We start from the raw sequence: 114,104 nt of genomic DNA on the forward strand, positions 1-114,104 counted from the left end.
CGGCAAGGGCAAGCACTCCGCTGGTACGCAGCGCGTCCGGGATGACGCTCGCGTCGCCCTGCCGCAGGGGTGACCGGCCGTAGACGCCCGCCATCGGGGTGTTCACCGGGCCCGCGTCCGGCATGAGGTGTGCGCGTAGTGCCGAGCCGACGCCGTCCGCGCCGACGATGACCGTCGCCGGGGCGGTCCCGCCGTCGGAGAACCGCAGACGCAGTCCGGCGGGGCCGTCGCTGTCCACCGCGACGGCGGTCCTGCCGTAGTGGACGCGCCCGTCCAGCCCGGACAGCAGGATCGACCGCAGGGTCAGCCTGTCGACCTGGCGGGTGGCGTGCGGCTCGTCCTTGAAGGTGATGGTGAACGCGTCCCGCAGCCGGCTGTCGGTGAAGCGCAGGTGCCCGCCGGGCTCGTCGCCGGTGGCCAGCGCCAGCCGGTAGAGCGGCCGGGGCAGGCTCTCGCGCAGCGCCGCCAGCCCGTACCGGTCGAGGATGATCCGGTAGCCCTGCCGCCTGACGAACGGACCCGGGTCGCGTTCGTAGACCTGCACGTCGATGCCGGCGCGCAGCAGGTACTGGGCGAGGCAGAGTCCGGAGAGGCCGGCGCCGGAGATCGCCACCGAGAAGTCGGTCGATATGCCCATGCAGTTATCTTAATGACTAAGATGATTCGGGCAAGGCCACCCGCATGCCAGGGTTCGCCGGACTCAGATGCGGCCGACGCCACCGAACAGGTAGACCTCCGGCTCGCCGGCCTCCGGGTCGGGCCGCCAGCGCGAGCACGTCACGACGCCCGGCTCCAGCAGGTCCAGCCCGTCGAAGAAACGCGCGATCTCCACCCTGGTCCGGGCCCGGATCGGGGTGCCGCCGCGCTCGGTGGTCTCCCGCATCACGCGAAGCATCGGCTCGCCGTGGATCTCCGCGGTGGAGTGGGTGAGGACCAGGTGGCTGCCGGTCGGCATGGCCTGCACCAGCTGTGCGACGGCGCCGTACGCCACCTCGTCGTCCATCAGGTGGTTGACCACGCCGAGCAGCATGAGCCCGATCGGCCGGGAGAAGTCGAGCGTCCGCCGTGCGGCCTCGAGGATCGTCGCCGGGTCGCGCAGGTCGGCTTCGACGTAGTCGCAGGTGCCCTCCGGCGTGCTGGTCAGCAGCGCACGCGCGTGTGCCATGACGAGCGGGTCATTGTCGATGTAGAGCACCCGGCAGTGCGGGTCGAGGGACTGCGCGACCTCGTGGGTGTTGTCCGCCGACGGGAGCCCGGTGCCGATGTCGAGGAACTGGCGGATGCCGGCGTCCTCGACGAGGAACCTGACCACGCGCTTGAGGAACGTGCGCTCGGCCTTGGCGCCGATCGGGATGTCCGGGATGTGGGCGATCACCTCGTCGCCGGCGGCGCGGTCGACGTCGAAGTTGTCCTTGCCGCCGAGCCAGTAGTTCCAGATCCGCGCGGAGTGCGGAACCGAGCTGTCCAATGTGGACTCCCAGGGGAGGTCCCTATCTGCGGTCATGAAGGCATTCTTCCGCACCGGAGGGGTGGTGACGCAACGGTTCGCACCACAGCGAAAGCGGGAAAACGGCGATCATCGGTTGTTGAGGCGGGATGCCTGGCGGGTGAGGTGGTCGCGTTCGGTGAGGCTGGAGGCCTTGAGCGCGGCCTCGGCGTAGAGGCGGGCGGCGGTCGCGATATCGCCGTCACGCTCGTGGAGGTGGGCGGCGACCGCGGTGCGGCGGGGCAGAGACTCGTCGAGCAGGGCGAGCGCGGCCAGCCCGGCGCGAGGGCCGTCCGCCTCGCCGATCGCCACCGCGCGGTTGAGGCGGACGATCGGGCTGTCCGTCAGGCGGATCAGCTCGTCGTACCACTCGACGATCTGGACCCAGTCGGTCTCGGCCGCGGTACGGGCGTCCGCATGCAGCGCGGCGATGGCGGCCTGGGCCTGGAACTCGCCGAGCCGGTCGCGGGAGAGCGCGCCCTGCAGGATCGCGACGCCCTCGGTGATCGCGGCGGTGTCCCAGCGGGTGCGGTCCTGGGCGGCCAGCGGCACCAGGCCACCGTCCGGCGTGGTCCGGGACGTACGGCGGGCGTGGTGGAGCAGCATCAGCGCGAGCAGGCCGGCGACCTCCGGGTGGTCGATCGCGGCGGCGAGCTGGCGGGTGAGCCGGATGGCCTCGGCGGCGAGGTCCACGTCGCCGGAGTAGCCCTCGTTGAAGACCAGATACAGCACGCGAAGTACCGTCGCGACGTCGCCGGGGCGGTCGAAGCGGACCCCGGTGACCGTGCGTTTGGCACGGCTGATCCGCTGCGCCATGGTCGCCTCCGGCACCAGGTAGGCAGCGGCGATCTGACGCGTGGTGAGGCCGCCGACCGCACGGAGCGTGAGCGCGACCGCTGACGACGGCGTCAGCGACGGGTGGGCGCAGAGGAAGTAGAGCCGGAGCGTGTCGTCGACGCCGGTGACCGGGTTCTCCGCAGCCGGCTCGACCAGCTCCTCACGCCTGCGGCGGGCGGTGTCGGCCCGGGTCGCGTCCAGGAAGCGGTGCCAGGCCGTGGTGACCAGCCAGCCCTTGGGGTCGCGCGGCGGGTCGGAGGGCCAGCGCCGGACGGCCTCGACAAGCGCGTCCTGGACGGCGTCCTCGGCCGCCGCGAAGTCTGCTCCGCGGCGGACGAGGACGCCGATGACGCCCGGCGTGAGGCTCCTCAGCAGGAACTCGTTCACTCGGAGACGGTGGGCGGCTCGGTCAGGAACGGCCGCAGCTCGAGCCACTCGTGGATCGGGCGTCCGCCGGCGCCGGGGGCGGCGGACAGTTCACCGGCGAGCGCGAGCGCACGTTCCCGGCTGTCCACGTCGATGATCATCCAGCCGGCGATCAGGTCCTTGGTCTCGGCGAACGGGCCGTCGGTGACCGGCGGGCGTCCCTCGCCGCCGTAGCTGACCCAGGTGCCCTCGGGGGAGAGCGCCTGGCTGCTGACGAACTCGCCGGTCTCCTCGAGCCGGGCCGCGAAGTCGTTCATGTACGCGATGTGGGCGGTGATCTCCTCCTGGGTCCACTTGTCCATCGACACGTTGTTCACCGGGGCCGGTGCGCCGCGGTAGTGCTTGAGCAGCAGGTACTTCGCCATTGTGGTTCCTCCTCGGTGCCGGTGCGACCCATTGTCGTCACGCTGCACCCCGGGGACGGAGCACGACACGACTTCTCGACATCCGGCCACTACCGTGTTCGAGCAAGTACCTTGACTGTCACAGTACTCGGACATACATTGGTGTCGGAGGTGACGGATGAGCACGAGCAAGGTCACGTCCGATCTGCTGCGCGGCAACACCGACACGATGATTCTGCGGCTGCTGACGGAGTCGGACCGTTACGGCTACGAGATCGTCAAAATGATCGCCGAGCGATCGCAGGGTGAGTACGAGCTCAAGGAAGCCACGATGTATTCAAGCGTCCGGCGACTTGAAGCGGACGGCGACATCACCTGGTACTGGGGCGATGAATCGCAGGGCGGCCGGCGCAAGTACTTCCGGATCACGGACAAGGGCAGAGCGACCTACGCCCGCAACAAGAGCAATTGGGAGTACGCGAAGCGCGTGCTCGACACTCTGCTGTGAGGGGACACACCGGTGAGTGACAGGCTCGATGACTATGTGGACGGGGTCTTCAAACCCTACGAGGGTGCGAAGAGCATTACCGAGCTGAAGGCGGATCTCCTCGCGGACCTGCACGAGCGGTACCGCGATCTCAAGGCCGAGGGAAAGGACGACGCGACCGCGTTCGACCTGACCGTCGACAGCATCGGCGACATCGAGCAGACCGTGCAGGAGGTCTCCAACCTCTCCCACTCGCTGCAACGCAAGCTGGTGACCAGGTTCAGCGCCAGCGACCTGCGCAACGGCGACTTCTCCGGCACGTCCGTGCCGAACGGGACGTTCAGCGCGAGCGACCTGCGGAACAGCAATTTCGCAGGTGCGTCGGCGCCGGGCGGGAAATTTACCTCAAGCGATCTGAGTGGCTCCACCTTCACCCGCGCCGATCTGACCGGCGCGTCGTTCCGGACCAGCGACGCCTCCGACACGACCTTCGACGAGGCGAATCTGACCGATGCGACAATGACGGTCATGGAGCTGGCCCGGTCCAGCTTCCGCGGCGCGATCCTGGTGCGCACCGACTTCAGCAAGTCCGGGCTGGCGGATACGCGATTCGCCGAGATCGCGCTTACCGACGTGAAGATGCGTACCACAGATCTGCGCAAGACGGTCTTCGAGAACTGCGCCTTCACCGGCGTGGACTTCTCCTACTCCGACCTGCGTGGGCTGAATTTCGCCGGCGCCGCGTTCACCTCGGTGCGATTCGACCGGGCCGCGCTTAACGGCCTGTCATTCCGGGGTGCGATCCTGCGCGACGTCTCGTTCCATTCCTGGAGCCGGAAATACCGCACCGCCATGCGCACTGTCGACTTCGGCGGCGCGCGGATGGACAAGCTCACCTACGCCGGGCTCAAGGGCCAGGGCGCGGACCTGCCCACAGTGATCGTCGAGTAGGGGACACCCACATGATCCAGGTAGCGGGACTGCGCAAGGCGTACCAGAAGCAGGATGTTCTCAAAGGTGTTGACTTCACAGTGGCCGGCGGGAGCGTCTTCGCACTGCTCGGGTCGAACGGCGCCGGCAAGACCACGATCATCCGGATCCTCAGCACACTCCTCAAGCCGGACGCGGGCACGGTAAGCGTCGGCGGCTTCGACGTGACATCCCAGCCGGCGAAGGTACGCGAGTCGATCAGCCTGACCGGCCAGTTCGCCGCCGTCGACGACATCCTCACCGGCCGGGAAAACCTGGTCATGCTCGGCCGGCTGCGGCGGGTGCCCGACCCGCGCCGGGTCGCGACACGACTGTGATGCTCGGCCGCTCCATGCGGCACATCACCCGCAGCCTCGACACCATCATCACTGTCACCCTCACGCCGATCATGTTCATGCTGCTGTTCCGCTACGTCTTCGGCGGCGCCATCCAGACCGGCACCGGCAACTACGTCAACTACCTGATGCCCGGCATCCTGCTCATCGCGATCGCCAGCGGCATCACCTACACGTCGTACCGGCTCTTCAACGACCTGCAGAGCGGCATCTTCGAACGCTTCCACTCCATGCCGATCGCCCGGTCAAGCGTCCTCTGGGGCCACGTGCTGACCTCACTGGTCTCCAACGCGCTCTCCGCCCTGATCATCGTCCTCGCCGGCCTCGCCATCGGCTTCCGCACCTCGGCCGGCCCGCTCGCCTGGCTCGCCGTCATCGGCATCCTGGCGCTCTTCACGCTCGCCCTGACCTGGGTCGCCGTCATCGCCGGCCTGCTCGCCAACTCGACCGACGGCGCCACCGCGTTCGCGTACCCCCTGATCTTCCTGCCCTTCATCAGCTCCGCCTTCGTCCCCACCGCCACCATGCCCGGCCCGGTTCGCGCCTTCGCCGACCACCAGCCGGTCACCGCGATCGTCGACGCCCTCCGCGCCCTCCTGGACCGCCAGCCGGTCGGCACCGGGATCTGGACCGCGCTGGCCTGGTGCGCAGCCGTCCTGCTCATCGCCTACGTGGGCGCGATGGCCGCGTACCGCCGAAAGATCTCTTAAAAGCGTCACATGCTGTTCCCGCTTCCGCGGTGGTGCGGCCCGCATGCTCCCGCGGGCCAACCTCCGGTGGGCGGAAGACTCCGCTGGCGCTCCGCTTCCGCCCACCGTCGGAGCCGGTCCCGCCGCTGGTCACCGAAGACCCGCGAGCCCCGCGTCAGCGCCCGTCCGGGCGGCGCCTCAGCGTGTGGAGTCCGGAATCTCCGCGTAGTCGGGCAGGTCGACGCCGTTGAGCGCGCGATCGACGACCGCCATGAGTGCCTCCATGTCGGGCTCCGGCGCGGGTTCGGCGTCCGGTGGCCGGACCGCGCGGCTCTGCACGTGCAGCCGGCCGATCTCCTGATTGGCCTCGACGATCGGACGCATCAGCCGCTCGTATCCGGCGTAACCGGCCTGCGGGTCCCAGCCGGCGGCGGCCAGCTCTCCGGCCAGCAGGTAGGCCCCGATCAGGGCCAGCCCGGTGCCCCCGCCGGAGAACGGCGACGGGCTGAACGCGGCATCCCCGAGCAGCGCCACCCGCCCGTCGGACCAGCGGTCCATCACCACCTGGGCGACCTGGTCGAGGTAGAAGTCCGGGGTGTCGTCGAGGTGCGCGAGGATGCGCGGGGTCGACCAGCCGAAGTCGGCCATCCGCGCCCGGAGCAGCTCCTTCTGGGCCGCGACGTCGCGGTAGTCGATGTCGAAGTCGGGCGCGGGAAAGGAGAGCATCGCCATCGCCCGGGTGGCGTCCGGGAGGGGCCGGAGGCCGGCGGAGCGCCCGGACGCCGGGTCCTGGTAGTCGATCACCCAGCGGTCCAGCCCGAACTCGTTGGGCACGCTGTAGAACGCCAGCACCAGGCCGAGGTGGCGGATGAACCGCTCGTGCGGCCCGAAGACCGCGGTGCGCAGCGCCGAGTGCAGGCCGTCCGCGCCGACCACCAGGTCGAAGCGCCGCCGGCCGCCGCTCGCGAAGGTGACGTCGACCCCGTCCGCGTCCTGGCCGAGCGCGGCGATCCGGTCGCCGAACACGTACTCGACACCGTCCCGGGTGTCGTCGTAGAGCACCTGGGACAGGTCCCCGCGCAGGATCTCGATCTCGGAGATGTACCCGTCGCCGCCGTCGTCGTCCGCGCGGAACGTCTCCAGCACGGTGCCGTCCACGTCGACCGTGTGCGCGCCGGCGGTGTCGGTGCGGGCAGCGCGTACCGCGGCGTCCAGCCCCATGCGCCGGATGACCTCCCGGGCCACCCCGCGGGCGTCCACCGCCTGCCCACCGCGGCGCAGCTCGGGAGCGCGCTCCACCACCGTCACCGCGGCCCCTCGCCGGCGCAGCCAGTGGGCCAGCGCCGGCCCCGCGATGCTCGCCCCCGTCACCAGCACCCTGATATCGCTCACAACGCCCCCTGCCGTCTCGATTCGAGACAATGATGCCGGTACGGGCCGTCGCACGCCGGCATTGCGACTCGGGCGCGGCGGTCAGCCGGAGATGAGGCTCAGGACCAGTCCGAGGGCGGCCGTGTTGTAGACGAAGGCGAGCAGGCCGTGGCACAGCACGACGCCCCGCATGCGGCTGGTCTGCACGCTCACGTCCGACGTCCCGAACGTGGTGCCGACAGTGAAGGCGAAGTACGCGTACTCCAGCAGTGACGGCACCGGGGTGGCGGGGAAGTCGAGGTGGGCGGGGCCGGTGTTGAGCAGTTCCATGCGGGCGTAGCGTTCGGCGTAGGCGAGCTGGAGGATGGTCCAGGCGACAAGCACCATGGTGATGCCGATGACGCGGACGGTGTACGCGTTCTGGTCCGTGCCGCCCTTGAACACGATGACGTTGCCGGCGCTGCCGAGCACGATGAGCGCGGTGCCGAGCGTGATCAGGTAGATGGTGCGTCGTCCGGCGAGCGAGCTGGACCAGCGGGTGTCGCCGCGGCGGGCGAGGCGGATGCGGCGGATCCGGACGGCGGTGTAGATCAGGCCGAGGACGATCCAGACCATCGAGGTCAGCAGGAAGAGCCTGGTTTCCAGCCCGACCTCGGTGCCTGTGGTGCCGCCCCACATCACTGAGGTCACGGACGCGGCCGTCGCCAGCAGGAGCAGCACGTCGAGCACCCTGCTCGGCCACGGGGCGCGGTGGAGTGGCTGTGGCGTGGTCACAGGTGTGCCGGCCGGCGCGAGCTGGTCCTGGAGCATGGTCTTCCGATCGTCGGAGGCGAAAGTGCTGCTCAGCGACGTATCTCACCGGCGAGAGCGCGACGGAACGTATCGGAGGCGACCAGCCGCGGCAAATCAGCAGTTCAGAGCGGCCGCCACGGCGATACTCATCGTGATCAACACGTCACCGGGCCGTGGTCGCGGTGATTCGATGTGGTCCTGCCGAGACGCCTGGCCGCGCTTGGATTCACCGCCAGCTGGTGAGCTCTCAGCGCAGCAGGTCCCGGAGCGCCGGAACCAGCTCCGGGTGGGCGAACTCGAACCCGGCGCCCGACAGTCGCGCCGGTACCGCGCGCCGCCCGGTCAACGCGAGCGCCGGATCGGTGCGCAGCAGGACCGCGCCGATCCGGACCAGCGCTTCCGGCGTCGGTGGCGACGGGGGCCGGCGCAGCACTCGCCGGAGTGCGGCCATCAGGTCGGCGTTGCGGACCGGTGACGGGCTGGTGGCGTGCAATACGCCGGACATCGCGGGGTCGTCGGCGGCGCGGCGCACGATCGTGAGCAGGTCGTCGATGTGCAGCCAGCTGATCCACTGCCGCCCGGCGCCGATCCGCCCGCCCAGGCCCCAGCGGGTCAGGCCGGCCAGCCGGTCGAGCGCGGGCGTGTCCCGGTCCAGGACGACGCCGGTGCGCAGCACCACCTGCCGGTCCGCCGGTGCGCCCGCCGCGGCCTCCTCCCACGCACGGGCGACCCCGGCCATCTGCGCCGGGCCGTCCGCAGGCGGCGACGCCTCGGTGAGCACGGTGTCGCCGCCGTCGCCGTAGATCGCCAGCGTGCTGGCCTGCACCCAGACGGCCGGTGGCGTGTCAAGCGTGGCCGCGGCGTGCTTCAGCGCCAGCGTCGGCTCGACCCGGGAGCGGGTGAGCAGCGCGATGTTTGCCGCGGTGGGCCGGCGGTCGACCAGTTCGCCGGCCAGGTTGACAAGCACGGCGCCGGCCAGCTCGCCCGCCCACGATCCCACCCTCACGCCGTCCCACTGGACCTGGCGGTAGGGCGAGCCGGGCCGGGCGGTCCGGGTCAGCACGACCACCTCGGCGCCGTCCCCGGCGAACGAGGCCGCGATCCTGCGTCCAAGCGCTCCCGAGCCACCGGCCAGTACCACCTTCACGACTGCCTCCCCTTTTGAGCGTCTGCTCAAACGGTAGCCGATCTTAAGCGATCGCTCAAGTGGCGGCGGCGTCTGTCGACCGGCTCGGGCTGTGGGCGACGTGGGCGGTACCCCAGATCAAGATCTTGGTTCCCGCTCGGTGGGTGGTCGCGGCCCGGATGCTCCCGGCTCTGTTGCTCATTCGCGTGCGGCGGTCTGGGCCCGGCGATCGAAGGCTGGCATCGAGGCCGGGAGTGTGGCGGTTTGTTCCGGCTGGTCTGCGGCCTCGCGGCACGCGGGGGCAGCGCGGCTATCGTCTACTGGGGTTTCGTGGTCGGGGTGCGGGTTGAGCACTCCGCGCCCGAAATTTCGTTATATAGAAGCCTCTGAGGCGCGCTCACCCTGACCGCGGAGGTCAGTAAGCGGCCGGTCAGGGCGGTTGCGGTCTGGGCGGTCGCGGTCATGGCGGTCGCGGTCAGGACGGCTGCGGTCAGGGCGGTTGCGGTCTGGGTGGTCGCAAGGGCCTGCGCCGAGGGAGCGATGTGGCCGGGAGGGTCGGTTGATCTTGGCTTGGGTGGTTGCAAGGACTGGCACCGAAGCCGAGAGCTTGCCGAAGGGTAAGTCGATCTTGGCTCTCGCGTGTCGCCGCGCCAGGGCAACGGCAGGTCGGGCGCTCCGCGCCGAGATGGGTTTCGTTGTGCGGGATCTCGCGTCCATCTGGCGGGATGCAAGATCCTTGCGGCTCTGGTGGCCCTTATCCGAGCGCGATAAGGGCCACCAGAGCCGCAAGGATCTTGACGGGGGCCTTGCTGATCTTCCGGCGTCAGGATGAACGCGCGAGGCGGCATCTATATGACGAAATGTCGGGTGCGCTGCGCTCGAACCTGGCCGCTACCGCGGAACTCCATGAGGCGGGTCGTGAGCGTGGGCTCTGTACCGACATCGTCGGACCCGGTGTCGCCGCTGGCGCTCCTCCCTGCACGTTCCGCGCGGGGCCGGGAAGACCCGGTGCGACGCCCGGCGAGCCGTAGACCGGCCCGGAGCCCATGCGCGTCTCCGGTCAGGCCGTGTGGTGGATGATCAGGTCGGCGATGCGACCGGTGAGGCCGGGTGCGAAGAACGGGTGGTGGCCCATGCCGGGGAGCACCTCCAGCCGCGCGCCCGGGATCTGGGCCGCGAGCGCCTCGCCGTGGGCCGGCGGGAACAGCGGATCCGCGCTGCCGTGCACGACAAGCGCCGGGGCGGTGATCGTGGACAGTGGAGCACGGCGGTCGTCGTCGAAGCGGCGGCCGGCGAGATCGTGGTTCAGTGCGGCGGCGAGGTTGCCGGCCCGGGCGTGGCTGCGTGCGACAAACGTCCGGGCGGCGGGTTCGTCGAACGGCAGGACGTCGCCGTTGAGGACCCGCCAGGTCTGCACGTCGGTGTCAGCACCCGGCGCCCCCGCCGAGGAGAGCACGTGGCGCACGAACGAGGCGGTGGGCGGTGGGAGTTCGCCGTCCAGGGCCGGCTGACCGGCGAACGCGCGGGCCCAGGCCGGGCCCGGCTGGTTGCCCATCGGTGAGGCGGACATCGCGGTAAGCGTCAGCACCCGCGATGCCCGGTGCACCGCCAGCCACTGCCCGATCGTCGCGCCGAGTGAGATGCCGACGATGTGCGCGGCGGCGATACCGTGGCCGTCGAGGACCGCTGTCGCGTCCGCCGCCAGGTCGGCGAGGGCGTAGGGCTCGGCCGTGAAGTCGACGCAGTCGGAGCGGCCGGTGTCGCGGTTGTCGAAGCGGATGACCTGGCGGCCGCTGTCGGCGAGCGCGTCAAGCAGGTCGTCGGGCCAGGCGATGCCCTGGGTCGAGGTACCCATGATCAGAAGGACGGCGGGGGCGGCGGGGTCACCGAATCGCTCCGTCCACAGCCGCAGCCGGCCGGACCTGACGAACGTCTCATCACAGGTACTCACGCCGGGACCGTAGCGACAAGTCGAGACGGCGAATGCCACAACCCCTGGCCGGTCAGAATGGCGACCATGGGATAATGAGGTAGACGCCGACTGATGCATATCTGTCCCTGTACGGCACCCGGGACCGGCCCACGGACCACCGATCCGGCGACATCCGCGCAGCATAGAGCGCGCGCGGGGTGTGGTCCTGGCACGGCGGGACCGGCTCCGAGGCGAAGGGGAAAGCGGAGCGCCAGCGGAGTCTTTGCCCGCAGCGAGGTTTGCCCGCGGGAGCATGCGGGCCGCACCACCGCGGAAGCGGGAAAAGGAACTGGATCGTGGTGTTTCCGCCGAATCCGATCCGGTCGTGCGAGGTGACTGTCGAAGTGCGGCGGTGTCAGAGCCAGCCGCGGTGGTGTGCGGCGCGGACCGCCTCGACCCGGGAGCGGGCGTCGAGCTTCGTCATGACAGTGGACAGGTAGTTGCGGACCGTGCCGTGCGAGAGGAACAGCTCGGCCGCGATCGCCCGGGTGGTCAGTCCCCGGTCCACGAGACGAAGGATCTGCTGCTCGCGTTCGGAGAGCGCGTTGGGGCCGCTGCGCAGGGCGTCCGCGGCGAGCTGAGGGTCGATGACGATCGTCCCGGCCGCGACCGTCTTGATCGCGTCGATGAGCCGCGCCCCGGTCGTCGCCTTGACGAGATATCCGGAGGCGCCTGCCGTCAGCGCCCGGTGTACGTGCCCGCTGCCCGGCAGCGCGGTCAGCAGGATGACCTTGCACTCGGGACGGGCCTCGGTCACCAGCCGGGCCGCCTCGATCCCGGTGGCGCCGGGCATGTCCACGTCGAGCAGCGCCACGTCGGGCCGGTGCTTCTCGACCGCCGGCAGCACCTGGTCGCCGCGGCCGACCCGGGCCACGACCAGGAACGCGGGCTCGGTGCTGAGCAGCGCCTCGAACGCCTCGGCGACCAGCTCCACATCCTCGGCGATGAGCAGCCGGAGCTGTTGCCCGCTCATGAGCCGACCACCTCCCGGCCGGCCGGCGTCCGGGCGCTGTCCGGATCCTCGGCGGGTGAGACCTGCGGATCCGCAGCGGTGCACGGAACCCGCACGATGACACGGAACTGCCCGCCGGGTATCGCCTCGGCCGTGAGCGCCCCGCCCATCGCCGCCACCCGCGCCCGGAGGTCGTCGAGCCCGGTGTGGGCGCCGTCGCCCGCCGACTCGACGACGCCGTCGTTGACGACTGTGACGACGACGGCCGCGGACTCCCGCCGCACGCCGATCCGGCACCAGCCGGGCCGCCCGTGCTTCAGCGTATTCGTCACCGCCTCCCGCACGACCGCGGCAAGCAGCTGATCGACGACATGGTCCTCGACCACTACCGCGTCGATCTCCGCCCGCACGTCGAGCAGTTCGAACAGCTCACGGGCGCTGGCCAGCTCGTCGCCGAGGCTGATCAGCGCCGGCCCGCTGGTAAGCGCCCGGAGCCGCGCCTGACCGTCGATGACAAGCGACTGAAGGGCGAGAAGCTGGGCACGGCAGCGTTCCACGTCGGAGTCGAGCAGCCGCAGCGCGGCCTCGTTGCGAAGCGAGACCGCGACGAGCGTGCGGCCGAGCAGATCGTGCAGCTCACGGGAGATCCGCAGGCGCTCCTCGTCCACCCGGGCGCGGGCCATCTCCTCCCGGGTCCGGCGCAGTTCGTGGAGCACGACACGCAGCCGGGTCATGGCGTAGAGGCCGAAGCTGCCGACGATCACCGTCGCGAACATGGCGAAAATCAGGACGGCGGGGGTGCCGGCCGCCTTCGGGAGCAGCACGACCGTGTCGGCCACGCCGAGCAGCGCCACGGCCGCCACCCCCCGTCGGCCGGTGGCGACGAGCAGCGTCGAGGCAAGCGGCAGCGGCAGCATTATCCAGACGGAGCCCAGGCCGAGTACCAGGAGCGAAGCCACCACCTGGACCCACACGAGCACCTGGACCCGCAGGTCCCTGCCGACAAGCATCTCGAACCGCAGGTAGCACCCGGCGATCACGAAACACAGCAGGTAACACAACACCTCGACCGGCGGCGTCACGTACCCCAGCCCGCGCTGCGCGAACGTCTGCCCGAGGCCGATGAAGAGGATCAGCAGAATGAGCAGCCACACCCCCACGACGGCCACGATCTCACCGGACGCCGCCGGCCGGCTCGCACGGAACATCCGACGCCCTCTCCCCGATCACTGCGCTACGCGGGCCACGATAACCGGTCAGCACCCTCCCGATGACAGTTGTCATGTCAGAGCGCTGACTCGTGACCCTGACGCCGGCCCGGCCCCGATTTCTACAGTGATCAACAGATCGACCGACCGCCGCGCCGCAGGCCGGAGGTAAACCGAGAAGGAGCCGGCATGCCCGACATCATCACCGCCAAAAGCCCCGTATTCTGGGTCATCGTCTTCGCCGGCGCGGTCCTTCCCGCACTCGCGCTGCACGGAGTCGCCCAGGTGGTCGTGACGCTCCTCGTCGTCGCGTTCGTCGTCATCGGCATCATCCGCGCGCGGCGCCAGCACGCCACCGCCGAATCGCGCTGATTCGGCGGTCGCCTCAGGAACTCCTCCGGAGCCGGGGTGCGGGCCCGCACCCCGGCCGGCACGTCCACAGTGATCCGCTATGCGTCCAGGCGGGCGCGGGTGCGCATCAGGATCCGGCCGAGCATGTTCCGGCCGGTGCCGTCACGGCCGCGGCCCCAGTAGCGATCGGTGGTGGTGTCCTCGACGATCTCCTCCGTGCCTGTCGACAGCAGGATCGCGCGGATATCGGCGTGGGCACCAAACTTGGCCGCCACCGCCCGCCGCATCACGTCATCCTTGACACGATCCCAGTCACGGCGCAGCGGGCGGGCCCGATCACGGCCCAGCTCCGCCGCACGCAGCGGCGTCCCGGCACGGCGGATCAGGTCGGCGTGCCGGGCATCGGCGAACTTGCGGGCCTGAAAATAGTGCTCGGACGTCGGCCACCACAGGCCGTCCAGATCGAAACCGTGCCGGGAGAAGTTCGAGAAGCAGCCGTACGGCACCTCGTCCGCACCGTAAAAGTAGATCGTCACCTGGGCCTCGGCATCGTGGGTCCTGCACCGTGACACGCACCGGCGCGGCCCGGCAACCGAGTTCCGCAGAATACAAAACCGACATTCATTGTCCCGCTCACGCGGTGGTCCGGCCCGCACGCTCCCGCGGGCACCGGTCCCGCCGTGGCCGGGAAAACCACAGCGGGGGTTTCGCCCTTCGCCCGGCGGAACCGGCTCCGGAGCGACGTGCGGGGCGCGATGCGGAGCGACGTGCGGGGCGCGATGCGGAGCGACGTGCGGGGCGACGTGCGAAGCGCGATGCGGGGCGACGTGCGGAGCGAGGTGCGGAGCCAGGTGCGGAGCGACGTGCGGAGCCAGGTGCGGAGCGACGTGCGAAGCGCAATGCGGAGCGACGTGCGCGGGTTTGCCCGCGGGAGCGACTCTGTTGCTCATTCGCGTCCGGCTGGCTGGGCCCTTCGATCGAAAGGGCGGGGGCGTAGTGAGTCGTTTCGGCTGGTCGTCGCGCTTGCGGAGCGCGAGAGCAGCACGGTCATCGTCCCAGCGACTACGGGTCGAACTGGCTGCCAGTCGAAGCGGCTGCGGCCTGAGCGGGCGCAAGGACCGGCACCGAGGCCGCGAGTTTCGCAGGTGTGCGGGTCGGTCGCGGCACTGCGGCAGGCGTCAGGGCCGGGCAACGCGGAGCCACAACGGATCCGAAGATGTCAGGACACAGACCACACTCACGACCCGCCTCATGGAGGTCCGCGGTCAGTGTCGACGTTCGAGCGCTGCGCGCCCGTTATTTCGTCATATAGATGCTGCCTTGCGCGTTCATCCTGACGCCGAAAGATCAGCAAGGCCCACATCAAGATCCTTGCGGCTCTGGTGGCCCTTATCCGGGCGCGATAAGGGCCACCAGAGCCGCAAGGATCTTGCATCCCGCCAGATGGACACGAAATCCCGCACAACGAACCCATCTCGGCGCGGAGCGCCCGAACTGCCGCAAGCCCTGGCGCGGCGACACACGAGAGCCAAGATCGACTGGTGCTTCGGCAAGCTCCCGGCTTCGGTGCCGGCTCTTGCGACCACCCGGACCGAGGTCAACCGGCGCTCCCGCTACCTCGGTGCCGGCCCGCGCAACCACCCAGGCCGAAGCCAACCGGCACTCCCGCTACCTCGGTGCCGGCCCGCGCAACCACCCAGGCCGAGACCAACCGGCACTCCCACTACCTCAGGGCCGGCCCGCGCGACCACCCAGGCCCCATCCGGCATTCTCTGTCTATTGGTTGTGCTGGGTGGTTCGGCTGCGGTTCTTTGCCTCCGGCGGCCCTCCGGGGGGAGCGCTCCGGCTCCGGGGCAACCGGAAGCGCAGGTCAGCTTCGCTGGTAGAGCCTTGTCGGTGGTCGGGTTTCGTGTGGCCTGTCTGCCCCGTCTGCCATCGACCCGGGCAGAGCCGAGCAGATCATCGGCAGGGCCGCCAGGCTGAGTGGTGATGGCGGCGGCTTGATCGGGTCTCACGAGTCCGCTGGTCACGCTGGGTTCGCCGGGCTGCGGTCTCGTGGGTGGGCGCGTGTTTCTGGTCGCGCTTGGTGGTGTTGGTATCTGTTCGTTGGTGGCGGCCCTGCCGATGATCTGCTCCCCGAAGGGCGGGTCGATGGCAGACGGGGCAGCCAGGCGGTCACCTTTGTGTGCTTCGCACGCAACACCAAGGTCAAAGGCAGGGCGGCGTGGAGGGGATAGGGGTGAAAGGCGGCGTGGAGGGCGTCAGGTGCGGCATGTGCACGCTATTCGGCGCGAATGACGTGCACATGCCGCACCTGACCGTTGATCTATCGGCTATTGCCGATTGAGGGCGGCGGCAGCGTACCGTGGCGGGGTATTTATCTTGATATTTCGGGCGGACTTTGGGTCTGGTCAGGCCGTCGTCGAGGGTTGCCCGGCATGGGGGACGGAGGCGGGGGCGTGCGGGCTGGACCAGTGCGGGAGCGGGATGAGGGATTGGGGCTTCGCCGGTAATGGCGGTCAGGGGGCGGGGCGAGTGAGGGCCTGTTCGATCAGGGTGACGGTGGCGCGGGGGTCGGGGACCTCGGTGATGAGGCGGGCGTAGCGCTCGTCGCGGAGTTCGATGACGACGGCGTTGCGTGGGTCGCGGACGTCCCAGAAGATGCGTTCGCCGTCGACGCGGAAGGTGCCGGCGGTGATGACGCCGGGGACGTGGGTGCCGGAGGTGCGGATGCCTTTCGGTTCCGTGATCGCGCCGGGGTCGGCGGTGGCGCCGCGGACGTTGCCGAGCGGGATCTCCAGGCGGCTCTTGAAGCTCCAGAGCTTGTCGAGTCCTTCGATCTGGACGACCAGGGTGTCGCCGTCAACGCGGATCTGTGCCATGGCTGGCTCCTTTGTGGATGAGGTCGAGCAGGGCTGTGGCATCTGCGTGGTCGGTGCTGGTACGGGCGCGCAGGCGCAGGCCGAGAAGGGTGGCGGTGATCGTCGGGGCCAGCGCGGACGGGGTGCCGTCGCCGCGCAGGGCGGCGTCGATTGTGGTGTCGAACTCGCGCAGCGTCTCGGTGACCTCGCCGGCGACCTCGGGGTCGACCGGGGCGCGTTCGAGGGCGGCGAGCAGCAGGAGGTTCAGGTTGTCGTCGTCGGACGCGAGCATGGCCGTCAGCGCCTGTGCCGGATCGGGGGCGTCACGGACGGCCGCCAGCAGCGGGCGGACCTGGTGGGTGAGGTGGTGGCGGAGGGCGGCGAGGTAGAGGCCGCGTTTGCTGCCGAAGACCTTGTAGAGGCTGTTGCGGTGTACGCCGAGGTGCGCCACCAGGTCGTCGACGGAGATGCCGTCGTAGGCCCGGTCCGCGAAGAGGCTCACCGCGGCGGCGACCACCTCGGCTTCGTCAAATGCTCTCGGTCGGCCCATGCGAGAACCGTAACCGCTTCAGGAACGATCAGTCAAGAACAATCGTTCCTAAATGCGAAACAGAACCCTATGCGGGGCGCAGGCCGTTGAGGATGAGCACGCAGAGCGCGGTGAGCGCGGCGTCGCGATCGGGGAGAGGCCATTGGGCGGCATACTGGGGGGCGTGGAAGGCCTGGGTGGCGTCGAAGACGGCGCGGGCCGCCGCGGGGGCCCCGCCGGGGAATGCGAAGTCGCCGGCGACGATGCCGTCTTCGATGATCGTCTCCAGCTGCCGGTACAGCGTCTCGATGTGTTCGGTGATGACGATACTGTTCTCCTTGGCGAGCACGCCGACCGTGGCGAACAGGTCCGGCTCGGTGACCGCGCCCTCGCGCTTGCGGTGGAAGAGCAGCGTGATCCAGGTCCGGAGCCGCTCCGGCGCCGGCCGGGCCGGGGAGGACGCGACGCCGGCCAGGTCGCCGAGGTTGCGGTTCAGCCAGCGTCGCGCGACCGCCTCACGGAGCGCCGCCTTCGACGGGAAGTGCCGGTAGACGGCCGCGTGACTGACGCCGAGCACCCTGGCCACATCGACAACTGTCGCCTTCGCCGGTCCGTGTTTGCGCAGCACGTCCTCGGTGGCGATCATGATCGCCTCAGCGTCCAGGGCGGCCCTCACCGCCAGACCCTAACGCTCGCTGTCGAGCAACGCCATCAGCGGCGCGGCGTAGCGGGTGCCGGATACCGCGCCGCTTGGGACCGCCTTCTCGATCTCGGCGAGGTCGTCCGCGGAGAGCGTGATCGAGGCCGCCTCGATGGTGGCGGCGATCCGGGACGGGCGGCTCGCGCCGACAAGCGGCACGATGGAGTCCCCCTGAGCCAGCACCCACGCGATCGCGAGTTGCGGAATCGTCACACCGCGCGCGTCCGCGAGCGGGCGCAGGCGCTCGACAAGGGAGAGGTTCGCGGCCAGGTTGTCGCCGTTGAGCTGCGGCAGGTGGGCGATCTGGCCGCCGCCTGCGGACGCGCCGGTGAGCAGGCCGTGGTTGAGCACGCCGTAGGCGGTGACGCCGATTCCCAACTCGCGGCAGGTGCTCAGGATTGAGCGCTCAGCACCGCGGTTGAGCAGTGAGTATTCGATCTGCACGTCCGCGATCGGGTGGACCGCGTGCGCCCGGCGGATGGTCTCCGCCCCGACCTCGGAGAGGCCGACATGCCGCACCCAACCCTTTTCGATCATCTCCGCGATCGCGCCGACCGTGTCCTCGATCGGAACGTCCGGGTCGAGGCGGCATGGCCGGTAGACGTCGATATAGTCGGTGCCGATGCGTTGCAGTGAGTAGGCGAGCGCGCTCCGCACGTAGGCCGGCCGCGCGTCGAGGCCGACGAAGTGACCACGCGGGTCGCGGAGGGCACCGAACTTGTCGCTGATCGTGACGCGGCCACGGTCGGCGGGCCGGAGGGCCCGCCGGAGCAGTTCCTCATTGTGGCCGTTGCCGTAGAAGTCGGCCGTGTCGAGCAGCGTGATGCCGGCGTCGATCGCGGCGCGGATGGTGTCGATGCTCCGGCTGTCGTCGACACCCGGAGCATCGGACATCGATCCCATGCCAAGGCCGATCGCGGGTACGCGCGGACCGTCACTGCCGAGTTGTCTCTTCTCCATGCGCCGAAACCGTACGCCGTCGGGTTACAGATTACAAATTTTGTAACTTGTGCTGCAGTTGGTGCCGGCCGGCCGGGAGGACCACGTGGCCCTCCCGGCCGGCCTCCCCCGGGTCAGCTGGTCTGACAGGTGATGGTGGGCCAGGTCCAGTTGCCGTTGGCCATGATGGTCACGCCGAAGTTGTTGCCGTTGCCGTTGGGGCGGGCGGTGACGCTTCCGGTCGTGCCGGACACCGCGGCGTTCCAGCTGTTCTGAATGCTCTGGCCGCCGTTGAGGTTGAGCGTGACGGTCCAGTTGCTGGCGTTGCTGACGGCGACGTTGAGGTTGAACCGGTCGCCGAACTGCTCGCCGGCCGACAGCGTCGCGGTGCAGTTGCCGGTGCCGGGGTTGCCAGTGGTCGGACCCGTGGTGGGGCTGCCGCCACTGCCTTCCCGGACGGTGATGTCGGAGCTGCCGCTGCTCTGGTAGCCCTCGGTGGCCATGATCTGGTAGCTGTGGTTGGTGCCGAGGGTCAGGCCGGCACGGGCCCAGGCGTCGAAGTGGTTAGCCGTGGTGATCGTGCCGCTGCTGCGCTTCTGCTGGCGAACGCTCCAGAACTGGTAGAACGTGCAACGGTCACCGTCGATGCAGGGCTGGTTGACCCGCTGGCTGCGGAGGATGTCGTACGTGCCGCCGTCCGTGGTGACGGTGCCGAACCGGGTCGCGCCATTGCTCGGGTTGTAGCTGCCGAAGTTCTCCACCACGTAGTACTCGATGAGCGGGTTCCGCGTCCATCCGTACAGGGCGAGGTAGGTGTTGTTGTTCCCGGGGTTGTAGGTGCCCGAGTAGGAGACGGTCCGGCGGCTGCCGGTGGCCCAGCCCTTGCCGCCGACCCAGTTGTTGGTGCTGCGGTCCCAGCTGCTGGAGTACCGGCCGTCGGCACGCAAGGTCATGCTCGCGTTGCCGCTGTCCTTCCAGAACGAGAAGAAGTAGCCGTTGTGCGTGCCTGTGGTGTTTGAGGTGAGGGTCCGGTCCGCCTCGGCATGGGCGGGACCGGCCAGGATGAGCCCGGCGGCGGCAACCACCGCGGCACAGGCGGCGGCGAGCAGCATCCGGATGCGGCCGCGGCTACTGCGCGGCCACGGTGACGTGTCGGTCATGTGGTGCTTCCTCCTGCTGTCGGCTGGCGGAAGCCAGCAGCGCGGTACGAACCACGCGGCGGTCGACGGCGGCGTGCCGGGACCGGGCCGCGGGCGTGTCGCGGCAGGCCCCTCCCCCTCGACCGGACGGCGCGGGTCGCGATGGGCGACATCGACAAACATGCATCAATGTCGATGGAATCGTAAGAGGAGAGGCGAGACCTCCGCAACACATTCCGGCAACTCTCCGGAAATATCGCCTGTGGACACGCCGAAATTAGTCCTGGCCGAGGAACGGTTCAAGGCTCCACGGCCGACCGTCGCTCCGTCACCGTCGCACTCGGGCAGACCGAAACTTTCGGAGGCGAACTACCGACCGCCCCGCTCCGCGCGGCGGTGTGATCGGCCACAGTGGCCGAACCCGGGCGGCCTACCTCACGTTCACACCTCGGCGCCCGGAGCGCTTGTTCGATGACGTCTTGATTGCGTAGCATTGAGGCGTGTCGACACGTTCTGCACGAGAAAAAGGCGTCTTAGACGACTTTGTCAGCGTTTCTGCGGCACTGACCGGCTTCTCGGTCACCGAGCTCCAGGCCACCGGCCTGACCACGCACTACCTCGCCGTCCTGGCAACCGAGCTGGGCGAGGAACGCGTCGCCGGCCTGCTCCGGACCATCGCCGGCGCACCCGATCCGGCGGCCCTCGCCGATCCGGAGGCGAAAGAGTGCGCACACGCGCTGACCTACCTGTGGTACGTCGGCGTCTGGCCGGGGCGCGCCGCCACCGGCGGGCCGTACGTGGTCTCACCCAGGGCGTACGCCGAAGGTCTGGTGTGGAAGACCTTCCACGGCGCACCCCCGGGCACTGTGGCGCCCGGCTTCGGCAGCTGGGCACGCCCACCGCGCGGAACCGCGGCGTGACCCCGCGCTACGACGTGATCGTCGTCGGCGGTGGCTTCGCCGGGTCGTTACTGGCCAAGGCGCTCGGTGAGCAGGGCTGGCAGATCCTCGTGCTTGAGGCCGGCACCGGCGGGCCGGACACCTGGCAGGACCACCAGGACGCGCTGCGGGCCTTCCGCACGGCGGTGGCGAAGACGCCTACCTCGCCGTACCGCACCACCGAGGCGGCGCCCTCACCTGACGTGCTCGATCTGGCCGGCGGCCCGGACGGCTTCACTGCCGGTGGCTACCTCATCCAGCGTGGCGCGCAGCCGTACTCCAGCCCGTATCTGCGGGTCAACGGTGGCAGCGGGAACGCCTGGACCGGTCTGGCACCGCGGATGCACCCGGAGGACTTCCGCGCCGGCGATCTCGGGCCGGGGCGCAACTGGCCGATCGGGTACGCGGACCTGGAGCCCTGGTACCGCGCCGCCGAGGGGGAGATCGGGGTGGCCGCGGACGTCGACGAGCAGCGGGAGGGCGTCGGGCTGCCGTTCCCGCCGGACTACCAGTTCCCGATGCACGGCATGCCGCGCAGCTTCCTCGACGAGATGGTGGCGGAGGCGGTGGACGGCCGCCGGGTCCACGACCCGTACCTGCCCGGGACGGCCGAGCTGCGGGTGGTCGGCACGCCCCAGGCACGCAATGCGCCACCGAATCCGCGGTACGACGGCGGGAAGGGGTTCCAGGCAGACGGTCACCGGTGCGTCGGCTATGCCAGCTGCGTGCCGATCTGCCCGGAGAACGCGAAGTACACGCCGCTGAAGACGCAGGCGCGGTGGCCGTCGACGGTCACGCTGCGGACCCGCGCGGTGGTCAACCGGCTCACCGCGGGACCGGACGGCCGGGTCACCGAGGTCGGCTTCCAGTCCTACGTGGACGACAACGCCGGCCGGCACACCGCCGAGACGGTCACCGCGGACCTGGTGGTGCTGGCCGCGCACGCCATCGAGAACGCGAAGCTGCTGCTGAGCTCCGGGCTGGCGAACCGCAGCGACCAGGTCGGCCGCAACCTGATGGACCACCCGGCGCTGCTCACCCACGGGCTCACGCCGGTGCCGTGCGGGCCGTACCGCGGCCCGGGCTCCACAGCGGGCATCGAGACGTTCCGGTTCGGGCCGGGCCGGCGGGTCCGCGCCCCGTTCCGCATCGAGATCGGCAACTGGGGCTGGGTGTGGGCGCTCGGCCCGCCCGACGCGGACACCGCCGCGTTCCTGGACCGGGGCGTCTACGGCCCGGCGCTGCGCGAAGGGCTGCGGGACCGGGTGGGCCGCCAGTTCGCGCTGCAGTTCGAGATCGAGCAGGAGGCCGATCCGGCGAACCGGGTCACCGTCGACGCCCGGCTGCGGGACGCGCTCGGCAACCCGCGGCCGATGCTCACCTATTCGCTGTCCGACCACGTCAAACGCGGCATGGTGGCGGCGAAACAGGTCTCCGACCAGATCTTCGCGCTGCTCGGCGCGGAGGACCACACAGTGTTCCGGCCGGAGGCGGGCATGCCGGGCTATGTCGAGTACGACGGCCGGGCGCTCGGCTACCGCGGGGCCGGGCATGGCGGCGGCACTCACCTCATGGGCACGTCCGCGCACGACTCCGTGGTCAACCAGTGGCAGCAGAGCTGGGACCATCCGAACCTCTACCTGGTCGGGTGCGGGAGCATGCCGTCGCTCGGCACCTCGAACCCGTCACTGACCATGGCGGCGCTCGCCCTGCGCAGCGCCGCCCACATGGACCGCGAACTGCGCGCTCTGCACCAGATAACCGTCTCCGCCTCGACCGAGGAGTCTGCCGACCGATGACCGTCCCGCCGCTGCCCCTGCCGCCCGTCGCCGCCCCCTTCCTGCTGCCGTTCCACTACGGCGCGCTGCACCAGGTCGGCATCGATCACCTGGTCGATCCCGGACCCGCCCGCGACCTGGTGGCCCGTCGCCATCCGGGTCTGGAGGTCGCCGAGTTCGACAGCCGGGCGTGCGTGTCGACGAACTTCCAGCTCTACTTCGCGCAGTACGCCAACGGCGGCGGCATCACCCAGGAGATCGAGGTCAGCGTCATCACCGTGCCGCGCGGCCAGGCGCACCGGGTGGCCGCACTGTCCTATGCCGACTACGCCGCCGGCACCGACTCCTCGAAGCTGCTCGGCATCGGGCGCCTGCATGTGTTGTGCGACAACCCGATCGCCATCGAGGCCGGCACGAAACTGTTCGCGGAACCGAAGTACGCCGCCCGGTTCTCGGTGTCGATGCCGTCACCGAACGGGCCCGACACCCAGACGTGGGACGTACGGTGCCTCACCGAGGACGGCGCCGAGCTCCTCTCCCTCACCGCGCGGCTCGACGGGCTGACCGCCGTGCCGGTGCACAGCGCGCCGGTCACCGGATACGGCACCACGGAGGACGGCCGGCTGCTGGCCGGGCCGATGAACGTGTATCAGCCGTACCGGCTGCACCTGCTTGACGCCGCGACCGCGGACCGAGTCTCGGTGCACGTCACGGACCCGTCGTCCCCGGCCGGCGCCGACCTGACGGCGCTGCTCGGTGACGCGTCCGCCGCCGGGGCGTGGACCTTCCAGTCGGCGCCGATCGCGGCACACAACCGCCCGTACTACCTGCCGCACGCCGGATAGGGGCGCGCCCGGACCGCGCCCCGCACCGCCTCCCTCAGTAGCCGTAGATCATCTTGTAGGCCACCTCGGGCAGGAACTGACCGGCGCTGGAGCCGCCGCCGACACCGCAGTTACCGTCGGACTCGCCCGGCGTCTTGAGCCACAGCAGCATCTCGGCGCCGCCGCCCATCTGGGTGGGGGTGCCGATCCGGCGACCGGCCGGGTTGCACCACTGGCCGTTCGCGCCGTTGCCGTTCCGGCTGGTGTCGATCACGAACGGCTTGTTGTGGCCGTAGTTGCGCAGGGTCGCCGCGACCTGGTTGCCGTAGTTGCTGTTCTCGCCGGTGGTGAAGTAATTGGACACGTTGAGCGCGAAGCCGTGCGCGTTGCCGATGCCGGCCGTGTTCAGGCGCTGCGCCATCGTCTGGGCGGCGATCCAGCCGGGGTTGCCGGCGTCCAGGTACGCCCAGGTGTTCGGCGCCTTGGACCGGAACTGGGCGGCGGCCCGGGAGAGCATGCCCGTCCGGTCGTTGATCTGCGACTGGCTCATGCAGCTGAAGTCACCGAGCGAGTCCGGCTCCAGGACCACGATGGCGGGCCGGTTGCCGATCGCGGAGGCGAAGGAGGAGATCCACGCGTCGTACGCACCGACGCTCCCCGCACCACCGCCGGAGTGGCCGCCGCACGCGTCCCGGCCGGGGATGTTGTAGGCCACCAGCAGGGGCAGCTTGTCGGCCGCGTCCGCAGCACCGACGTAGCCGCCGACCGCGCTCCCGATGTCGCCGCTCCAGTTGCCGAACCAGCTTGCCATCGGCTTCTGCGCGATCTGGCTGCGGATCGCGGCGGCGCGCCCGTCATTGGGGTTGGCGGCCGCCCAGGACGCGGGACTCGAGTTCGGATTGACGTAGAAGCCGCTGGTCTGGCTGATCGGGTCGGCGTGCGCGGCGGGCGCGCCGAACAGGACTGCGGGGACTGTCACCGCGAGCGCGGCGGCAAGCATCCGGCGGTAGGTAGGTCGTGTCATGGGCGGGTCTCCCAACGTCGGTGATCGTGGACCGCGGGTTGAACTGGAAGCGCTTCCAGTCATGAACGTCAATGTACGACGCGGGAGTGTGCAGCGGCAACCCGGCGATACGCGACTCCGCCACCGGCACGCGGCACCGGCACGTCCGGAACCGCTTCCAGCCGTCGGCCGCACCTGCCACGCGTCGCCGGTGATCGATATGATGGGCCCTCCAGCCGGCACTGCCGACGGCGGACCGGAAGGACGCGGCATCGAAATGGCGACAGGGAAGCCCCGGCGGCAACCCACCCTCGACGAGGTCGCCGCGCGGGCCGGCGTGTCACGGGCCGCCGCGTCCCGGGCGGTCAACGGCGCGCCACACGTCAGCCGCGCCACCCGCGACGCCGTCGAACGGGCCGTCAAGGAGCTGGGCTACCTCCCCAACCGCACCGCGCGCGCCCTGGCCACCCGCAGGACCGGGATCGTCGCCCTGGCCGTCTCCCACGACGATCCGCAACTGTTCGCCGATCCGTTCTTCGCGCAGGTCATCGTGGGCGTGTCAGCGGCGCTCGAGGAGACCGAACTGCACCTGCTGCTCTGCCTGGCCAGCGCCGGCCGGGGCCGGGCCCGGCTGACACACCTGCTGCGCACACGCGGGGTGGACGGCATCATGCTGATGGCCCTGCGCGGCGACGACCCGCTGACCCGCATCGCGCGCCAGGCCGGCCTGCCCGCCGTCTACGGCGGCCGTCCACTTCACTTCACACCACGCTGGTACGTCGACGCGGACAACCTCGGCGGGGCGCGGCTGGCCACCGAGCACCTCATCGGCCTCGGCCGTACCCGGATAGTCACCATCACCGGGGAGAGCGACACCGAGGTCGGCGACGCCCGCCACCGCGGCTACCGGGAAGCCCTGATCATGGCCGGGCTGACCCCGCACGGCACGGCCGGCGGCGACTTCACCGAGGCCGGCGGCGCCGCGGCGATGAGAACCCTGCTCGCCCGCCACCCGGACCTGGACGGCGTCTTCGCGGCAAGCGACAACATGGCCGCCGGCGCCCTGCGTGCGCTGAGCGAGGCGGGCCGGGCCGTACCCACCGAGGTGGCAGTGGTGGGCTTCGACGACCTCGGCATCGCCGAACGCACCGCCCCGCCGCTGACCACAGTGCACCAGCCCATCCAGGCCCTGGGCAGCGAGATGACCCGCATGCTCCTCGGCCTGATCGACGGGCAGGAGCGGGTCCCGGTCATCCTGCCCACCCGGCTGGTGCTGCGCGAGTCCGCCTGACCACCAGGCTGGTGCGAGCCGGTCCGCCTGACCCATCGGCAGGATCGCGCGGACGCGGTCTCAGCCTCTGACCCGGCTGACCGCCGGACCGTCCGCGGCGCGGCGCTGGGCCGGGACCGGCGGCCTGCGGAGCGCGCGGGACATGGAGGCGCCGAGCGGCCTCTCGACGGTGCGATGCAGGAGGACGGCGGCGAGGACCATGACCGCGGTGACGCCTAGAACCAGCGGGTAGCGGCCGACCGAGCCGTCCAGACGCGTGATGACGATCATCCCGATCGTGTGGTGCATCAGGTAGAGGGGGTAGGTGATCGTGCCGGCCGTGGTGAACCAGGAACGGCCGAGACGCTCGGTACGGCGGGTGACGACAAGCAGCAGCACGGTGAGACAGAGGTGGATGACGATCAACGCCGGGATCGGTGAGATCGTCTCGTGGTAGCGGGCGCCGACCTCACCTGCGAACAGCGCGCCGCGATAGAGCGCGTTCGCCCAGCACAGGCCGATGAGCGCGATCAGCGACGGGGACGGCCCGAAGCGGCCGATCAGGAACATCGCCATGCCCGCGATGAAATAGTGCGAGTAGTGCGTCTGCAGCGCCAGATCGGCCACGCCGGCGACCCTCCCGGGCAGCAGACCCGCCTCGAGGACCAGGGTCAGGCCGAGCCAGATCCACAGCGCCGTCAGAACCCGCCGCCGGGTCATGCCGACCACGATGAGGAGGACGACGACGAGGTAGAAGCGGACCTCCGACCAGAGCGTCCAGTAGACGACGTCGATGCTCGCCACGTCGAGCGCCGGATGCAGCATCGTGAGATTCGCGAGAAACTGCCCTGGCGTCGCCCGAAAGTGCGGCGCCCCGGCAACCGCGACGACCGCCGCGGTCAGGCAGCACGCCACCCAGAACGCCGGGTAGAGCCGGGTGGCCCGGGAGACGAGAAATCCCCGGACGTCCCGATCCCAGGCCGACATCAGGACGACGAGGCCGCTGATCAAAAAGAACAGGTCGACGCCGAGATATCCGTACCGTGTGATGTCCTTGATCTCCGGGAATTCCACATTTATGTATCCGTTCTCCGGGCCGGAGAAGGTGTAATGGAAGACCACTACCGCGAGGGCGGCCACCAGTCTCAACAGGTCCAATTCCCGAAACCGGCTCGTTCCGCGTGCGGCCTCCGACACCTGGCACCTCCACCGATCATGCGCTTCACGGACCCGCTTCCGAACAATTCTCGGCACTGGGTCCGTGATGGACGATCAGCATTATGGCCTCAGCGGAATTGCATCTCTCCCATTGTTTAACGGCATTTATCACCCGCAGGAATTAGTTGTCGGATTGCGGACCGGCGCAATTCAATTGATCGGCACCGGCGGCGGCCCGATCGGCCGCGCGCACCATACCGATCGGCACGGCCGACTCCCCCTTACGGCCTGAGCGGGCGTCGACCGTGTCCGGGGTGGCAAGCCGGATCCGGACGTCGTGGTCCGGGCCGGCCACCCGCTGGAAGCGCCACGACGCCTCGAACAGGCCGTGGTCGGGCTCGGTGATCGGGTGGGCGGCGGCGCCGGTCCAGCTTCGCGGGTTCCGCCAGATCTCGGTGATCTCGGTGGCGAACGAGTCGGGGGTCACCTCCGGGGTCGCGCCCCACGTGATGCCGGTCTCGACCTCGACGCGGTAGGTGATCAGCCGCTCGCCCTCGCCGATCGTCTCCGGCGCGCCGTCCGCGGCGGCGAACTCGCCACCTCCGGATTCCGGCACTGCCGACGTGCCGGCGCACGCGGCGAGCACGATGGACAGCACAAGCACTCCGGCGATCTTCACCTGCGGAAACATGACCATGGCAGGAACCTACGGACGACGCCGTAAGCCTCCGATAAACACATCGACAGACGCAAATTCCCAGATCAGAGGCAATTCACCGGGGTACGCCTCCAGAGGCATGTCATGACGTTCATTGACATCGATATCTGATCATCAATAGTCTTCTCTGGGTCGGAGCTCCCCGGGAGGCAGCCGTGCGTCCGAGATCGTTCGCGATGGTTCTCGTGCTCTTCGCCGGTCTCGGCGTCGTTCCGGACGCGCCGGCGGCGGAGGCGGCCGTGGTCACCCAGGTGATCACCAGCCCGGTGGATCCGGCCGGCGGGCCGAAGAACGCCGACGACGTCTACGGCTACCTCGACGATCCGGAGAGGATCGGCGAGGGGCAGCAGACCCCGCACGTGGATCTGCGGCCCTACCGGGACGCAAGGACCGCGGCCGAGGACGTCACCGAACGGTCCGCCGCCTCCCCCTATGTCAGGACGCTCAACGGCGACTGGCGGATGCGGCTGTTCGACAAGCCCGGCGACGTCCCCGCCGCGTTCCACACCGACGGCTACGACTCGCGCGGCTGGCCGCAGGTGAGCGTGCCGCACACCTGGCAGTCGGACTTCATCGACCACCCGGTGTTCCGCAACATCCCCGAGGAGGTCTGGCCGGACGACCCGCCCGCCGTGCCGAGGGACGTGAACCCGACCGCCGCCTACCTGCGCACCGTCGACCTGCCCGCGGACTGGGACGGCGGCCGGGTGTTCCTGCGGTTCGAGGGCGTGACAAGCGGCTGGTTCCTGTGGGTCAACGGCGGATACGCGGGCTACGACCAGGGCGGCTACACCTCGGCCGAGTTCGACGTGACCGCGCTGCTGCGGCCGGGCCGTAACACGATCGCGGTGCAGGTGCACAGGTGGAGCGCCGGGTCGTACCTGGAGGACTACGACCAGTGGCGGTACAGCGGCATCTTCCGCGACGTGTGGATGTACCGCACCGAGACGTCCCGGCTGCGCGACGCGCACATCACCACCGACCTGGACGCCGCCTACCGCAACGCGACCCTGAAGGCGCACATCGACGTGGACGGCCCGGCCACCCGGGTCCGGGCCACGCTCAAGGACGACCGGGGCCGGACGAAGGCGGTCGCCGAGGGCACCGACCTCAGCATGCCCGTCACCGCGCCCGACCTGTGGAGCGCCGACGACCCCCACCTGTACGCCCTGGTCCTCGAACTGCTCGACGGCAACGGCCGGACGCTTCACGTCACCTCGCAGCCGGTCGGGTTCCGGGAGATCGAGGTGCGCGACCGGCAGCTGCTTGTCAACGGCAAGAGAATCCTGATCAAGGGTACGAACCGGGCGGAGACCGACCCGGACACCGGCCGCTACAACACCCGTGAGCGGCAGCGCGACGACGTGTTCCTGATGAAGAGCCTGCATCTGAACGCGGTCCGCACCTCCCACTACCCGTCCGACCCGTACCTCTACCGGCTCGCCGACAAGCACGGCCTGTGGATCGACGACGAGATGGAGGCCGAGACGCACGCGCACGAGTCGTGCCCGTCCGACTGTCTCGCGGACCGGCCGGAGTGGCAGGCCGCGTTCGCGGACCGGTTCCAGGCGATGGTCGCCCGGGACCGCAACCACCCGAGCGTGATCATGTGGGACACCGGCAACGAGGCCGGGCTGGGCGCCGCGCACACCGCGATGGCCGCGTGGGCGACCGCCAACGACCCGAGCCGGGTGCTGTACCACCAGTCGAACAGCCCGGACGGCGACGCGCCCTACGCCGACGTGGCCGGGCCGCGCTATCCGACGCCGGCCCGGCTGGAGCAGCGGGCGGCGAGCACCGACAAGCCGATCGTGATGGGCGAGTACGCGCACGCGATGGGCAACGGCCTGGGCAACTTCGCCGACTTCTGGGACCTGGCCCGCCGGGTGCCGAACATCCAGGGCGGCTTCATCTGGGACTGGGCCGAGCAGAACCTGCGCCAGCCGTTGATCACCACGCCGACCGAGAACGGGATCCCGGCGTTCCTGGTCGGCAAGCCCGGCGTCGAGCCCGGACACCGCGGCACGGCGGTCGCGCTGTCCAGCCTGGACGACTTCGTGGACGTGTTCCGCGACCGGCGGCTCGACATCACCGGGCCGCTCACCCTGGACGCGTGGGTCAAGCCCGGCGAGTGGGCGGGCAGCCTGCCGATCGTGACCAAGGGCCGGGGGTACGCGCTGCAGATGCGCGACGCGGACACCCTCGAGTTCGGCCTGGACACCGGCGGCTGGAACACGGTGGCCGCGGACGTACCAGCGAACTGGGTGGGATCCTGGCACCGGGTCACCGGCGTCTACGACGGCGGCAGCCAGCGACTGCTCATCGACGGCGTCGAGGTGGCGCGCGCGGCCCGCTCCGGCGCGGTCGACCCCGGCCTCTACGAGGTCAACATCGGCCGGAACGCGGAGACGCAGCAGGACGGCACGACCACCCGGCTCGCCGGCGCGCTCATCGACGACGTGCGCATCCACAGCGGCGCGGACCTCGTGCTCGCGCTCGACTTCGACAGGTTCGACCGCAGCGGCGACTTCCTCTCCCTCGGCGTGAGCATCTCCGGCACGGACGGCCTGGTCGGATCGGACCGCTACCTGCAGCCGGAGACCGTGGAGATGGCGTGGGCGCAGGCGCCGGTCCGCTTCACCGACCTCGGCGGCGGCCGCTACCTGGTGACGAACGGGCAGACCGCTGGCCCGCTCGACCTGCGGCTGCGATGGACACTTCAGGAGATCGACCGGACGCTGCGCGAGGGCGACCGGCGGCTGCGGCTCGCACCCGGCCAGAGCACCGAGCTGACAGTCACGCCCCCGGCGAACCCGGACGACAGGGAACGCCTGCTCACGCTCACCGCCGAGAGCGTCTCCGACCTGCCGTGGGCGAAGGCCGGCTGGGTCCTCGGCCGCGACCAGTTCGCAGTGGGCGGGCGCGTGGTCCCCGGCGTCCTGCCCGGCCCACCCACCACCACCGCACCCACAGTGACCAGGGACGGGACCACGATCACCGTGTCCGGGGACGGCTGGCGGTACCGGTTCGACGCCCGGTCCGGCACGCTGACCTCGATGAACGCCGGCGGCCGGGAGCTGCTTGCGGGCGGGCCGGCGCTTGACGTGTACCGGCCGCCGACGAGCAACGAGACCTACGGGTGGGGCACCGCGGACCGGGAGGTCTGGCACGACCTCGGCCTGGACGCGCTGACCACCACCGTCACCGGCACGACGGTGACCACAGACGGGCCGGACGCGGTGGTCGCGTTCGACAGCACGGCGGCCGGCAAACCGGACCTGCTCACCTTCCACCAGAGCATGCGGTACGCGATCGACGCGCGCGGCACGATCACGCTCGCCCACGACGTGCAGGCGTCCGGGTCGCGGGTGTCGTCGCTGCCGTACCTGCCCCGGGTCGGTGTGCAGCTGCGGCTGCCCGAGGCGATGAAGCGGTTCAGCTACTACGGCGAAGGACCGGAGGAGAGCTACAACGACAGGCGCAACGGCACCCGGACGGGCGTCTGGAAGTCCACTGTCGACGACGAGTACGTGCGCTACTCGAGGCCGCAGGCGTACGGCAACCACACCGGCACCCGCTGGGCCACGCTCGGCGACGGCCGGTCCGGGCTGCTCGTCGGCGGGGATATGGACGTGTCCGTCACGCCCTACGACGACCTCGACCGGGCCGAGTACGACAATCAGCTGCCGCTGGTCCGCAACGACGGCTGGGTGACGCTTCACGCCGGGGCCGGCGAGACCGGCATGGGCGAGACGCCGAACTCGGTGCTCGCGCCGTACCGGGTCTCCCCCACCGCCCGGCACGCGTATGAGCTGGTCCTGCGGCCGCTGACCGGACGCGAGGCGCGCACCGGCGTGATCGACTCGACCGTGGCCGCGCCCTGCCCGCCGGACGTGGCGCTGCGCACCGACGGCACTGTCGCCCCGGGCACCCCCGAACCGGTCGAGGTCGTGATCACCGACCGGTGCGCCGCCCCGGTCACGGATGTCCGCGTCACGCTGTCCGCGCCCGCGGGCTGGACCGTCACGCCGACCGGGAGGACCGCGTTCGCGGTGACCGCGCCGGCCGGCACCGACGTCGGCACGTTCGACCTGGCCGCGACCGTCGTCTCCACCTCGGCTGGCGGGTTCGTCTCCACCACGACCGCGACCGCCCGGGTCGCCACGCCGCTGCCGCCCGGCACCCGCTGGCTCAGCGATCTGCCGTTCACCGAGGTCACGAACGGCTGGGGGCCGTCCGAACGGGACCGCAGCAACGGCGAGCAGGGCGCGGCCGACGGCGGGCCGATCACTGTCGGCGGTGTCGTCCACGCCAAGGGGATCGGCGCGCATGCGGTCTCCCGGCTCACCTACGAGGCCGGCGGCGCGTGCACGTCCGTCCGCGCGGACGTCGGCGTCGACGACGAGATGGGCGGCTCCGGGTCGGTCACGTTCGAGGTCTGGGCGGACGGGGTGCGGCGCGCCGCGACCGGCGTGCTGACCGGCAGCTCAGGGCCGGAGCCGCTGACCGCCGATGTGACAGGCGCGGCCACGGTGGAGCTGCGGGTCACCGACGCGGGCGACGGCAACGGCGCCGACCACGCCGACTGGGCCTCGGCACGCATTCTCTGCACCTGACACGGAGGGCCGCCTCCACATCGGATCGGCGACATTCACAATCAAGGGCCGGATTTCCCACTCTGTGGGTGGTCCGGCCCGCACGCTCCCGCGGGCACCGGTTCCGCAGTGGCCCGGCCCAGAGCCACACGGCTCTCGCGGCCCGTGCCGCGCCGCCGGGTCCGCGGTGCGGCGGAGGTCGCGTGCTCTTCCCCGCACCGCGCGGGACCGGCTCCGAGCCGCCCGGCAAGCGGAGCGCAAGCGGAGTCTTGGTGGGCGGCGAGGATTGCCCGCGGGAGCATGCGGGCCGCACCACACGCAGAGCGGGAAAATGATCTTGATTGTGGGGCTTCCGTGCCGTTAATCGGTGTCGCTGCGCGGCGGCGACCGGTACGACGGTGCCGTGCCCTCTCTTCTGCTGCTCGGCACCCGGCGTGGGACGGCCACCGACGTCGGCGGCGATCGACGTTTGTAACAGGATTGGAAACTCGGATCCACTGTAGAGATCGATGAGCGGTGATAGCGTCCGCGGTGCCTACCAAGATTCACTGACATCTCGGCGAAGAAGGGTGCAACCATGCCTCCGCTCTCCCGGATCAGATACTGGCGCCACGGCGCGGCGATCGTCGCCGCCGGGGCGCTCACTGCCGCCTGCACCAGCTCCACCACTGAGGGCTCCGGCGGCGACGCCGGGGCGGCCATCACGATCGGCACCACAGATCAGGTCGCCAGCCTCGACCCGGCCGGTGCCTGGGACGCCGGGTCGAACACGGTCGAGCGGGAGGTCTACTCCACGCTCGTCGCCACCACCTACGGCTCCACCGACGTGAAGCCGAACCTGGCAGAGGTGAAACTGACCGGGCCCACTGAGTACACGGCGACGTTGAAGCCGGGGCTCACGTTCGTCAACGGGCACAAACTGACCGCTTCGGACGTGAAGTTCAGCTTCGACCGGCAGCTCGGCATCGCGGACGAGAACGGGCCGTCGACGATGCTCTACAACCTAGCCTCGACAACCGTCGTCGACGACGCGACGGTGACGTTCACCCTCAAGTCGGCCGACGACGTGCTCTTCCCGCAGGTGCTGACGACCGCGGCCGGGTACATCGTGGACGAGGAGGTCTTCCCGGCGGACAAGGTCCTCGACGACGACGCGATCGTCGCGGCCAAGCCGTGGAACGGGCCGTTCGCGATGGACAGCTGGGCGAAGAACTCGCTCGCCTCGTTCCGCGCCAACCCGGGCTACCAGGGCCTCTACGTGCCGAAGGCGAAGGCTGTCACGCTCAAGTACTACACGGACGCGAGCAACCTGAAGCTTGACGTGCAGCAGGGCAACATCGACGCGGTCTACCGCACGCTTACCATCCCTGACCTGCAGGATCTCGGCACCAAGAGCGACGTCAAGGTGCACACCGGGTCCGGAAACGGCATCCGCTACATCGTGTTCAACCTCCGGACCCAGCCGTTCGGGTCGAAGACGCCTGATGCGGACACGGCCAAGGCGCTCGCGGTCCGGCAGGCGGCGGCGAACCTGATCGACCGGGCGCAACTGGCGGAGCAGGTCTACAAGAACACGTTCAAGCCCCTCTACTCGTACGTGCCGGAGGGCATCACCGGGGCGGCCGAGTCGCTCAAGCCGCTCTACGGGAACAAGCAGGGCGGTCCCGACGCGGCGGCCGCGAAGTCGGTGCTCCAGGCCGCAGGCATCACCACCCCTGTCGCACTCAACCTGCAGTACAACTCCGACCACTACGGCTCCTCGTCCGAGGACGAGTACGCGCTCGTCAAGACACAGCTGGAGGCGGGCGGGCTGTTCACGGTCAGCCTGCAGTCGTCGGAGTGGGCGAGCTACGGCAAGGAGCGGGTCGCGGACCAGTACCCGGCCTACCAGCTCGGCTGGTACGCGGACTACCTGGACGCGGACAACTACGTCGGCTCGTTCTTCAACAAGGGCAACTTCATCGCCAACGGGTACGAGGACCCCACGGTCATCGGCCTGATCGCGGAGGAGCAGACCGAGCCGGACGCCGCGGCCCGCCTGCAGCTGCTCACCCGCATCCAGGACGAGGTGGCCAAGCAGGTGCCGGTGCTGCCGCTGCTGCAGGGCTCGCTCGCGATCGTCACCCGCACAAGCGTGCAGGGCGTGCCCGAGCAGCTGGACAGCTCGTACGAGTTCCGCTGGTACACGCTGAGCAAGAGCTGATGACCGCGCTCGTCGAACTCGGGCCGGAACAGGACCCCGCCGCCACCTCGAAAACGGGTGGCGGCGGGATCGGCCGCTACCTCCTGGTCCGCTTCCTGCTGATCTTCCCGACCGTGTTCTTCCTGGTCACCGTCGTGTTCTTCCTGATGCGGCTGACCGGCGACCCGATCAGCAGCGCGCTCGCGGACCGGCTGACCCCACAGCAACTGCAGGAACGACTGCACTCCGCGGGGTACGACCGGCCGCTGCTGGTCCAGTACGGGGACTTCCTGCGCGACACGGCCACCGGCGACCTGGGCCGGACCGCCACCGACAACAGGTCGATCACCGAGCTGCTCGGCACCTACGGCGCGGCGACAGTCGAACTGACCGTGTACGCGCTGATCGTGGCGCTGCTTGTCGGCATCCCGCTGGGCCGGCTCGCCGCCCGGCACCGGGACAGGGTGCCGGACGCGCTGCTGAGGTTCGGGGGCATCCTGGCGTACGCGATGCCTGTCTTCTTCGTGGGGTTGATCCTGAAGTTGATCTTCTCGGTGTGGCTCGGCTGGCTGCCTGTCGCGGGCCGAGCCGGCACGTCCACCCAGCTGTTCCTGCAGAACCGGACAAGCGTCACCGGCATCTACCTGATCGACGCGCTGCGCAGCGGCGACGGCGGCGCGGTCGTCGACGTGCTCCAGCACGCCGTGCTGCCGAGCCTCGCGCTCGGCCTGCTCTGCGGCGGCGTGGTCCTGCGCCTGGTCCGGACCAACCTGATCGGCACGCTCTCCGCCGGGTACGTCGACGCCGCGCGCTCCCGCGGCGTCGGCGAATCGAGGCTTGCCAACCGGCACGCCACCCGGCCCGCGCTGATCCCGATCATCACGGTGCTCGGCCTGCAGGTCGCGGGCCTGCTCGGCGGCGCGGTGCTCACCGAGACCACGTTCGAGTGGCGCGGCCTCGGCTACCAGCTCGCGCACTACCTGACCGTGCGCGACTTCGTGGCCGTCCAGGCGCTCGTCATGGTCTTCGCCGTCGTCGTGGCAGTCACCAACTTCATCGTCGACGTCGTGGCCGCGTTCATCGATCCCCGGGTCAGGTACTAGATGTTCGCCGTGTTCCGCTATGGCCGGGGAGTGCAGCGGTTCATGCTGCTCGCCGGCACCTCGCTTACCGCGCTCTTCGTGCTGGTGTCGGTCCTCGCACCGCTGCTCGCACCCTACGAGTACGACCAGCTCGGCGACGCCGGCGGCCTGTTCGGCTCGCAGCGCCCACCGAGCGCCGCGCACCCGCTCGGGACCACAGTGACCGGCTACGACGTGCTTTCCAGAACCATCTGGGGTACGCGGACCGCGCTGGAGATCATCGTGATGGCCGTGGTGGTGGCGATCGTGCTCGGCGTGTTCCTCGGGCTCGTCGCCGGATACTTCGGCGGGCGGCTCGACCAGTTCCTCACCGGGCTCGCCGACGCCATGTACGCGTTCCCGTCGCTGCTGCTCGCCATCGTCGTCTCGATCGTGATCAGCCAGGGGCGGTCCGGGCTGTTCGCCGGGCTCACCTCCGCCGCGATAGCCGTGAGCGTCGTGTTCATCCCGCAGTATCTGCGTGTGGTGCGCGCCGAAGTGGTCCGGATCAAGGCGGAGCCGTTCGTCGAGGCGGCCCGGGTGATCGGCACCGGCACCGTCCGGATCCTCACCCGGCACGTGCTGCGCAACTCCACCCGCACGCTTCCGCTGATCATCACGATCAACGCGTCCGAGGCGATCCTCACACTCGCCGCGCTCGGCTTCCTCGGCTTCGGCATCGAGCCGAACTCGGCCGCCGAATGGGGATACGACCTGAACAAGTCGATGCCGGACGTGACCGCGGGCATCTGGTGGACGTCGATCTTCCCCGGCACCGCGATCGTGCTGACCGTCCTCGGCATCACCCTGCTCGGCGAGAGCCTCAACGACCTCGCCGATCCCCGTCTGCGCCGCCGGGCCGCGGGTGGGGCCTCGGCTTCCGGTGTCACTTCCGCCTCTGGTGCTTCTTCGGCTTCCGGTGCGCCTTCGGCTGCTGGCGTGCCTTCGGCTGCTGGCGTGCCTTCGGCTGCTGGCGTGCCTTCGGCTGCTGGTGTGCCTTCGGCTGCTGGTGTGTCTTCGGATTCCGGTGTGTCTTCGGCTTCTGATGTGTCTTCGGCTTCTGGGGAGGCGGCGCGCGATGAGTGACCTGCTGACCATTGCGGACCTGCACGTGCGCCTCGACACCGACCACGGCGAGGTCCACGCGGTCCGCGGCGTCGACCTGACAATCGCGCCCGGCGAGGTCGTCGCGCTCGTCGGCGAGAGCGGCAGCGGCAAGACGATCACCGCTCGCGCGATCCTCGGCCTGCTCCCGGAAACCGCGCGCGCCACCGGCCGGGTCGACCTCGGCGGCGACGACATGCTCACCGCCGACGCCGGCCGGCTGCGCACGCTGCGCGGAAGCCGGGCCGCGATGGTTTTCCAGGAGCCGTCGACAGCGCTCAACCCGGTCTACCCGATCGGCTGGCAGATCGCCGAAGGGCTGCGCGCGCATGGAGTAACGGGCCGGAAAGCCCGCCGGGAGCGCGCGATCGAGGCGCTGGCCGACGTCGGCATCCCCGAACCGCGAGTCCGCGCCGACCACTATCCACACCAGTTCTCCGGCGGGCAGAAGCAGCGCATCATGATCGCGGCGGCGCTCGCGCTCGAGGCCGGCCTGATCGTCGCGGACGAGCCAACAAGCGCACTCGACGTGACCGTGCAGGCGGAAATTCTCGACCTGCTCCGCGCGGTACGGGCGAAGCACGGCACGGCCATCCTCATGATCACCCACAACATGGGGGTGGTCGCGGACATCGCGGACCGGGTCGCGGTGATGCGGCAGGGAGTGCTTGTCGAGCAGGCGACCGCGGTGACGCTGTTCGGGGCGCCGTCGCACGCGTACACGCGGCAGCTGCTGGCCGCGATCCCCGAACTCGGCTCGTCCGCACCAGCGGCCGCGCCGTCGCCCATGACAGCGGACGCAGCGTCGTCATCGTCATCCCCCACAGCCGCATCCTCGCCCCCACCAGCGGCGGAGCCGTCCTCTCCGTCATCCCTGCCACCTGCCGCGCCGTCATCTCTGCCAACGACCGCGCTGCCGCCCGCGACTGCGGCATCCTCATCCGCTCACCCGGCCGCGCCGTCATCCGTGACAGCGGCCGCGTCACCCCCGCCACCGGCCCCGTCCTCCGCGTCACCTGGTGCGTCACCGGCCGTGACGTCGGCCGTGACGTCGGCCGCAGCATCGGCTGCGGTGGGTGAGGCGGTGGTCGACGCGAACCGACTCGGTGTCACGTTTCCGGGGCGGCTGGGGCGGCCGTCGTTTCGGGCCGTGCACGAAGTCGACCTGCGCATCCACGCCGGCGAGGTGGTCGGGCTGGTCGGGGAGAGCGGCTCCGGGAAGACCACGATCGGGCGCGCGGTCGCCGGGCTCACCCCGGTCACCGGCGGCAGCCTGACCGTCCTCGGCGAACGCATCGACGGCCGCCGTCACCGCCGGTCCCGCACGGTGAGCGCCCAGATCGGCTTCGTCTTCCAGGACCCGGCCACCAGCTTCAACCCGCAGCTGTCCGTAGGCGACTCGCTTGCCGAACCGTTCCTCGTCCACCGCCGCGACCTGGACAGGCGTCAGATCGCCGCCCGCGTCGCCGCTCTTCTCGACCACGTGGCCCTGCCCGCCGACTACGCCCGCCGGTACCCGCACGAACTCAGCGGCGGCCAGCGCCAGCGGGCAAGCGTCGCCCGGGCCATCGCGCTCGAACCCCGCCTACTGATCGCGGACGAGCCCACCTCCGCCCTGGACGTCTCCGTCCAGGCCACAATCCTCGACCTGATCCTGCGCCTGCACCGGGACATGGGTTTCGCCGCCCTGTTCATCAGCCACGACCTCGCCGTCATCGAGACCGTCGCCAGCCGCGTCGTCGTCCTCCACCGGGGCGAGGCCGTCGAACACGGCGACACCGCCCAGGTCCTCCACCACCCGGCCCACGCCTACACCCGGCGCCTGGTCGCCGCCGTCCCCGTCCCCGACCCCACCCGCCAAGCCGCCCGCCGCGCCGCCCGCGCCACCGACGCGGCCTCCCTCTGAGGCAAGATCGCCCGTCCGTGCCGCACCGCGACGCTCGTGCCGCGGAGGAGGTCGGCCGCCCGCACCATCGGCCCGGCCCGGCCCGGCCCTGCCCGGCCTGGCCCCGCCCCGCCTGGCCCCGCCCCGCCTGGCCCGGCCCGCCTGGCCCGGCCCGCCTGGCCCGGCCTGGCCCGACACCAAGGGGCCGCGCCGCGGGTCCGGTGGCACGGCGGAAGTCGCGTCCTCTTGCCCGCGCCGCGCGTGACCGGCTCCGAGCCGCCCGGCGAGCGGAACGCCAGCGGAACACCAGCGGAGTCTTGGTGGGCGGGGAGTTTTGCCCGCCGGAGCGACTCTGTTGCCCATTCGCATGCGGCGGTCTGGGGACCCGTGACCGGAGGGCTGGGGCGCGGTGAGTCGTTTCCGCTTGTCGTCGTGCTTGCGGAGCCCGAGAGCAGCACGGCTGTCGTCTCAGCGGCTGTGGGTCAAGGCGACTGCGGCGTGTGGGTGCAAGGACCGGCACCGAGGCCACGAGTCCCGCAGGCGTGCGGGCTGGTCGCGGCACTTCGGCGGGTCTCAGGGCCGGGCAACCAAGGCGAAGCCAGACCGGATCCGCATATGCCAAGACGCAGCCCACGCTCGCGACCCGCCTCGTGGAGGTCTGCGGTCACTATCGGCGTTCGAGCGCTGCGCGCCCGACATTTCCTCATATAGATGCAGCCCGGCGCGTTTATCCTGACGCCGAAAGATCAGCAAGCCCCTGTCAAGATCCTTGCGGCTCTGGTGGCCCTTATCGCGCTCGAATAGGGGCCACCAGAGCCGCAAGGATCTTGCATCCCGCCAGATGGACGCGGAATCCCGAAAACCGGAACAATCTCGGTGCGGAGCGCCCGACCTGCTGTGGCCCTGGCGCGGCGGCAGGCGAGAGCCAAGATCGACTGGCCCTTCGCCAGCTCACGGCTTCGGTGCCGGCCCTTGCGACCACCCAGGCCGAGATCAACCAGCTCTCCCGGCCACACGCTCCACGGCGCCGGCCCGTGCGACAGCCCAGGCCGAGATCAACCAGCCCTCCCAGCCACACGCTCCACGGCGCCGGCCCGTGCGACAGCCCAGGCCGCAGCCGCCCTGACCAGCCGCTGCTTAGACGATGGCCGTGCTGCCCCGCGGGCCACGAGACCGCCGACCAGCCGAAACGGCCCGCCACACTCCTGGCCTCGATGCCAGCCCTTCGACCGTCAGGCCCCCAGATCACCACACGCGAACGGGCAACAGAGTCGGGAGCGTGCGGGCCGGGCCGGCACGGGAGCGGGAGGATCTAGATCGTGAACGTGGTCTCTGCTCTATCGGCTGAGCAGGGTGTTGGCGGTGGTCGCGGCGGTGGCGCGCAGGGTGCGGAGGTGCTGGGTGCGGGCTTGCAGGGCCTGGCTTCGGCTCTCCAGAGTGGTGGCCGCGGCGGTGATTGCGGGCCACATCTGGGACTGCTGCTGGCAGGTGGCGTCGGCCGTGGCGATCTCGCGCTCCTGGGCGAGAGGCTTGTCGGAGGCGGCCTGGCGGGCGTCGGTGAGGGTGCTGAACTCGTAGCCGCGGTGCCGCATGCAGGTCGACCAGGCGGTGTGGGAGGCGGTGACGCGGGGGTCGGCCTGGACGTCGTCGGCGAAGGCTGCGGTTTCGGCGCTGACCTGCATGTAGAGCGCGTCCCACGCGGGGCCGACGACGCGCAGGTGTGCCTGGTAGGTGCAGGCGTCGGAGCGGTAGCTGAAGATGCTGCCGTCGCTGAGCACGATCTTTTGAAGGTTCCGGTCGGTGCCGAGGAGGACCTGGCGCCAGTGGTCCTGGGCGGGTGGGTCGAGGCGCGCCACGAGCGCGGTGTTCGGGTCGGTGGTCTCGCGCGCGGCGAGGGCGTTGAGGCCGTAGCCGGTGGCCCGGGCGTCGTCGGCGGAGAGCAGACCGTAGGGGTTGCCGGGGTCGGGGGTGGGGCGGACCGGCCGGCTGAGGTAGGTCAGGCCCTGGCGGGCCATGCAGTCGGTGACGGCGAGATCCTCGGCGCTGGCGAGCACGGCCTGCTCGGCGGCGCTCACGTGGCCGGCGCCGCCGAAGGGGTATCCGACCGGCGGTGACTCCTGGTGGGGAGACGCGGTGCATCCCCCCACCAGCAGCAGCGCCAGCAAGGAGCCGAGAGTTCCTCGCCGGGGCATGGTCAGCACCAGGTGTTGGAGGCGATGTTCTTGTAGAACGGGCGGTTCTGGTTGTAGAGGTTGGCGTATCCGGTGCCGCGGGGCAGGTAGACGCTCGTGCCGGACCGGCCCAGACCGTTCCAGATCGTCACGCCGCAGCTGGTGCCGTTGTTGAACACCGAGACGGCGTTGTCGAACTTGGTGTACTGCAACAGGTTTGTGTTGTTGCCGGCGACGGTGCCCGGGACGCCTCGGTAATCGGTGTCCAGGTAGGCGCACAGCTTGGTGGCCGGGCAGGAGTCGGCGCTGGCCGGGACGGATGTGACGCCGAGAGTCGCCGCGGTGACGGCCGTGACCGATGCGGCGCCGATGGCCAGCCTCTTCAGCCGAGCGTTCATGTGTTCCGCCCTCTTCCTTCGGTGAGTGGTGCCTCACCAGGATGGGCTGCGGGCCGGGGGTGACTGAAGGCGTTTCCTGTCGGCTGACGAGGGAGGAAACCCTGCGGGGTCAGGTGCACGAACGGCAGTGGTCGCGGCCGGAGAAGTCGGTGAGGCCGAGGTGGGCGGGGCTGAGCGACGGCTGGCCCAGCTCGGCCCGCACGCTCATCCGGTAGGTCCAGAGCGCGCCGGAGAACGCGTGATAGGCGCGGTGGTAGGCGGGCGACTCCAGATCCGCGCCGAGACCTACCGCGGTCCGGATGTCGAGCAGCCGCCGGAACGCGGCCTCGGCGGCCTGCACAAGCGTGGGTGAGCCGGAGACGAGCAGGTGTTCACGGGCGGCGTGCAGGCCGGACTCCTGGACCGCGGTCGTCACGTCGAGGCCTGCCGCGCCGCGGGCCACCCGGCGCAGCCCCGTGTGCGCGAGGTCAAGCGCGACAAGCACCTGCAGACCGTGCTCGATCATCAGGCGCGCCGACTCGGCGTAGCGGCCGGGCGGGCGAGGGTCGGCGGGCTCCTCAAGCTGCGCGGTCAGTTCGCCGCCGGCGGCAAGCACGTCGTCGCAGAGCGCGGCCAACTGCGGTGAGCCCTGCGCCCTGCCGGTCTCGACCTTGCTCAGATATCCCTTGCTGTAATGCACCTCGCGGGCCAGGTCTGCCAACGACAGGCCGGCCGTCTGCCGCCAGTGCCGCAACGCCGCACCGAACTCCACGCTCAGCCACTCCCTCATCTGGCCTGCCACACCACGCGCTGAAGCCGCGGTGCGATGAGGTGTCGCGCCGCGGCCGGCAGGCGGTCCCGGTGACCGCGCCTGAAGCGTAGCCGCCGGGAAACGCGTCTGAGCTGCGTGCGGGTCTGAACGGACACGTTCGGGGCACGCCGTCACCCGGCCCCCGCGCGGAGTCGCGCCGAGCGGCGCGGAGCCCCGCCGCGCCGATCCGCGCGGAGCCGAGCCGCGCCGAGCCGATCCGCGCGGAGTCGAAACGGTCAGCGGCGCAGCTCGACGCGCCGGCCCATCCCGAAGTCCGCGGCCTTCTCGTCGGTGATCCGGGCGAACACGCCCGCGGGGACGCCGTCGAGTGCCGCGACCCGGGACGCGACCTCGATCATCGTGGCCTCCTTGGCGCCGGCGATGAAGAAGATGTAGGTGTCGCCCCACTCCTCGGCGTCGTCGAACACCTCGATCACACCCTGCTCGTCGAGGCCGTACAGGAAATCCTCGACCTCATCGACCCAGGGGTACGTGTCCCCCGGCGCGATCGGGACGTGGATCTCGACGTGGTTTGCCATGACGACAGGATCTCAGGCGTCCCCGGCCGCGGTACGCCGGGTCAGCGGGTCCGGTAGCGCACGTAGAGCAGCCCGGAGTCGAACGCGCGCTGCTCGACCAGGTCGAGATCGAGACGCACGCCGCCGGGGAAGAACCGCTTGCCGCCGCCGACCACGCTCGTGGTCATGAACAGGTGGTACTCGTCGACCAGGCCGGCCGCGATCGCCTGGGCCGCGAGGTGCGGGCCGTCGATGGTGAGGTCATGATCGGAGGCGGCCTTGAGCTCACGGACCTCGTCCGGGTCGAAGGTCCGCGCGATCCGGGTCCGCGCGCTTGACGGCGCCTCGAGCGTCGTGGAGTACACGATCTTGTCCGCGGCCCGCCAGTCGCGGCTGTAGTCGAGGATGTGCGCCGGCACGTCCGGCTGGGTGTGCACTGTCTCCCAGAAGAGCATCGTCTGGTACATGCGCCGGCCGTAGAGGAACGTGCGGACCGGGCGGAACAGGTCGCCGATGAAGGTGTGCACCTCCTCGACCTCGGCGCCGGCACCGAGATCACCCTCGGCCGCCTCGGCGTACCCGTCGAGCGAGGTGATCATCGAGTAGATGAGCTTTCCCATGTGTGTCCTCCAGGATGCGTGCGGTTCTGCAGGTATGACGCCGCACGCCCCGGAAAGTCATCACCCGGATGCCCGGCCCCGCTAACACCTCGCTGCCACCGCTGACGGCCTCACTCCCGAGGAACGTGAGCAAGCCGACGTTGTTGACCGTACGGTCAAAAACCCGCTAGCGTGGAGTGGCGAGGCCCCGTCGCCCCACACCTGCCGGGCGGCGGCAACCCATCGGCCGAGCATCGAGGAGAACAGACGTGAGAAGCAACGAAGAGGTCGTTCGCGAGGCATATCGGCTTGCGGAAGGTGACACCCTCGACGGGCCCGGTTTTCGCGCCCTGTTCACCGAGGACGGCACGTTCAACGACATGCCGAACTCGCTCACCTTCCGCGGAGACCAGATCCCCCAGGCGCTGACGGGCTTCGCCGGCGTGTTCCCCGACGTCCATCGCGAACTACTCGGCATACATGCGATAGGTGATGTCGTCGCCGTCGAACTGCGCATCCAGGGAACGCATCTCGGCGCGTTCCCGACCCCCGCCGGCGAGATCGGCCCGACAGGCAACCGCATCGACGTGCCGACCGCGGATCTCTGGCATCTCCGCGACGGAAAGATCGAGAGCTTCAACTGCTACAACGCGGCGAACGTGCTGCTCGCCCAGATCGGGGCCACCCCCGACTTCGAGTCGGCGATCGAGGCCGCCAGGACAGCCGCCTAGATCGTGAAGGTGCAGCCGGCCACGCTGAACCGGCCCGGCACCACTGTCGTCCAGTGGCCGTTCCACCGGCCGCCGTAACTGGCGCAGATCGCCGGGCACTTCTCCTTGGCGTCCTCGTGGTTCCAGATCGGGCCGGCCGGTACGTCCATTGTGAACTCGGTGTCCCCGGACGGCGTGCCCTCAAGCTCGATCTCCACCACGCTCATCACGCCCGGCACCATCGTGCGCCACTGCCCGGTGAACCGGCCGAAGTGCGCCGCGGCGATCATCGGGCCGACCTCCTGGGCGTGCACGTTGCTCCACAGTGGTCCGGCCGGCACGGTCACCTTGTACGTGCCGGCACCCGACGGTGTCATCGGCGTCAGCTTCGACTCCGCGAAATCCCCGGCGCCCGCCTCCGCCGCACCCTCGCCATCGGCCACGAGGACCCGCTCCTCGATCAGCCACCGGCGGTCCACCCGGCGCAGCCTGTCCCGATACTCCCCGACCGTCGCGATCACGCTCGGGCCGTCCGGCGGCGTGACGATGATCTGAAACGCGCAACGGCTGTCCGCGACGTCCCCGTCCACCCTGATGACGGGGCCGGACAGGAAGTGCCGCCGGACGCCCACCGGCGGCCCGTCGTCGAACCAGGTGCGCTCCTTGCGGACCACCCGCGTGCCGGACGACGCCCGGAACACCCCGTCCCGGGTGAAACAGCCGGCCCACGCATCGGGGTCGCGCGCGTCCGCGGCGCCCACGCACGCGTGCAGCAGTTCGATGATCTCTTGCTTCGACCTGAGTGACATGGCTGCGCCCTTCGCACGGAGATGGCAGCCGATCTTAGGGCGTCGACGAGCCCCACAGATCAAGACCATCCGGGGGTACGGGTGAGAGCTCCATCGGCGGCCGCTGCGACGATGTCCGGCGCTCCCTCGCGTACCCCCGGATCGTGGTGGTGAAGTGACCACTGTGGATCAGTGGGCGAGGTCGAGGCCCGCGTAGTTCTCCGCCAGGCCTGTCGCGCCGGCCCGGCTGGAGGTCACCCAGCGCAGCTGCGACAACTGCAGCTGCGCGTCGAACGGATCGCCGGACGTGTGCAGCATCGACGTCATCCACCAGGAGAAATGCGTGGCCCGCCAGACCCGCCGCAGCGCATCGTCCGAATAGGAGTCCGCCAGCCGGGTGTCGTGCTCGCGCAGCAATGCCACGAGCGCCCGGCTGAGCAGCACCACGTCCGCGATCGCCAGGTTCAGGCCCTTCGCCCCGGTCGGCGGCACGATGTGCGCGGCGTCGCCGGCCAGGAACAACGATCCGTGCCGCATCGACGTCCGCACGTGGCTGCGCATCGGCAGCACGCTCTTCTCCGTGATCGGGCCGGGCTTCAGCCGCCAGCCGTCCTGACCGTGTCCGAGCCGGGCCGCGAGCGCGTCCCAGATCCGCTGGTCGGACCACTGGCCCGGGTCGGTGCCGTTTGGTACCTGCAGGTACAGGCGGCTTACCGTCGCCGACCGCATCGAGTGCAGCGCGAACCCGTCCGGATGCCACGCGTAGATCAGCTCATCGGTCGACGGCGCCACATCCGCCAGAACCCCCAGCCACGAGTACGGGTACGCCCGCGCGAACTCCTCCCCCGGCACGGAGGCGTGACTCGGGCCGAACGAGCCGTCACACCCGGCGACCACCCGCGCGTCGACGCGCCCCGGCCTGCCGTCGCGGTCGGTGTAGGTGACGTACGGCCGGTCCGTGGTCACATCGTGAAGCGCGGTGTCCGACACCTCGTAGACCACCTCGGCGGTCCGGGCCGCGACCAGGTCCTTCTGCACCTCGGTCTGCCCGTACACCCAGACGCTGCGCCCGGCCAGATCCACGAAGTCCAGGTGATGCCGCGCACCCGGCCACTGCAGGTAGACGCCGCGGTGCTCGTCGCCCTCCGCGTGCAGCCGGTCACCCAGCCCCGCCTCGGTGAGCAGCTCGACGCTCGAGTGCTCAAGGATCCCGGCCCGGATGCGCGCGGCGACGTACTCCCGGGAGCGGCTCTCCACCACGATCGAGGAGACGCCGGCACGGGCGAGCAGGTGAGCGAGCAGCAACCCGGCCGGCCCGGCCCCGACGATCGCGACTTCGGTCTTCATGAGCCCACCCAACGGCAGCCCCGCCCGCCCCGCAAGCCCGCGCCCTGGACAACTCCGAGCCGAGGACGCATTCGCGGCACGCCGAATTCCGGATAATCTACGCAGACGTGTCTGATCTCTGGCCGCGGCCGGCTCTGATTCGCCCACGATGCAGCCCGCGCGACGGGTTTGTGCGGTGGGTGGGGTGGGCATAGTGGCGCCGTGCTGCATGGACGACTCATCGGCGAGCGCTATCTGCTCCGGGATCAGCTGGGCAGTGGCGGCATGTCCGTCGTCTGGCGGGCCGAGGACACGCTTCTCGGTCGCGAGGTGGCCGTGAAGGTGCTGTCCGCCGACGTGTCGGCCGATCCGGCCGCGCTCGGGCGGATGTACGCCGAGGCCCGCGCCGCCGCGAGCCTGCGCCACGACAACGTCGTCGAGGTCTACGACTACGGCGAGACCCAGATCGACGGCGTCCCCATGCCGTACGTGGTGATGGAACTGGTGCGTGGCCGCCCGCTGAGCGACCTGTTGCACGCGGGCGCGCTGCCCTGGCAGCTCGCCGTCCTGGTCGCCGCCCAGGTGAGTGCCGCGCTTGCCGCCGCGCACGACCGCGGTGTGGTGCACCGCGACGTCAAGCCGGCGAACGTGATGGTGCACTCCGGTGGCGTCACGCTCGTCGATTTCGGCATCTCGGCCGCGGTCGGCGAGCTGGAGCAGTCCTCGGACGAGATCCTCGGCACGCCCGCCTACCTGGCCCCGGAGCGCCTGGCCGGCGGGATGGTCCGGCCCGCCACCGACGTCTACGCGCTGGGCCTGCTGCTCTATCTGATGCTCGCCGGCCGGATGCCGTGGAACGTCTCCACGACCACGCAGATGCTCAAGGCCCACCGTTACCGTGAGCCCGCCGCGCTACCCCCGGTCGCGGGCCTGCCGGCGGAGGTCGTCGAGCTGGTGCGGAACTGCCTGAGCAAGGCCCCGTCGGACCGCCCGGCTGCGGTCAACGCGGCCCGTGTGTTGCGCAAGGCCGCCGGTCTGCCACCGCTGACGTTGCTCAGCGGACTCGACCGGCCGGACCCCGACACCACCGACACCCCGACGCTGGCCGCCGCGCCGCCGACCGCCTCGATCAGCGTGCGGGTCCGTGCGGGTCTGCCGGCGCGCCACCGAATAGCCGTGGGCGGCGCACTGCTCGCCGGTGCGGCGACCGCGGTCTTCGCCTTCTGGCCGGACGCGCCGCAGACCGGGCCGGACCTGCCGCAGGCCCAGCCGGTCGCCGACGCCGCGCCGCTCACCTGCCGGGTCACCTACACCACCCAGATCTCCTCCGGTGGCGAGGCCGTGACCATGGTGACGGTGGCGAACACCGGCTCCGGCGCGGTCGGCGCGTGGACGTTGTCGTTCCGCCTGCCCGCGGAGCAGAAGTTTCTGCGCGGTTCGGACGCGACGTGGCGGCAGGACGGTGACCTCATCGAGGCGACCGGGCCGGATCTGGCCGCGGGGACGGCCACCAGCGCCTCGTTCGACACCTCCTTCGACACGGCGGTCGCGCTGCCGCAGTCCTTCACAGTCAACGACGTCTCGTGCAGCGCCGAGATGTCCGTGCAGGCCCCGCCCACGAGCGCGCCACCGCAGGACACCCAGGCACCGGCCGGGAACACCCAGGTGCGGGCCGCCGGGGACGGCGACAAGGCGGCGAAGGTGCCGCCCGCGGGTCCCCCGGCGCAGAATCCGGCCGCGCCACACGGGAAGCAGCCGGCACCCGCACCGGCGGGGCCGAAAGCCAGATAGGCACCACCACAAGCACTTGATGGGCACTGATACATCCACCACAGTTGATCAATTGCCTTGACCTGGGCAGCATCCACATTCATCAACGTGGATCCAGCTGAGGAGCCGACGGTGCTGCCGCCCGGCGCGGCCGGTGCCGGTCGTGAGCTGGCACGGGCAGCAGGACACGGTCAACCCGTACCCGGGCAGTGCCGACCTTCGCTGGGGGTACGCCGTGCCGGTCGCGGCGCAGTCCTGGGCGCGGCTCAACGGTTGCCGCAGCGGCCCGCAGGCCACGGCCGTCACCGCGCACGTGACCCGGCTGACGTACACCGACTGCCGTCAGGGCGCCGACGTCGTGCTGTACCGGATCAGCAACGGCGCACACGTCTGGCCCGGCGTGACGGAGCCGGGCACCGAGATCGACGCGTCGCGCATCCTCTGGGACTTCGTCAGCCGGTTCCGCCTGCCTCCGGTCCGCGGATGAAAACTCGCCACGATTCACTGCAACGACCGGCCCTTGTGGAACGTCTTGGTAGCGGACGTACCCGGTCGATGCTTGGAGCTGCTTGATGAGGATCAGAACAACCGCGTGGCGGCGACTCGCCCTGACGCTCGCCACCGTCGCGTTATCGGCGGCGGCGGTGGTGCAGACCACCGGCCCCGCCGCCGCCGCGGAACGGGTGAGTGTGCCCGACGGGATGGACGCGGGCATCGCGGTCTACGACCGGGCCACCGGCAGGTTCACCTACCGTGCGCAGGCGGCCAAGCAGTTCCGCTCCGCGTCGGTGGTGAAGCTGCTGATCGCGCTCGACGTCACCTGGAACCAGGCCGGGCCGCCGTCCGCGGAGGACCGGGCGCTCCTCGACCTGATGTTGCGCAGCAGCGACGACGCGGCCGCCTCGACGTTCTGGGACCGCAAGGGTGAGGGAGCGATCGTCGAGCGGATGGCCGCCCGCCTGGGCCTGCGGAACACCACGCCGCCCCCGGCCGACTACGGCTGGGGCTCGGCAGGGGTAAGCGCCGAGGACATCGTGCGGGTGTACCGCTACGTGCTGGAGACCGCGCCGGCCTCGGTGCGGGACCTCGTGATGGGCAACCTGTCGCAGGCGACGAGGTGCGGCACCGACGGCTTCGACCAGTCGTTCGGGATCAGGTCCGCCTTCACCGGCCCGACCGCGGTCAAGCAGGGCTGGGTCCTCTTCGGCGGGGCGCCCCGCAATCCCTGCGTGACGGCCGCGTCCGCGCGCGCCGCGAAGAGCCTGACGCAGGAGGAGATCGACTACTCAAGCGGGGCGCTGCACACCACCGGCACGGTGGGCTCCGGGCACCGCGTCATCGTTGTGGTGCTGAGCACGCACCGGCCCGGCACCAGCTTCGCGCAGGCCGGCTACGCGCTGACGAACGTCGTCCGTCAACTGCCCGTCCCCGGCGCGCGTCTCGCTCCGCCGCTCCCCCGGCCCGAGCCGGGGACGTGGTTCGGCACCTGGGACAGCGAGGTGGGCGTGCACGCCACGCCGTCGCTGTCGTCCGTGCAGGTCAACACCGTGCCGAGCTCCCAGGAGGTACGCGTCGCGTGCCAGGTGCAGGGCGAGCTGGTCGAGCAGTACGGCCTGAGCAACGACTGGTGGACCTACCTGCCGGAGCTCGGTGGCTACATGCCGAACCTCTACTTCGAGTGGGCGGACAACCAGCTGCCTGCCGACGTGGTGCCGCTCTGCGCCTGAGAACGGCGCGCGGCCTGGCACGGTAGTGCCCGGCCGTTGCCGGTGTCGCCGCCTCCGGCCTGCCGGAGGCGGCGCTGCGGATGATGACTGCGGCCCGGAGTTCAGCAGGTGAGCCGGTCCGCGCCGGACGGCGGCCCGGCCGGGGTGGTCGGCAGGGTGAGGTGGACCCTGGTGCCGCCGGCCGGGTTCTCGTCCAGGGTGATCGAGCCGCCGTGCCGGTCCATCACCCGCCGGCAGATCGCCAGCCCGAGTCCGGTACCGGTGTACTCCGACCCGGCGTGCGCCCGGTGGAAGGAGTTGAAGACGTCGTCGCGCTCGCCCGCCGGGATGCCGATGCCCTGGTCGGCGATGGTGATCCGGGCCCAGCCGTCCCCGGTGTCGTCCGCGGTGATCGTGACGTGGGCGGGATGGCCCGGCCGGGTGTATTTGAGCGCGTTGCCGATCAGGTTGTCCAGCACCTGCCGGATCATGCCGGCGTCCGCGTGCACCACTGGCAGCGTCTCGGTGACGATCTCCGGCAGCGCATCAGGCGGCGGACCGGCGTCGCGACGGTCGGCGTGCAGGTGTGCCGTGCGCTCCGTGATCACCTCGCTGGTGACGTCCGTGAGGTCGACCGGGCCGGGGTGCAGCGGCGCGTCCCGGGCGGTGGCGTAGGCGAGCAGGTCGTCGATGAGCTGCCGCATCCGCTCGACGCCGGTTTGGATCCTGGCGACGGTGGGCAGCAGGCCCCCGGGTTCGACCGGCTGCCCGCCGCTGTCGTGCAGGTCGTGGCCGAGCAGTTCGGTGAATCCGGCGACGGCGGCGAGCGGCGCCCGCAGATCGTGGGCGACGATGCCGGCGAACGCGGTCAACTCCGCCTCCCTGGCCCGCAGGACGCTCACGTCGTAGGTGGTGGCGACCGCGCCGACCAGGTGCCCGGCCCAGTCGTACATCGGCCGGGCGTCGACGATCACCGCCTGCTCGACGCCGTCCGTACGCCGCAGGACCGTCTCCAGCCCGGTGACGGTCTCGCCGTCGAGCGCCCGGGCGATCGTCCCGTCGGCGAGTCCGCTGATGTGGGTGGGGGGCGTGGCTCCCAGCTGCTGCCGGCCGGTCCGGTTCACCCGGACGACGGCGCCGCTGGCGTCACAGGTCAGCACGCCGACGTCGATGGCGTCAAGAACCTGTGCCAGGTATGCCTCCTGCACCGCGAGTGCGTCCCGCGCGGTGCGCAGCTGCGCCTCCGCCCGTTCGGTCTCGTCGAGCGAGCTGTTGAGCGTCTCGGCCAGCAGCCGAACCTCGGCCGGCCCGGCAGGTGCGGCGCGGGCCGACCGGTCGCCGTTGCGGAGCCGGTTCAGGACGGTCTGCACCTGCGCGAGTGGCCGCAACAGCAGGTGGTGGGTGTGCACGGACAGTCGTAGGGCCACGAACACGGTCACCACCGCCAGCAGGGCCAGGCAGACCTGCAGGGTCGTGCTCGATCTGCGGAATTCCCGCACGGCGGCGCGCCGGTCCGCGTCGAGCGTCCCCGCGCTGGCGTCGTGCGCGGCCCGGAAGGTGTCGAAGAGCCGCTTGCCCTGTCGCTCGTCGAGCGCCGCGGCGTCGCCGGGCTGCTGCGGGGTGACGGTGACAGACGGTAGGGCGAACTGTTCCAGCCATCGCCGCGCGGCCGCATCCTCGGCCGACAGCCGTTCCCTGGTCTGCTCCGAGGCTGTTCGCCGGGTGCCGGCCAGCGCCTGGGGGTAGGCGGCGACGCCCGTGTCGTACGGTCCGAGGAACAGCCGGTCGCCGGTGAGCCGGAAGCCGCGCACACCTGTCTCGGCGTCCGTCAGGGCCTGCAGCATCAGCTGATGGGACTCCTGCGCCGCCTCCACCTGCCCGATATGTGCCTCGAACCGGGACAACAGCACCTGCCCGACCGACACCTGCAGCACACCCGCCGTCGCCAGCACCACGACCAGCCAGACGAATCGCCGCCGCAACGCCGTCGTCGTCGGCTTCACCACGGCCACCCCCGCCGACCGCCGCTTCGGTTATCGCCTCCACGCTAGGCCGATCCGCCAGCCGCAGGAGCGGATCTCGCGAATGCTCGCCAACTGCCACTGGCATGTGCGTTTAGCGGCCGTGGCGACGCACGCCTTCTTCGGCATGGTGATCCTGGCGGTGAAGTCGCCCTCGTGAACGTCACGCCTCGTCGAAACCTGATCATGCTTTTCCCGGAAGAAGCCAGCACAGGATGCGATCGACTCCTTTGCGGCGAATCGTGCGAATTGGTCCTTTCAGACAGTCAACTCCCCCGCCCCTCGCCATCCCGGAGCGTGCCGGAGAGCCACCACCGACCACGCGGAGGGGGCGGCCCGGGACGTCGATGCCCGGACCGCCCCCGCAAGCGGGTGTGCTCAACCGGCCCGGGTGAGCTGCCACCAGTCGACGTTGAACAGGTAGCCGCTGCCGCCGGTGAATCTCAGGTACAGATCCTGTGTGCCGGACAGGCCACTGACCGGGCAGGACACGGTGCTCCAGGTCTGCCAGCCGCCGGTGGCGGGGACGGTGCAGGAGCCCGCCTGGGTGCCGGTGGGGCTGCCGAGGCGCACCTCGATCCGCCCACCCGCGGCCGCGGACGCGACCCGGGCACTGAACGAGCTCGCGCCGCTGCCGAGGGCGGCCCCCTTGACCTTGATGTAGTCGCCGTTGTCGATGAAGCCGACGTTCATGCCGCCCCCGGACGCGGGTTCGGTCTCGACGCCGGAGCTCCAGGCGATGGTCTCGGCCTCCTGGCGGACGTACGGGTCGAGCGTCCCGTTCTGCGGCGCGCCGGCCGTGGTCATGTTGATCGTCGGGATGGTGCCGTCCGCGTTGTAGGTGAACTTCTCCACCGCGACCGACCTGGTGAATCCGCCGCCGCCGGGCAGCGCGCCGTTGTGGTAGAAAAAGTACGACCCGCCGTCGAAGTCGATGATGCCGGCGTGGTTGGTGAAGCTGCTGCCCTGGGTCGGCATGATCGTGCCGCGGTAGGTCCAGGGCCCGGTCGGCCCGGGCGCGGTGGAATATCCGATGAACTCGGAGCAGCACTTCGCGGCGAACACGTTGTAGTAGAGGCCGTTGCGCTTGTAGACCCACGGCCCTTCCTCGTACAGCGTGGGCCGGTTGGCGTCGCCGGTGCGGGTGCCGAAGCCCGCGGTGGTGAGCGGGATCCGGGTGACGCCGCCGCTGTAGCTGATCATGTCGGTGTTCAGCCGGACGTACCACAGGTTGGGGTTGCCCCAGTAGAGGTAGGCCTGGCCGTCACTGTCGATCATCACGGTCGGGTCGATCTCGCCGTTCTCGACAAGCGGGCGGCCGAGCGCGTCGGTGAACGGCCCGGTGGGGCTGTTGGAGACGCCGACGCCGATCGCCATCCGCCCGCTCGCCTTGGTGGTGACCGGCACGTACCAGTAGAACTTGCCGTTGCGCTCGACGACCTGCCCGGCCCAGGCGTCGGCCTTGGCCCAGCTGAACGTGGCGAGGCTCATCGGCGAGCCGTGGTCGGTCCAGTTGACCATGTCGGCGGAGGAGTAGACCCGCCACTCCTTCATGGTGAACCAGGTCGAGTTGTCCTCGTCATGGCCGGTGTAGAGGTAGACGCGGCCGTTGTGCACGAGCGGGGCCGGGTCGGCGGTGTGGATGGTCTGCACGATCGGGTTGTCGGCGTGGGCCGTGCCGGCCGGCACGACGATCAGCCCGAGCGTGCACAGCAGCGCGGTGATCAGCCGTCTCTTCATCGTCGGCTCCAGATCTGGTTGGCGGCGCCGGTGCAGGTCCACAGCAGCACAAGGGTGCCGTTGGCGGTCTGGTTGTTGTTGACGTCCAGGCAGAGCCCGGACTGGGTGCCGCGGATCGTGCCGTTGCTCTGGAACGTCCACTGCTGGTTCGTCGCGCCGTTGCAGTCCCACAGTTGCGCCTTGGCTCCGGCGGTGGCGCCGGTCGGCGCGTCGAGGCACTTGCCGAGCGCCTGCAGGGCCTGCCCGGACACGCTCCAGTTCTGGTTGGCGGCGCCGTTGCAGTCCCAGATGACCGGCTGGGTGCCGTTGGCGGTGTTGCTGTTCGGCACGTCGAGGCAGCGGCCGGACGCGGTGCCGACCAGGGCGCCGGACGCCGGCTGTTGCGGCTCGCCCGTGGTGCCCCCGCTGACCCGGTAGACGACTGTGCCGTGCGCGGGCACGCTCGCGCTGATCGCGCCGCCGGTGCTCGTGGTGGCGCCGGTCCACGCGTCGACGAGCGAGTAGGACGACGCGCCGGTCTTGCCGATCGCCGCGGCGGTGGTGGAGATGGTCCGGGTGGCATTGCTCGAGTTGAACAGCGCCACCGCGACGTCGCCGTCCGCCAGGCGCTTGGCGAGCACCCGCTGGCTGGAATCGCCGGAGACCTGGGTCCCCTGCCGGGCGAGCGTGTCCTGGTTGATCGCGATCAGCCGCGGGTTCTTCATGATCGTCTGGGTGGCGGCGGACATCGACCGGACGTCGTTGCCGGCGATCAGCGGCGCGGCCATCACCGCCCACATGGCGAAGTGCGAGCGCTGCTCGGTGTCGCTGAGCGTGCCGCGGCCGACCTCCATCATGTCCGGGTCGTTGAAGCCGCCGGGCTTGGCGTAGCGGGCCAGCGGCACGTTCACGTCGATGATGTTCTTGACGCCCATCGGGTAGCCGTTGGTCTGGCCGCTGTCCCAGACGAGCTGGATGTCCTCGGTGGTGCGCCACATGTTCGCCACGTCGCCCCAGTCCCGCTGCGGGCCGGTCTTGGCGTGGATGCTGTTGGAGTTGATGCTGTAGAAGATCGGGCGGCCGGTGGCGGCCAGCGCGTCGCGCATCTTCGCGAACGTGGTGACCTGCTCACTGATGCTGCCGCTCGGCGAGCACCAGTCGTACTTGAGGTAGTCGACACCCCAGGCGGCGAACTGCCGGGCGTCCTGCGCCTCATGACCCTGGCTGCCGGTCGCGCCCGGGTAGGAGTCGAAGTACTGCGCGCAGGTCTGGTCAAGCGGCGCCTGGTAGATGCCGAACTTGAGGTCTCGGGCGTGCAGGTAGTCGCCGAGCGCCTTCATGCCGCTGGGGAAGCGGGACGGCTCGGCCTGGAGGTTGCCGCTGCCGTCCCGGTTCGGCGACATCCAGCAGTCGTCGACCACCACGTACCGGTAGCCGAGATCGCGCATGCCGGAGCTGACGATGCTGTCCGCCGTCTGCCGGATCAGCGTCTCGTTGATGTTGCAGCCGAACGTGTTCCAGCTGTTCCACCCCATCGGCGGCACCCGGCCGACCCCGTTGTCCAGGGCCTGTGCCGGCGTGGCGGCGACGGCCGAGGCGGTCGCCGACAGCAGCAGGACTCCTGCGGCGAGTAAGGCTTTCCACTGTTTCATGATTCTCGACCAATCCTGACGTCACGAGCCGGATGATAGCGCTCACATAACCATTCGCCAGGTTGCCAGAGTGTTTCAAGACATTCAAGGACGAAAATCTATTAGCAGCACATCCAAGCCGATCACAGCCGGATATTCCCTGCTCAGCGACGCATCATGATGATCACCGCCCGGCCGTCCCCACTCTCGACTCAGCAACGCCTGGCACAACTTCGACCCTCCGTCGACCGCGCACATAACAGTTTTTCCCGCCGACTTTCGCCACCATCCCGGGACTCGCCAGCCCGCTCGCCGCCGGTGCGCGCGGCCTGCACGCCGAAGACGGCAGCGCGGAATAAGTGCCGCCCCCGCCGGGGAGAATCGTCCGGGCGACTCTTTTCCGGCGTCCGGGAAATCTAGCGGCAGAGCGCCGGGAAACAGTCGTTGCGATAGCGGCCGCGCTCTGCGACAGTGGTCCATCAATGGATGGGCATCGATTCCATGGGGTCGCCACCACGAGCCTGGCCCGTCTCCGTGCTGACCCGGAAAGTCACAGGCCCAGAGGACGAGACATGACCCGAGATGCGAACGAGCCGGCGCGCGGCGAGCAGCGGCGACTGAGCCGGAGAACAGTGCTGACGACGATGGGGGCCGTGCCGGTCCTGACCGTCGCGGTGTCGGTCGTGGGCGCCGGCGAGGCCGCGGCCGCCACGGCGAACATCAATCCGTCGGCGCCGCGGCAGACGATCCGCGGCTTCGGCGCGATGGCCCACGCGGCGTGGATCGGCGACCTGACCGCCACGCAGCGGGACACCGCCTTCGGCGCCGGTGAGGGCCGGCTGGGCTTCTCCCTGCTGCGGATCCCGGTCGGGGAGAACCGGTCGGACTGGAGCCGCGACCTCGCGACGGCCAAGCGCGCGGTGGAGCTGGGCGCGACAGTCTTCGCGTCACCGTGGAACCCGCCGGCCTCCATGGTCGAGACGTTCAACCGCAACGGCCAGACCAACGCGAAGCGGCTCCGGTACAGCTCGTACGGCGCCTACGCCACCCATCTCAACGACTTCACCACGTACATGCGGGACAACGGCGTGAACCTCTACGCCATCTCGGTGCAGAACGAGCCCGACTACGCGGCCGAGTGGACCTGGTGGACCGCCGCCGAGCTGGTCCGTTTCCTGCGGGAGAACGCCGGCGCGATCAGCACCCGGGTCATCGCACCGGAGTCCTTCCAGTACATCAAGTCGCTATCCGACCCGATCCTCAACGACGCGACGGCGCTCGCCAACACGGACATCATCGGCGCGCACCTGTACGGCACGTCGTACGCGAACTTCCCGTACCCACTCTTCACGCAGAAGGGCGCGGGCAAGGAGCTGTGGATGACCGAGGTCTACTACCCGAACAGCAACGCCAACTCGGGCGACGCCTGGCCAGAGGCGCTTGACGTGGGCGAGCACATGCACCGCGCGATGGTCGACGCCGGGTTCCAGGCCTACGTCTGGTGGTACCTGCGGCGCAGCTACGGCCCCATGCGCGAGGACGGCCAGATCAGCAAGCGCGGCGCGATGATGGCGCACTTCGCCCGGTTCGTCCGCCCCGGTTACACGCGGGTCGACGCGACGGCGAACCCGGCGTCGAACGTCTACGTCTCGGCGTACCGCGGCGGTGACACTCTCGTGATCGTCGCCGTCAACAAGAACACCTCGCCGGTGAGCCAGCAGTTCACGCTGTCGAACACCGCCGCGTCCGGCTCGGTGGCGAACTGGCTGACCGACGCGAGCCGGACCGTCTCGCCCCAGGCGGCGCTCACCATGGCCAACGGCGCCGTCACCGCCACGCTCCCGGCCCGTAGCGTGACGACCTTCGTGACAAGCATCAGCGGCGGCACCTCGACGCCCACCCCCACTCTCACCGCTACCCCCACCCCCACAGCCAGCGTGGGTACGGGTGCGCGCGTCACGTACACGATGAGCACCTGGAACAACGGCTTCACCGCCGCAATCAGCATCACCAACACCGGCGCCTCGACGATCAACGGCTGGACACTGGCCTTCACGCTGCCCTCGGGCCAGTCCATCACCTCGGGCTGGAACGCCGCCTACTCGCCGTCAAGCGGCCAGGTGAGCGCCGTCAACGCCGGCCACAACGGCACCCTCGCCCCCGGCGCCACGGTGGAGATCGGCTTCCAGGCCACCCACACCGGCAACACCGCCGAGCCGGCCGCGTTCACGCTCAACGGCATTCCCTGCACGGTGGCCTGACCGAGACCGCGCACCGGATTCTCATCGGCTTTATAAGCACGGGCGAATCGGCATCCAAAAAGTGTTACGCACATCCGGCGGTGCAGGTCGCACCATTTGGATAGGCCCGGCGATACGGGCGTTCCGACGCCCGGAACCGTACCCCTTGAGGATGCCGAAACACTCTGGCAACATAGGCAGACATAAATACGTAGCGCAGTAGCCCCTCTGGCAGACATTCGCATGCAGCACATGCCGCCCGAGGATGTGAGCGCTCACATCGACATCATTCGCTACCGAGGAGCGGCATGTGACTGGCATCGATCCCGTGGTCCACCGACCATTGCGGCGCGCGGCCTCCGCGCTGATCACCGCGTTCGCCCTACTCATCGTCGCCGGCGTCGCCGTCGTCTCGGCGCCGGCCGCGCACGCCGCCACAATCGACACCAACGCCTGGTACGTGCTCGTCAACCGCAACAGCGGCAAGGCCCTGGACGTCTACAACTCCGCCACCACCGACGGGGCCCGGATCACCCAGTGGTCGCGCAACGACGGCAACCAGCAGCAGTGGCAGTTCGTCGACTCCGGAAACGGCTACTACCGGATCAAGTCCCGGCTGTCCGGCAAGGTCCTCGACGTCTACAACCTGTCCACCGCCGACGGCGCGTCGATCGTGCAGTGGTCGGACGGGAACGGTGCGAACCAGCAGTTCAGCGTGGCCGACTCGAGCGACGGGTACGTGCGCTTCCTCAACCGCAACAGCGGCAAGGCGGTCGAGGTGCAGAACGCCTCCACCGCCGACGGCGGGAACATCGTCCAGTACGCCGACTACAACGGCGCCGGTCAGCAGTGGCAGCTCGTCCCGGTCGGCGGCTCCACCCCACCGGCGGGCGGCACGTTCACCAACCCGGTGGTGTGGCAGGACTTCGCGGACGGCGACATCATCCGGGTCGGGGACGCCTACTACTACTCGGCCTCCACGATGCACTACTCACCCGGCGCGCCGGTGCTGCGCTCCTACGACCTGGTCAACTGGGAGTTCGCCGGGCACTCGGTGCCGCGCCTCGACTTCGACTCCGGCGCCTACGACCTGTCCGGCGGGCGCGCCTACGTCAAGGGCATCTGGGCGTCCGCGTTCAACTACCGGCCGTCGAACAGCACCTACTACTGGCTGGGCTGCACCGAGTTCAACCGCACCTACGTCTACACCTCGGCCTCGGCCGGCGAGGGCTGGTCGAAGAAGGCCCGGATCAACAAGTGCTACTACGACGCCGGGCTGCTCTTCGACAACGACACCCCGTACGTGGCCTACGGCAACGGCACGATCAGCGTCGCGCAGCTCAACTCGGACCTGACAGCGGAGGTCAGGTCGCAGACGGTCTACCAGACGCCGTCGAGCATCGGCACGCTCGAGGGCTCGCGGATGTACAAGCGCGGCAACTACTACTACATCTGGCTCACCCGGCCCGCGAACGGCCAGTACGTGCTGCGCTCGACCAGCCCGTGGGGCCCCTACGAGCAGCGGCAGGTGCTGCTCGACCTGCCCGGTCCGATCTCCGGCGGCGGCGTACCCCATCAGGGTGGGCTCGTGCAGACACAGAACGGTGACTGGTGGTACATGGCGTTCACCGACGCCTACCCCGGCGGCCGGGTGCCGACGCTCGCGCCGATCACCTGGAACGGCGACTGGCCGGTGCTGACCACTGTCAACGGACGCTGGGGCGCCACCTACCCCAAGCCGGCGATCAGCACGACGAAGACCGTGGCGCCGATGACCGGGACCGACACCTTCACCTCCGGGCCGCTCCCACCGCAGTACGAGTGGAACCACAACCCGGACACCAGCCGGTTCAGCATCGGCAACGGCCTGCGACTGCAGACCGCGACGGTCACAGGCGACCTCTACAACGCGCGGAACACGCTCACCCGGCGCATCCAGGGCCCGTCGTCGACCGCCACGGTCGAGCTCGACTACAGCGCGATGGCCAACGGTGACCGGTCAGGGCTGGCCATGCTGCGCGACTCCTCCGCCTGGATCGGGATCCGCAAGGACAACGGCACCACCCGGGTGTCGATGACCAACGGCCTGACCATGAACACCAACGGCTGGACCACCACCGGCACCGGCGCGGAACAGGCCGGCGCCACGGTGAGCGGCGGGCGGATCTGGCTGCGGGTGACAGCGGACATCAGGCCCGGCTCCGGGCGCACCGCGACGTTCTCCTACAGCACGAACGGGACCACGTTCACCACGCTCGGGCCCGCGTTCACGCTCAACAACAACTGGCAGTTCTTCATGGGCTACCGGTTCGGCGTCTTCAACTACGCGACCACGGCTCTGGGTGGCGCGGTCACCGTCAACCGGTTCCAGGTAAGCGCGCCGTAAATCGCCCACTGCGCGGCCGCTCCCGCCCGGGAGCGGCCGCCACGACTTCCCCCTCGGAGCAGCCCATGTCATCCGCGCACCTCAGCCGCCGTCAGGTCCTGCACCTCGCGGGCGCCGGCGCGATCGTCTCGGCCACCGGCGTCGCCACCGCCGCACCGGCCTCCGCCGCCGAACTGCCACCCGCCCGCGCGGACATCGGCGTCGGCGCGTACCCGTTCCCGCTCGGGCAGGTGCGGCTGACAAGCGGCAGGTTCCTCGACAACCAGAACCGGACGCTGACCTACCTGCGCGCGGTGAACGCCGACCGGCTGCTCTACGTCTTCCGCGCCAACCACCGCCTGTCCACGAACGGCGCGGCCGCGAACGGCGGCTGGGACGCGCCGTCGTTCCCGTTCCGGTCGCACTCGCAGGGCCACTTCCTCACCGCCTGGGCGCAGGCGTGGGCGGTGCTCGGCGACACCACGTGCCGGGACAAGGCGAACTACCTGGTCGCGGAGATGGCCCGGTGCCAGGCGAACAACGGCGCCGCCGGGTTCACCGCCGGTTACCTGTCCGGGTTCCCGGAGTCCGACATCACCGCCGTGGAGAACCGCACGCTCACCAACGGCAACGTGCCCTACTACTGCATCCACAAGACGCTCGCCGGGCTGCTTGACGTGTGGCGGTTGATCGGCACCGACCAGGCGCGCACGGTGCTGCTCGCGCTGGCCGGCTGGGTCGACACCCGCACCTCCCGCCTGAGCTCGAGCCAGATGCAGGCGATGCTCGGCACCGAGTTCGGCGGCATGAACGCGGTGCTTACCGACATCTACCAGCAGACCGGCGACCAGCGGTGGCTCACCGTCGCGCAGCGCTTCGACCACCAGTCCGTGTTCAACCCGCTCGCGGCCGGCCAGGACCAGCTCAACGGGCTGCACGCGAACACCCAGGTGCCGAAGTGGATCGGCGCGGCCCGCGAGTACAAGGCCACCGGCACCACCCGCTACCGCGACATCGCGGCCAACGCCTGGAACATCACCGTCGGCGCGCACACCTACGCGATCGGCGGCAACAGTCAGGCCGAGCACTTCCGCCCGGCGAACGCGATCGCCGGCTACCTGACCAACGACACGTGCGAGCAGTGCAACACGTACAACATGCTCGACTTGACCCGGGAGCTGTGGCTGCTCGACCCGGACCGCGCCGGGTACTTCGACTACTACGAGAACGCGCTTCTGAACCACCTGATCGGCGCGCAGAACCCGGCCAGCGCCAACGGCCACATCACCTACTTCACGCCGCTGCGGGCCGGTGGGCGACGCGGGGTCGGGCCGGCCTGGGGCGGTGGCACCTGGAGCACCGACTACGACAGCTTCTGGTGCTGCCAGGGCACAGGCATCGAGACCAACACCAAACTGATGGACTCGATCTACTTCTACAACGGCAGCACGCTCACCGTGAACCTGTTCGTGCCGTCGGTGCTCACCTGGTCCGCGCGCGGCATCACAGTCACACAGGCCACAAGCTATCCGGCGAGCGACACCACCACGCTCACCCTCGGCGGCACGATGAGCGGGTCGTGGAGCATCAGGGTGCGCATCCCGGCCTGGACGTCCGGCGCGACGATCAGCGTCAACGGCGCCGCACAGAACGTCACCACCACGCCCGGGTCGTACGCCACAGTCACCCGCACCTGGGCGGCCGGCGACACCGTCACCGTGCGCCTGCCGATGCGCGTGATCATGAAGGCGGCGAACGACAACCCGTCCGTGCAGGCGATCACGTACGGGCCCGCGGTGCTCTGCGGCAACTACGGCAACACCACGCTGAACGCGCTGCCGTCGCTGAACGTCGCGTCGATCACCAGGACCAGCGGCCTGGCGTTCACCGCCACCGCGAACGGGCAGACGGTCAACCTCGGCCCGTTCCACGACGCGCACGGCTTCAACTACACCGTCTACTGGAACACCGGGTCCGGCGCGTCGAACACGTACAAGCTGGTCAATGCGGCTTCTGGTCTGGTTCTTGGCGTGCAGGACATGTCCACAGCGGACGGCGGGCTCGCCGTCGTCTGGGGCGACACCGGCACCACAGACCACCAGTGGGTACGCGTGGCTGACGGCGACGCCGTGCGCTTCCGCAACGTCAACAGCGGCAAGGTGCTCGGCGTGGAGAACATGTCCACCGCCGACAACGCCCGCGTCCTGCAGTGGGGCGACACCGGCACCGCGGACCACCGCTGGACGTTGCTCGACAACGGCGACGGCACCTACCGCATCCGCAACGTCAACAGCGGCAAGCTGCTCGGCGTCCTCAACTCGTCCACCACCTGGGGCGCGCAGGTCGTCCAGGACTCCGGCTCCACCCGCTGGCGCCTTCAATCCCTCTGAGGAGACACATGCACACCAGACGACAGCTCGCCGCGGTAGCGCTCACGACCGCGCTCACCGTGCTCGGCCTCGCGGCGCCGTCCCACGCCGCCGAGTCCAACGGCGGCACCCGGGTCATGCCGCTCGGCGACTCGATCACCGAGGGCACCCAGGTCCCCGGCGGCTACCGCAACGGCCTGTGGCAACGACTGGCCGGTGCCGGCTACCGCGTCGACCTGGTCGGCACCCAGTACAACGGGCCGGCCCAGCTCGGCGACCACGACCACGAGGGACACCCGGGCTGGCGCATCGACCAGATCGACGCGAACATCACCGGCTGGCTGAACAGCACCGGGCCGCGCAGCGTCCTGCTGCACATCGGCACCAACGACATCCTGCAGAACTACAACGTCTCAGGCGCGCCGAACCGGCTCTCCGCGCTCGTCGACCGGATCACCGCGGCCGCGCCCTCGGCGGACGTGTTCGTCGCGACGATCATCCCGCTGTCCAACGCCGGTCAGGAGTCGGCCGCGCGCACGTTCAACGCCACGATCCCCGGCATGGTGCAGTCCAAGGTCAACGCCGGCAAGCGCGTGCACCTGGTCGACATGCACGCCGCGCTCAGCACCGCCGACCTGATCGACGGCGTCCACCCCACCGCCGGCGGCTACGACAAGATGGCCGCCACCTGGTACGCCGCCCTGCGCGCGGTCCCGGGCACGATCGGCGAGCCGGGCGGTGGCAGCGGCGGCGGTCAGACGCTTGTCAGCGGCGCGTCCGGCCGCTGCCTCGACGTGCCGGGCAGCAACACCACGAACGGCACGCAGCCGATCGTCTGGGACTGCAGCGGCGCCACCAACCAGCGCTGGACGGCGGACGGGCAGACCTTGCGGGCGCTCGGTAAGTGCCTGGACTCCCCCACCGGTGCGGCCTCCGGGTCCAAGGTCCAGATCTGGGACTGCCACGGGGGTACGAATCAGCAGTGGACGCTCGGCAGCGACGGCACGGTCCGCGGCGTAGCGTCCGGGCTCTGCCTGGAGGCGGGCGGCACCGCGAACGGCAGCACTGCCGTCCTCCGCACCTGCACCACCGCGGCGAACCAGCGCTGGTCCCGCGTCTGAGCGGCTCTTCCGCCCGGCCCCGCGGCGACCGCCATGGGGATCGGCACCGGCCGGCGACCACGTGGGTCGCCGGCCGGTGCCGTGCGGTGTCAGGCCGCGGCGCAGGTGGCGGTGGTGCCACCACCGGTGCCGGCGCCCTGGAAGCCGAAGCTTGTGGACTGCCCCGCTCCCAACTGCCCGTTGTACGACACGTTTGCCATGGTGACCGTGCCGCTGGTGCCGGTGTTGACCGCGCTCCAGACGGAGGTGACAGTTGCTCCGCCCGGCAGCCCGAGGGTGACCTTCCACCCGCTGAGGGCCGCGCTCCCGGCGGTGACTGTCACGCCGGCCACGAATCCGCCGTTCCACTGGTCCTGCACCGTGAAGACGGCCGCGCAGGCGGTGCCGTTACTCGGCGGCGGCGTGCTCGGCGGCGGCGTCGTGGGCGGGGGCGTGGTCGGCGGCGGCGTGGTCGGTGGGGTGCCGCCGAGGCTGAGGTTCTTCTGCTGCACCTGCCACGGGCCACCGCACAGGCCGCAGCCGGAGCCGACGAAGGCGGTGCCAGCCGCGGTGTCGCCCTTGAGCCGCCAGGAGAGGTAGAGCACCGCGACGCGGCCGAACTCCCCGCCGTTCGTCTGGTCGTAGGTGCCGCCGTGCCCGACGTTCAGGTTGCCCATGAAGGCCGGGAGCCCCGACGGCAGCTTGCCCCAGTCGTCGATCGCATTCGGATAGGCGATGTCGCTGGTGCCGCCGATGAAGTACGCGATCGGCTTGGTGAGCCGCCGGAGCTGGTAGTCGTCGGCGTCGTTGAGCAGTCCGCTGCTGAAGATCATGGTCGTGGTGACCCGCGGGTCGTTGGAGACCGCATAGGCCTCCAGCCCACCGCAGGAGAACCCGGCGACGGCCACACCAGCGGTGTCCAGCCGGCCGTAGTACTTGCTTCCGGACCGGGAGTTCTCCGCGAACGCCCAGTCGATGGACTGGGTGAGCATCTGCGACGTGGTGGACCCGGACCCGTTCGGCGCGCCGTTGGCGATGACGAGGAAGCCGTGCGAGGAGATCTCCCGGAGGAAGTTGATCTGGGCGGTGCCGTTGGCCGCGCAGCCGCCGTTGCCCCACACGAGGATTGGCAGTCGCACCGACGGCAGGTTCTGCGGCCGGTAGATGGTGTGGTTGGTCAGTCCGGCGGAGGTCTCGTAGTCGGCGGGGTACGGCCCCGAGCCACCGACCGCGGCGTCGGCCGGGCCGGCGCCGATCGCCAGGAGCCCGGCGGTCACCGCGACGACGGCGGCCGCCAGTGCGGCGCCGATGGTCGACGTTCTTCTCATGGTGTCCTCCTCGATGTGCCGCGACACCGCTGCGCGAGGGGACGGCGTGCGGCCCCGCGCTGTTCGGGGCAGCTGGACGCGGCTGATGGGGATGCGCGGGTCGTCCGGCCCGGCGCTTGTCACTTCCGGATGTCGGGTCACCCGTGCGCCTGCGGACCAGATCAGGCGTGCTCAGAATCGCGACCCGAGCCAGAACTTCCGGGAGGAGCAACGCGCTGACCACCATTGACGCTAATCAATTCAGTGAGGTCCGTCAATGCAAGCCGCTTCATACCGGAATCTTTCCGGAAGCGCCACCGCGCACCGCCCAGCCGCGTGAGGCAAATACATCATAGGTATGATGTATTGCGCAGGACACTCCGGCGTTCCCGCACGGGGCCCTGCGCCGGGCGCTGTCGGTACCATCGCGACATCGCTTGCGGCACTGGAGGAGACATGACTCGATCATCTGAGGCAGCCCCTCCACCCCCGGCCTGGACCCGCCGCCCGGCGAACCTGGCCCGCGCCGTCACCGCCGAACTGGTCAGCCGCGTCGTCGACGGCGTCCACCCGCCCGGCACCGCGCTGCCCCCCGAGCCGATCCTCGGCGAGAGCTTCGGCGTGAGCCGCACGGTCGTCCGGGAAGCGGTGAAGCTCCTCCAGGAGAAGGGGCTGGTGCAGGTCCGCCAGGGCGCGGGGACCATCGTCCAGGAGCCGGCCATGTGGGACATGCTCGACGAGCTCGTCCTGGCCGCGAGCATCGCGCGGGACGAGGGCCTGGTCATCCTGGACGATCTCGTCGTCACCCGCCGGCTCCTGGAGTCCGACATGGCGAACGTGGCCGCACGCGTGGCGGACACGGAGACCGTCGACCGGCTACGGACGCTTGTCGACCTGATGGACACGCTCGTGGACGACCCGCAGATCTACGGCCACCAGGACCGGGCGTTCCACGACACGATCATGAGAGCCTCCGGCAACCGGATCGCGCGGGCCGTCGTGCGCGCCCTGGAGAGCCAGGTGGTCAACACCGCACGCTACATGGGACAGACAGACCGGGCGCTGTGCGTGGCCTCCAACCAGGGTCACCGGCGGGTGTACGAACGCATCGCCGCCGGCGACCCGGACGGCGCGGCCTCGGCGATGTTCACCCACATCACCGAGGCCTGGCTGGTACGCCGACTCGGCCCTGGCGATCCCGGCCGACTGCAACGCTGAGCCATCCGGCCGCTGCAGCGCTGAGTTACCCGGCCGGCACGCTTGTGGCCGGGAGGACTCCCGCAGCGACCAGATCGGGCCAGAGCCCGGCCGGCACACCGGTGGCGGCATAGGCGAGGTCCTCGTCCACCTCGCGAGGTGACCGCATACCGACGGCGACCGCGGCCACCGCGGGATGCAGCAGGGGAAACGCAAGAGCGGCGGCCGGCAGCGGTACGCCGTGGTCCGCGCAGATCCCGGCTATCCGGTCGGCCCGTTCCACGACGGCGGCCTCGGCGGGCCGGTACTCGTAGGTGGCGTCACGGCGGGGCCGCGCGGTCGAGAGCAGCCCGGTCGCGAAGACGCCGACGGCCACGACCGCCACCCCGTGCTCCCGGGCCGGCTCCAAAACCGTGTCGAGCGCCTCCTGGTCAAGCAGGGAGTACCTGTTGGCCAGCATGATCACGTCGACCAGACCCTCGCGGATGAGCGGGGCGAGGCCGGCAGTCGAGTTGGTCCCGATGCCGATCGCCGAGACGAGCCCTGCCGCCTTGAGCCGGGCCAGCGAGTCCAGCGCCTGACGTCCGGCGCCGTCCCACGCCTGGTCGGGGTCGTGGGCGTAGAGGATGTCGACCCGGTCGAGACCGAGCCGGTCGAGGCTGTCGTGAAGCGAGCGCTCGACTCCCCCGGCGGAGAAGTCCCAGCGCCGCCCCAGGTCTCCCGGCACCACGAATCCGTCGTCGTCCCACTCGAGCGGCCGTTCGCGGGGGACGATCAGCCGGCCGGCCTTGGTGGAGATGACGAACTCCTCGCGGGGAAGTCCGCGCAGCTCCGCGCCGATCCGCCGCTCGGAGAGCCCGAGCCCGTAATGGGGGGCGGTGTCAAAGTAACGGATCCCCCCGTCCCAGGCGCGGCGCAGCGTGCGGCGGGCGTGCGCGTCGTCCATCGCGGCGCCGAAGTTCCCGAGCGGCGCGCCGCCGAGCCCGAGGACGCCGTGCGGTGACCGGGCCCGGTCGAACAGTCTGGCGACTGCCGCGTTCATCGGTCGAGCCGGTAGCAGGCGGTGGCGGTACCGGACATGATCGCGTGCCGTTCCGTCGCGCTCAGGCCGCCGATCAGCTCGTCCACCGCCGTACGCCAGGCGACCGGCCCGGCGCCCAGGCGGGCCATCGGCCAGTCGGAGCCGTACATCAGCCGGTCCGGGCCGAAGGCGTCGAGCGCCACGCCGGCGATCCGGCGCAGCCGCCCGGGATCGCCCACAAGGCCGGCCAGCCCGGAGATCTTGGCGTAGACGTGCGGCTGCCCGGCCAGGGCCCGCAGGCCGCTCTCCCAGTCCGCGTCGTCGGTGGTCTCGGCGATGCCCCCGAGGTGGTCGAGCACGAATCGGGTGCCGGGGTGCGCCTTGGCGACCCGGGCGGCGAGCGGCAACTGCCAGGAGCGCACCACCAGGTCGAAGCAGAGACCACGCGCGCCGAGCAGGTCGAGTGCCCGGCCGACGTCGGGGCGGTCCAGCCAGCCGGGATCGGGATCGACGTGGACGAGGTGCCGGATGCCGACCAGACGGCCGGAGTCGAGCGCGCCGAGTTGCCCCGGCACGTCGGCGGTCAGGTCGATCCAGCCGACCACACCGGCGATCCGCTCTGCCGGGCCGGTCAGCAGCCTGCGGGTCTCGCCCAGACTTTTGCCCGCCTGGACGACCACCGCCGTGCCGATGCATGTCGCGTCGAGCATCCGGGTGAGATCGGCCGCGTCGAAGTCACGGTCGATCGCCGCCATCGACTCCGGGTCGATCCACGGCTGCGGGTCGGTGGCGCGGTTCCACAGGTGCACGTGGGCGTCGACGGGATCGCTCACGACAGGTGCCAGATCTCGTCGATGGGCTGCCACAGCGCCCCGGGGACCCGTTCGTCGGCGATGCGCCGCTGGCAGGGATCGGTGTGGGTCCACCACTGCCGGGTCACCGGGTCCTCGGCGATCCGGGCCATGTCGGCGTCGTGGTCCTCGCCGACGTATTCGTAGTAGGCGAACAGGGTGTCACCGACGATGAAGATCGAGTAGTTGGTGACGTTCGCGTCCCGCAACGTCTGCTCGACCTGCGGCCAGACGGCGCTGTGCAGTTCCAGGTACCGCGCCCGCAGCTCGGGCCGGACGCCGACGACGAACGCGTACCGCCGCGGGGTTCCGGTGCTCATGCCGTCACCCCCGCCGTCAGCCGGGCGTCCGCCCGCCCGGTCCCGCGGGGTCCGTCGGGCACCAGCCGCAGGCCGGCCCGGTCCGGGCGCACGTGCGGTCCGACCACAGTGGCCACCGGATTGGCGGCGCGGACCGCGTTGATGTGCTCCTCGTCCACCCGGATGCCGATGCCCGGCTGGTCGCCCAGGACGATGCCGCCGTCCATGATCTCCTGGTCGATCTCCAGCCCGATCGGCGCGCTGAGGTGCTGGACCTCGAAGGCGAGGTGGTTGGGGATCGCCGCCGCGGCGTGTGCCGCCGGATTCGCGTGGTAGGTGACCGGGCTGACCGGAAGGTCGTGGGCGTGCGCCACCGCGGCCGTCCGCAGGAAGTGCGTGATGCCCCAGACGTTGCCGATCTGCACGATGTCCACGGCGTCGGCGGCGAGCAGCGGCCGGTACTGTTCCAGCCCGGTCAGGTTCTCCCCGGTGGCCACGCCCGCGCGGATGTGCTGGCGCACCGAGGCCAGCCCGGCGCTGTCCCACCGGCGCACCGGCTCCTCGATCCAGGTGAGGTCGATTGAGCGTTCAAGTTCACTGACGAACCGGACCGCCTGGGTACGGTTCCACGACTCGTTGGCGTCGAGCATGAGCGCGGGGTGTGCCGAGTTGCGGCGCAGCACGTCCCGCACCGCGAGCAGGCGGCGCAGGTCGTGGGTGACGTCGTGGCCGCCCTTGAGCTTGGCGGAGCTGAATCCGCGGTCCGCGTAGCGTTCGTAGAGGTGCACGAGCGCGTCGTCGTCGAGCGCGATGTCGAGCCCCGAGGCGTAGCCGGGAACGAACCGGTCAAGCGCGCCGAGGGTACGCCAGAGCGGCTCGCCGGCCGCCTTCGCCTTCAGGTCCCACAGCGCCATGTCGATCGCGCCGATCGCCCCGAACGCGGAGCCCGCGTGCCCGGTCTTGAACACCCAGGCCAGCATGCGGTCGTAGAGCCCGGTGACCGCCCGCGGGTCCTCCCCCTCGACGGCGCCGAAGACGCGGTCGATGTCGCCGTGCGCGCCGACGCCGACGCCCTCCATGCCCTCGTCCGTCTCCAGGATCAGCACGTGGACGTCGGTCTCGTGGCCGGGCATCACCCCGTTGGCGTCGCCGGTGAGCCGGCCCCACTCGTGCTTCGTCGCAAGACTGCGGTAGCCGGTGACTTTCATGACGACTCCTTGTTGCGGAAGATGGCGCTCACTCCTTGGTCCCGCCGGCGGTCATGCCGGCCACCAGGAAGCGCTGTGACACCAGGAAGACGATGAGGACCGGCAGCACCGACACCACTGTCGCGAGGGCCAGGGTCGGCAGCTGCACCGACTGACTGCCGGCCGAACTGGGGTTGAACGCCGGTGTGGAGGCCAGCAGCGACGTCAGTCCCACCTGCACCGGATATCCGTCGCTTGACGGCAGCATCACGAAGGGCAGGAAGAAGTTGTTCCAGTTCTGCACGAAGCTGAAGAACGCCACGAGCGCCACGATCGGTGCGGCGAGCGGCAGCGCGACCTTGGTGAACACCTGGAACTCCCGGCAGCCGTCGATCCGGGCCGCCGCGAGCAGGTCCCTGGGGATGCTCGTGGAGAAGTAGATGTAGGTCAGGTAGACGCCGAACGGGAAGAACGACATCGGCAGGATCACCGACAGCGAGCTGCCGATCAGGCCCACCGCGTTGAGCTCCAGGAAGATCGGCAGGACAAGCGCCGTGTTCGGGATCAGCATGACGATCAGGGTCAGCACCAGCAGCAGCCGCCTGAACCGGAACTCGGTAAGCGCCATCGCGTAGCCGGCGGGGATGCTTGCGACGAGCGTGATGACAAGCGCGCCGAGCGCGTACAGCGCAGAGTTGGCCATCCACGACGTGACCGCGCCGTCCTGGAACCCGAACAGCTGGTTCCAGTTCGCGGCCAGGCCGTCGAGGCTGCCGAACGAGAACGGGTTGCCGACGATCAGGCCCCGCGCGGACTTCGTGGTCGCCAGCAGCAGCCAGACGATCGGGATGGCGAAGAAGAGGACGAACACCGCCACCATGACCCCGATGATCGCCCGGCCGCTCCAGCCGGTCAGGCCGGGGCGCGACGAGGTGGCGGTTCCACTGTGTGCAGAGCTCATGTGATCAGTCCCGCTCGAACAGGCCGCCGCGCGTCACGAAGACGGCCGACAGCGCCAGGGCGATGACGAGCAGCAGCAGGGAGATCGCCGCCGCTCCGTTGAAGTCGTTCTGCTGGAACGCGTACTGGTAGGCGAGCTGGTTGAGTGAGTAGTCGTTGGGGACGACCGCGTTGCTCGCCTGGGACAGCAGTTGCGGCTCGACGAACAGCTGGGTGCCGGCGGCGAGCGACATGATGCCCATGTAGGAGATCCACTTGCGCAGCATCGGCAGCTGGATGCCCCAGGCGATCTGCACCGCGTTCGCACCGTCGACCCGGGCCGCCTCGATCACCTCGGCGCTGATGTTGTTGAGCGCGCCGTACATGATCACGATCCAGCCGCCGGCCCCGGTCCAGAAGGCCACGATCGTGAAGACCACCGGCAGGTTGCCCGGCACGATGACCTGCACGAAGCTGTCGAAGCCGAGCGCGCGAAGCAGTCCGCTGACCGGGCTGGCCGTCGGGTCGAGCACGAACAGCCACAGCAGCACGCTCGACGCGCCGGCGAGCGCGCCGGGCAGGTAGAAGACGAACCGCAGGGTACGGCTCAGCCACCGGACCTTGATCGCGTGCACGACGATCGCCAGCAGGGTCACCAGGACCACGAGCGCGATCAGCCAGATGACCAGGTACAGCGCCACGTGGGTGACCGCCGGCCAGAACCGGAAGTCGCCCGTGACCTTGGTGAAGTTGTCCAGCCCGGCGAACGCGCCCGCACCGTCGGTGAAGGCCAGGTAGACCGCGTAGAACGCGGGCAGGATCCCGAACGCCAGGGCGAGGACCACGTAGAGCGAGACGAAGCCGTAGCTCATCGCGTTGCCGCCCGGGGCGGGCGGCCTGTGAGCCGCCCGTCCCGTCGTCGCGGCCGCCGTACGGGCGGTATTGCCGACGATCGTCACTTGACCGTGTACCCGTCCACCTGCGCCTGGTTCTGGATCGCCTTCTGCCACTCGGGGAGCAGGTCGACCAGGCTCTTCCCGCCGGCGATCCCCGGGGTGATCGTCTTGGCCCAGATGGCCTCCTGGCTGAAGATGCCGGAGCCCCAGCCCGGCCAGATCAGCGTGCCGACCGTGACGACCGCCCCCAGGTCGGTGGCGTAGTAGCCGCTCGACTCCTGCTTCTTCACCCACTTCTCCGCGGCCGGGGCGAAGGCCGGGTAGCCGGGGGCGACCTCGACCTGGTACGCGTCGGCGGTGGTGGCGAACCGGATGAAGCTCTCCGCGGCCTTGAGGTTCTTCGAGTGGCTGCTGACGAACCAGGTGCCGCCGCCGACGTTTCCGGTCACCGCCTCCTCGCCCTGCCAGGCGGGCGGCGCGGCCACACCGAGCTGACCGGCCGGTACGTTGAGCGACTCCGGGTTGTTGAAGATGGCGCCCGCGTACCAGGCCGGTCCGGGCATCGTCAGCACCTTGCCGGAGTACTTCTGGACGAACTCGGGCGTGAACACGCTGATGTTCGGCGTGGTGCCGTTCTTGATGAGCGTGTCGAGCATCGCGGCGGCCCGGCGGCACTCCGGGGTGCCGGTGTTCACAGTGACGGCCTTCGGGCCGGTGACGTCGTTCGCCTGGCATTTGCTGCCCCAGAAGAAGACCTCGGGGGTCCACGCGTCGCCTGTGGTGCCGACGATGTAGCCGGGGTGCTCCTTGGCGACCTTCTCGCCGAGCGCCTGGTAGTCCTCCCAGGTGGCCGGCACCTGGTAGCCGAACTCGTCGAGCAGCGCCTTGTTGTACCAGAGCACCGCCTGGGCCAGGTCGTTGCGCAGGCAGTAGACCTTCCCGTCGACGGTGCACGGGTTCAGCGCGCCGGCGGTGAACCCGTCGAGCGTGTCCTTGGCGACGAGCCCGCCGTTGAGCACCGCGGCGAACGCCTGCTTGCCGTTGCTCTTCTGGCTGGCCCACGCCGCGTCGTTGTTCTGGCTTGAGAACACCACGTCCGGCCAGCCCTCCTGGGCCCGGTCGAACAGCTGCATCTTGGTACGGAAGGAGTTGGAGCCGTTCGACGAGCCGTCGTAGGTCACCACCTCGACCGGCACGTTCGGGTTCGCCTTCTTGAAGGCGTCCGCGGCCTTGGTGCGATCAGCGTCGACCCAGACCGTGATTGTGGCTTTGTCGTCCTGCGCCACCTGGGGGAAGCCGTAGGCCCCGTCGCCGGCGCTGTCACCGCCGCCCCCGCAACCGGCGAGGGCGAGCGTGAGGATCCCGGCGCTGCCGAGTGCGGTCAGCAGGGTACGGACGGTACGGAAACGCGTGGAGCGAACCATGTCGTTGTCCTTTTTTTGATCATCCTTATTGACGCGGCGTTCATCGACCCGAAATATAAGGGCATACGTATGACGTTTGCAAGGGGGCATCTCCGGCCCCAGATAGCGAGGTCACGGCAATGAAAGGCACGGCATACGACGGTGCGGGCCGCCTGCGGACGGTGACCGTGGAAGCGGAGCCACCCGGCCCCGGCGAGCTGCAGATCGCGGTCGCCTACTGCGGTCTGTGCGGCACCGACCTGCACATCGCGCACGGGAACATGGACGCCCGGGTGCGCACTCCGCTGATCTTCGGTCACGAGGCCTCGGGCACCGTCGCCGCAGTCGGGCCGGGGGTGGACGGCTGGGCGGTCGGCGACCCGCTCACCGTCATGCCGCTGATCTGGGACGGCACCTGCGCCGCCTGCCTCGCGGGCCACCAGCACATCTGCCAGAACCTGACCTTCGTCGGCATCGACTCCCCCGGCGCCCTGCAGCAGCGCTGGAACGTACCCGCGTCGATCGCCGTGCCGTTGCCCGCCGGGCTTGACCTGCGCACCGCGGCACTCGTCGAGCCGGTGGCCGTCGCGGTGCACGACGTCCGGCGGGCAGAGCTGCAGGTCGGCGATCACGTCGTGGTCCTGGGCGGCGGGCCGATCGGCGTGCTCATCGCCAGCGTGGCACGCCACGCGGGGGCCCGCGTGCTGATGGTGGAAATCGACGCCACCCGTCGTCGCCTCATCGCCGGCCTCGGTTTCGACGTGCTTGACCCGGCCGATGACGACCTCGCCGCCGAGGTCGAGCACCGGACCGCGGGCACCGGGGCCGACGTGGTCTTCGAGGTGTCCGGCGCGGCCGCCGCGGTGCGCTCCGCCACGGCCCTGGCCAAGGTGCGGGGCACGATCGTCGTCGTCGCCATCCATCCGGCCCCGCGCGAGATCGACCTGCAACGCGTCTTCTGGCGGGAACTGCGCCTGGTCGGAGCCCGGGTCTACCGGCGCTCCGACTTCGCACGCGCGATCGAGCTGCTGCATCAGGGCGTCATCCCCGCCGGGGAGCTCATCTCCGGCGTCGTGCCGCTGGAGGAGACGGCCGCCGCCGTGGCCGACCTGTCCAGCGGCCGGGCAATGAAGATCCTGGTCGACGTGGCCGGGCAGGAGCAGGCATGAGCGCGCTGTTCGATCTGAGCGGACGGCTCGCGGTCGTCACCGGCGCCCGCCGCGGCATCGGCCGTGCGATGGCCGAGGCACTTGCGGCCGCCGGCGCGGACATCATCGGGGTCAGCGCGCAGCTGCGGCCCGACGACGAGGTCGCGGACGCCGTCCGCGCGCAGGGCCGCTCCTTCGAGGCCCACGCGGTCGACTTCGCCGACCGGGCGGCAGTGCTGGCGCTCGGCGCCGATCTCGCCCGGCGCGCACCGGACATCCTGGTCAACAACGCCGGCACCATCGCGCGTACGCCCGCGGCCGACCATCCGCTTGAGGACTGGGACCGGGTGCTCGAGATCAACCTGTCGAGCCAGTTCGCACTCACCCAGCTGGTCGCCGCGCCGATGCTCGAGCGCGGCCACGGCAAGATCATCTTCACCGCGAGCCTGCTCAGCTTCCAGGGCGGCATCAACGTGCCCGGCTACACCGCGGCCAAGTCCGCGATCGCCGGGCTCACCCGGGCCCTGTCCAACGAATGGGCGGCGCGCGGCGTGAACGTCAACGCCATCGCCCCCGGGTACATCGCCACCGACAACAACACGGCACTGCGCGAGGACCCCGACCGGTCCCAGGCCATCCTGGAGCGCATCCCGGCCGGCCGGTGGGGACAGGGCGCGGACATCGCCGGCAGCACCGTGTTCCTCAGTTCCGCCGCGTCCGACTACGTCTCGGGAGCGGTCCTCCCGGTGGACGGCGGCTGGCTGGGACGATGACCTGACGGACCCGGCCCGCCACGCCGCGGGCCGGGTCCGTCAGGAAACCCCGTGACCGGCGGCCCCGCGTTACCGTAGGCGGCCGAAGCGGTTCACCTCGTCCGCCTCAGCCGCAGGAGCCGTACCGTGCCGAGCAGTAGGCGGTTCGGCCGCTTCGAGGCGCGGATCAGAATCCCGCGTGGCCCCGGCCTGCTGCCCGCCTTCTGGATGATGGGTGACCGCGGCGATTGGCCGGCGAACGGCGAGATCGACGTCATGGAGAACGTCGGCGACCACCCCGGGACCGTCTACGGCACCGTGCACGGTCCCGGCTACTCCGGCGAGGACGACACCGGCCGCGGCGGGGAGACGACGATCGGCGCCGACCTGTCCGCCGACTTCCACACCTACGCGGTGCAATGGGCGCCGGACCGCATCGATTTCACGCTCGACGGCACGACCTACAAGACCGTCACACCCGGCAATCTCCCCGCGGGTACGACGTGGGTCTTCAACGACCAGCCCTTCCACCTGCTGCTCAACGTTGCGGTCGGCGGCGACTGGCCGGGCGCGCCGCACGACGAGGTGCTGCCGCAGGAGATGGTCGTCGACTACGTCCGCGTCTACGCCCCCTGAGCGCCGGGGCCCAGCCGGTCCGCGAGCGTCCGCGCCCTGTGCAGCTGGCCGGCGCGGGCCTGCTTGACCGCGTACGCCCGCATCGGCGCCGCGGCGGTCAGCGTGATCGTGTCGTCGGCCGCCGACCCTTCGGGAATGGGAGCGAGCGCGGTCTCGATGCGCACCCGCACTCCCCCGCCGGTGGCGACCTGCATGACGAACCGGGTGCCGTCCTCCTCGCTGTGGACCCGGACCTTGAGCCGGGTGTGGAAGCGTAGTCCGAGGACGTGCAGCCGCTCGATCGCGGTGTAAGCGGTGGCACCGTCCTCCTCGCGGATGTCCTGCACCGCGATCACCAGGCCGTTGAGCCCCACGTAGCTGGCCGGCTCCAGCAGATGCGCGAGCACCGCGGCGGGCGGTGCCGGGACGGTGAACCGATGGCGCAGCACTTCACTCTTCATATCGACATGCTCCCATGATCGATGTGTCAGGTGACCACGCGGCTCAGCCCAGGTCCGGCGCCCGGTTCCGGAGGCGGTGCACGACCTCGATGACGAGCGTCACCGCGAGTCCGAGCCCGACGCCGACGCCGATGCCGAGCAGCGGGTTGTCCTGGAACAGCAGCCCGCCGAGGAAGCCGGACATCACCGTGTAGCCGCTCCAGGTGACCGCGGCGATCGCGGTGAACAGCAGGTAGTGCCAGAACGGATAGCCGACGATGCCTGTGGTCATGGTGGCGAGGTACCGGCCGACCGGAATGAACCGGGTGGACACGAGCACGAAGCCGCCGCGGCGTGCCAGCTCCGCCGCGAGCCAGTCGTGGGTCCGGCGGCGCTTGGACCCGGGCGGCATGCGCTTCACAAGCCGTCCTTTGAGGACACGGCCGACGCCGTACGGGATGAGGTCACCGAGGAACGCGCCGGCAGCGGTGGTGGTGCGCACATCCGATCCTGAGGGGTCGTGAGGAGGTGGGGTGTCACGGCGCTTCGGCGAGCATCCAGTGGCTGAAGGCGGCGTAGTGACGGGCGTACTCCTCGGCGTCGCGCGAGCGTTCGACGGCCGCGGACAGCTCGTGGACGGTGTCGTACCGCGTGAGCCGGTCGGCGTCGTACCGGGCCAGCGCCGCGCTGACGTCCGCGCCGGGGCCGAGCAGCCCGGCCAGCACGCCGACGTCCTCGATGCCGAGCGTGCCGCCGGCGGAGATGTGCGGTGACAGGCCGTGGGCGGCGTCGCCGATCAGTGCGACGCGGGCACCACTGAAGCGCGGCAGCCGCGGTACGACAACGATCTGGTTGTGCAGGATGCGGTCGTCCGGCGTGCGGGCGATGAGGCGGCGCAGCGGCTCGCCCCAGCCGCCGTCGTCGAGATGCCCGGCGCGTTGCAGCGCCTGTTCCTTGACGGTCCCGGTCAGCGGCGGGCAGTCGAACTGGTTGACCATCCAGGTGGTGTTGCCGCCGTAGGTGCGGGTGAATCCGCCGCGGGTGCGGTGGTGTCCGACGGTGAGCACGCTGCCCTGCGCCGGTTCGTCGCCGGCCGGGACGACGGCCCGCCAGGCGTGGTGGCCCGCGTGCGGTGTGGCGCGGTAGCCGGGCAGCAGCGCCTCCCGCACCCGGGAGTAGACGCCGTCGGCGCCGATGAGCAGGTCCGCGTCGGCGGACGAGCCGTCGTCGAAGCGGACGGTCACCGCGCCGGGCCGTTCGTCGAACCCGGTCACCGTGCGGCCGAGCCGGATCCGGGCGGGGGTGAGCACGTCGGCGAGCAGACGGGTGAGCTCCGGCCGGGGAAGCAGCAGCATGGTGTGGTCGGCCTCGGTGGACCCGGGCGCGCGGAACCGGTCGCCCGCCGCGTTGTAGAACCAGGTGCGCACGGTCGTGCCGATCGCCTCGACGTCGTCGCCGACGCCGATCCGCGCGAACACGTCGAGGGCGTTGCGCCACAGGCCGATCGCGGCCCCGGCGGCGCGGATCTCGGTCGCCTGCTCGCAGACCAGGACGTCGGCACCGGCGCGGTGCAGGGCCAGGCCGGTGGTGAGGCCGACGAGGCCACCCCCGGCGATGATGACACGCATGCGGAACTCCTAGCGGATGGTCGGGTGGAAGCGCTGATCTCCACACTGGACGTCCGCATGCATGATGTCCAATGCATCCTTGCTAACCAAAGCTTTACCCCGACGCAACCTAATGGGGCGGGCCGCCGCGCCCGGCGGGCACGGCGGCCCCGGCGTCACCCGACGTGCTTCTGCTGGCACGGCACGCAGAAGCGGGCGTGCGGCAGCACCGCGAGTCGCGCGACCGGAATCGGCACTCGGCACCGCTGGCAGCCGCCGTAGGTGTTCCGGATCCGGTGACCTGACGCATGGCGGCACGCGGGCCGGGGTGGGCACCGGCGGCGCCCACCCCGGCAGCTGTCACTTCGGGATGGCGGTCCCGTGCCGGCAGCCCGAGCAGCCGACCGCACTGAGCCCGGTCCACGAGGTCAGGTTCGCGCTGGTGGCCGTCCAGATGCCGCCGTTTGTGTACTTGTCGACGTAGATGCGGTACTGGCCGTTGTCCATCCGTACCAGTGACGGCCCTTCGTAGCCGGAGGTCCAGAGCGTCCCCTGCCGGGTCCAGCCGCTGGTGAGGCTGTTGCTGGTCCAGCGCTCGATGTACTTCGTGGTCTCGTTCTTCGTGAAGGCGTGATAGGTGCTTCCGGACCTCACGACGTAGGTGTCGATGTAGTTGTAGCCGAGGCCGCCCATCTGCTGCGGGCCGCTCCAGGACGTGAGGCTCGCGTTCTGCGCCGTGTAGACGTACGGCCGGAAGCCGCTCGTGTTCGTGGTCTGCCTGACGCTGACGATGACCCGGACCGTGCCGCCCTCGAGGTAGAACTCCGGCGCCCACACGTTCTGCGGGTCGGAGACGCCGGCCGGGACGGTGGCGATGTTCGTCCAGGTCCGCAGGTCGGTGCTGCGGGCGACCGCGAAGTACGTCGAGTTCGTCGTCCAGGACTGCCAGGTGTACGCGACGAAGTAGGTGCTCCCCTGCCGGATGATGCTCGGGTCCCGGAGCACGCCTGTCGGCCCGCGGAAGTTGGTGTCGTAGAGGACGCTGTAGTTCGCGCCCCCGTCGGTGGACTGGTAGACCCAGAGCTCCTGGTCCGCCGCCGCGTCACCCTTGAACGTCGTGTAGATCAACGTGGTGGCCGCGGACGCCGGCCGGGGCACGACCAGGGCGCCGAGCACGACGGCGATCAGCGCGACGAACACGCGGAACAGCCTGGCCGTGGTCATGAATCACCCCCGGGGCCCGCGATCGAGACACCTGTGGCCACCGGCGTGCCGAGGTTGGGCGAGCCGTCGGAGTTCCAGCCGATCTTCTGCGCACGGGTGGTACGGGTCGCGCCACACCCCTGACCGGCCGACGAGTTCGCGTGGTAGACGATCCACATCTCGGTACCGTCCGGCGAGTTGACGAAGGAGTGGTGACCCGGCCCGTAGACGCCGTTGGCATCGCTGCGCGCGAAGATCGGCGTCGACTTCTTCGTCCAGGAGCCGGGCGACATCGGGTCCCCGCCGGTCCAGGTCAGTTGGCCGAGCTTGTAGTCAGGCGTGTTGCACGAGCTCGCGGAGTAGGTGAGGAACGTCTTCCCGCCGTGGTAGAGCGCGTAGGGGCCTTCGTTGACCGCGCCGCCCTGCCGCTCCCAGGACAGCGTCGGCGAGGAGATCCGCACCCCGTTGCGGGAGACCTGGATCGCCGACGACATCGGCGCGATGAACAGGCCCTGCTCCCCGCCGCGGAAGGCGGAGTAGACGAAGTGGTCCGGCCACCCGTTGAAGCGGACCACGCTGCCGTCGATCGCCCACCCGCCACCAGGTTCAAGATTCAGAATCCCGCGGTACGTGTAGGTCCCGTACGGATCGGCCGTGTCGCTCTCCAGCACGCCGGTCCGGCGCTGGCCCTGCCCCGGCGACGGTTCCGCGGAGAAGTAGATGTACCAGCGGCCGTTCGTGTACTGCAGGTCCGGCGCCCACATCGTGCAGCAGCCGGGCCCCGCTGTAAGCGTGAACAACGTCTTCTCCGCCGCGGTCTTCAGGCCGGCCATTGTGGACGACCGGCGCATGATGATCTGCGAGGACCAGGTCGTCGCCACGTAGTACCAGTTGCCACCGGAGTACGCGATCGAGGGATCCGCGCTGTTCGGCGTACCCACGAGGGGGTTGGTGAAGGACGGGCCGGGCGCCGCGAGCGCGGGCGAGGCGGGGACGGCCGCGCTCAGCACGGGCACGAAGACGAGGACTGCGGCGGCGGTGAGCAACCGCCTCGCCGCTTTCCATCTGTGGTTCGCGAACATGGGGTCCCTTCTCGGCGGGCGCCGCATGTGGGGCGGCTGCCACCTATGTGAGCGCTAACATGGGCAATCGAAAACCGGACTACCATCGGATTTCGTCGATGTCACATGTGTAATGGAGTCGAATCGAGATCGCCACAGCGCGAACACACTCCGCCGTAAACGCTCAGACGCGTTCATCCGCCGCGACGGCAACCCCGTTCGCGGTACGCTGCCGGACGGCCACGTCTTGCCTCAGGAGGAACGCGCATGTGCCGCAATATCCACCCGCTGCACAACTTCGCACCGCCGGCCACGCCGGACGAGGTGCACGCGGCGGCGCTGCAGTACGTCCGGAAGGTCGCCGGGACCACCAAGCCGTCCCAGGCCAACCAGGAGGTCTTCGACCAGGCGGTGGCCGCGGTGGTGGCCGCCACCCAGGCGCTGCTGGACGGGCTGGTCACCACCGCCCCGCCCAAGGACCGCGAGGTGGAGGCCGCCAAGGGCCGGGCCCGCGCGGAACGCCGCTACGCCTCCTGACCCGAGCTACGCCTCCCGGATCCCCGTCACGAGGAATCGGGTCGCCAGCGCCGTGACCAGGAATATCACCGCGAGCAACGCCCAGCCCGGCGCGCCCCGGTCGATCGCGGTCGCGGTCACCACCACCGGCGCGGCCATCGCGCCGATCGCGAACCCGGTGCCGTAGACGCCCTGGTACGCGCCGATCGCGTCGGCCGGCGCCAGCTCGAAGCTGATGCTCCAACCGGCCGCGCTCGAGGTGATCTCGGCGAGCGTGTGCACAGCCGCGGCCGCCAGCAGCGTCACCACCGCGGCGAGCGCGGGCAGCTCGCCGGCGACCGCCCAGAGCAGGCAGGCGAACGCCATCAGCCAGCCCGCCCAGGTCATCGCCCGGCCGGCCCCGCGCAGGTCGGACGTGCCGCGGCTGAGCCGCACCTGAAGCCCGACGACGAGCGCGGTGTTGAGCAGCAGCAGCGCGGACACCAGCACGTCCGGCGCCTCGGTGTGGTGCACGACCCAGAGCGGCACCGCGATCTCGAACAGGCCGAACTGGATGCCGAAAACCCCGTTCAGCGCGGCGAGAAGCAGGAACCTCCTGTCCCGGTACGGGCCGCGCGAGGGGGCGCCGGTGGCCTCCCCGGTCCCGGGTCGTGCGTCGATCCGCTCGGCGGGCAGGCCGAGCAGCAGTACGGCCGCCGCCAGGAAGAGCGCGCCCGCCGCCACCATCGTCACCCGGTAGGCGGCCGGGGTGCCGATCGCCAGCGGGATCGCGGCGAGCGCGGTGCCGGCCGCGATGCCCGCGTTCGTCACCGTGCGGATCAGTGCCCGGATCCGTACCCGCTCCTCGCCCGGGAACGCCCGGCCGATCGCGGCGGAACGCACCGACGCGCCGCCCTGCTGTCCCAGCACCACGAGCGACGCGACAAGGATCAGCGTCGGCAGGTCGCGGACCAGGACGTAAGCGGTCAGCGCGCCGCCCTGCACCACGTGCAGCACGACAAGCATGCGATGTGAGCTCCACCTGTCCGCGAGGTGCCCGAAGCCGAGCGAGCTGAGCACGCCCACGCCGCCGGCCACGGTCAGCCCGAGCCCGACCGTCACCGCCGGGATCCCGGCCACGCCGATCAGGTAGAGCGAGGTGAGCGTGAAGAACGCGCCCCGGCCGACGGTGTCGACAGCGGTCACGGTGAGCAGGCGGCGGAGGGCGGGGTCGTCGCGGACGAGCGCGGTCGTGGTGGTCACTCGTCCAGTTCTGCCCGACAGTGCCCGCGGGTGGAATCGATGTAGCGTAGGGCTTCATGATGAGGTACGTGCTGGCGCCGGGCGACGTGACCGCGATCCGGTTCGGCATCTCGCCGCTGAGCGAGCTGGGCATGGGCCTGCGCGCGCTGCGGTTCCCCGAGCGCTATCCGCTGCAACGCCCCTGGATGGACCGGATCGCAGCGGTGCTGCCGCTCGTCGACCTGGAACCGTTGCAGGCGCTCGTCGACGAGCGCAACTGGGTTGCCGACTTCGTCAACCCGCGCCCGGCCTCGCCACTTACCGTCTTCGACGACGAGCTGGCCGCGCTCGCCCTGATCACCCCGCAGCGCCTGCGCACCGACCTGGAACGCGTGCACGGCGACGTCCCGGACGTGTTCCGCGGCGACCACGCGACCGCCGTACGGCGGATGATCGACGCACTGGCCGCGATGTGGCGACTGTGCTTCGCACCGTCCTGGACCCGCATGCGCGCGGTGCTCGAGGCGGACGTCCTGTACCGCGGCCGGATCGCGGCCGGGGCAGGGCTCGGGACCGCGCTCACCGGGTTGTCCTCGCGGGTGACGTTCGACGGCCGGCACCTCGACGTGCGCCTGGCCTCGGGCCTGTCCGGGGTGCGCCAGGTCCGCGGCGAGGGTGTGACGCTGATGCCGTCGATGTTCGTCAACCGGGTCTGCATCCCGGCCGACGACACGCTCCCCCCGGTGATCATGTACCCGGCGCGGGGCCAGGGCGCGATGTGGTCGCCCGCGGCCGCACCGGACGCGGGCGCGGTCCGCGAGCTGCTCGGCGCCGCCCGGGCCGCGCTGCTGGCCGCGCTCGGCGAGCCCGCCTCCTCCACCGAGCTGGCGCTTCGCCTCGGCGTCACCACCTCCGCCGTCAACCAGCAGCTGCGCCTGCTGGCCCGCGCCGGCCTGCTCAACCGGGCTCGCTACGGCCGCAGCGTCCTCTACTACCGCAGCGACCTCGGCGAGTCCCTGGCCGGGCCGGCCGGCACCTGACCTGTCGTCACTCGTCAGCGCCGGGCCGGCGGCCCCGGGCCTCGGGCCTTGGCGGACGGTCAGTCGGCGCGGTGCAGGTCGTCGAGGGCGCCGCTGAGGGTGACGACGCCGGGCTCGCCCTCGGTCGAGCCGGTGATCTGGTCGCCGGAGGCGTACACGTCGGTGGCGAAGAGCCCGGCGGTGTCGATCCGCAGATATCCGGTGCTGACCAGGTGCTCCGCGGTACCGGCGGCGACGTCCGGCCGCACGTCGGTGCCGGGCATCTGCACCGCGGTGATCGTGCCGACGGTGTCACCGAGTGAGTCGACGACTGTCATTCCGGTGGTGACGCGCGCGATCGGCAGCGCGTCGACCGGCATCTCGGGCGTGAATTGAGGCTGCATACCGACCACGTTCCCACCCGGTATCGCGGAAAACCTCACCGTGGCGGCGGATCGGCGACGGCCCCGGCGCCCACCCCCGCACACGTACCGTGGAACGGGTTTTGATCATGAAAAGACGCCGGGAACAGGCCGATCGCGGAGGGTCTCACAGAACCCCGGGCGGGGCTCAGCCGGGCTGGATGGAGCCGGCCAGGTTGGTGATCCGGCCGAGGTCGTCGAAGGTGACGCGCATGTCGGTGCCGCCGGGGTGGCGGCCGGTGACCTCGGTGGGGGTGTCCGTGACCTGCCAGCCCTGCTGGGACAGGAACGAGGTGACCATCAGGCGGTGATCGACAGGGAAGCCCTGCAGGATCTGGCCGACGACTGTGAAGACGCGCTCGGGGCGGGCCGGCGCGATGATCTCGGCGGGCAGGCCCTCGAGGTGGAAGAAGACCGCGCCACCGTCGTACGGTCCCCGGTAGTAGGCCCGGCCGGAGAGCGCTGACGCGATCAGCGCCAGCCGCGCGCCCTGCGCCCGGTCCAGCGGGAACGACGCCTCGGTCAGCTCGGGGACGCCGTTGGCGACGCCGTACTCACGCAGCCAGCCGGCGAGGCCGAGCAGCGCCGGTGGGATGCCGCTGCCCTCGTTCGCCCACGCCCACAGCCAGGTGCGGTCCAGTTCGCTCTCGGTGCCGAGCAGCTGCACCTGGTATCGCAGGTCGTTACCGAAAGTAGCCGTACCCTCGGTCAGGTCGAGTTGCCAGTCACGCTCTCCGATATGATCCGCGAGCGCGAGCTGGCGGGCGAACGCGGTGGCGACGTGCCTGTTGAACAGTTCCTCGAACGGTGTCACGGGACCATGTTGCACCTGGTCATCGCGGGCGGCCAAGTCGGCGGGCGCCTGCGGCCGGGTGGGCTCGGAGTGCCGCGGGACGGGGTGGCGAGGTGCGTACCGGATCCAGAGTTCGTGTTGCGTAGATATTGACGCGAGGGGTCGGTGCGGTAACAATCCTGAGAGAGCGCTCTCTCATCGATGTTGCACGGTCACCCCCGTTCCGCCGTACGTCTGTCCCCCCGGACGCGCGGCAACCCGTCCGACAGGCAGGAACATGGCACACCCGACACTGACTTCCCCACCGCCGCACAAACGTCGACGCCGCGGGCTGGTCGTGCTCAGCAGCGTTCTCGCCGCGGCCCTCGGCATCACCGCCGCCTCGGTCACCCTCAACGCCAACGCGGCGGAGACGCCGCTGTCGCAGGGCAAGCCGGCCACCGCCTCGTCCGTCGAGGCCGGCTTCAACCCGTCCGCCGCGGTCGACGGCGACACAGGCACCCGCTGGTCAAGCGCGTTCGCCGACCCGCAGTGGCTGCAGGTCGACCTGGGCAGCACCCAGACGATCAGCCGCGTCGACCTGAACTGGGAGGCGGCGTTCGCCTCGGCGTTCACCATCCAGACCTCGCCGAACGGGTCCACCTGGACGGACATCACCCCGGTCACCGCGGGCAAGGCCGGCGCGCAGTCGCTTACCGTGTCCGGCAGCGGCCGGTACGTGCGGCTGAACGGCACCGCGCGGGCCACCCCGTACGGCTACTCGCTCTGGGAGTTCCAGGTCTTCGGCGCCGGCTCGAACCCGACGAATCCCCCCACCACGCCGAGCCTGCCGACCTCCGACACCCCTGACTTCGGCGCGAACGTGCGGATCTTCGATTCGTCCTCGTCCGCGGCGACGATCCAGTCGGCTGTGGACGCGGCGTTCAACGCGCAGCTGCGCAGCCCGACCGCGCAGTTCGGCACGCAGCGCCACGTGTTCCTGTTCAAGCCCGGCACGTACGGCCGGGTCTGGGCGAACGTCGGCTTCTACACCTCGATCGCCGGTCTCGGCCTCAACCCCGACGACGTGACGATCAACGGCGCGATCAACGTCGACTCCGGCTGGAACTACGGCGACGAGAAGAACGCGACGCAGAACTTCTGGCGCAGCATGGAGAACCTGTCGATCGTGCCCGAGGGCGGCACCAACCGCTGGGCCGTCTCGCAGGCCGCCCCGATGCGCCGGGTGCACATCAAGGGCAACCTGACGCTCGCGCCGTCCAACCAGGACAATGGGCAGGGCTACTCAAGCGGCGGCTACCTGGCCGACTCCGTGGTCGACGGCGTGGTCTCCTCCGGCTCGCAGCAGCAGTGGTACACCCGTGACAGCCGGATCAGCCGCTGGGACGGCGGCGTGTGGAACATGGTCTACTCCGGCGTCCAGGGCGCCCCGGCCAACGCGTTCCCGAACCCGCCGCACACCACGCTTGCGACCACCCCGGTCACCCGGGAGAAGCCGTACCTCTACGTCGACAGCGCCGGCCTCTACCGCGTCTTCGTGCCGGCTCTGCGGCGCAACTCCGCGGGTGCGAACTGGCCGAACACCGCCGGCTCCTCGATCCCGATGCGCGAGTTCTACGTCGCCAAGCCCGGTGACAGCGCCGCGCGGATCAACGCCGCTCTCGCCCAGGGCCTGAACCTGTTCTTCACCCCGGGCACCTACTCCCTCGACGACACCCTCCGGGTCACCCGCGCCAACACAGTGGTGACCGGCATCGGCTTCCCGACCCTGATCCCGAACAACGGGGTCGAGGCGCTCAACGTCGCCGACGTCGACGGTGTCAAGATCAGCGGCCTCACCTTCGACGCCGGCACGACGAACAGCCCGACGCTGATGAGCGTCGGCCGGTCCGGCGTCCACACCGACCACGCGGCGAACCCGACCAGCATCCAGGACGTCTTCTTCCGCATCGGCAGCAGCGTCCAGGGCAAGGCCACCACCACGCTCGCCGTACACGCCGACGACACGATCATCGACCACATCTGGGCCTGGCGGGCCGACCACGGTGGCGCACCCACCGGCTGGACCGTCAACACAGGTGACACCGGCCTCGTCGTGAACGGCGACGACGTCCTCGCCACCGGCCTGTTCGTCGAGCACTACCAGAAGTACGAGGTGATCTGGAACGGCAACCGGGGGAAGACGATCTTCTTCCAGAACGAGAAGCCGTACGACGTACCCAACCAGGCGGCCTGGATCGGGCCGCGGGGCAACGGCTACGCCGCCTACAAGGTCGCCGACGCCGTCACCGACCACCAGCTGTGGGGCGGCGGCTCCTACGCCTACTTCAACGTCAACCCCAGCGTCCGGGTGGACCGCGCCTTCGAGGTGCCGAACCGCTCCGGCGTCCAGCTGCGCAGCATCCTGACCGTCTCGCTCGGCGACGTCGGCACCATCGCCAACGTCGTCAACGACACGGGCGGCCCGGTCCCCAACCCGGCCGGCAACACCACGCCCCGCCAGGTCGTGGCCTACCCCTGATCCCCTCCGCAGTACCGACGTGAACCCGGCGGCCACCGGTGCGATCCGCACCGGTGGCCGCCACCGTTTCAGCCGCGAGCGGCGCGACGGGGCCGCTGACCGGATGCGAGCGTTCTTTCCGGTTCCGGTCCCGTCGGCAGCCTGGATTTGATCTCCTTGGGGTGTCTGGCCGAGGAGAGGGTGCGACCTGTGGCGCGCTGGCACGCGGTAATCACCGACCGCCGGGTCCTGACGAAGATCATGCTGGCGGTGGGCGTCATCGCCGCGTTCAGCCTGTTCGACGGGCTCTACGCGCTGTCAAGCGTCGGCGCGGTCAACGACCAGGTCAAGCGGGTCTACCAGCACAATCTGGAGCTGGAGACGATAGGGGATCTGCGCGCGGCCGTGAACCGCACCTGGCTGGCCGCGGACGACTACCTGCTCGCCACCGACGCCGCCGGGCGCACGGCCGCCGGGCAGAGCCTGGACAAGGCCGAGACGGACGTGCAGACCGCGATCACCACCTTCACCGGCTACCCCGACCTGCCCGCGGACTCCGAGACCAACCTCGCCACGTTCCAGACCGGCTGGACGAGCTTCCGGGCGCTGCTCACCGACCGGCTCCTGCCCCTCGCCGACGCGGGCAACACCACAGAGATCGCCACGGTACGCACCGGCGAGCTGGAGACCTCGAAGACCGCGGTCCGGGCCACGCTCAACGCGCTCGTCGACGAGACCGTGACCGCGTCGTCGGAGCAGGAGGCCGCCGCCGAGGAGGTCTACGGCGAGACGAAGGTCTGGGTCACCACCATCCTGCTGCTCAGCACCGCGCTCGGCCTCGCGTTCGCCGCGGTCGTCGCCCGGCTCATCGTCGCGCCGCTGAGCCGGGCGGTCGGCGCCCTCGACCGGATCAGCGGCGGCGACCTCACCGCCAGGGTCACGGTGACCGGCAAGGACGAGATCGGCCGGCTCAGCGGCACGCTCAACCGCACCGCCGACGCGATGGCCGGCATGGTCCGGCAGGTCGGCGAGAACTCCGAGATGCTCGCCTCCGCATCGGAACAGCTCACCGCGGTCGCCTCCGAACTGTCCCGGTCCGCCGAGGCCACCTCCACCCAGGTCGGTACCGTCTCCGACGCCGCGAACCAGGTCTCGCAGAGCGTCCGGGCGGTCGCGTCCGGCGCCGACGAGATGGGCATCTCGATCCGCGAGATCGCCAACAACGCCGGCGAGGCCGCCACGGTCGCGGCCGAGGCGGCCCACACCGCGCAGACCACGAACGCCGGCGTGATCAAGCTCGGCGAGGCGTCCACCGAGATCGGCGCCGTGATCGCGCTGATCACCGCGATCGCCCAGCAGACCAACCTCCTCGCGCTGAACGCCACAATCGAGGCGGCGCGCGCGGGCGAGGCCGGCAAGGGATTCGCCGTGGTCGCCAGCGAGGTCAAGGACCTCGCCCAGGAGACCGCCAAGGCCACCGAGCAGATCTCCGCCCAGGTCGCGAACATCCAGTCCGAGACGCAGGGCACGGTCGAGGCGATCGGCAACATCGCCGCCGTCATCGCCACGATCAACGACTACACCACCACAATCGCCAGCGCGGTCGAGGAACAGACCGCCACCACAGGCGAGATGGCCCGCAGCGTGAGCGAGGCCGCGGACGGCTCGTCGCGCATCGCCGACACCATCTCCGGCGTCGCCGCCGCGGCCGACTCGGTCACCGGCGGCGCCGCCGACACCCGGCAGACCGCGGCGGAACTGGCCCGCATGGCCGCGGAACTGCGGCGCACGGTGTCGGCATACCAGGTCTGACATCCGCGCTACGTTCGAACGATCGTGTCCGCGACGTTCGAGGGGATTCACCGCATGCCGGCCGACGACGGCTTTTCCTATCCGGAGACCGGGGCCACCAGGCACGAGCCGCTCCCCGGCGGCTACCGCCACGTCCGGCACGAGCGGGTGATCGGTGCGGGCCCGGACCTCTTCCGCCGCGCCGCCGCCGCGCTGGACGGGTGGGCGGTCCACCGCGGGGCGGGCCTGCGCGTCGCCGCCGACGGCCCGGCGACCGCACCCGGCATCGACGTGCGGCTCGGGATCGGAGTCGGACCGCTGCGCCTGACCGCAGTCTGCCGGGTCATCTACGTCATCCGGGAACCCGGCCGGCACGGCTTCGCCTACGGAACCCTGCGGCACCATCCGGAGCGAGGTGAGGAGTCCTTCGTCCTGAGCCTCGACGACTCCGGCCGGACCACGTTCACCATCACCGCCTTCTCCCGGCCGGCGAGCCTGACGGCCCGGCTGTCCGGGCCGCTCGGCACCGCGGTGCAGGACCTCGTCACCCGCCGCTACCTGTCCGCCATGCACCGGCTCGCCGGCTGACCGGAAACTAGCTAGGACGTGGGCGGGGCCTCGACGAGCGTGCCCGTGGCCGCCAGGCGCCGCCGACGCTCCGTGCCCCACGCGCCGAGCGGGGCGAGGGCGGCGTTGAGGCTGCGGCCGTCGGCGGTCAGGGAGTACTCGACGCGGGGTGGCACCTCGCGGAAGATCTCCCGGTGGAGCAGGCCGTCCTCCTCCATCTCGCGCAGATGCTGGACAAGCATCTTCTCGCTGACGCCGGGGAGGCCGCGGCGCAGCTCGCCGAAGCGCCGGGTGCCGTGATGGTGCAGCTCCCACAGGATCAGCGACTTCCACTTGCCGGTGACCACGTCCATCGCCGCGTCGATGCCACAGATGTACGGCCCGCGCCTGCCCATACTTACCCTCCGGTGCGTACCCCACTATTTAGTGGGTACTTGTCCGGATTGACGGTACTGCCGACGATTGATGCATGTCCACAAGCGTTACCTTCCTGGGCCTGGGCGCGATGGGAAGCGCCCTCGCCTCGACCGCTCTCGCCACCGGCCACACCGTCACCGTCTGGAATCGTGATCCCACACGTGCCCTGCCGTTCACCGGAGCGGCGCCGGTTTCCTGCACGGCGCCGCGATGGTCGCGGCCGAGGGCGTCTCCGCAAGCGAGTTCGCGGGGGTCGCCGCGCCGTTCCTCGCCGCGATGACCGAGGGCCTGGCCGGGTACGCCGCCACCGTCGACGCCCGCGACTATGCGGGCGCCGGGCAGCAGAGCCTGCACTTCACCGGGACCGCGCTGGTGACCCTGCTGCGGGCGAGCGCGGACCAGGGCGTACCCACGGATGTCCTTGATCCTGTGCACGCGCTCGTGGCCCGGCAGATCGCGGCCGGGCACGGCGATCTCGGCACCGCCCGCATCTTCGAAGAACTCAGGAGCACCAGATGAACCCCGCACCGATCACCGTCGTCGGCCTGGGCCCGATGGGCCGTGCGATGGCAGGCGCGCTGCTGCGGGCCGGTCACCCGGTCACCGTCTGGAACCGCACGCCCGCACGCGCGGACGAGTTGGTCCTGGCCGGAGCAACCCGGGCCGCAGGTCCGGCCGACGCGGTCACCGCGAGCCCGCTGACAATTCTGAGCCTTACCGACTACCCGGCGATGTACGACATCCTCGGTGGGTTGCCGGCCGGCGCGCTCGCCGGCCGGGACCTGGTGAACCTCAGCTCGGACACGCCCGCGGCCTCCCGCGCCGCGGCCGAATGGGCGGGCGATCGTGGCGCGCGCTTCCTGACCGGCGGCGTCATGGTGCCGGCACCGGCGATCGGCCAGCCGGGTGCCCACGCCTACTACAGCGGCCCGGAGGAGCTGTTCGCCGCGCACGCGCCGGCGTTGCGGGTGATCGGCGAGACCCGGTACCTGGGCGCCGACCCGGGGCTCGCCCAACTGTTCTACCAGGCCCAGCTGGACGTCTTCCTCACCGCGCTGTCCGCGCTGCTGCACGCCACCGCCCTGGTCACGGCCGCCGGTGTGCCCGCGTCCGACTTCCTGCCGGACGCGATGGGAATGCTCACCGGCATCCCCGACATGGTCGGTGACGGCGCGTCGGTGGCGGCGGCGCTGGAGGCAGGCCGGCACCCGGGCGACCTCAGCACGACGCGGATGATGGGCGCCACGGCGGCGCACATCCTGCGCACAAGCGAGGAGTCCGGCGTCGACCGGGAACTCCCGGCGGCGGTCGCCTCCCATTACGGGCGGGCGATCGCGGCCGGTCACGGCGCCCGTAACTGGACCGCGCTCTACGAGGTGATCCGGGCCAGACCTCAGTGACCCGGGGGTACGACGTGACGCGCGCAGACCCCGACGCCGGCTTCGTCACCCCAGGTACGGCGGCGCGACGCCCCAGCCCCAGTGCGGTACCGGGGCCTTGAGCGCCGGTGACGCGTCAGGCTGGGAGTTCTCGACCGCCAGGCGGGTGCCCCACTCGATGTAGCCCATGAAGGCGGCGCGGAACTCCGGATCGCCGGGCAGGCCGACCTCGTCCGCGGCGTCGGCGAGAATGCTCACCCAGCGCCGGCGCTGCGGCTCGGTGATCGCCTTGCCGACATGGTGGGACAGCATGTGGGCGTAGCCGCCGCGCTCGGTGGTGTAGCGGGCGGGACCGCCGAACACCTCGGCGAGCCACATCGCCACATAGCGGGGGTGAGCCGGATCCATTCCGGCGAAGAGCGGCCCGATCACGTCGTCGACGACCACCTTGTCGTAGAAGCGCTCGGTCAGCCGCTCGAACGCCTCGGCGCCACCTGCCCATTCGTAGAGGCTCGGCACCGCCCGGCCGGTCCCGCGCACGGCGGTCGGCTCGTAATGGCGCATCTCCTCGATCGATTCGATGTAGCCGCGGATCTCGGCCAGGAAGCCGGGGAACAGCTCACCGCGGCGGAAACCCGTCAGGTGGTCGTCCGCCGAGGTCCAGGTGATCCGCAGGATGTACGCGGACGGGTCGTCGGTGCAGCGGCTGAGCTCGTAATCGACGCACTCGGGCGCCTGGGCGAGGAACCGGGCCGCGCGGGTGTAGGCGGACTCGAAGTCCGCGGCGTCACCGGTGATCCGGTAGCGGATGTACTCGATCGTCACCGATCCACAGTAGGCCGTGGTGGCTAGACCACGCCGCACGTCGTGGCGGCAATCAGCGGTAGAGCTTATTCGGAGCGGTCCGTTGTACGCTCCAGCCGAAGGAGGCGGCCGCCGATGCCATCGACAGTTCTGCTGCGGGAACAGTTGTCCCGGGCGGGGATCCGCGACGTCGGCGCCGTCACGCCGGTGAGCGGTGGGCTCGCCGCGATCGCCGCGATCGTCGACCGCACGGACGCGCCGCCGGTCTTCGTCAAGACCTTCGCCGAGGCGGTGGACGGCGACGTCTTCATCGCGGAGGCCGCCGGGCTGGCGGCCCTGCGGGAGATCGGCGGGCTCACCACTCCGGACGTCGTCGTGGCCGGCCACGAGGTGCTCGTGCTGTCGCTTCTGCACCCGAGGCCACCCGACGAGGACTTCTGGGAGCGGTTCGCCCACGCGCTCGCCCACCTGCACACGAGCACCACCCACCCCCGCTTCGGATGGCACCGGGACACCTGGCTGGGCCGCCGCCGGCAGGTCAACACGTGGTCCGGTGACGGCTTCGCCTTCTTCGCCGAACACCGGCTGCTCCGCTGGCTGAGCGAGCCGCGCGTCGAGGCGGCGCTCGGACCCGCCGACCGGGCCGCGTTGCAGCGGCTGTGCACCCGGCTCCCCGAGCTGCTGCCGGACCGGCCGGCCTGCCTGACCCACGGCGACCTGTGGGCTCAGAACGTGCTGGCCACCGCGGACGGGCAGGCGGCGGTGATCGACCCGGCGGTGTCGTACATGTGGGCCGAGGTGGACCTGGCCCATCTCTGGACCACGGCGCCGCCGCCGGAGTCGCGCCGGTTCTTCGACGTCTACGCCGAGCTGACCGGTCTGGACCCCGGCTGGCCGGCCCGCATGCCGATCATCCAGCTCCGGCAGCACCTGGCGGTCCTGGCCCAGTTCGACGACGACTGGGGCGCCGCCGAGACGATCCGGGCCACGCTGGCGCCGTTCCGGGCGAGGGCCTGACCGGGCCGCGGCCGGGCGGGGGTGGCGCACGAGAACGTCACGACCGGCGAGCCGGAGCCGGAGAGCCCGGACCGCTACTCGGGCGGTCGACCGGGAGGGGCCGCGGTAGGGCTGGCGGGCAGGCGCTGACGTCGCTCCGCAGGCGGGTCGCGGTCCCGTCGATCGCGCGGCGTAGCCGTTCCTCCCCGGCGGGGATGGCGCGGTCCGGATCACATGGCGACGACGGAGGTCTTTCCGCCGTCGACTGTCAGTACGACGCCCTGGATGTAGGAGGCCCGGGGTGAGGCGAGGAAGCGGATGGCCTCGGCCACCTCCTCGGGGGCGCCCCCACGCCCGGCCGGCACGCTCGTGAGGTAGCCGCCGTACATGTCCCGCATGTGCTCGTTGACCCTGGTGAGGATGTACCCGGGGTCGACCGAGTTGACCCGCACACCGCGCGGGCCGTACTCGGCGGTCCAGGACTTGGTGAGCATGGTGAGCGCGGCCTTCGCCGCCTGGAACGCACTGGTCCCGGAGGCCGCCATCCGGCTGCTCAGGCTGCCGACGTTGACGATCGCCCCATGTCCGCGGCCGGCCATCGCGGGTGCGAACGCGCCCGCCAGGATGTACGGGGCCTTCACGTTGAGGTTGAACGCGGCGTCGAACATCTCCACGGTGGTGTCCTCGGTCGGCACGAAGGCGCCGCCACCGGCGTTGTTGACAAGGATCTCCACCGGCTCGTCACCGACGGCCTCACGGACCTTTCGCACCAGGCCGAGCACCTCGTCGGGCGAGGCCAGGTCGGCGACCATGCTCACCGCCCGCCCGCCGGACTCCTCGATCAGCCGGGCGGTCTCCGCGGTCCGGGCCGGGTCCCGGCCGCACACCACTATCGCGTAGCCGTCCTCGGCGAGTTTCAGGGCCGTCGCCTGCCCGATCCCGCTCGACGAGCCGGTGACGAGTGCCCAGGAGCCGGGCGTGTGCGCAGTCGTATTCACAACCAGGCACCCTAGGAACGGCCTCGCCGCGGAGTCCTGCACGAGCGCGCCAGGCAGCCTGGAAGAATCGCGACAACGATTGGCGGACATCTCATGATTGGTACGGATGTCGGCTTCCTCTCGGTGGACAACCGGAGGGAGGGTGACTTCGGTGACGTCGCGGCGGCGTGGCAGCAGCGCATGGGCGACAGGTTCGCCATGCCGTCGTTCGCGCCGGCGACCACGTCCGGCTTCCGGGCGAAGATGGACGCGTTGCGGCTGTACGACGTCGTCTACAACTCCATCGACACGGTGTCCGCGATCCAGACGACCGGCTTCGCCACCACCAGGGATCTGGTACGGGTGTGGATCGTGCGCCGGGGCGCCTGGCTGCTCGGGGACGCGCACGGGACGGAGCAGCGGGTGACCGCCGGTCGCGTGCTGGTCAGCATCGGGCCGATGACCCACCTCATCGCGGAGCCCGGCACCCGCACCGACCTGCTGGTCCTGCCCACGCCCACACTCGGCGCCCGGCGGCGTTCCGCGGCCGGCTCCGCGTCACAGGCCGAGGTGCGGCTGCTGCTCGCGCACGCGACAATGGTCCGCGAGTGCGCCGGCGAGCTGGGATCGGCAGGTCTGCACGCGGCCCGGAACACGTTCGTCGAACTCGTCCGCGCGGTGACGGACGGCGGCGTGGACGCGGTCGAACCCCGGTTGACGCCGGCTCTGGCGCGGGCCGCCCGCACCCTCGCGGACCAGTTGATCACCCACCCCGGCCTCTCGCCGAGCCTGCTGGCACGGGAGTTGAACGTGTCCGTGCGTACCCTGCAGCGGGCGTTCGCGGCCGAGGGCGGTTCGGTGGCCGGCTACCTCCGGGAACGGCGGCTGGCCGAGGCGCGATCCGCGCTTGCGGCCACCGGCACCCGGCTCGCGATCTCGGACGTGGCCGCACGGTGGCAGTTCGCCGACGCCAGCCACTTCACCCGGGAGTTCCGGCGCCGGTACGGGCTGACGCCCGGCGAGTTCGTGCGACAGCGGCAGAGCAACGGCCGGCCCGGCGTCCCACCCGCCCATGACGCCCCCGTGAGCGCCGCCGGCCTGATCCGGCGTCCCACCCCGCCTGAATCGGCGGGTGGGGACGCCGTACCCCCTCAGCCTTTCCCGATTCCGCTTGTGAGGCCGCTGACCAGCTGACGTTCGGCGAGCGCGTAGCAGATCAGGGAGGGAAGCATCGCCAGGGTGACGTAGGCGAGGATGCGTGCGGTGTCGGCCGAGTACTGCGACTGGAACTGTTGCACGCCCAGCGGCAGCGTCCACAGGCGCGAGTCGTTGAAGACGATCAGCGGGAGCAGGTAGTTGTTCCAGCTGCCGACGACCGCGAGCACCGAGACGGTGCCGATGGCGGGGCGCGACATCGGCAGCAGGATGCGCCAGAAGAACCGGGCCGGGCCGCAGCCGTCGAGCACCGCCGACTCCTCGACCTCGGCGGGGATGCCGCGGAAGAAGCCGCGCAGGATGACGATGGTGACCGGGAGCCCGAACGCGGCCTGCGGCAGGATCACGCCAAGCGGATTGCCGAGCAGGTTCATCTCCCGCAGCAGGACGAACAGCGGCAGGATGGCGACGGCGAACGGGAACATCAGCCCGATGGCGAAGACTGTGAACAGCAGCTCGCGGCCGGGGAACGTGTAGCGGGCGAAGATGTACGCGGCCATCGCGCCGATCACGACGACGAGCACCGTGGTGACGATCGCGACGAGCACGCTGTTGCCGGCCTGCCGCCAGAACGTCCCGGACCCGAGGATCTCGGTGTAGTTGCCGGGCACCCACGGGTCGGGCAGCCCGAACGGGTTGGTGAACAGCTGCCCGTTGTCCTTGAACCCGCCCAGTACCCCGAACACGATCGGCACGATGACTGCGGCGCCGGCCAGCAGGGCGGCCAGGTGCAGTGCGCCGTGTCGTGCCAGGCGTGCGCCGTCGGCGTGGCTCATCGCCGGCCTCCCATCGTGGTGAGGGCGCCCTCGAGGTCGCGCCGCAGGACGAAACGCTGGTACAGCAGGCCGAAGACGAGACTGATGCCGAAGATCGTCATGCTGATCGCGCTCGCGTAGCCGACGTGGTACCGCTTGAAGCCCTCCTGGAACATGGTCACCGCGAGCGTCTCGGAGGAGCGGATCGGGCCGCCACCGGTGAGCACCCAGACCATGTCGAAGAGCTGGACCGTGCCGAGGATGGACAGGAACACGCTGATCCGGATGGTCGGGCCGAGCAGCGGCAGGGTGATGTGCCGGAACGCCTGCCACGGGCTCGCGCCGTCGGACGCGGCCGCGTCGTGCAGTTCCGTCGGGATGCCCTGCCGGGCCGCCAGGTACAGCAGCGTGTGGAAGCCGAAGTACTTCCAGGAGATGACCAGGAACAGCGTGTACATCACGGTGTCGGTGTCGGCGAGCCAGATCGCGCCCAGATCGCCGAGGCCGATCAGCCGGGTGACGTGATTGGCCAGGCCCTGGTTCGGCGAGAAGATCATCGTGAACAGGACCGCGGTGACCACCTCGGACAGCACGTAGGGCGCGAAGAACACCATGCGGTACGCCCGCCGGCCGCGCAGCGGTTGATGAAGCAGCATCGCCAGGGCCAGCGAGATCGGCAGCTGGATGACGAGGGACAGCCCGACGAGCAGCAGGGTGCGCCGCAGGTCGCCGGCGAAGACCTCGTCGGCAAGCAGTCGCCGGAAGTTCTCCAGGCCGGCGAACTGGGTGGGTACGCCGAAGCCGTTCCAGGTGAAGAGGCTCGCGTACCCGGCGACCACGATCGGCGCCAGCACGAGCAGTCCGAACAGCACGAGCGCGGGCGTCAGGAACAGGGCGATCGTCGGCCAGGGGCGACGCCGGCGGCGCGGCGGGGTGCGGGGCGGGGCGAGGACCTGTCGTTCGGCGGTGAGCACCGGCCGTCAGCCCTGCTTGGCCACGGTGGTGATGGCCTCGGTGACCTTCTCCGGCGTCGCCTGACCGGCCAGCAGCTCGGCCACGCTGTCGTTCACCTGCTGTCCCACGGCGGGCGCGAAGGCCTGGTCGAGGTAGAGCTGGAAACCTGTCGAGGCGGCGAGCGTACCGGCCACCAGCTTGAGGTTGGGGTCGGTGACGGCGTCCTGCGCGGCAGCCACCACGGGCAGTACACCCGCGGTCTTCGCCTCGATGCGGGCGTTGTCCGGCTGGGCGATGTACCTGAGGAACTCGATCGCCGCGGGCGGGGCGTTCCTGCCGACCGCGAATCCGCCGCCGCCGCCGAACGCGTCGGTGATCCGCCCGCGGCCGCCGTCGACCGCGGGGAACGGGAAGAAGCCCAGCCGGTCGCCGAGCCCTTTCTTTCCGGACGAGGAGTCGTTCTGCACGGTCGGCGCCCACTGGCCCATCAGCTCCATGGCCGCCTTGCCGTTGCCCATGGTGGCGGCCTGCCCGTCCGCGGTGGAGTAGCCGGCGGCCAGGAACCCGGTCTGGAACGGGTCGAGCGCGACCAGTTCGGCCAGGCGGGCGCCGGCGTCGACGAAGCCCGGCGCGGCGAAGCTCCGGTCGGCCGCCGCCTGTTGCAGCAGTTCCAGCCCGCCGATGCGCATCGCCAGGTACGCCCAGTAGTAGTGCCCCGGCCACTTCTCCTTGCCGGCCAGCGCGATCGGGGTGATCGTCGCGGCCTTGAGCCGGCGGGTCACGTCGAGCAGGCCTGCCCAGGTGTCCGGCGGTGTGCTCACCCCGGCCCTGTCGAAGAGTTCCTTGTTGTACCAGAAGCCGACCATGCCGGTGTCCACCGCGGATCCGTAGATCTTCCCGTCGATGGTGTACGCGTCGAGCGCCGTCGGAATCAGCGTGTCGCGCCACCCGCCGACGTCCGCGGTGAGGTCCTTGATCATGCCGGCTTCCGCCTGCTGGGCGAGGACGCCGCCGCCCCAGGTGTGGAAGATGTCGGGCGGGTCGCCGGCCTGGATGTTAGTGGTGAGCTTGGTCTTGAACGCCTCGTTCTCCAAGGCGGTGATCTCGATCGTGGTGCCGGGGTGGTCGGTCTCGAACCGGCGGGCCATCTGCGCCCACTCGCTGAGCATCGGGTCGGTGTTGGCGATGTGCCACCACCGGATCTTCCCGCCCCCGCCGCCCCCGCCGTCGCCACCGCATCCGCCCAGCAGCAGACCCGCGGCGCCGGCGCCGGTCAGGCCCAGCAGCGACCTCCGACTGAAACGCGCCATTGAAGGTTCCTTTCCGAAAGAACGAATTGAAGGGGATACCGAAAGTTTCGCTTGTCGGCCGAAATTTACGGGGCCGTTCAGCGCACGCTACGACCCGTTGATCGATGGGTCAAGGGCCGAGTTCGCACTGCCAGATACATGCGACTTGTGGATCACACCCCCCATAACACCTTTTCGGCGGTACGTTATGGCATTGGTGTTCATGAATTGCAAACCAGAATATTTCGGCTGTTCCGGAACAGCCGGGCACCACGCCCGGCCGGTGAGTCCGGTGGATGACGCCGAACCGGGGAGGCCGGGCCATGGAATACACCCGCCTGGGCCGCAGTGACCTGTCCGTGTCCCGGCTCCTGAATGCCGGCCCGACAGAGATCGGAGACCGTTGATCAGTCCCGGGGGCTGAGGGCGGCGCGGAGTCGCTGCACGGCCGAGCTGGGGGCCGCGGATGCCCAGATGACGAACAATGGAAGGTGGAAGGCGTCGGCGAGTGGGAGGTCGACGATCCGGCCGGTGCGTTGCCAGCCTTCCGGTGCGATCGCCACCGCGCCGAGGTCGGGCAGGTCGCTCAGCGCCAGGGCCATGCCGCTTGTGGGCGACAGCGTGGGACGCACGTCGGCCCCGGCGGCGCGGATGCGCCCGACGATCAGGTCGGTGAGCGGTGTGCCGGGCGCGTTCCAGGTGAGGAGGCGCTCGCCGTCGAGTTCTTCCAGCGTGACGGGGGTCGTACGCGCGGCGAGGCGGTGGCCCACCGGCACGTACAACCGGGCCGGGGCAGTCCTCAGTTCGGCGTGTTCCAAGGACGGCAGGTCAGGCACGAACCGGACGACTGCCAGTTCGATCTCCCGGGCGAGTAACGCCTCCGCGGCCTTGCCGGGACGCAGTTCGCTGAGCTCTACGGAAAGCCCGGACGTGTCGCCGCGCAGGGCCAGCACCACAGCCTCACGTTCGTTCGGGCCGAGGGCGGGCGAGACGCCGACCCGGACGGTGCCGACGCGGCCGTCGCCGATCTCCCGGGCGCGATCGACAGCCGAGGCGGCGAGCAGCAGGAGCTGCCGTGCGTCCTGGACGAGCGACTCCCCCGCCGCCGTGAGCCGCACCGTGTGGGTCGACCGCTCGAGGAGAGCGACCCCGATCTCCTGCTCGAGCTGCCGGATCACCTTGGAGACGGCCTGCTGGGTCATGAACAGCCGCGCCGCCGCCCGGGTGAAGTTCAGCTCATCGGCCGTGAGCACCAGGACCTGCAGTTGTCTCAGCTCAGGCACACGTACCCCCGGCGGTTGTGACTTCATCTCTCATCGTCGTTTCCGTTCCTTTCCGGTGCCTCACATGCTTGTACAGAAGCGAATCACCGCCTCCCCGAATGAGAAAGCAGACCTCAGATGCCCGCATACAGCCTTACCGAAGTGACGGTTCTCGACGGAGAGGGCGCCGGGAAATACGCGGAGATCGCGCAGTCCTCGATCGCCGCCCACGGTGGGACGTTCCTGGTGCTCGCGGCAGAGGCCGCGGTTGTCGAGGGCGACTGGCCGCCGGACACGCGCGTGGTCATCATCGAGTTCCCCGACATGGCACGGCTGCGCACCTGGTACGACTCCGCCGAGTACGCCCCGGCCCGGGACATCGCCGCCACCGCGCTCGACCGCCGGCTGGTCTTCCTGGACGGATTCACCGCACCCGCCCCGGCCCCCGAGGCCCTGGTGCGCCGCTTCTACGGAGCGATGAGCAGCGGAGACACCGATGACGCCGCCGACTACCTCGCGGACGACTGGCAGGACATCCCGCTTCCGCCTGGTACGCCGGCCGGAATCGACGGGTTTCGGGGCACCGTGGCGTTCCTGAGGTCCGCCTTCGCCGACCTCAGGGTGGAGATCGAGGACGTCATCGTCTCCGGCGACCGGGTGGCGGTTCGCGTCCTTGCCTCCGGAACACACAAGGGCGAGATCCTCGGGATCGCCCCGACCGGCCGTACCGTCGCATTCCGCGCGTTCGACTTCCACCGCATCGCGAACGGGAAGATCGAGAGCAGCTGGCACCTGGAGGACTTCTTCTCCCTCCGGCTTCAGCTGGACGCCGAGTAATGAGCGACGACCACGCGGACCACGTCATGGGCGCCATCGCCGCCGGGCTGGGCCGGCTGCCGCGCTCACCGATCATGCACTACCCGTCGGAGCGAGGGCTCGCTTTCGAGGACGTCACGTTCCCCTCGGCGGACGGCGTGCCGCTCGAGGGCTGGTACATACCGGCTCCCGGGTCCGGCAAGCTCATCATCGTCAATCATCCGATGTACTTCACCCGCTCGGGACTGCCCACCCACCTCGAGCCGTGGAAGTCGATCTGGGGGCCGAGCGGCAACGACATCGAGGTCGACTTCACCCACGACCTGGCCATCCTGCACGCGGCAGGATACAACGTCCTGACCTACGACCTGCGGAGCCACGGACTGAGCGGCACCGGCAACGGCGGCATCGCGTCGTCCGGGATCTTCGAGGCCCGCGACGTGCTCGGCTCGCTGACCTATGCCGCGAGCAGGCCGGATACCCGGGAGATGCCGATCGGACTGTTCAGCCGCTGTCTGGGCTTCAACGCGACGCTGTACGCGATGACGCTCGACCCCGCGGCGTTCGCGAACGTCCGCTGTCTCGGCGGACCGCAGCCGGTCACCGAGGAGATCATCCTCAGCCGGGTTCTCGCCGTGGCGGGCGTGGAAGGAGACCGACGCGACGAGCTCGACAGGCGTGTGCGCCTGGCGACGGGCATCGCGCTCGCCGCCCGCGATCCCCGGGTCTGGGCCACCGGGTGCCGCATCCCGACCTACGTGTACCAGGTCCGGGACGACGTGCTCACCGTACCCGCGGACGTCCAGACGATCTTCGACAACATCCCGGTCGCCGACAAGCAGCTGAGCTGGATCGAGGACTCGACGCGCCGCTGGGACGGCTACCTCGAGTTCCAGCGGCGGCCGCAACCGCTTCTCGACTGGTTCGCCGGCCATCTCTAGGCGCTGGATCGACGTGGGGGTCGGAGTGAGGCCGCGGTCCAGGGGACGTCGGTACAGCGCCTAAGGCGAGGTATGCCTGGCGGGCCGTGGCCGGCCGAAGAGCGCGGCGAGTGCCGAGTCCGAGGCGTCCAGGGCGGCCCGGTCGAAGGTGCTGCTCGCGGCGACCAGTTCGGCGGCCCCGGTCCGGTCGAGCAGCTCGGCGAGCCGGCGCTCCACCCGCGCCGGCGTGCCGGTGATCGCCGCCGCGGCGGCCTGCTCAAGATACTGCTGCTCGCGGGCGGTGCGCGGGGCGGCCCGGACCGCGTCCACCGGTTCCAGCGGCGCGAACGTGCCGGTCGTCCGGCTCCGGGCCATCGACCACGCCTCCGGAAGCAGTAGATCGGCGGCCTCCGCGTCGGTGTCCGCGATCAGGACATCGAGGCTGATCGCCACATACGGTTCCGGTTGCTGCGGGGACGGCTGGAAGTCGCGGCGATAGGCGGCAAGCGCCCGCAGCCCGGGTTCCGGATCACCGCCGAGCCCGAGCAGCGGGCCGCCGACGATCACGGGCAGCCCGCGCCCGGCCGCGATCTCCAGCCCGCTGCCGGTGGCAAGCACGTGGAGCGGCACCGCGCCGTCCGGCCGCGGGCGCAGCGTGACCTCCGCCGTACCGTTGAGGAAGCCGCTCAACTCCGCGAGATCGGCGGAGAAGTCCCGATCGGTCTGCCGCAGGGCGCGGCGTACCGGCGGAGTGAAGCCGGGCGAGCGGCCCAGCCCCAAGTCCACCCGGCCCGGCGCGAAGGCGGACAGCGTGGCGAACTGCTCGGCGACCACGATCGGCTGGTGGTGCGGCAGCATCACCCCGGCGGAACCGAGCCGGATCGTCGACGTCGCGCCGGCGAGCGCGGCCAGCAGCACCGCCGGGGCCGCGCCGGCGACGCCCGGGACCGCGTGATGTTCGGCGACCCAGAACCTGTCGTATCCCTGGCGTTCCACCCGGGCCGCGCGCGCGACTGTGCCGCGCAGCGCGGCGGAGTCGGGCTCACCCGCGCGGGTACGGGACCGGTCCAGCAGCGACAGGCCGACCTCGGAGTTGATCACCTCAGATCCAGCGTCACCGGTCAGGGACTTGTTCCCCGATCCGCTGACGCCCGCGGCCGCAGGCGGGCAACCCGCTGACGCCCGCGACCGGAAGCGGGGCGGCCGCGACCGGAAGCGGGGCGGCAACGGCTGGTTTCGCGCGGCGGCTCCGCGGCGAGACGACGGTGGGCCGCCGGGCTGGTCAGCGCACCACCCACCCGGTCAGTGGGCTGCCGCCGCGCGCACCGGACGCGACCCGCCCGAGCCCGGCCACCGCGGGCAGCAGCCGCTCCCGCACCGATTCCGGCCCGGACCACAGCCGCTCGTGGAAGCCGGCGATTGCCTCCTCCGGGTCACCGGCGCCCGGCACGGACAGCGAGAAGACCACCTGCCGCCACGCGTACGCGATGTCCTTGCCTCCCCGCAGACTCCTCGGGCGGGCCGCGATCCGCAACGCGGTGCCGAACGCGCCGGCCGCGGCCGCATGCCAGCCGTCCTGCGGCTCGGCGCCCACCGCGTACGCGAGCGTGGCAAGGTTGTGTGTGGTCAGGATCTGGCCCTGCTCGATGACCGCCCCGTTCCCGGCGGTGGTGCCACGCGGGTTGCCGGCCCGCGCACGGCAGTAGCCGGCGAAGTCGGCGGCGGCCCGCTTCCATTCGATGTCGTAGTACCGCTGGTAGAGGCTCCCGTCGAGCAGCTCGCCGGCGAGCGCGGCGGCCCGGCCGAACGTCGGCGAGAAGCCGCCCATGAAGATGTCCGCGGCCAGCTCCTCCACCCACGGATGCATCGGTGAGAGCGTCGACAGCTCGCTGACGAGCGGATTCGGGGTGATCGTGCCGGGGAAGCCGGTGAGGTAGTACGTGCCGAGGCGCCACGCGGTCTCCGGCCGGGCGGACGGCCGGGCCGGCCGCTGCACGGCGACCCACGGCAGCTCGCCGATGCGCACCTGGTGGGCGTAGTCGAGCAGGAGCAGCGACCGCCGGTTGCGGAACGCCCGGTAGACGGCGGCCATCAGCGCCGGATCGGCGTACCCGGAAGCCTCCACCACCGAGGTGATCTGCGGCGTGAGCCGGGCCAGCACTTCGGCGGACGGCACGACGCGCGCGGCGATCAGCTCGGGAATGGTCCCGGCGGTGGCGCGGCGCACCAGACGCCGGACCGGCGCCGGTACCGGCACACCGCCGACCGGCGCGCAGATCGCCTCCACATCGGACACCCCGGCGCAGGGGTCGAGCGCGCCGAGCCGGGCGGACACGGCGTGGGCCAGCACGTGATGGCCGGGCTGCGCCGCCTGCCGGGCCTGCGCGGACCGCAGCGCCGTGTGCGCCGGCGAGCCGGGCAGCCCGCGCTTGGCCGTCATCGATGCGATCGCCACGCGCAGCAGCCCGGCGTGCCGCGGGGTCAGCTCGCGGCCGGCGACGGCGTGCTCGGCCGCGGTCCGCAGAATGTAGAGGTTCTCCTTACGGCGCAGGTGCTTGCGGCTGCGCGTGTGCCGGGCCGCGAGCTCCCGGTACCGGGCGAGCAGCTCCCGGGCGCGTCCGGCGTCGAAATCAAGCCACAGCCCCAGGAACTCGTCGGCAAGCGGGTTCCACACGGTGAGCGTCTCCCGCTGCGCCGCGATCCGCGGATTCTCCACCCGCGCGGCCAGCTGCGCGGCGACCTCGCCCGCACCGGTGCGCCACACCACGTCAGGTGCGCGTACCACCGGCCGGTCCGGCACGGGTGTGAAGCACAGCCGGTCGGCGAACGGCCCGATCGCCTCAAGCACCTCAAGCGCCGCGGCCCGGTCGCCGGAGCGCAGCAGCGACGCGACGACAAGCAGCGCGCCCTGCTCCGGCACGTCGATCCGGTAGTCGCCGCTGTCGAGCATCGCGTACAGCTCGGCCAGCCCCGCCTCCGTCAGGAAATGTGCGAACGCCGCGGCCCGGCTGCCGAACCGCACCTCGTGCGGCCGCAGCGGCCCACCCGCCGACGCCTCACCTGTCGCGAACCCGCCGCGCGCCACGTCGAGCGTCACCCAGGACGGAAAACCCTTGACCGGGGTACGGGAGCCGTGCGCGTGATCACCGGACAGCACAAGCGACCACCGCCGCACACGCTCCTCCGCGCGCCGCCGGGTCGCCGGGTCCTCGTGCGTGGTGGCGGTGACGAACGCCGACGCGAGCTGCCCGGTCACGTACCCGGCCTGTGCCTTGTCCATGCCGGCGTGGCGGGCCCCGCCCCCGCGCCCTCCGGGTCCAAGCCCGGTGCTCTGTCTCGCTGAGCTACACGCCGTCGCTGGAGCCACCTTAGACTGCGCCGCCACCTGCCGCCGCCGAATTTCGGCCCGGTCAGCGTCCCTTCCGCAGATCCTCGATGACATGCTGATAGGCGTCGGGCCGCACGGCGAACGAGCCGTAGTACGGGTAGCTCATCTCGACGATGAGGAACAGGTTGGTCGCGATCACCGCGCTCGCGAGGACCAGCAGCGCCCGCCGGACCGTGGAGTCGGACAGCCCGAAGAACAGCAGCATGCCGAGGATGGCCGCGGTGGACGTCAGCACACCGAACCACATCACACCCGACACCCGCTGGTCGTCGGCCTCGGCGTCGTTGTCGTGGTGGAACTGCTCCGCGCGGCCGATCCGCTGAAGCGCGTCAAGCGTGAACCGGGCGCCGACTCTCACCCGCGTGTCAGTCGTCGCTTCGGTGGAGTTGGGAGTCCTCCAGGTCCAGGTCGCGCTGGGCGCGGGTGAGGACCTCCTCGGGGATTCGGCCCTCGTTGCGAGCGACCTTGAAGACGTGTCGCTCTGCCATGATCATCTGGCGTCGGAGGCGGCGGTAGGCAGATGACGGCGTTTCCCGCTCCTGGCTGCCGAGCCGCTCCCATGCGCCGTTGGTCCGGTGTTCGACGATCTCCCGGAGCCGGTCCACCACCGACGCGGGCGCGTCGCCGGCGTGCTCCTCGAGCGCCTCAAGCGCGGCCCGGCTGGCCCGGTGCTGCACGGCCGCCTCCGCGAGCGCGTCCGCGGTGCTCGTGTCCTCGCGTACCCCCAGGCGGTTTGCCAGAAAGGGCAGCGTGGTGCCCTGGATCAGCAGGGTCAGCACGATGATCGCGAAGGCGACGAAGACGAACAGGTCACGTGGGTAGCCGCCCGGTACCTCGTCGACCGGCGGCAGCGTCAGCACCGCGGCAAGCGTGACCACCCCGCGCATGCCGGCCCAGGCCACCACTGTCGGGCCGCCCGGCGCCGGGCGCGCCTCCCGGTTGCGAATCTTGGGGAAGAGGCGGGCCAGGTAGGTGGCCGGGAAGATCCAGGCGAACCGGAGGATCACGATCGCGGCGAACACCAGCGCGGTCGCCTGCACCGTGGTGGCGAGCCCGGTCTCCAGGTCGCCGACCAGCTCGCGCAGCTGCAGCCCGACCAGCAGGAAGACCACGCCCTCGAGCAGGAAGATGATCAGCCGCCAGACCGCCTCCATCTGCAGGCGCGACGTCGGTGACAGCAGGTACGGGATGCGGTGGCCCAGGTAGAGGCCGGCCACCACCACGGCCACCACGCTCGAGGTGTGCAGTTCCTCGGCCACCACCACCACGACGAACGGGGTGAGCAGCGACACCGCGTCCGCGAGCATCGGATCCTGGACCCTCTTGAGCAGCCACGCAGCAAGCACGGCAGCCGCGAACCCGAGCGCCACGCCACCGCCGGTGATCACCACGATGTCCCGGCCGATGTCCCAGAAGCCGACCGCCGCGCCGGTCAGCGCACCGCCCGCGATCCGGACCATGACCAGCGCCGTCGCGTCGTTGAGCAGGCTCTCGCCCTCAAGCAGGGTGACGATCGCGCGCGGCAGGCCGATCCGGCGGGCGATGGCGGTCGCGGACACCGCGTCCGGCGGCGCGACCACGGCGCCGAGCGCGACGCAGGCGGCCAGCGGCACCTCGGGCAGCAGCAGGTGCAGGAGCCAGCCGGTGATCAACGCCGTGAAGATCACCAGTCCGACCGCGAGCAGCATGATCGGCCGCAACGCCCTGCGGAACGCGGGGATCGAGGTCTGCAGCGCGGCCACGTAGAGCAGCGGTGGCAGCAGGCCGACAAGCACCAGCTCCGGCTCGACGTGGACCTCCGGCAGACCGGGCATGAACGACAGGCCCAGGCCCGCGATCAGCAGCACCAGAGGTGCGACGACGCCGAGCCGCCGGGCCAGCGCGGCCCCGGCGATAGCAATCACTACCAATACCACCGTGTCGACAATGCCTTCCATGACCGGAAGCTTAGGCCGTACCGCCGGGTGGAGATCACAACCGGACGGCGAACCCCGCTCCCGCCGGTCCGCGCGCGCCGTCGAGGCAGCGATGGATCACCTGCCGCCGACCGGATAATTCGATGAACATCGATTGACAGGGGGATGTGACGTGGCGAGACTCGTGGTCAGGCGTGAACCGGACACCCACCATCCGGTTCCGCCGCTTCGCGCCTGACGAGAGGGGACCATCGATGAGATCGAGAGCACGGAGGGTGGGGCTGGCGTTGATCGCCGCCTCCGTGGTGTTCGCCGGCGCCGTGTACGGCGTGACCAGACCGGCCGCGGCCGATGTCGTGGCCGACCTGAGCGCCTCCGCACTGGTCGCCGACATGGGAGCCGGGTGGAATCTGGGCAACCAGCTGGAAGCCAACAACAACGGCATTCCCAGCGAGACCGCCTGGGGGAACCCGGTGGTGACCCAGACCCTGATCAACCGGGTGAAGGCGTCCGGGTTCAAGACGATTCGCATTCCCGTCTCCTACCTGGGACACATCGGTGCGGGCCCGGACTACACGGTCAACGCCGCATGGCTGACCAGGATCGCGCAGGTCGTCGACTACGCCTACAGCCAGGGTCTGTACGTGCTGATCAACATGCACGGGGACGGCTACAAGTCCGTCACCGGTTCCTGGCTGATCTGTGACGCGTCGGACCAGACGACGATCCGGGCCAAGTACCAGAAGGTCTGGCAGCAGGTCGCGACGAAGTTCGCGGGCTACAACGACCGTCTGATCCTGGAGTCGATGAACGAGAACTTCGACGGGCAGTACGGCGCACCCACCCAGCCGTGCTATTCGAACATCAACACCTACAACCAGACCTTCGTCGACACGGTACGCCGTACCGGCGGGAACAACGCCTCCCGATGGCTGCTGGTGCCCGGCTGGAACACGAACATCGACTACACCGTGGGCAACTACGGGCTCGTCATCCCCACCGATCAGTACCGGTCGTCCTCGATTCCCGCGGGTGAACAGCGGTTGATGATCTCCGTTCACTACTACGACCCGTGGGACTTCGCCGGGCAGGAGGACGGCGTCATCACCCAGTGGGGACCGAACGCGACAAACCCGGCCAAGACGTCGACCTGGGGCCAGGAAGACCATCTGGACGCCCAGCTGAAGAAGACCCACGACACGTTCGTCGCCCGCGGCTATCCGGTGTTCGTCGGCGAGTACGGCTCGATCGACAAGACGACCTACGACGCGGCGAACAACACCTACCGTGCGGACTTCGCGCGCACGCTCGTGGCGACCGCGAAGAAGTACGGCGCGGCCACCGCCTACTGGGACAACGGCTGGAACGGGCAGCACGGGTTCGGGCTGTTCGACCGGAGCTCCGCCACGGTGACCCAGCAGGGCATCATCAACGCGATCATCGGTGCGGCCGGCGGCGGCCAGTCCACCCCCACGCCGACCACGTCCGCGACACCCACCGCCTCACCGACACCCACTGGATCACCGACGCCCCGGCCGGGCACCTGCCGGGCCGTCAGCACGGTCAGCGCGTGGAACACCGGCCTGACCAACAGCATCACCATCACCAACACCGGCAGCTCCACTGTCAACGGCTGGGCCCTCACCTTCACCCTGCCCGCCGGACAGACAATCGTCTCCGGCTGGAGCGCCGGATACGCCCCGGCCAGCGGCACGGTGACCGCCACAAACGTCGGCTACAACGGCACGCTCCAGCCGGGAGGGTCGACCACGATCGGCTACCAGGCCAACCACACCGGCAACGCGTCCGCGCCCACCGGATTCACACTCAACGGCGCAGCCTGCGGTTGACCACGAGGCCCGCTGATGCGCCGGACTCCCGGCGCATCAGCGGCCGCCCTCAGGAGACGGTGACCGTGGTGTGCAGCGCGTTGAAGCCGGTCGACTGCTCCCAGGTGCCGGTGTTCGCGGTACGGATCGCGTACTCGGCACGGTTCGGCAGCAGCGGGTCCGGCAGGTTGAGCAGCAGCTCGTAGCCGCCGGCCGGGAGCCCGGCGGGCAGGGTGACGGTCTCGGTGACGGTGGGGGTGGTGCCGGCGGCCCAGCGGCGCGGGTCGGCGGCGAGCGGCAGGCGGGTCACCGCGCCGTTCGAGGTGGCGCGCAGGATCAGCTCGGCGCCACGCGGGTTGATCGGGGCGGACCAGCCGTCGTTGCGGACCGTCAGGCTGATCGGCAGCGCACCGCCGGCCCTTGCCGTCTGCGGATACGTACCGCTGACAAGGGTGAATCGGTAGCCGAGGTTGCGCTCGATCGTGCTGAGGCAGCCGCCGGTCCGGAAGCCGTCGATCACACCGGGGTGGTAGTCGGTGTTCAGGTACGTCCAGTGGAACCGGGCCATCTCCGCGGTGGCGGTGGTGCACTCGGAGCGGGGCGGGTTCACCGCGCAGGTCTCGCCACCCATCGCGGTGTAGCGGGTGTCCGCCTCCAGGTACGGGTACTCGACGGCCGGGTCGATGTAGGTGCCGAAGTCCGTGTCGCTGGCCAGGAAGCAGTCGTTGTGGTGGCCGGTACGGGCGAGCGCGGACCCGTTGTACGCCTGCGCGTCGGTGACCGCCGCGGTCCCGTACATGGTGCGCTTGAACGCGGGCGTGCGCAGCTGCACCATCCGGGTCGCCGGCAGCACTGCGAGGATCTTGTCGTGCACGGCCTTGCGGTTGGCCCGGTCGGCATCCGTGACGACGCCGTTGTTGCCGAAGTTCTGCGTGTAGTAGCCCTCGCCCCAGGCGCCGACGAAGCCGGACTGCATGACCTCGATGACGTCGGCGTTGCGGGTCAGATACGGCGCGAGCTGGTCGAGATGGGCCAGCACCCGGTCCTTCGGGGCGTCGTCGCCTGCCTCCGAGTCGGTGTAGGCGAACCGCAGCACGGTCTTGAGCCCGGCCGCCCGTACCGTGTCGAGCTGCTTCTGCAGGTGGGTCAGCGCCGCGGCACTGATCGGCGCGGCCTGGAACCCACGCAGGTAGAACACACACATGACAAGCGAAATCTTGGCATCGGTACGGTACGCGCGAAGCGTCGCCTCGTCGAAGGTGGACGAGTCGCACTCGCCGGCGTGGTGGTAGAGCCCCCGTTCCGGGTTCGCGATGACCTCGCCGCTCGCGGTGTAGGTAACGGTGCCACCCGGTTGCGTGGTCGGGGTCGGGGTCGGGGTGGGTGACGGCGACTGCGCCGAGTCGTACCGCTGCGTGATCTTCTCTGAGGTCTGGGAGGGCGACTCGACCTGGAAGACCAGGTCCGTGTCGCCGGGTGTGGCCGTCTCGCCGATCGCCGCGCGCGGCAGCGTCCAGGTCGCGACGCCGTCCGCATGCGTGTGCGTGACAGTGGTGACCGGCGTCCAGCTCCAGCCGGAGCCGCCATGCTGGTAGAGCGTGGCGTTCTCAAGCATGAACTCCGCACCGGCGCCGCCCTGCGCGAACCCGGTGCCGGCGTTCCGGTCGGTGTCGATGTAGGCGCGGGCGAAGTCGGGCGTGCCCGAGTACGCGAACCGGTAGGTCACCTCGGTGGCGGTGCTTGTCGCTGTGGGTTCGGTGATTGACGCGTTGGCCGTGGTGGCAAGGACCACGCCGGAGCCGGCGGCCAGGGCGAGCACGAGCCCGCCACCGAGCCATCGAATCTTCGGAGGCATATGATCAACCTTCCTGTCACACAGACCGGCGATTGCCGCCGTCTTACTGCGAAACGCGCTGATTTCGCCCCGTTGCTGCCTGATGTGACCCACGCCATAGATGGTGGTGTTTTCGACCGTTCGCCCGAGCGGGGGCCCCGGGAGTGCGGCTATGACGCCGTATAGACGACGACGCGCAGGTCGCCGGGGTTGAGCGTGAGCACGTCCAGATCCAGGTAGAGGTGGCCGTGCGCCGGGTTCGGCACCCGCAGCCGGTCCGCGTGCCCACCGGCGACCGGCGGCGCGTCCCAGAGCTGGGCGAACTCCCCGCTCCGGGCGCGCAGGTCGGTGACCATCGACGCCAGATCGGTATCGGCCGGGTAGCGGCGGGCCGTATCGCGCAGCTCGGCCACGACCGCGGCACGGAAACCGCCGAGCCGGTCCGGCACCTCGAACACCGAGGGGCCCACCTCGGTGAACGCGCGCCAGACCACGTTCCGCGCGCGGCCCGGGGTGTCAGGCACCGTGCACACGTCCGCATGCCAGATCTTGTTCGCGTCGAGCACCGTCCAGCTCGCGTCGCAGACGCAGACCGCGACCTCGGTAAGCCGGTCGAGCATGCGGCGGGCGGTCTGGGTGACCTCGCGCGGGACCAGGCCGTCCGGCTCCGGCGCCGAGGCGAACCCGGCGAGTGCGCGCAGGCGGGCATGCTCGTCCACACCCAGCCGCAGTGCCCGCGCGAGCGCGTCGACCACGCCCGGTGACGGGCGCCGCCGCCCCTGCTCCAGGCGCTTCAGATGCTCCTCGGAGACGCCCACGACGCCTGCGAGCTCGTCCCGGCGCAGGCCCGGTACGCGCCGCACGGCGGGTAACGACGCCGGCACACCGGCCTCACTCGGAGTGAGCCGGTACCGGAGGGTCCGCAGCGCGGTCCCGAAGTCGTCGTCCCGCCGCACGGCCTCATTCTGACAGGTACGGTCAGTCGCGGGCCAGGCGCGGGCCGCCCGGCACCGCGGCACCGGCGGCGTCGACCGGCTCCATGTAGAAGCGCGACCGGCGAATCAGCCCGTCACGTACCGTGATGATAATGACGCCGCGCAGGTCCTGACCGGCGGCCTTGGTGTAGTACCACTCGCCCCAGACCTCGTCGCCCACCTCGACCGCGTGCGTCACCTCGATCGTGATCTCCGGCGACGTCTTGAAGACCCTCTCCCAGTTCCTGCGCACCTGGTCCGGCCCGTGCACGTCCCGGCCCGGATGGGCCGGCCACTCACCCAGGAAGTCCTCACCGAAACAGGCCGACACCCCATCGAGATCATGACTGTTCAACGCGCCCACCAGGCGCTGCACCACAGAGTTGCTCATGCCGATCGACGCTATGCGGCCCGGCGCGACCCGGCCGGGGCCAGGATGTACCACCCGGGCCCCGCACGCGCCGGAGGCGGGCCCGGCGTTCCCGCCGGGCCCGCCTCGTCAGGTTCGTCTACCGCTGCCGGGTGAGCAGGCCCGGGCGGTACGGCAGGAGTCCGTAGTCTCCGCCGGAGCTCGGTGAACGGCCCTGGTAGAGCAGCTGGAGGTTGCACGGGTCGACAGTCATGGTCTGGTCCGCACTAACCCGGATCAGCTCACCGTGGCTGATGTCGTTGGTCCAGGTGGCACCGCTGTTGGCCTTGCCGGCGAACGGGTTGCTCTCGGTGGCGGCCTGCGGGGTCCACGACCCGCCCAGGCTGCTCGCGGTGAACGAGCGGAAGTAGCGCCCGTTCGCACCGATCGCCTCGACGATCATCAGGTACTGGTTCTGACCCTGCACCTTGTAGACCTGCGGCGCCTCGAACAGGTTGTTCGTCGAGTCGCTCATGATCACCGTGGACGTGGAGCCGAAGCTGCCCGGGAAGTTCCCGATCGGCATGCTCGCCCGGTAGATCTTGCCGTTGTCACCCGCGAAGAACAGGTACATGTTCGACGAGTCACCGATCACCGCCTGATCGATCGGCCCGGTCCCCGAACCGGAGATACTCCCGGAGAACAGCGTCTGCGGCGACGACCAGCCGTTCGGGTTCGTCGGATCACTCGACGTCCGGTAGGAGAACGCCGCACCACCCCACTGATAGGCGAGCACCCAGATGTTGCGCGGGGCGAAGTAGAACAACGACGGCGCCACAGTGCCGGACGACATCGCGTTCTGACTCGCCGAGGCCATCTCGGACCAATTCGTGAACAGACTGAAGTTCATCGAACCCCACGACGTGCCATTGTCGTGCGTCGTGGCATAGACGAGCTGCTTGCCGTTGTACGGCGCGGTGGTGAAGTCCTTCAGCGAGACCCAGCCGGACCTCGGGTTGGCAAGCAGGCCCGTCGAGGACCAGCGGTACGTCGACGGAAGCGTGCAGCCGCTGCCACCGGTCGGGGTGGGGGTCGGATTGCCGGAGCCGACCCGCGCGAGCTGCCACTGCTGGTTGGTGCCGTCCCAGTCGGCGTACTGCACGATGTTGCCGCCGTCTGCGGTGGAGGCGCCCTGGACCTCGAGGGCCTTGCCGCTGTTGCGGTTGATCAGCTGGATGTAGCCGTCGATGTCCTGCACGCTGAACTGCTGGTTGGCGGCGTTGCTGTCGGTCCACTGCACGACCGATCCGCCGTCCGCGGTGGACCAGTTGTAGACGTCGAGGACCTTGCCGGAGTGCTTGGACTTCAGCCGGTAGTAGCCGCCGCCGGAGTCGACGAACTGCCACTGCTGCTGCACCTGGTCGTTGCGGGCCCACTGGGTGATCCTGGCCCCGTCGGTGGTGGCCAGGTTGTAGACGTCGAGGGCCTTGCCGCTGTTGCGGTTGACGAGCACGTATGAGGCGGTGGTGTCGATCGTCGCCGCGGACGCCTGGGACGCGGTGACCGTCACGATGCCCGCGCCGGCCGCCATGGCGACCACCGCGAACATGACGCGCCACAGGCGGCGCGGGGCGGAGGTGACGGCAGCCGGGCCGGCGGTGGTCGACGTGGCCCGGGGCCGGCGGGGGACCGCGGGTGGCGCGTTCTCCCCGGTGAGGCCGTTCATGTCAGAGGGTTCCTTCCGGTCGGCCGCGGGTGGAGCGTCCGCGGCGATGCTGTCATCGGAGACCCGGATCGAACGCCGCACGACTTCCGGCGGCCGCGGCGGGAACTGCGGGCTGTGCGGCCGCACTGTGGAAGAACCGCCGGGCCCTTTCGCCGGTGACGAAGCGTGCGGGAATGGCGGACCCGCATCACGAGTCCGGCAGGCTCGCGGCGCTCACGGTGCAGATCTTGACTCAGATGAGAGCGCTAACATTCATGTCCCGCAATATTGACAGCTTGTTTCCGAAGATTCAAGAAGTGGCGTAGATGGATACATTAAAGGTCTACGCCAGAAACCCGGGCACCGCCATAAATGCAGGCCGGGGCATCCGAGAAACGCGCCGCCGTCTCGGGATGACGCGATCACGCGCCTATCCACAGCGCACCTGACCCCAGCAGCGGCGCCCTCATAACGGTTTTTGCGGAACGTATTCAGAATGGCCGAGCATGAATGCCACGAAAGCGCGGCAGCGTGCACATGCCGTCGATTGCAGCCAGGTGTACCGCCCGTCAGCCAAGGGGTTCCGGCAACGCCAGGAGCCTGAGCTGCACGCGCGTGGTGATGCCGAGCCTGGGAAAGCTGCGGTAGAGGTGCGACCCGACCGTGCGTGGCGAAAGATGGAGGCGTTCGCCTATCTCCCGATTGGTGAGCCCCCGGCCCGCGAGCAGAACGACCTCGCGCTGCTGCGGGGTGAGCGCAGCAAGCGCCGCACCGACAGCGGCACGGCCACCCGTCACATCGGCCGCATCGCCGGTCTCCGGCCCGCCGCCCGGGATGCGGTCGGCGGCCATGCCGGCCGCGCGGGCTTCGGCGCGGGTCCGGTCGGACCAGGGAGCGGCGCCGAGGCGGTCGAAGAGGGCGACGGCCTCCGCGAGCGAGGTGCGGGACTCGACGATCCGGCGCCGGCGCCGTAGCCATGCGGCGAGATCCAGGGTCGCCTGAGCGTACTCGAACGGCCAGTGCCTGACGGCGGGATCCGCCAGGGCCGCCCGCAGGTGGGCTTCCGCGTGGTCCGGCCGGGCGAGCAGGCCTCGAGCCCGGTGCAGGATCGCCCGCAGGCGCGGGCTGTCCATTCGGGGCGCGCTGCGCTCGACGATCCGTACCGCGTCGTCGTGGTGGCCGGTGTGCGCGGCGGCGGCCGCCAGATCGGCGAGCAGCGGGAGACTCGCGTGGTAGTGCACGGGCGAGCCGTCCGCGGTGAAGGCGCCCCGGAACTGTTCCCACGCGGTACCGAAGTCGCCGTCCGCGGTGGCCGCGGAGCCGAGCGCGCGCCGGGCGGAGACCGCCACGGCCCGGCTCTCCAGCGGGTCGATCAGGGCGAGGGCGCCGGCGACGCGGGCGCGGGCCCGGCCTGTGTGGCCGCGCAGGGCCAACACCGTCGCACCGGCGGCGGCCGCGCCGGCGACCGCGTGGTCCAGGCCCAGAGCGCCACCGGTCGTGGTGATCCGGTCGCAGATGTCCAGGGCCTGCTGCCAGCGGCCTCGCTCCAGGTACGCGTACGGCGCGGCCCCGCCCAGGCAGTCCACCGGGGAGCCGTGCGCCGGCGGGTGCTGCGCGGCTTCGTCGAAGAGGCGGACGGCGAGCGGGGTCTCGTCCAGCAGCCAGGCCATGACCGCGGAGGCGCTGAGCGACTCGGGACGTGCGCCGCCCTCCTCGCCCGGCCCGAGCACCGCGGCAAGCAGATCACCGCGTCCACCGTCGGGGTGAGGATCGCAGAGCGCGGTGAGCCAGGCGTGCAGCGAGGGGCGGGACGGGTCGCCGGGCAGCGCGGACAGCAGGGTGCGCAGGCGGCGTCCCTGCTCGTCGTCGCCGGACTGGTAACGGACGGCTGTGGCCGCGGCCAGCAGATCACCGGCGACAGCCGGATCGGCGGTGAGCAGCGGTACGGCGGCTCGGGTCAGTCGCTCGAAGACGACCGCGTGCCGGTTCGTCATCCCGGCCAGCCTGCCGACCTGAAGTTCGGCCAGAGCCAGCAGGTGCGGGTCGTCGGTCTGCGCGCGCACGGCGTCGGCGAGGCTCTCGACCCGGGCCAGGTCGCCGGTGAACACTGCCGTCTGTGCCGCCCGGACCAGCAACCGCACCCGCTCCTCAGTCGTCTCGGCGAGGTCGGCGGCGCGGTGCAGGGCTTCGGCCATCGCCGCGTGGCCGCCCCGGCGACGGGCGGTGTCGGCGGTCCGTTCCAGGTCCGCCGACACCGCCGCGTCCGGTCCGGGGCTGGCGGCGGCCAGGTGCCATGCGCGGCGATCGGGCGCGAGTCCCGGGGTCGCGGCGAACGTGGTGTGCGCGGCCCGGCGGGCCCGCGGGGAGGCGCCGTGGTAGACGACGGATCTGGCCAGCGGATGCTGCGCCCAGACGGGACCGGCCGGTCCGGCGTCCCCGGCGATCGAGAGCAGGAGAGCCTCCCGCGTACGCGCCGGAAGTGCGTCGATCAGCGGGGCGAAGTGCCGATGCCACCGCGCGGCCACCGGCAGCGGGCCCGGGGCGCGGACGTACGGCGTACCGGCGAACTCGATAAGGGCCAGGGGGTTGCCGGCGGCCTGGGCGAGGAGCTCGGACCGGGCGGGGCCGGTCGGGGCAGAGGGCTGGCTGTCGAGGAGCTCTCCGGCCGCGCGCGGGTCCAGCGGGCCCAGGGCGACGGTGGGAAATCCCGGCACCGGCGGCTCTCCGCTGTGCGCGAGCACGATGGTGACCCGGGTGCCGCTCAGCCGCCGGCCGGCGAAGGCAAGCGCGTCGAGGGAGGCCCGGTCGAGCCACTGGGCGTCGTCGACGGCGACCAGGACGGGTTGCATCGCGGTCAGCGCCTCCAACAGGGCGATTCCGGCGGCGAAGGGAAGCGCGGGCGACTGCCGAAGGAGCTGGTGCAGTCCCGCACAGGGCAGGGCCGACTCCGCCTCGCTGCCGACCGCGCGCAGCACCCGGGTTCCGGCGTCCGCCGCCGCCCGGACCGCGTGCTCCAGGAGGGCGGTCTTGCCCGTTCCGAGGTCTCCGGACACCAGCAGGAGGGGATCCGCGCCGGCCGTCACCCGGCTCAGCTCCGCCGCACGCCCCATGATCACCATGCCTCATGATGCAGTCACGCGACCGATACCCGCCACCGGCCGTCCTGCCTACGGTGGGATCCCGTGCGAGCAATCAGATACGACAGGTACGGCCCACCCGAGGTGCTGCGGTCGGTACAC

At 70.5% G+C, this 114,104-nt stretch carries 101 protein-coding genes, 1 tRNA gene and 1 pseudogene (2 of these 103 only partly in view); 40 read left to right on the forward strand and 63 right to left on the reverse strand.

Annotated elements, in window-relative coordinates:
- The 4 genes from ACIA8K_RS25150 to ACIA8K_RS25165 all read right to left on the reverse strand — a co-directional run.
- Window positions 1-637: the 5' portion of an FAD-dependent oxidoreductase gene (locus ACIA8K_RS25150; protein WP_396063280.1), read on the reverse strand. 611 nt of this gene lie to the left of the window's left edge; the window shows 637 of its 1,248 coding nt (coding positions 1-637); it begins with the start codon at window positions 635-637; its stop codon lies off the left edge, out of view.
- 63 nt (window positions 638-700) lie between these two features.
- Window positions 701-1,504: an SAM-dependent methyltransferase gene (locus ACIA8K_RS25155; protein ID WP_396063282.1), complete on the reverse strand. Its 804-nt coding sequence runs from the start codon at window positions 1,502-1,504 to the stop codon at window positions 701-703.
- A 72-nt stretch (window positions 1,505-1,576) separates the two neighbouring features.
- Window positions 1,577-2,710: an RNA polymerase sigma factor gene (locus ACIA8K_RS25160; protein WP_396063284.1), complete on the reverse strand. Its 1,134-nt coding sequence runs from the start codon at window positions 2,708-2,710 to the stop codon at window positions 1,577-1,579.
- Window positions 2,707-3,114 carry a YciI family protein gene (locus ACIA8K_RS25165; protein ID WP_396063286.1) on the reverse strand — a complete coding sequence of 136 codons (408 nt, stop codon included), beginning with the start codon at window positions 3,112-3,114 and terminating at the stop codon, window positions 2,707-2,709. Before ACIA8K_RS25165 ends, ACIA8K_RS25160 begins: the two co-directional genes overlap by 4 nt.
- A gap of 157 nt (window positions 3,115-3,271) precedes the next feature.
- On the opposite strand from ACIA8K_RS25165, the gene ACIA8K_RS25170 reads away from it, so the two are divergent.
- The 4 genes and pseudogenes from ACIA8K_RS25170 to ACIA8K_RS25185 all read left to right on the forward strand — a co-directional run bounded on the left by ACIA8K_RS25170 (window position 3,272) and on the right by ACIA8K_RS25185 (window position 5,615).
- Complete coding sequence (locus ACIA8K_RS25170) at window positions 3,272-3,601, forward strand: PadR family transcriptional regulator (protein WP_396063288.1); 330 nt, start codon at window positions 3,272-3,274, stop codon at window positions 3,599-3,601.
- Between the two features lie 12 nt (window positions 3,602-3,613).
- The gene (locus tag ACIA8K_RS25175; RefSeq protein WP_396063290.1) at window positions 3,614-4,531 is read left to right on the forward strand and encodes a pentapeptide repeat-containing protein; all 918 of its coding nucleotides are present in this window, start codon (window positions 3,614-3,616) and stop codon (window positions 4,529-4,531) included.
- Between the two features lie 11 nt (window positions 4,532-4,542).
- Window positions 4,543-4,884 (forward strand): annotated as a pseudogene (locus tag ACIA8K_RS25180) (ATP-binding cassette domain-containing protein); the annotation flags it as partial.
- 17 nt (window positions 4,885-4,901) lie between these two features.
- The gene (locus ACIA8K_RS25185) at window positions 4,902-5,615 is read left to right on the forward strand and encodes an ABC transporter permease (protein WP_396063292.1); all 714 of its coding nucleotides are present in this window, start codon (window positions 4,902-4,904) and stop codon (window positions 5,613-5,615) included.
- 177 nt (window positions 5,616-5,792) lie between these two features.
- On the opposite strand, the gene ACIA8K_RS25190 is transcribed toward ACIA8K_RS25185, so the two are convergent.
- The 6 genes from ACIA8K_RS25190 to ACIA8K_RS25215 all read right to left on the reverse strand — a co-directional run bounded on the left by ACIA8K_RS25190 (window position 5,793) and on the right by ACIA8K_RS25215 (window position 13,015).
- Complete coding sequence (locus ACIA8K_RS25190; protein ID WP_396063294.1) at window positions 5,793-6,986, reverse strand: FAD-dependent monooxygenase; 1,194 nt, start codon at window positions 6,984-6,986, stop codon at window positions 5,793-5,795.
- A gap of 81 nt (window positions 6,987-7,067) precedes the next feature.
- A complete protein-coding gene (locus ACIA8K_RS25195; protein ID WP_396063296.1) occupies window positions 7,068-7,775 on the reverse strand; it encodes a DUF1345 domain-containing protein in 708 nt (235 codons plus the stop codon).
- Between the two features lie 229 nt (window positions 7,776-8,004).
- Window positions 8,005-8,904 carry a TIGR01777 family oxidoreductase gene (locus ACIA8K_RS25200; RefSeq protein ID WP_396063298.1) on the reverse strand — a complete coding sequence of 300 codons (900 nt, stop codon included), beginning with the start codon at window positions 8,902-8,904 and terminating at the stop codon, window positions 8,005-8,007.
- 1,039 nt (window positions 8,905-9,943) lie between these two features.
- Window positions 9,944-10,834, reverse strand: a complete 891-nt coding sequence (locus tag ACIA8K_RS25205; protein WP_396063300.1) for an alpha/beta fold hydrolase — start codon at window positions 10,832-10,834, stop codon at window positions 9,944-9,946.
- Between the two features lie 376 nt (window positions 10,835-11,210).
- The gene (locus tag ACIA8K_RS25210; RefSeq protein WP_396063302.1) at window positions 11,211-11,828 is read right to left on the reverse strand and encodes a response regulator; all 618 of its coding nucleotides are present in this window, start codon (window positions 11,826-11,828) and stop codon (window positions 11,211-11,213) included.
- Complete coding sequence (locus ACIA8K_RS25215) at window positions 11,825-13,015, reverse strand: sensor histidine kinase (protein WP_396063304.1); 1,191 nt, start codon at window positions 13,013-13,015, stop codon at window positions 11,825-11,827. The genes ACIA8K_RS25210 and ACIA8K_RS25215 overlap by 4 nt, the downstream gene beginning before the upstream one ends.
- Window positions 13,016-13,204: 189 nt before the next feature.
- Here ACIA8K_RS25215 and ACIA8K_RS25220 point away from each other — a divergent pair, with 189 nt between their 5' ends.
- Entirely contained in the window at window positions 13,205-13,387 is a 183-nt protein-coding gene (locus tag ACIA8K_RS25220; RefSeq protein ID WP_396063306.1) for a hypothetical protein, read from the forward strand.
- 77 nt (window positions 13,388-13,464) lie between these two features.
- Here ACIA8K_RS25220 and ACIA8K_RS25225 read toward each other — a convergent pair whose 3' ends face one another.
- The 6 genes from ACIA8K_RS25225 to ACIA8K_RS25250 all read right to left on the reverse strand — a co-directional run bounded on the left by ACIA8K_RS25225 (window position 13,465) and on the right by ACIA8K_RS25250 (window position 19,555).
- Complete coding sequence (locus ACIA8K_RS25225; protein ID WP_396063308.1) at window positions 13,465-13,902, reverse strand: NADAR family protein; 438 nt, start codon at window positions 13,900-13,902, stop codon at window positions 13,465-13,467.
- 1,983 nt (window positions 13,903-15,885) lie between these two features.
- The gene (locus ACIA8K_RS25230) at window positions 15,886-16,248 is read right to left on the reverse strand and encodes a hypothetical protein (RefSeq protein ID WP_396063310.1); all 363 of its coding nucleotides are present in this window, start codon (window positions 16,246-16,248) and stop codon (window positions 15,886-15,888) included.
- Complete coding sequence (locus tag ACIA8K_RS25235; RefSeq protein ID WP_396063312.1) at window positions 16,229-16,777, reverse strand: TetR/AcrR family transcriptional regulator; 549 nt, start codon at window positions 16,775-16,777, stop codon at window positions 16,229-16,231. Before ACIA8K_RS25235 ends, ACIA8K_RS25230 begins: the two co-directional genes overlap by 20 nt.
- 67 nt (window positions 16,778-16,844) lie before the next feature.
- Entirely contained in the window at window positions 16,845-17,432 is a 588-nt protein-coding gene (locus tag ACIA8K_RS25240; protein WP_396063314.1) for a TetR/AcrR family transcriptional regulator, read from the reverse strand.
- A 9-nt stretch (window positions 17,433-17,441) separates the two neighbouring features.
- The gene (locus tag ACIA8K_RS25245; RefSeq protein WP_396063316.1) at window positions 17,442-18,416 is read right to left on the reverse strand and encodes an aldo/keto reductase; all 975 of its coding nucleotides are present in this window, start codon (window positions 18,414-18,416) and stop codon (window positions 17,442-17,444) included.
- Between the two features lie 113 nt (window positions 18,417-18,529).
- Window positions 18,530-19,555: a glycoside hydrolase family 11 protein gene (locus tag ACIA8K_RS25250; protein WP_396063318.1), complete on the reverse strand. Its 1,026-nt coding sequence runs from the start codon at window positions 19,553-19,555 to the stop codon at window positions 18,530-18,532.
- 479 nt (window positions 19,556-20,034) lie between these two features.
- Here ACIA8K_RS25250 and ACIA8K_RS25255 point away from each other — a divergent pair, with 479 nt between their 5' ends.
- From ACIA8K_RS25255 to ACIA8K_RS25265, 3 genes are read left to right on the forward strand one after another with little or no spacing between them, the layout of a single operon-like run.
- Entirely contained in the window at window positions 20,035-20,454 is a 420-nt protein-coding gene (locus ACIA8K_RS25255) for a hypothetical protein (RefSeq protein ID WP_396063320.1), read from the forward strand.
- On the forward strand, window positions 20,451-22,271 hold the full coding sequence (locus ACIA8K_RS25260; RefSeq protein WP_396063322.1) for a GMC family oxidoreductase: 1,821 nt from the start codon (window positions 20,451-20,453) through the stop codon (window positions 22,269-22,271). The genes ACIA8K_RS25255 and ACIA8K_RS25260 overlap by 4 nt, the downstream gene beginning before the upstream one ends.
- Window positions 22,268-23,095, forward strand: coding sequence for a hypothetical protein (locus ACIA8K_RS25265; RefSeq protein WP_396063324.1), 828 nt, complete (start codon window positions 22,268-22,270; stop codon window positions 23,093-23,095). The genes ACIA8K_RS25260 and ACIA8K_RS25265 overlap by 4 nt, the downstream gene beginning before the upstream one ends.
- A 34-nt stretch (window positions 23,096-23,129) precedes the next feature.
- Here the strand turns inward: ACIA8K_RS25265 and ACIA8K_RS25270 are convergent, their stop codons facing one another.
- On the reverse strand, window positions 23,130-24,098 hold the full coding sequence (locus ACIA8K_RS25270; protein ID WP_396063326.1) for a glycoside hydrolase family 6 protein: 969 nt from the start codon (window positions 24,096-24,098) through the stop codon (window positions 23,130-23,132).
- Window positions 24,099-24,354: 256 nt separating this feature from the next.
- Here ACIA8K_RS25270 and ACIA8K_RS25275 point away from each other — a divergent pair, with 256 nt between their 5' ends.
- The gene (locus ACIA8K_RS25275; RefSeq protein ID WP_396063328.1) at window positions 24,355-25,368 is read left to right on the forward strand and encodes a LacI family DNA-binding transcriptional regulator; all 1,014 of its coding nucleotides are present in this window, start codon (window positions 24,355-24,357) and stop codon (window positions 25,366-25,368) included.
- Between the two features lie 60 nt (window positions 25,369-25,428).
- On the opposite strand, the gene ACIA8K_RS25280 is transcribed toward ACIA8K_RS25275, so the two are convergent.
- Window positions 25,429-26,505 carry an acyltransferase family protein gene (locus ACIA8K_RS25280; protein ID WP_396063330.1) on the reverse strand — a complete coding sequence of 359 codons (1,077 nt, stop codon included), beginning with the start codon at window positions 26,503-26,505 and terminating at the stop codon, window positions 25,429-25,431.
- A gap of 181 nt (window positions 26,506-26,686) precedes the next feature.
- Window positions 26,687-27,202: a DUF3152 domain-containing protein gene (locus tag ACIA8K_RS25285; RefSeq protein WP_396063332.1), complete on the reverse strand. Its 516-nt coding sequence runs from the start codon at window positions 27,200-27,202 to the stop codon at window positions 26,687-26,689.
- Window positions 27,203-27,378: 176 nt separating this feature from the next.
- On the opposite strand from ACIA8K_RS25285, the gene ACIA8K_RS25290 reads away from it, so the two are divergent.
- From ACIA8K_RS25290 to ACIA8K_RS25310, 5 genes are all read left to right on the forward strand, one after another.
- Window positions 27,379-31,839: a glycoside hydrolase family 2 TIM barrel-domain containing protein gene (locus ACIA8K_RS25290; protein WP_396063334.1), complete on the forward strand. Its 4,461-nt coding sequence runs from the start codon at window positions 27,379-27,381 to the stop codon at window positions 31,837-31,839.
- 556 nt (window positions 31,840-32,395) lie between these two features.
- Window positions 32,396-34,021 (forward strand): ABC transporter substrate-binding protein, encoded by a 1,626-nt coding sequence (locus ACIA8K_RS25295; RefSeq protein ID WP_396063336.1) that lies wholly within the window; start codon window positions 32,396-32,398, stop codon window positions 34,019-34,021.
- Window positions 34,021-35,103, forward strand: coding sequence for an ABC transporter permease (locus ACIA8K_RS25300; protein ID WP_396063338.1), 1,083 nt, complete (start codon window positions 34,021-34,023; stop codon window positions 35,101-35,103). Before ACIA8K_RS25295 ends, ACIA8K_RS25300 begins: the two co-directional genes overlap by 1 nt.
- Window positions 35,104-35,112: 9 nt before the next feature.
- Window positions 35,113-36,207: an ABC transporter permease gene (locus ACIA8K_RS25305; protein ID WP_396063340.1), complete on the forward strand. Its 1,095-nt coding sequence runs from the start codon at window positions 35,113-35,115 to the stop codon at window positions 36,205-36,207.
- Window positions 36,200-38,131, forward strand: a complete 1,932-nt coding sequence (locus ACIA8K_RS25310) for a dipeptide ABC transporter ATP-binding protein (RefSeq protein ID WP_396063342.1) — start codon at window positions 36,200-36,202, stop codon at window positions 38,129-38,131. The genes ACIA8K_RS25305 and ACIA8K_RS25310 overlap by 8 nt, the downstream gene beginning before the upstream one ends.
- A gap of 1,316 nt (window positions 38,132-39,447) precedes the next feature.
- Here the strand turns inward: ACIA8K_RS25310 and ACIA8K_RS25315 are convergent.
- From ACIA8K_RS25315 to ACIA8K_RS25335, 5 genes are all read right to left on the reverse strand, one after another.
- Complete coding sequence (locus ACIA8K_RS25315) at window positions 39,448-40,302, reverse strand: hypothetical protein (protein WP_396063344.1); 855 nt, start codon at window positions 40,300-40,302, stop codon at window positions 39,448-39,450.
- Window positions 40,303-40,304: 2 nt separating this feature from the next.
- A complete protein-coding gene (locus ACIA8K_RS25320) occupies window positions 40,305-40,679 on the reverse strand; it encodes a peptidase inhibitor family I36 protein (protein WP_396063346.1) in 375 nt (124 codons plus the stop codon).
- Window positions 40,680-40,788: 109 nt separating this feature from the next.
- Window positions 40,789-41,448 (reverse strand): helix-turn-helix domain-containing protein, encoded by a 660-nt coding sequence (locus ACIA8K_RS25325; protein ID WP_396063348.1) that lies wholly within the window; start codon window positions 41,446-41,448, stop codon window positions 40,789-40,791.
- A gap of 257 nt (window positions 41,449-41,705) precedes the next feature.
- Window positions 41,706-42,008 (reverse strand): hypothetical protein, encoded by a 303-nt coding sequence (locus tag ACIA8K_RS25330; RefSeq protein WP_396063350.1) that lies wholly within the window; start codon window positions 42,006-42,008, stop codon window positions 41,706-41,708.
- Between the two features lie 41 nt (window positions 42,009-42,049).
- The gene (locus ACIA8K_RS25335) at window positions 42,050-42,607 is read right to left on the reverse strand and encodes a dihydrofolate reductase family protein (protein ID WP_396063352.1); all 558 of its coding nucleotides are present in this window, start codon (window positions 42,605-42,607) and stop codon (window positions 42,050-42,052) included.
- Window positions 42,608-42,855: 248 nt separating this feature from the next.
- Between ACIA8K_RS25335 and ACIA8K_RS25340 the strand changes: the two genes are divergently transcribed.
- Window positions 42,856-43,317, forward strand: a complete 462-nt coding sequence (locus ACIA8K_RS25340) for a nuclear transport factor 2 family protein (protein ID WP_396063354.1) — start codon at window positions 42,856-42,858, stop codon at window positions 43,315-43,317.
- Here the strand turns inward: ACIA8K_RS25340 and ACIA8K_RS25345 are convergent.
- A complete protein-coding gene (locus tag ACIA8K_RS25345; RefSeq protein WP_396063356.1) occupies window positions 43,314-44,105 on the reverse strand; it encodes a nuclear transport factor 2 family protein in 792 nt (263 codons plus the stop codon). The genes ACIA8K_RS25340 and ACIA8K_RS25345 overlap by 4 nt on opposite strands.
- A gap of 168 nt (window positions 44,106-44,273) precedes the next feature.
- A complete protein-coding gene (locus tag ACIA8K_RS25350) occupies window positions 44,274-45,431 on the reverse strand; it encodes a 4-hydroxybenzoate 3-monooxygenase (RefSeq protein WP_396063358.1) in 1,158 nt (385 codons plus the stop codon).
- A gap of 201 nt (window positions 45,432-45,632) precedes the next feature.
- Here ACIA8K_RS25350 and ACIA8K_RS25355 point away from each other — a divergent pair, with 201 nt between their 5' ends.
- The 3 genes from ACIA8K_RS25355 (at window position 45,633) to ACIA8K_RS25365 (ending at window position 48,907) form a co-directional block, all read left to right on the forward strand.
- On the forward strand, window positions 45,633-47,201 hold the full coding sequence (locus tag ACIA8K_RS25355; protein WP_396063360.1) for a serine/threonine-protein kinase: 1,569 nt from the start codon (window positions 45,633-45,635) through the stop codon (window positions 47,199-47,201).
- 142 nt (window positions 47,202-47,343) lie between these two features.
- A complete protein-coding gene (locus tag ACIA8K_RS25360) occupies window positions 47,344-47,667 on the forward strand; it encodes a hypothetical protein (protein WP_396063362.1) in 324 nt (107 codons plus the stop codon).
- A gap of 85 nt (window positions 47,668-47,752) precedes the next feature.
- Window positions 47,753-48,907 (forward strand): hypothetical protein, encoded by a 1,155-nt coding sequence (locus ACIA8K_RS25365; protein ID WP_396063364.1) that lies wholly within the window; start codon window positions 47,753-47,755, stop codon window positions 48,905-48,907.
- Window positions 48,908-49,008: 101 nt separating this feature from the next.
- On the opposite strand, the gene ACIA8K_RS25370 is transcribed toward ACIA8K_RS25365, so the two are convergent.
- The 3 genes from ACIA8K_RS25370 to ACIA8K_RS25380 all read right to left on the reverse strand — a co-directional run bounded on the left by ACIA8K_RS25370 (window position 49,009) and on the right by ACIA8K_RS25380 (window position 54,278).
- Entirely contained in the window at window positions 49,009-50,889 is a 1,881-nt protein-coding gene (locus ACIA8K_RS25370; protein WP_396063366.1) for an ATP-binding protein, read from the reverse strand.
- A gap of 396 nt (window positions 50,890-51,285) precedes the next feature.
- Window positions 51,286-52,647: a glycoside hydrolase family 43 protein gene (locus ACIA8K_RS25375; RefSeq protein ID WP_396063368.1), complete on the reverse strand. Its 1,362-nt coding sequence runs from the start codon at window positions 52,645-52,647 to the stop codon at window positions 51,286-51,288.
- Window positions 52,644-54,278 (reverse strand): glycoside hydrolase family 27 protein, encoded by a 1,635-nt coding sequence (locus ACIA8K_RS25380; protein ID WP_396063370.1) that lies wholly within the window; start codon window positions 54,276-54,278, stop codon window positions 52,644-52,646. The genes ACIA8K_RS25375 and ACIA8K_RS25380 overlap by 4 nt, the downstream gene beginning before the upstream one ends.
- A gap of 551 nt (window positions 54,279-54,829) precedes the next feature.
- Here ACIA8K_RS25380 and ACIA8K_RS25385 point away from each other — a divergent pair.
- The 4 genes from ACIA8K_RS25385 to ACIA8K_RS25400 all read left to right on the forward strand — a co-directional run bounded on the left by ACIA8K_RS25385 (window position 54,830) and on the right by ACIA8K_RS25400 (window position 62,352).
- Window positions 54,830-56,518 carry a cellulose binding domain-containing protein gene (locus ACIA8K_RS25385; protein WP_396063372.1) on the forward strand — a complete coding sequence of 563 codons (1,689 nt, stop codon included), beginning with the start codon at window positions 54,830-54,832 and terminating at the stop codon, window positions 56,516-56,518.
- A gap of 298 nt (window positions 56,519-56,816) precedes the next feature.
- Complete coding sequence (locus tag ACIA8K_RS25390) at window positions 56,817-58,883, forward strand: RICIN domain-containing protein (RefSeq protein WP_396063535.1); 2,067 nt, start codon at window positions 56,817-56,819, stop codon at window positions 58,881-58,883.
- A 65-nt stretch (window positions 58,884-58,948) separates the two neighbouring features.
- Window positions 58,949-61,252, forward strand: coding sequence for a beta-L-arabinofuranosidase domain-containing protein (locus tag ACIA8K_RS25395; protein ID WP_396063374.1), 2,304 nt, complete (start codon window positions 58,949-58,951; stop codon window positions 61,250-61,252).
- A gap of 8 nt (window positions 61,253-61,260) precedes the next feature.
- Window positions 61,261-62,352 (forward strand): ricin-type beta-trefoil lectin domain protein, encoded by a 1,092-nt coding sequence (locus tag ACIA8K_RS25400; RefSeq protein ID WP_396063376.1) that lies wholly within the window; start codon window positions 61,261-61,263, stop codon window positions 62,350-62,352.
- An 89-nt stretch (window positions 62,353-62,441) separates the two neighbouring features.
- Here the strand turns inward: ACIA8K_RS25400 and ACIA8K_RS25405 are convergent, their stop codons facing one another.
- Window positions 62,442-63,659, reverse strand: a complete 1,218-nt coding sequence (locus tag ACIA8K_RS25405; RefSeq protein WP_396063378.1) for a cellulose binding domain-containing protein — start codon at window positions 63,657-63,659, stop codon at window positions 62,442-62,444.
- Window positions 63,660-64,094: 435 nt separating this feature from the next.
- On the opposite strand from ACIA8K_RS25405, the gene ACIA8K_RS25410 reads away from it, so the two are divergent.
- Complete coding sequence (locus ACIA8K_RS25410; RefSeq protein ID WP_396063380.1) at window positions 64,095-64,856, forward strand: FadR/GntR family transcriptional regulator; 762 nt, start codon at window positions 64,095-64,097, stop codon at window positions 64,854-64,856.
- A 25-nt stretch (window positions 64,857-64,881) separates the two neighbouring features.
- Here ACIA8K_RS25410 and ACIA8K_RS25415 read toward each other — a convergent pair whose 3' ends face one another.
- From ACIA8K_RS25415 to ACIA8K_RS25445, 7 genes are all read right to left on the reverse strand, one after another.
- Entirely contained in the window at window positions 64,882-65,877 is a 996-nt protein-coding gene (locus tag ACIA8K_RS25415; RefSeq protein ID WP_396063382.1) for an aldo/keto reductase, read from the reverse strand.
- Window positions 65,874-66,689, reverse strand: a complete 816-nt coding sequence (locus ACIA8K_RS25420; RefSeq protein WP_396063384.1) for an amidohydrolase family protein — start codon at window positions 66,687-66,689, stop codon at window positions 65,874-65,876. The genes ACIA8K_RS25415 and ACIA8K_RS25420 overlap by 4 nt, the downstream gene beginning before the upstream one ends.
- Window positions 66,686-67,027, reverse strand: coding sequence for an L-rhamnose mutarotase (locus ACIA8K_RS25425; protein ID WP_396063386.1), 342 nt, complete (start codon window positions 67,025-67,027; stop codon window positions 66,686-66,688). The genes ACIA8K_RS25420 and ACIA8K_RS25425 overlap by 4 nt, the downstream gene beginning before the upstream one ends.
- Entirely contained in the window at window positions 67,024-68,214 is a 1,191-nt protein-coding gene (locus ACIA8K_RS25430) for a mandelate racemase/muconate lactonizing enzyme family protein (RefSeq protein ID WP_396063388.1), read from the reverse strand. Before ACIA8K_RS25430 ends, ACIA8K_RS25425 begins: the two co-directional genes overlap by 4 nt.
- A gap of 28 nt (window positions 68,215-68,242) precedes the next feature.
- The gene (locus tag ACIA8K_RS25435) at window positions 68,243-69,154 is read right to left on the reverse strand and encodes a carbohydrate ABC transporter permease (RefSeq protein ID WP_396063390.1); all 912 of its coding nucleotides are present in this window, start codon (window positions 69,152-69,154) and stop codon (window positions 68,243-68,245) included.
- A 4-nt stretch (window positions 69,155-69,158) separates the two neighbouring features.
- Entirely contained in the window at window positions 69,159-70,004 is an 846-nt protein-coding gene (locus ACIA8K_RS25440) for a carbohydrate ABC transporter permease (RefSeq protein WP_396063392.1), read from the reverse strand.
- An 83-nt stretch (window positions 70,005-70,087) separates the two neighbouring features.
- Window positions 70,088-71,452, reverse strand: coding sequence for an ABC transporter substrate-binding protein (locus tag ACIA8K_RS25445; protein WP_396063394.1), 1,365 nt, complete (start codon window positions 71,450-71,452; stop codon window positions 70,088-70,090).
- A 119-nt stretch (window positions 71,453-71,571) separates the two neighbouring features.
- Between ACIA8K_RS25445 and ACIA8K_RS25450 the strand changes: the two genes are divergently transcribed.
- The 3 genes from ACIA8K_RS25450 (at window position 71,572) to ACIA8K_RS25460 (ending at window position 73,967) form a co-directional block, all read left to right on the forward strand.
- Window positions 71,572-72,600 carry a zinc-binding dehydrogenase gene (locus ACIA8K_RS25450; protein WP_396063396.1) on the forward strand — a complete coding sequence of 343 codons (1,029 nt, stop codon included), beginning with the start codon at window positions 71,572-71,574 and terminating at the stop codon, window positions 72,598-72,600.
- A complete protein-coding gene (locus ACIA8K_RS25455; RefSeq protein WP_396063398.1) occupies window positions 72,597-73,352 on the forward strand; it encodes an SDR family oxidoreductase in 756 nt (251 codons plus the stop codon). The genes ACIA8K_RS25450 and ACIA8K_RS25455 overlap by 4 nt, the downstream gene beginning before the upstream one ends.
- A gap of 126 nt (window positions 73,353-73,478) precedes the next feature.
- Complete coding sequence (locus tag ACIA8K_RS25460) at window positions 73,479-73,967, forward strand: family 16 glycosylhydrolase (protein WP_396063400.1); 489 nt, start codon at window positions 73,479-73,481, stop codon at window positions 73,965-73,967.
- On the opposite strand, the gene ACIA8K_RS25465 is transcribed toward ACIA8K_RS25460, so the two are convergent.
- From ACIA8K_RS25465 to ACIA8K_RS25490, 6 genes are all read right to left on the reverse strand, one after another.
- Complete coding sequence (locus tag ACIA8K_RS25465; RefSeq protein ID WP_396063402.1) at window positions 73,955-74,407, reverse strand: hypothetical protein; 453 nt, start codon at window positions 74,405-74,407, stop codon at window positions 73,955-73,957. The genes ACIA8K_RS25460 and ACIA8K_RS25465 overlap by 13 nt on opposite strands.
- Before the next feature lie 43 nt (window positions 74,408-74,450).
- A complete protein-coding gene (locus ACIA8K_RS25470; protein ID WP_396063404.1) occupies window positions 74,451-74,888 on the reverse strand; it encodes a DedA family protein in 438 nt (145 codons plus the stop codon).
- Window positions 74,889-74,922: 34 nt separating this feature from the next.
- Window positions 74,923-76,014 (reverse strand): FAD-dependent monooxygenase, encoded by a 1,092-nt coding sequence (locus ACIA8K_RS25475; RefSeq protein WP_396063406.1) that lies wholly within the window; start codon window positions 76,012-76,014, stop codon window positions 74,923-74,925.
- 155 nt (window positions 76,015-76,169) lie between these two features.
- A complete protein-coding gene (locus tag ACIA8K_RS25480; protein ID WP_396063408.1) occupies window positions 76,170-76,403 on the reverse strand; it encodes a TraR/DksA family transcriptional regulator in 234 nt (77 codons plus the stop codon).
- A complete protein-coding gene (locus tag ACIA8K_RS25485; RefSeq protein ID WP_396063410.1) occupies window positions 76,354-77,217 on the reverse strand; it encodes a hypothetical protein in 864 nt (287 codons plus the stop codon). The genes ACIA8K_RS25480 and ACIA8K_RS25485 overlap by 50 nt, the downstream gene beginning before the upstream one ends.
- Entirely contained in the window at window positions 77,214-78,278 is a 1,065-nt protein-coding gene (locus ACIA8K_RS25490; RefSeq protein WP_396063412.1) for a family 43 glycosylhydrolase, read from the reverse strand. Before ACIA8K_RS25490 ends, ACIA8K_RS25485 begins: the two co-directional genes overlap by 4 nt.
- Before the next feature lie 246 nt (window positions 78,279-78,524).
- On the opposite strand from ACIA8K_RS25490, the gene ACIA8K_RS25495 reads away from it, so the two are divergent.
- The gene (locus ACIA8K_RS25495) at window positions 78,525-78,794 is read left to right on the forward strand and encodes a DUF2277 domain-containing protein (protein ID WP_396063414.1); all 270 of its coding nucleotides are present in this window, start codon (window positions 78,525-78,527) and stop codon (window positions 78,792-78,794) included.
- 6 nt (window positions 78,795-78,800) lie between these two features.
- On the opposite strand, the gene ACIA8K_RS25500 is transcribed toward ACIA8K_RS25495, so the two are convergent.
- Complete coding sequence (locus ACIA8K_RS25500) at window positions 78,801-80,015, reverse strand: MFS transporter (protein WP_396063416.1); 1,215 nt, start codon at window positions 80,013-80,015, stop codon at window positions 78,801-78,803.
- Window positions 80,016-80,071: 56 nt separating this feature from the next.
- Here ACIA8K_RS25500 and ACIA8K_RS25505 point away from each other — a divergent pair, with 56 nt between their 5' ends.
- Entirely contained in the window at window positions 80,072-81,034 is a 963-nt protein-coding gene (locus ACIA8K_RS25505) for a DUF5937 family protein (RefSeq protein WP_396063418.1), read from the forward strand.
- 59 nt (window positions 81,035-81,093) lie between these two features.
- Here the strand turns inward: ACIA8K_RS25505 and ACIA8K_RS25510 are convergent, their stop codons facing one another.
- Both ACIA8K_RS25510 and ACIA8K_RS25515 read right to left on the reverse strand, forming a co-directional pair.
- Entirely contained in the window at window positions 81,094-81,417 is a 324-nt protein-coding gene (locus tag ACIA8K_RS25510; RefSeq protein WP_396063420.1) for a hypothetical protein, read from the reverse strand.
- A gap of 166 nt (window positions 81,418-81,583) precedes the next feature.
- Window positions 81,584-82,249, reverse strand: a complete 666-nt coding sequence (locus ACIA8K_RS25515) for a DUF6882 domain-containing protein (protein WP_396063422.1) — start codon at window positions 82,247-82,249, stop codon at window positions 81,584-81,586.
- 256 nt (window positions 82,250-82,505) lie between these two features.
- Between ACIA8K_RS25515 and ACIA8K_RS25520 the strand changes: the two genes are divergently transcribed.
- From ACIA8K_RS25520 to ACIA8K_RS25530, 3 genes are all read left to right on the forward strand, one after another.
- Window positions 82,506-84,749, forward strand: a complete 2,244-nt coding sequence (locus ACIA8K_RS25520; protein ID WP_396063424.1) for a discoidin domain-containing protein — start codon at window positions 82,506-82,508, stop codon at window positions 84,747-84,749.
- A 189-nt stretch (window positions 84,750-84,938) separates the two neighbouring features.
- The gene (locus ACIA8K_RS25525) at window positions 84,939-86,540 is read left to right on the forward strand and encodes a methyl-accepting chemotaxis protein (RefSeq protein ID WP_396063426.1); all 1,602 of its coding nucleotides are present in this window, start codon (window positions 84,939-84,941) and stop codon (window positions 86,538-86,540) included.
- 24 nt (window positions 86,541-86,564) lie between these two features.
- Complete coding sequence (locus ACIA8K_RS25530) at window positions 86,565-87,107, forward strand: DUF1990 family protein (protein WP_396063428.1); 543 nt, start codon at window positions 86,565-86,567, stop codon at window positions 87,105-87,107.
- An 11-nt stretch (window positions 87,108-87,118) separates the two neighbouring features.
- On the opposite strand, the gene ACIA8K_RS25535 is transcribed toward ACIA8K_RS25530, so the two are convergent.
- The gene (locus tag ACIA8K_RS25535) at window positions 87,119-87,481 is read right to left on the reverse strand and encodes a winged helix-turn-helix transcriptional regulator (protein ID WP_396063430.1); all 363 of its coding nucleotides are present in this window, start codon (window positions 87,479-87,481) and stop codon (window positions 87,119-87,121) included.
- Window positions 87,482-87,591: 110 nt separating this feature from the next.
- Here ACIA8K_RS25535 and ACIA8K_RS25540 point away from each other — a divergent pair, with 110 nt between their 5' ends.
- Genes ACIA8K_RS25540 through ACIA8K_RS25550 form a run of 3 tightly spaced genes read left to right on the forward strand, consistent with a single transcriptional unit; the run spans window position 87,592 to window position 88,903 of the window.
- Entirely contained in the window at window positions 87,592-87,783 is a 192-nt protein-coding gene (locus ACIA8K_RS25540; RefSeq protein WP_396063537.1) for a hypothetical protein, read from the forward strand.
- Window positions 87,714-88,022, forward strand: a complete 309-nt coding sequence (locus ACIA8K_RS25545) for a hypothetical protein (protein ID WP_396063432.1) — start codon at window positions 87,714-87,716, stop codon at window positions 88,020-88,022. The genes ACIA8K_RS25540 and ACIA8K_RS25545 overlap by 70 nt, the downstream gene beginning before the upstream one ends.
- Window positions 88,019-88,903 carry an NAD(P)-dependent oxidoreductase gene (locus ACIA8K_RS25550; protein ID WP_396063433.1) on the forward strand — a complete coding sequence of 295 codons (885 nt, stop codon included), beginning with the start codon at window positions 88,019-88,021 and terminating at the stop codon, window positions 88,901-88,903. The genes ACIA8K_RS25545 and ACIA8K_RS25550 overlap by 4 nt, the downstream gene beginning before the upstream one ends.
- 45 nt (window positions 88,904-88,948) lie before the next feature.
- Here ACIA8K_RS25550 and ACIA8K_RS25555 read toward each other — a convergent pair whose 3' ends face one another.
- Window positions 88,949-89,707 (reverse strand): group II truncated hemoglobin, encoded by a 759-nt coding sequence (locus ACIA8K_RS25555; RefSeq protein ID WP_396063434.1) that lies wholly within the window; start codon window positions 89,705-89,707, stop codon window positions 88,949-88,951.
- Window positions 89,708-89,821: 114 nt separating this feature from the next.
- Between ACIA8K_RS25555 and ACIA8K_RS25560 the strand changes: the two genes are divergently transcribed.
- Entirely contained in the window at window positions 89,822-90,703 is an 882-nt protein-coding gene (locus tag ACIA8K_RS25560) for a fructosamine kinase family protein (RefSeq protein ID WP_396063435.1), read from the forward strand.
- 209 nt (window positions 90,704-90,912) lie between these two features.
- On the opposite strand, the gene ACIA8K_RS25565 is transcribed toward ACIA8K_RS25560, so the two are convergent.
- Window positions 90,913-91,680 (reverse strand): SDR family NAD(P)-dependent oxidoreductase, encoded by a 768-nt coding sequence (locus ACIA8K_RS25565; RefSeq protein WP_396063436.1) that lies wholly within the window; start codon window positions 91,678-91,680, stop codon window positions 90,913-90,915.
- A gap of 93 nt (window positions 91,681-91,773) precedes the next feature.
- On the opposite strand from ACIA8K_RS25565, the gene ACIA8K_RS25570 reads away from it, so the two are divergent.
- Window positions 91,774-92,853 carry a helix-turn-helix domain-containing protein gene (locus ACIA8K_RS25570; protein WP_396063437.1) on the forward strand — a complete coding sequence of 360 codons (1,080 nt, stop codon included), beginning with the start codon at window positions 91,774-91,776 and terminating at the stop codon, window positions 92,851-92,853.
- Here the strand turns inward: ACIA8K_RS25570 and ACIA8K_RS25575 are convergent.
- The 4 genes from ACIA8K_RS25575 to ACIA8K_RS25590 all read right to left on the reverse strand — a co-directional run bounded on the left by ACIA8K_RS25575 (window position 92,811) and on the right by ACIA8K_RS25590 (window position 97,155).
- A complete protein-coding gene (locus ACIA8K_RS25575; RefSeq protein WP_396063438.1) occupies window positions 92,811-93,650 on the reverse strand; it encodes a carbohydrate ABC transporter permease in 840 nt (279 codons plus the stop codon). The genes ACIA8K_RS25570 and ACIA8K_RS25575 overlap by 43 nt on opposite strands.
- A complete protein-coding gene (locus ACIA8K_RS25580) occupies window positions 93,647-94,603 on the reverse strand; it encodes a carbohydrate ABC transporter permease (RefSeq protein ID WP_396063439.1) in 957 nt (318 codons plus the stop codon). Before ACIA8K_RS25580 ends, ACIA8K_RS25575 begins: the two co-directional genes overlap by 4 nt.
- 6 nt (window positions 94,604-94,609) lie before the next feature.
- Window positions 94,610-95,893, reverse strand: coding sequence for an extracellular solute-binding protein (locus ACIA8K_RS25585; protein WP_396063440.1), 1,284 nt, complete (start codon window positions 95,891-95,893; stop codon window positions 94,610-94,612).
- Between the two features lie 386 nt (window positions 95,894-96,279).
- Complete coding sequence (locus ACIA8K_RS25590) at window positions 96,280-97,155, reverse strand: LysR family transcriptional regulator (protein WP_396063441.1); 876 nt, start codon at window positions 97,153-97,155, stop codon at window positions 96,280-96,282.
- A 117-nt stretch (window positions 97,156-97,272) separates the two neighbouring features.
- On the opposite strand from ACIA8K_RS25590, the gene ACIA8K_RS25595 reads away from it, so the two are divergent.
- Both ACIA8K_RS25595 and ACIA8K_RS25600 read left to right on the forward strand, forming a co-directional pair.
- A complete protein-coding gene (locus ACIA8K_RS25595; protein ID WP_396063442.1) occupies window positions 97,273-97,971 on the forward strand; it encodes an ester cyclase in 699 nt (232 codons plus the stop codon).
- Window positions 97,971-98,891 carry an alpha/beta hydrolase gene (locus ACIA8K_RS25600; protein ID WP_396063443.1) on the forward strand — a complete coding sequence of 307 codons (921 nt, stop codon included), beginning with the start codon at window positions 97,971-97,973 and terminating at the stop codon, window positions 98,889-98,891. The genes ACIA8K_RS25595 and ACIA8K_RS25600 overlap by 1 nt, the downstream gene beginning before the upstream one ends.
- Window positions 98,892-98,951: 60 nt before the next feature.
- Here the strand turns inward: ACIA8K_RS25600 and ACIA8K_RS25605 are convergent, their stop codons facing one another.
- The 5 genes from ACIA8K_RS25605 to ACIA8K_RS25625 all read right to left on the reverse strand — a co-directional run bounded on the left by ACIA8K_RS25605 (window position 98,952) and on the right by ACIA8K_RS25625 (window position 104,195).
- Window positions 98,952-99,971, reverse strand: coding sequence for an MsnO8 family LLM class oxidoreductase (locus tag ACIA8K_RS25605; RefSeq protein ID WP_396063445.1), 1,020 nt, complete (start codon window positions 99,969-99,971; stop codon window positions 98,952-98,954).
- Window positions 99,972-100,152: 181 nt separating this feature from the next.
- Complete coding sequence (locus ACIA8K_RS25610) at window positions 100,153-102,150, reverse strand: hypothetical protein (RefSeq protein WP_396063447.1); 1,998 nt, start codon at window positions 102,148-102,150, stop codon at window positions 100,153-100,155.
- Window position 102,151: 1 nt separating this feature from the next.
- Window positions 102,152-102,224, reverse strand: a tRNA-OTHER gene (locus ACIA8K_RS25615).
- A 56-nt stretch (window positions 102,225-102,280) separates the two neighbouring features.
- Entirely contained in the window at window positions 102,281-102,616 is a 336-nt protein-coding gene (locus ACIA8K_RS25620; RefSeq protein ID WP_396063449.1) for a hypothetical protein, read from the reverse strand.
- A 7-nt stretch (window positions 102,617-102,623) separates the two neighbouring features.
- Window positions 102,624-104,195 carry a Na+/H+ antiporter gene (locus ACIA8K_RS25625; RefSeq protein ID WP_396063451.1) on the reverse strand — a complete coding sequence of 524 codons (1,572 nt, stop codon included), beginning with the start codon at window positions 104,193-104,195 and terminating at the stop codon, window positions 102,624-102,626.
- 233 nt (window positions 104,196-104,428) lie between these two features.
- Here ACIA8K_RS25625 and ACIA8K_RS25630 point away from each other — a divergent pair, with 233 nt between their 5' ends.
- Entirely contained in the window at window positions 104,429-106,024 is a 1,596-nt protein-coding gene (locus ACIA8K_RS25630; RefSeq protein WP_396063453.1) for a cellulase family glycosylhydrolase, read from the forward strand.
- A 49-nt stretch (window positions 106,025-106,073) separates the two neighbouring features.
- Here ACIA8K_RS25630 and ACIA8K_RS25635 read toward each other — a convergent pair whose 3' ends face one another.
- From ACIA8K_RS25635 to ACIA8K_RS25655, 5 genes are all read right to left on the reverse strand, one after another.
- Window positions 106,074-107,858, reverse strand: coding sequence for a DUF4832 domain-containing protein (locus tag ACIA8K_RS25635; RefSeq protein WP_396063455.1), 1,785 nt, complete (start codon window positions 107,856-107,858; stop codon window positions 106,074-106,076).
- A 149-nt stretch (window positions 107,859-108,007) separates the two neighbouring features.
- Complete coding sequence (locus tag ACIA8K_RS25640) at window positions 108,008-108,793, reverse strand: helix-turn-helix domain-containing protein (RefSeq protein ID WP_396063457.1); 786 nt, start codon at window positions 108,791-108,793, stop codon at window positions 108,008-108,010.
- 22 nt (window positions 108,794-108,815) lie between these two features.
- Window positions 108,816-109,202 (reverse strand): nuclear transport factor 2 family protein, encoded by a 387-nt coding sequence (locus ACIA8K_RS25645; RefSeq protein ID WP_396063459.1) that lies wholly within the window; start codon window positions 109,200-109,202, stop codon window positions 108,816-108,818.
- Between the two features lie 118 nt (window positions 109,203-109,320).
- Window positions 109,321-110,769 (reverse strand): non-reducing end alpha-L-arabinofuranosidase family hydrolase, encoded by a 1,449-nt coding sequence (locus tag ACIA8K_RS25650; RefSeq protein ID WP_396063539.1) that lies wholly within the window; start codon window positions 110,767-110,769, stop codon window positions 109,321-109,323.
- Window positions 110,770-111,434: 665 nt separating this feature from the next.
- Window positions 111,435-113,984, reverse strand: coding sequence for a sigma factor-like helix-turn-helix DNA-binding protein (locus ACIA8K_RS25655; RefSeq protein ID WP_396063461.1), 2,550 nt, complete (start codon window positions 113,982-113,984; stop codon window positions 111,435-111,437).
- 63 nt (window positions 113,985-114,047) lie between these two features.
- Between ACIA8K_RS25655 and ACIA8K_RS25660 the strand changes: the two genes are divergently transcribed.
- Window positions 114,048-114,104: the 5' end (the start) of an NAD(P)-dependent alcohol dehydrogenase gene (locus tag ACIA8K_RS25660; protein ID WP_396063463.1), read on the forward strand. Its footprint extends 906 nt past the window's final position; the window shows 57 of its 963 coding nt (coding positions 1-57); its start codon is at window positions 114,048-114,050; the stop codon falls past the right edge of the window.

It is taken from the genome of Catenuloplanes sp. NPDC051500 (assembly GCF_044454585.1).
Lineage (GTDB): Bacteria > Actinomycetota > Actinomycetes > Mycobacteriales > Micromonosporaceae > Catenuloplanes.

Coding starts and splice junctions, on each gene's coding strand:
- ACIA8K_RS25300 (WP_396063338.1), top strand. CDS start 34,021: ATGACCGCGCTCGTCGAACTCGGGCCGGAACAGGACCCCGCCGCCACC.
- ACIA8K_RS25165 (WP_396063286.1), bottom strand. CDS start 3,114: ATGGCGAAGTACCTGCTGCTCAAGCACTACCGCGGCGCACCGGCCCCG.
- ACIA8K_RS25400 (WP_396063376.1), top strand. CDS start 61,261: ATGCACACCAGACGACAGCTCGCCGCGGTAGCGCTCACGACCGCGCTC.
- ACIA8K_RS25455 (WP_396063398.1), top strand. CDS start 72,597: ATGAGCGCGCTGTTCGATCTGAGCGGACGGCTCGCGGTCGTCACCGGC.
- ACIA8K_RS25235 (WP_396063312.1), bottom strand. CDS start 16,777: ATGGGCCGACCGAGAGCATTTGACGAAGCCGAGGTGGTCGCCGCCGCG.
- ACIA8K_RS25350 (WP_396063358.1), bottom strand. CDS start 45,431: ATGAAGACCGAAGTCGCGATCGTCGGGGCCGGGCCGGCCGGGTTGCTG.
- ACIA8K_RS25625 (WP_396063451.1), bottom strand. CDS start 104,195: ATGGAAGGCATTGTCGACACGGTGGTATTGGTAGTGATTGCTATCGCC.
- ACIA8K_RS25585 (WP_396063440.1), bottom strand. CDS start 95,893: ATGGCGCGTTTCAGTCGGAGGTCGCTGCTGGGCCTGACCGGCGCCGGC.
- ACIA8K_RS25170 (WP_396063288.1), top strand. CDS start 3,272: ATGAGCACGAGCAAGGTCACGTCCGATCTGCTGCGCGGCAACACCGAC.
- ACIA8K_RS25520 (WP_396063424.1), top strand. CDS start 82,506: ATGGCACACCCGACACTGACTTCCCCACCGCCGCACAAACGTCGACGC.
- ACIA8K_RS25285 (WP_396063332.1), bottom strand. CDS start 27,202: ATGGTCATGTTTCCGCAGGTGAAGATCGCCGGAGTGCTTGTGCTGTCC.
- ACIA8K_RS25380 (WP_396063370.1), bottom strand. CDS start 54,278: ATGAAACAGTGGAAAGCCTTACTCGCCGCAGGAGTCCTGCTGCTGTCG.
- ACIA8K_RS25155 (WP_396063282.1), bottom strand. CDS start 1,504: ATGACCGCAGATAGGGACCTCCCCTGGGAGTCCACATTGGACAGCTCG.
- ACIA8K_RS25275 (WP_396063328.1), top strand. CDS start 24,355: ATGGCGACAGGGAAGCCCCGGCGGCAACCCACCCTCGACGAGGTCGCC.
- ACIA8K_RS25575 (WP_396063438.1), bottom strand. CDS start 93,650: ATGAGCCACGCCGACGGCGCACGCCTGGCACGACACGGCGCACTGCAC.
- ACIA8K_RS25535 (WP_396063430.1), bottom strand. CDS start 87,481: ATGGGCAGGCGCGGGCCGTACATCTGTGGCATCGACGCGGCGATGGAC.
- ACIA8K_RS25330 (WP_396063350.1), bottom strand. CDS start 42,008: ATGGCAAACCACGTCGAGATCCACGTCCCGATCGCGCCGGGGGACACG.
- ACIA8K_RS25545 (WP_396063432.1), top strand. CDS start 87,714: ATGGTCGCGGCCGAGGGCGTCTCCGCAAGCGAGTTCGCGGGGGTCGCC.
- ACIA8K_RS25440 (WP_396063392.1), bottom strand. CDS start 70,004: ATGAGCTACGGCTTCGTCTCGCTCTACGTGGTCCTCGCCCTGGCGTTC.
- ACIA8K_RS25185 (WP_396063292.1), top strand. CDS start 4,902: ATGCGGCACATCACCCGCAGCCTCGACACCATCATCACTGTCACCCTC.
- ACIA8K_RS25465 (WP_396063402.1), bottom strand. CDS start 74,407: ATGAAGAGTGAAGTGCTGCGCCATCGGTTCACCGTCCCGGCACCGCCC.
- ACIA8K_RS25430 (WP_396063388.1), bottom strand. CDS start 68,214: ATGAAAGTCACCGGCTACCGCAGTCTTGCGACGAAGCACGAGTGGGGC.
- ACIA8K_RS25510 (WP_396063420.1), bottom strand. CDS start 81,417: ATGCAGCCTCAATTCACGCCCGAGATGCCGGTCGACGCGCTGCCGATC.
- ACIA8K_RS25650 (WP_396063539.1), bottom strand. CDS start 110,769: ATGTTCGCGGTGGTCGCCATGGCGGCCGGCGCGGGCATCGTGACGGTC.
- ACIA8K_RS25385 (WP_396063372.1), top strand. CDS start 54,830: ATGACCCGAGATGCGAACGAGCCGGCGCGCGGCGAGCAGCGGCGACTG.
- ACIA8K_RS25445 (WP_396063394.1), bottom strand. CDS start 71,452: ATGGTTCGCTCCACGCGTTTCCGTACCGTCCGTACCCTGCTGACCGCA.
- ACIA8K_RS25230 (WP_396063310.1), bottom strand. CDS start 16,248: ATGGCACAGATCCGCGTTGACGGCGACACCCTGGTCGTCCAGATCGAA.
- ACIA8K_RS25270 (WP_396063326.1), bottom strand. CDS start 24,098: ATGACACGACCTACCTACCGCCGGATGCTTGCCGCCGCGCTCGCGGTG.
- ACIA8K_RS25425 (WP_396063386.1), bottom strand. CDS start 67,027: ATGAGCACCGGAACCCCGCGGCGGTACGCGTTCGTCGTCGGCGTCCGG.
- ACIA8K_RS25635 (WP_396063455.1), bottom strand. CDS start 107,858: ATGCCTCCGAAGATTCGATGGCTCGGTGGCGGGCTCGTGCTCGCCCTG.
- ACIA8K_RS25415 (WP_396063382.1), bottom strand. CDS start 65,877: ATGAACGCGGCAGTCGCCAGACTGTTCGACCGGGCCCGGTCACCGCAC.
- ACIA8K_RS25655 (WP_396063461.1), bottom strand. CDS start 113,984: ATGGTGATCATGGGGCGTGCGGCGGAGCTGAGCCGGGTGACGGCCGGC.
- ACIA8K_RS25490 (WP_396063412.1), bottom strand. CDS start 78,278: ATGTTCGCGAACCACAGATGGAAAGCGGCGAGGCGGTTGCTCACCGCC.
- ACIA8K_RS25335 (WP_396063352.1), bottom strand. CDS start 42,607: ATGGGAAAGCTCATCTACTCGATGATCACCTCGCTCGACGGGTACGCC.
- ACIA8K_RS25265 (WP_396063324.1), top strand. CDS start 22,268: ATGACCGTCCCGCCGCTGCCCCTGCCGCCCGTCGCCGCCCCCTTCCTG.
- ACIA8K_RS25570 (WP_396063437.1), top strand. CDS start 91,774: ATGATTGGTACGGATGTCGGCTTCCTCTCGGTGGACAACCGGAGGGAG.
- ACIA8K_RS25295 (WP_396063336.1), top strand. CDS start 32,396: ATGCCTCCGCTCTCCCGGATCAGATACTGGCGCCACGGCGCGGCGATC.
- ACIA8K_RS25315 (WP_396063344.1), bottom strand. CDS start 40,302: ATGCCCCGGCGAGGAACTCTCGGCTCCTTGCTGGCGCTGCTGCTGGTG.
- ACIA8K_RS25365 (WP_396063364.1), top strand. CDS start 47,753: ATGAGGATCAGAACAACCGCGTGGCGGCGACTCGCCCTGACGCTCGCC.
- ACIA8K_RS25215 (WP_396063304.1), bottom strand. CDS start 13,015: ATGTTCCGTGCGAGCCGGCCGGCGGCGTCCGGTGAGATCGTGGCCGTC.
- ACIA8K_RS25220 (WP_396063306.1), top strand. CDS start 13,205: ATGCCCGACATCATCACCGCCAAAAGCCCCGTATTCTGGGTCATCGTC.
- ACIA8K_RS25325 (WP_396063348.1), bottom strand. CDS start 41,448: ATGAGGGAGTGGCTGAGCGTGGAGTTCGGTGCGGCGTTGCGGCACTGG.
- ACIA8K_RS25610 (WP_396063447.1), bottom strand. CDS start 102,150: ATGGACAAGGCACAGGCCGGGTACGTGACCGGGCAGCTCGCGTCGGCG.
- ACIA8K_RS25560 (WP_396063435.1), top strand. CDS start 89,822: ATGCCATCGACAGTTCTGCTGCGGGAACAGTTGTCCCGGGCGGGGATC.
- ACIA8K_RS25600 (WP_396063443.1), top strand. CDS start 97,971: ATGAGCGACGACCACGCGGACCACGTCATGGGCGCCATCGCCGCCGGG.
- ACIA8K_RS25395 (WP_396063374.1), top strand. CDS start 58,949: ATGTCATCCGCGCACCTCAGCCGCCGTCAGGTCCTGCACCTCGCGGGC.
- ACIA8K_RS25310 (WP_396063342.1), top strand. CDS start 36,200: ATGAGTGACCTGCTGACCATTGCGGACCTGCACGTGCGCCTCGACACC.
- ACIA8K_RS25245 (WP_396063316.1), bottom strand. CDS start 18,416: ATGGAGAAGAGACAACTCGGCAGTGACGGTCCGCGCGTACCCGCGATC.
- ACIA8K_RS25485 (WP_396063410.1), bottom strand. CDS start 77,217: ATGACCACGGCCAGGCTGTTCCGCGTGTTCGTCGCGCTGATCGCCGTC.
- ACIA8K_RS25540 (WP_396063537.1), top strand. CDS start 87,592: ATGGGAAGCGCCCTCGCCTCGACCGCTCTCGCCACCGGCCACACCGTC.
- ACIA8K_RS25450 (WP_396063396.1), top strand. CDS start 71,572: ATGAAAGGCACGGCATACGACGGTGCGGGCCGCCTGCGGACGGTGACC.
- ACIA8K_RS25505 (WP_396063418.1), top strand. CDS start 80,072: ATGATGAGGTACGTGCTGGCGCCGGGCGACGTGACCGCGATCCGGTTC.
- ACIA8K_RS25320 (WP_396063346.1), bottom strand. CDS start 40,679: ATGAACGCTCGGCTGAAGAGGCTGGCCATCGGCGCCGCATCGGTCACG.
- ACIA8K_RS25550 (WP_396063433.1), top strand. CDS start 88,019: ATGAACCCCGCACCGATCACCGTCGTCGGCCTGGGCCCGATGGGCCGT.
- ACIA8K_RS25405 (WP_396063378.1), bottom strand. CDS start 63,659: ATGAGAAGAACGTCGACCATCGGCGCCGCACTGGCGGCCGCCGTCGTC.
- ACIA8K_RS25475 (WP_396063406.1), bottom strand. CDS start 76,014: ATGCGTGTCATCATCGCCGGGGGTGGCCTCGTCGGCCTCACCACCGGC.
- ACIA8K_RS25250 (WP_396063318.1), bottom strand. CDS start 19,555: ATGACCGACACGTCACCGTGGCCGCGCAGTAGCCGCGGCCGCATCCGG.
- ACIA8K_RS25195 (WP_396063296.1), bottom strand. CDS start 7,775: ATGCTCCAGGACCAGCTCGCGCCGGCCGGCACACCTGTGACCACGCCA.
- ACIA8K_RS25210 (WP_396063302.1), bottom strand. CDS start 11,828: ATGAGCGGGCAACAGCTCCGGCTGCTCATCGCCGAGGATGTGGAGCTG.
- ACIA8K_RS25435 (WP_396063390.1), bottom strand. CDS start 69,154: ATGAGCTCTGCACACAGTGGAACCGCCACCTCGTCGCGCCCCGGCCTG.
- ACIA8K_RS25345 (WP_396063356.1), bottom strand. CDS start 44,105: ATGTCACTCAGGTCGAAGCAAGAGATCATCGAACTGCTGCACGCGTGC.
- ACIA8K_RS25645 (WP_396063459.1), bottom strand. CDS start 109,202: ATGAGCAACTCTGTGGTGCAGCGCCTGGTGGGCGCGTTGAACAGTCAT.
- ACIA8K_RS25375 (WP_396063368.1), bottom strand. CDS start 52,647: ATGAAGAGACGGCTGATCACCGCGCTGCTGTGCACGCTCGGGCTGATC.
- ACIA8K_RS25630 (WP_396063453.1), top strand. CDS start 104,429: ATGAGATCGAGAGCACGGAGGGTGGGGCTGGCGTTGATCGCCGCCTCC.
- ACIA8K_RS25495 (WP_396063414.1), top strand. CDS start 78,525: ATGTGCCGCAATATCCACCCGCTGCACAACTTCGCACCGCCGGCCACG.
- ACIA8K_RS25595 (WP_396063442.1), top strand. CDS start 97,273: ATGCCCGCATACAGCCTTACCGAAGTGACGGTTCTCGACGGAGAGGGC.
- ACIA8K_RS25410 (WP_396063380.1), top strand. CDS start 64,095: ATGACTCGATCATCTGAGGCAGCCCCTCCACCCCCGGCCTGGACCCGC.